The sequence below is a fragment of the Aureimonas sp. SA4125 genome, assembly GCF_019973775.1.
In the GTDB taxonomy this organism is placed as follows: Bacteria; Pseudomonadota; Alphaproteobacteria; order Rhizobiales; family Rhizobiaceae; genus Plantimonas.
Map to the genome: position 1 here is coordinate 793,026 of NZ_AP025032.1, position 113,016 is coordinate 906,041.

The 113,016-nt window shown below is 65.9% G+C and carries 108 protein-coding genes, 1 tRNA gene, 1 other RNA gene and 1 pseudogene (2 of these 111 running past the window's edge); 66 read left to right on the forward strand and 45 right to left on the reverse strand.

The genetic code is table 11. From position 1 onward, the window contains the following. Window positions 1-76 carry the 5' end (the start) of a hypothetical protein gene (locus Sa4125_RS03615; protein WP_224003742.1) on the reverse strand. It extends 110 nt beyond the left edge of the window, so 76 of the gene's 186 nt are visible here — the first part of the coding sequence; it begins with the start codon at window positions 74-76; its stop codon lies beyond the left edge, outside the window. A 186-nt stretch (window positions 77-262) separates the two neighbouring features. Here Sa4125_RS03615 and Sa4125_RS03620 point away from each other — a divergent pair, with 186 nt between their 5' ends. Beyond that, window positions 263-1,336, forward strand: coding sequence for a YihY/virulence factor BrkB family protein (locus tag Sa4125_RS03620; RefSeq protein WP_224003744.1), 1,074 nt, complete (start codon window positions 263-265; stop codon window positions 1,334-1,336). A gap of 36 nt (window positions 1,337-1,372) precedes the next feature. On the opposite strand, the gene Sa4125_RS03625 is transcribed toward Sa4125_RS03620, so the two are convergent. Together Sa4125_RS03625 and Sa4125_RS03630 are read right to left on the reverse strand one after the other, a co-directional pair. Further along, complete coding sequence (locus Sa4125_RS03625) at window positions 1,373-1,867, reverse strand: hypothetical protein (RefSeq protein WP_224003746.1); 495 nt, start codon at window positions 1,865-1,867, stop codon at window positions 1,373-1,375. A 97-nt stretch (window positions 1,868-1,964) separates the two neighbouring features. Beyond that, window positions 1,965-4,169, reverse strand: a complete 2,205-nt coding sequence (locus Sa4125_RS03630) for a 3-hydroxyacyl-CoA dehydrogenase NAD-binding domain-containing protein (protein WP_224003748.1) — start codon at window positions 4,167-4,169, stop codon at window positions 1,965-1,967. A 145-nt stretch (window positions 4,170-4,314) separates the two neighbouring features. Here Sa4125_RS03630 and Sa4125_RS03635 point away from each other — a divergent pair, with 145 nt between their 5' ends. After that, window positions 4,315-5,091, forward strand: a complete 777-nt coding sequence (locus tag Sa4125_RS03635) for an EAL domain-containing protein (RefSeq protein WP_224007503.1) — start codon at window positions 4,315-4,317, stop codon at window positions 5,089-5,091. 135 nt (window positions 5,092-5,226) lie between these two features. Here Sa4125_RS03635 and Sa4125_RS03640 read toward each other — a convergent pair whose 3' ends face one another. The 5 genes from Sa4125_RS03640 to Sa4125_RS03660 form a co-directional block, all read right to left on the reverse strand. Further along, window positions 5,227-5,607, reverse strand: a complete 381-nt coding sequence (locus Sa4125_RS03640) for a cupin domain-containing protein (protein ID WP_224003749.1) — start codon at window positions 5,605-5,607, stop codon at window positions 5,227-5,229. A 5-nt stretch (window positions 5,608-5,612) separates the two neighbouring features. Beyond that, window positions 5,613-6,821: an acetyl-CoA C-acetyltransferase gene (locus tag Sa4125_RS03645; RefSeq protein ID WP_224003751.1), complete on the reverse strand. Its 1,209-nt coding sequence runs from the start codon at window positions 6,819-6,821 to the stop codon at window positions 5,613-5,615. Window positions 6,822-6,979: 158 nt separating this feature from the next. After that, window positions 6,980-7,213: a hypothetical protein gene (locus Sa4125_RS03650; protein ID WP_224003753.1), complete on the reverse strand. Its 234-nt coding sequence runs from the start codon at window positions 7,211-7,213 to the stop codon at window positions 6,980-6,982. Window positions 7,214-7,251: 38 nt separating this feature from the next. Beyond that, window positions 7,252-9,048 carry an acyl-CoA dehydrogenase C-terminal domain-containing protein gene (locus Sa4125_RS03655; protein ID WP_224003756.1) on the reverse strand — a complete coding sequence of 599 codons (1,797 nt, stop codon included), beginning with the start codon at window positions 9,046-9,048 and terminating at the stop codon, window positions 7,252-7,254. Between the two features lie 363 nt (window positions 9,049-9,411). After that, on the reverse strand, window positions 9,412-9,963 hold the full coding sequence (locus Sa4125_RS03660; protein ID WP_224003758.1) for a MerR family DNA-binding transcriptional regulator: 552 nt from the start codon (window positions 9,961-9,963) through the stop codon (window positions 9,412-9,414). Between the two features lie 207 nt (window positions 9,964-10,170). Here Sa4125_RS03660 and Sa4125_RS03665 point away from each other — a divergent pair, with 207 nt between their 5' ends. From Sa4125_RS03665 to Sa4125_RS03680, 4 genes are all read left to right on the forward strand, one after another. Further along, a complete protein-coding gene (locus Sa4125_RS03665) occupies window positions 10,171-13,950 on the forward strand; it encodes an SEL1-like repeat protein (protein WP_224003760.1) in 3,780 nt (1,259 codons plus the stop codon). A 138-nt stretch (window positions 13,951-14,088) separates the two neighbouring features. Further along, window positions 14,089-15,018, forward strand: coding sequence for a sulfite exporter TauE/SafE family protein (locus Sa4125_RS03670; RefSeq protein WP_224003762.1), 930 nt, complete (start codon window positions 14,089-14,091; stop codon window positions 15,016-15,018). Further along, window positions 15,015-15,851 carry a TIGR02186 family protein gene (locus tag Sa4125_RS03675; RefSeq protein WP_224003764.1) on the forward strand — a complete coding sequence of 279 codons (837 nt, stop codon included), beginning with the start codon at window positions 15,015-15,017 and terminating at the stop codon, window positions 15,849-15,851. The genes Sa4125_RS03670 and Sa4125_RS03675 overlap by 4 nt, the downstream gene beginning before the upstream one ends. A 2-nt stretch (window positions 15,852-15,853) precedes the next feature. After that, on the forward strand, window positions 15,854-16,357 hold the full coding sequence (locus Sa4125_RS03680) for a DUF3429 domain-containing protein (RefSeq protein ID WP_224003766.1): 504 nt from the start codon (window positions 15,854-15,856) through the stop codon (window positions 16,355-16,357). A gap of 40 nt (window positions 16,358-16,397) precedes the next feature. Here Sa4125_RS03680 and pdeM read toward each other — a convergent pair whose 3' ends face one another. The 6 genes from pdeM to Sa4125_RS03710 all read right to left on the reverse strand — a co-directional run bounded on the left by pdeM (window position 16,398) and on the right by Sa4125_RS03710 (window position 23,587). Further along, window positions 16,398-17,114: a ligase-associated DNA damage response endonuclease PdeM gene (pdeM, locus tag Sa4125_RS03685; protein WP_224003768.1), complete on the reverse strand. Its 717-nt coding sequence runs from the start codon at window positions 17,112-17,114 to the stop codon at window positions 16,398-16,400. Between the two features lie 194 nt (window positions 17,115-17,308). Next, a complete protein-coding gene (locus Sa4125_RS03690; RefSeq protein ID WP_224003770.1) occupies window positions 17,309-19,798 on the reverse strand; it encodes a ligase-associated DNA damage response DEXH box helicase in 2,490 nt (829 codons plus the stop codon). Between the two features lie 17 nt (window positions 19,799-19,815). Beyond that, entirely contained in the window at window positions 19,816-20,745 is a 930-nt protein-coding gene (locus tag Sa4125_RS03695; RefSeq protein ID WP_224003772.1) for a DMT family transporter, read from the reverse strand. A gap of 89 nt (window positions 20,746-20,834) precedes the next feature. Then, complete coding sequence (locus tag Sa4125_RS03700; RefSeq protein WP_224003774.1) at window positions 20,835-21,488, reverse strand: YitT family protein; 654 nt, start codon at window positions 21,486-21,488, stop codon at window positions 20,835-20,837. A 117-nt stretch (window positions 21,489-21,605) separates the two neighbouring features. Beyond that, a complete protein-coding gene (locus Sa4125_RS03705) occupies window positions 21,606-22,532 on the reverse strand; it encodes a methyltransferase domain-containing protein (protein ID WP_224003776.1) in 927 nt (308 codons plus the stop codon). 224 nt (window positions 22,533-22,756) lie between these two features. Continuing rightward, entirely contained in the window at window positions 22,757-23,587 is an 831-nt protein-coding gene (locus Sa4125_RS03710; RefSeq protein WP_224007506.1) for an SDR family oxidoreductase, read from the reverse strand. A gap of 505 nt (window positions 23,588-24,092) precedes the next feature. Between Sa4125_RS03710 and Sa4125_RS03715 the strand changes: the two genes are divergently transcribed. Further along, on the forward strand, window positions 24,093-25,103 hold the full coding sequence (locus Sa4125_RS03715; RefSeq protein WP_224007509.1) for a ligase-associated DNA damage response exonuclease: 1,011 nt from the start codon (window positions 24,093-24,095) through the stop codon (window positions 25,101-25,103). Here Sa4125_RS03715 and Sa4125_RS03720 read toward each other — a convergent pair. Next, window positions 25,082-27,046: a potassium/proton antiporter gene (locus Sa4125_RS03720; RefSeq protein WP_224003778.1), complete on the reverse strand. Its 1,965-nt coding sequence runs from the start codon at window positions 27,044-27,046 to the stop codon at window positions 25,082-25,084. The genes Sa4125_RS03715 and Sa4125_RS03720 overlap by 22 nt on opposite strands. Before the next feature lie 220 nt (window positions 27,047-27,266). Further along, complete coding sequence (gene gap / locus Sa4125_RS03725) at window positions 27,267-28,283, reverse strand: type I glyceraldehyde-3-phosphate dehydrogenase (RefSeq protein WP_224003780.1); 1,017 nt, start codon at window positions 28,281-28,283, stop codon at window positions 27,267-27,269. A gap of 389 nt (window positions 28,284-28,672) precedes the next feature. On the opposite strand from gap, the gene Sa4125_RS03730 reads away from it, so the two are divergent. Together Sa4125_RS03730 and Sa4125_RS03735 are read left to right on the forward strand one after the other, a co-directional pair. Then, window positions 28,673-28,957 carry a DUF4164 domain-containing protein gene (locus Sa4125_RS03730; RefSeq protein ID WP_224003782.1) on the forward strand — a complete coding sequence of 95 codons (285 nt, stop codon included), beginning with the start codon at window positions 28,673-28,675 and terminating at the stop codon, window positions 28,955-28,957. Between the two features lie 3 nt (window positions 28,958-28,960). Then, entirely contained in the window at window positions 28,961-29,323 is a 363-nt protein-coding gene (locus Sa4125_RS03735) for a cell division protein ZapA (protein ID WP_224003784.1), read from the forward strand. Between the two features lie 21 nt (window positions 29,324-29,344). Here Sa4125_RS03735 and Sa4125_RS03740 read toward each other — a convergent pair whose 3' ends face one another. Further along, window positions 29,345-30,106: an ABC transporter permease gene (locus Sa4125_RS03740; protein WP_224003786.1), complete on the reverse strand. Its 762-nt coding sequence runs from the start codon at window positions 30,104-30,106 to the stop codon at window positions 29,345-29,347. Beyond that, window positions 30,103-31,029: an ABC transporter ATP-binding protein gene (locus Sa4125_RS03745; RefSeq protein ID WP_224003788.1), complete on the reverse strand. Its 927-nt coding sequence runs from the start codon at window positions 31,027-31,029 to the stop codon at window positions 30,103-30,105. Before Sa4125_RS03745 ends, Sa4125_RS03740 begins: the two co-directional genes overlap by 4 nt. 268 nt (window positions 31,030-31,297) lie before the next feature. Between Sa4125_RS03745 and ssrS the strand changes: the two genes are divergently transcribed. Further along, window positions 31,298-31,455: non-coding RNA, 6S RNA (ssrS, locus tag Sa4125_RS03750), on the forward strand. A gap of 63 nt (window positions 31,456-31,518) precedes the next feature. Beyond that, window positions 31,519-32,109, forward strand: coding sequence for a 5-formyltetrahydrofolate cyclo-ligase (locus Sa4125_RS03755; RefSeq protein ID WP_224003790.1), 591 nt, complete (start codon window positions 31,519-31,521; stop codon window positions 32,107-32,109). A gap of 89 nt (window positions 32,110-32,198) precedes the next feature. Here the strand turns inward: Sa4125_RS03755 and Sa4125_RS03760 are convergent, their stop codons facing one another. Continuing rightward, entirely contained in the window at window positions 32,199-32,738 is a 540-nt protein-coding gene (locus Sa4125_RS03760) for a CAP domain-containing protein (protein ID WP_224003792.1), read from the reverse strand. 109 nt (window positions 32,739-32,847) lie between these two features. On the opposite strand from Sa4125_RS03760, the gene Sa4125_RS03765 reads away from it, so the two are divergent. From Sa4125_RS03765 to Sa4125_RS03775, 3 genes are all read left to right on the forward strand, one after another. After that, window positions 32,848-33,468 carry a glutathione S-transferase N-terminal domain-containing protein gene (locus tag Sa4125_RS03765; RefSeq protein ID WP_224003794.1) on the forward strand — a complete coding sequence of 207 codons (621 nt, stop codon included), beginning with the start codon at window positions 32,848-32,850 and terminating at the stop codon, window positions 33,466-33,468. After that, complete coding sequence (locus tag Sa4125_RS03770; RefSeq protein ID WP_224003796.1) at window positions 33,468-34,292, forward strand: YmdB family metallophosphoesterase; 825 nt, start codon at window positions 33,468-33,470, stop codon at window positions 34,290-34,292. Before Sa4125_RS03765 ends, Sa4125_RS03770 begins: the two co-directional genes overlap by 1 nt. 256 nt (window positions 34,293-34,548) lie before the next feature. Continuing rightward, window positions 34,549-35,580, forward strand: coding sequence for a TerC/Alx family metal homeostasis membrane protein (locus Sa4125_RS03775; protein WP_224003804.1), 1,032 nt, complete (start codon window positions 34,549-34,551; stop codon window positions 35,578-35,580). A gap of 70 nt (window positions 35,581-35,650) precedes the next feature. Here the strand turns inward: Sa4125_RS03775 and Sa4125_RS03780 are convergent, their stop codons facing one another. Continuing rightward, a complete protein-coding gene (locus tag Sa4125_RS03780; protein ID WP_224003806.1) occupies window positions 35,651-36,454 on the reverse strand; it encodes an MBL fold metallo-hydrolase in 804 nt (267 codons plus the stop codon). Window positions 36,455-36,641: 187 nt separating this feature from the next. On the opposite strand from Sa4125_RS03780, the gene Sa4125_RS03785 reads away from it, so the two are divergent. After that, the gene (locus tag Sa4125_RS03785) at window positions 36,642-37,391 is read left to right on the forward strand and encodes a YebC/PmpR family DNA-binding transcriptional regulator (protein WP_224003808.1); all 750 of its coding nucleotides are present in this window, start codon (window positions 36,642-36,644) and stop codon (window positions 37,389-37,391) included. A 58-nt stretch (window positions 37,392-37,449) separates the two neighbouring features. Here the strand turns inward: Sa4125_RS03785 and Sa4125_RS03790 are convergent, their stop codons facing one another. After that, on the reverse strand, window positions 37,450-38,034 hold the full coding sequence (locus tag Sa4125_RS03790) for a Uma2 family endonuclease (protein WP_224003810.1): 585 nt from the start codon (window positions 38,032-38,034) through the stop codon (window positions 37,450-37,452). A gap of 217 nt (window positions 38,035-38,251) precedes the next feature. On the opposite strand from Sa4125_RS03790, the gene ruvC reads away from it, so the two are divergent. From ruvC to ruvB, 7 genes are all read left to right on the forward strand, one after another. After that, entirely contained in the window at window positions 38,252-38,770 is a 519-nt protein-coding gene (gene ruvC / locus Sa4125_RS03795; protein WP_224003812.1) for a crossover junction endodeoxyribonuclease RuvC, read from the forward strand. 76 nt (window positions 38,771-38,846) lie between these two features. Beyond that, window positions 38,847-39,086, forward strand: a complete 240-nt coding sequence (locus Sa4125_RS03800) for an AbrB/MazE/SpoVT family DNA-binding domain-containing protein (RefSeq protein WP_224003814.1) — start codon at window positions 38,847-38,849, stop codon at window positions 39,084-39,086. Between the two features lie 4 nt (window positions 39,087-39,090). Next, on the forward strand, window positions 39,091-39,504 hold the full coding sequence (locus Sa4125_RS03805; RefSeq protein ID WP_224003816.1) for a type II toxin-antitoxin system VapC family toxin: 414 nt from the start codon (window positions 39,091-39,093) through the stop codon (window positions 39,502-39,504). Then, window positions 39,501-40,124 carry a Holliday junction branch migration protein RuvA gene (gene ruvA, locus Sa4125_RS03810; RefSeq protein WP_224003819.1) on the forward strand — a complete coding sequence of 208 codons (624 nt, stop codon included), beginning with the start codon at window positions 39,501-39,503 and terminating at the stop codon, window positions 40,122-40,124. The genes Sa4125_RS03805 and ruvA overlap by 4 nt, the downstream gene beginning before the upstream one ends. Window positions 40,125-40,185: 61 nt before the next feature. Next, entirely contained in the window at window positions 40,186-40,455 is a 270-nt protein-coding gene (locus Sa4125_RS03815; RefSeq protein WP_224003821.1) for an AbrB/MazE/SpoVT family DNA-binding domain-containing protein, read from the forward strand. Then, window positions 40,452-40,853, forward strand: a complete 402-nt coding sequence (locus tag Sa4125_RS03820; RefSeq protein ID WP_224003823.1) for a type II toxin-antitoxin system VapC family toxin — start codon at window positions 40,452-40,454, stop codon at window positions 40,851-40,853. The genes Sa4125_RS03815 and Sa4125_RS03820 overlap by 4 nt, the downstream gene beginning before the upstream one ends. A gap of 74 nt (window positions 40,854-40,927) precedes the next feature. Then, window positions 40,928-41,977 (forward strand): Holliday junction branch migration DNA helicase RuvB, encoded by a 1,050-nt coding sequence (ruvB, locus tag Sa4125_RS03825; protein WP_224003825.1) that lies wholly within the window; start codon window positions 40,928-40,930, stop codon window positions 41,975-41,977. 97 nt (window positions 41,978-42,074) lie between these two features. On the opposite strand, the gene Sa4125_RS03830 is transcribed toward ruvB, so the two are convergent. Continuing rightward, the gene (locus tag Sa4125_RS03830; RefSeq protein ID WP_224003827.1) at window positions 42,075-44,246 is read right to left on the reverse strand and encodes an esterase-like activity of phytase family protein; all 2,172 of its coding nucleotides are present in this window, start codon (window positions 44,244-44,246) and stop codon (window positions 42,075-42,077) included. A 129-nt stretch (window positions 44,247-44,375) separates the two neighbouring features. Between Sa4125_RS03830 and ybgC the strand changes: the two genes are divergently transcribed. The 7 genes from ybgC (at window position 44,376) to ybgF (ending at window position 50,951) form a co-directional block, all read left to right on the forward strand. Further along, window positions 44,376-44,825, forward strand: coding sequence for a tol-pal system-associated acyl-CoA thioesterase (gene ybgC, locus Sa4125_RS03835; protein ID WP_224003835.1), 450 nt, complete (start codon window positions 44,376-44,378; stop codon window positions 44,823-44,825). Window positions 44,826-45,114: 289 nt separating this feature from the next. After that, on the forward strand, window positions 45,115-45,822 hold the full coding sequence (gene tolQ / locus Sa4125_RS03840) for a protein TolQ (protein WP_224007512.1): 708 nt from the start codon (window positions 45,115-45,117) through the stop codon (window positions 45,820-45,822). Window positions 45,823-45,907: 85 nt separating this feature from the next. Then, window positions 45,908-46,357, forward strand: a complete 450-nt coding sequence (tolR, locus tag Sa4125_RS03845) for a protein TolR (RefSeq protein WP_224003837.1) — start codon at window positions 45,908-45,910, stop codon at window positions 46,355-46,357. A gap of 9 nt (window positions 46,358-46,366) precedes the next feature. Next, window positions 46,367-47,539 (forward strand): hypothetical protein, encoded by a 1,173-nt coding sequence (locus Sa4125_RS03850; RefSeq protein WP_224003839.1) that lies wholly within the window; start codon window positions 46,367-46,369, stop codon window positions 47,537-47,539. Between the two features lie 159 nt (window positions 47,540-47,698). Continuing rightward, on the forward strand, window positions 47,699-48,943 hold the full coding sequence (gene tolB, locus Sa4125_RS03855; protein ID WP_224007515.1) for a Tol-Pal system beta propeller repeat protein TolB: 1,245 nt from the start codon (window positions 47,699-47,701) through the stop codon (window positions 48,941-48,943). A 245-nt stretch (window positions 48,944-49,188) separates the two neighbouring features. Beyond that, on the forward strand, window positions 49,189-49,734 hold the full coding sequence (gene pal, locus Sa4125_RS03860) for a peptidoglycan-associated lipoprotein Pal (RefSeq protein WP_224003841.1): 546 nt from the start codon (window positions 49,189-49,191) through the stop codon (window positions 49,732-49,734). Window positions 49,735-49,988: 254 nt separating this feature from the next. Further along, the gene (ybgF, locus tag Sa4125_RS03865; protein ID WP_224003843.1) at window positions 49,989-50,951 is read left to right on the forward strand and encodes a tol-pal system protein YbgF; all 963 of its coding nucleotides are present in this window, start codon (window positions 49,989-49,991) and stop codon (window positions 50,949-50,951) included. Here ybgF and Sa4125_RS24130 read toward each other — a convergent pair. Continuing rightward, window positions 50,885-51,856, reverse strand: a complete 972-nt coding sequence (locus Sa4125_RS24130; protein ID WP_228748755.1) for a hypothetical protein — start codon at window positions 51,854-51,856, stop codon at window positions 50,885-50,887. The two genes, ybgF and Sa4125_RS24130, sit on opposite strands and share 67 nt — an antisense overlap. Window positions 51,857-51,916: 60 nt before the next feature. Between Sa4125_RS24130 and Sa4125_RS03875 the strand changes: the two genes are divergently transcribed. The 8 genes from Sa4125_RS03875 (at window position 51,917) to serA (ending at window position 61,550) form a co-directional block, all read left to right on the forward strand. Further along, window positions 51,917-52,288 (forward strand): hypothetical protein, encoded by a 372-nt coding sequence (locus tag Sa4125_RS03875; RefSeq protein ID WP_224008212.1) that lies wholly within the window; start codon window positions 51,917-51,919, stop codon window positions 52,286-52,288. 127 nt (window positions 52,289-52,415) lie between these two features. Beyond that, complete coding sequence (gene ftsH / locus Sa4125_RS03880; protein ID WP_224003845.1) at window positions 52,416-54,347, forward strand: ATP-dependent zinc metalloprotease FtsH; 1,932 nt, start codon at window positions 52,416-52,418, stop codon at window positions 54,345-54,347. Window positions 54,348-54,530: 183 nt separating this feature from the next. Continuing rightward, window positions 54,531-55,880, forward strand: a complete 1,350-nt coding sequence (gene glmM, locus Sa4125_RS03885; protein WP_224003847.1) for a phosphoglucosamine mutase — start codon at window positions 54,531-54,533, stop codon at window positions 55,878-55,880. Window positions 55,881-55,983: 103 nt separating this feature from the next. Then, entirely contained in the window at window positions 55,984-56,874 is an 891-nt protein-coding gene (locus Sa4125_RS03890; protein ID WP_224003850.1) for an outer membrane protein, read from the forward strand. Window positions 56,875-57,123: 249 nt separating this feature from the next. After that, on the forward strand, window positions 57,124-57,990 hold the full coding sequence (locus Sa4125_RS03895) for an outer membrane beta-barrel protein (RefSeq protein ID WP_224003852.1): 867 nt from the start codon (window positions 57,124-57,126) through the stop codon (window positions 57,988-57,990). A gap of 184 nt (window positions 57,991-58,174) precedes the next feature. Continuing rightward, entirely contained in the window at window positions 58,175-59,350 is a 1,176-nt protein-coding gene (locus Sa4125_RS03900; protein WP_224003854.1) for a phosphoserine transaminase, read from the forward strand. A gap of 31 nt (window positions 59,351-59,381) precedes the next feature. Beyond that, entirely contained in the window at window positions 59,382-59,834 is a 453-nt protein-coding gene (gene alaE / locus Sa4125_RS03905; RefSeq protein ID WP_224003856.1) for an L-alanine exporter AlaE, read from the forward strand. A gap of 123 nt (window positions 59,835-59,957) precedes the next feature. Further along, window positions 59,958-61,550, forward strand: coding sequence for a phosphoglycerate dehydrogenase (serA, locus tag Sa4125_RS03910; RefSeq protein ID WP_224003858.1), 1,593 nt, complete (start codon window positions 59,958-59,960; stop codon window positions 61,548-61,550). Between the two features lie 154 nt (window positions 61,551-61,704). Here the strand turns inward: serA and Sa4125_RS03915 are convergent, their stop codons facing one another. Further along, window positions 61,705-62,625: a DMT family transporter gene (locus Sa4125_RS03915; RefSeq protein ID WP_224003860.1), complete on the reverse strand. Its 921-nt coding sequence runs from the start codon at window positions 62,623-62,625 to the stop codon at window positions 61,705-61,707. Window positions 62,626-62,878: 253 nt separating this feature from the next. Here Sa4125_RS03915 and Sa4125_RS03920 point away from each other — a divergent pair, with 253 nt between their 5' ends. Both Sa4125_RS03920 and Sa4125_RS03925 read left to right on the forward strand, forming a co-directional pair. Then, window positions 62,879-64,171: an adenylosuccinate synthase gene (locus Sa4125_RS03920; protein ID WP_224003862.1), complete on the forward strand. Its 1,293-nt coding sequence runs from the start codon at window positions 62,879-62,881 to the stop codon at window positions 64,169-64,171. A 167-nt stretch (window positions 64,172-64,338) separates the two neighbouring features. After that, window positions 64,339-66,375 (forward strand): hypothetical protein, encoded by a 2,037-nt coding sequence (locus tag Sa4125_RS03925; protein ID WP_224003864.1) that lies wholly within the window; start codon window positions 64,339-64,341, stop codon window positions 66,373-66,375. Between the two features lie 227 nt (window positions 66,376-66,602). Here the strand turns inward: Sa4125_RS03925 and Sa4125_RS03930 are convergent, their stop codons facing one another. The 3 genes from Sa4125_RS03930 to Sa4125_RS03940 all read right to left on the reverse strand — a co-directional run bounded on the left by Sa4125_RS03930 (window position 66,603) and on the right by Sa4125_RS03940 (window position 70,213). Beyond that, window positions 66,603-67,442 (reverse strand): universal stress protein, encoded by an 840-nt coding sequence (locus Sa4125_RS03930; protein ID WP_224003866.1) that lies wholly within the window; start codon window positions 67,440-67,442, stop codon window positions 66,603-66,605. Between the two features lie 579 nt (window positions 67,443-68,021). After that, a complete protein-coding gene (gene rpoH, locus Sa4125_RS03935) occupies window positions 68,022-68,927 on the reverse strand; it encodes an RNA polymerase sigma factor RpoH (protein WP_224003868.1) in 906 nt (301 codons plus the stop codon). 260 nt (window positions 68,928-69,187) lie between these two features. After that, entirely contained in the window at window positions 69,188-70,213 is a 1,026-nt protein-coding gene (locus tag Sa4125_RS03940) for an RluA family pseudouridine synthase (protein WP_224007518.1), read from the reverse strand. Window positions 70,214-70,349: 136 nt separating this feature from the next. Here Sa4125_RS03940 and Sa4125_RS03945 point away from each other — a divergent pair. The 4 genes and pseudogenes from Sa4125_RS03945 to Sa4125_RS03960 all read left to right on the forward strand — a co-directional run. Then, window positions 70,350-70,475: pseudogene (locus tag Sa4125_RS03945) on the forward strand (fimbrial protein); the annotation flags it as partial. A gap of 274 nt (window positions 70,476-70,749) precedes the next feature. Further along, a tRNA-Glu gene (locus Sa4125_RS03950) sits at window positions 70,750-70,824 on the forward strand. 411 nt (window positions 70,825-71,235) lie between these two features. Next, a complete protein-coding gene (locus tag Sa4125_RS03955) occupies window positions 71,236-71,895 on the forward strand; it encodes an HAD-IA family hydrolase (protein WP_224003870.1) in 660 nt (219 codons plus the stop codon). A 318-nt stretch (window positions 71,896-72,213) separates the two neighbouring features. After that, entirely contained in the window at window positions 72,214-73,653 is a 1,440-nt protein-coding gene (locus tag Sa4125_RS03960; RefSeq protein WP_224003872.1) for a DEAD/DEAH box helicase family protein, read from the forward strand. Window positions 73,654-73,687: 34 nt separating this feature from the next. Here Sa4125_RS03960 and Sa4125_RS03965 read toward each other — a convergent pair whose 3' ends face one another. The 3 genes from Sa4125_RS03965 to Sa4125_RS03975 form a co-directional block, all read right to left on the reverse strand. Beyond that, complete coding sequence (locus tag Sa4125_RS03965) at window positions 73,688-73,933, reverse strand: hypothetical protein (protein ID WP_224003873.1); 246 nt, start codon at window positions 73,931-73,933, stop codon at window positions 73,688-73,690. A gap of 68 nt (window positions 73,934-74,001) precedes the next feature. Then, a complete protein-coding gene (locus Sa4125_RS03970; protein ID WP_188849829.1) occupies window positions 74,002-74,214 on the reverse strand; it encodes a cold-shock protein in 213 nt (70 codons plus the stop codon). Window positions 74,215-74,388: 174 nt separating this feature from the next. Continuing rightward, on the reverse strand, window positions 74,389-74,847 hold the full coding sequence (locus Sa4125_RS03975) for a hypothetical protein (RefSeq protein WP_224003875.1): 459 nt from the start codon (window positions 74,845-74,847) through the stop codon (window positions 74,389-74,391). Between the two features lie 170 nt (window positions 74,848-75,017). Here Sa4125_RS03975 and Sa4125_RS03980 point away from each other — a divergent pair, with 170 nt between their 5' ends. Further along, the gene (locus tag Sa4125_RS03980) at window positions 75,018-75,836 is read left to right on the forward strand and encodes an RNA methyltransferase (RefSeq protein ID WP_224003877.1); all 819 of its coding nucleotides are present in this window, start codon (window positions 75,018-75,020) and stop codon (window positions 75,834-75,836) included. Here the strand turns inward: Sa4125_RS03980 and Sa4125_RS03985 are convergent. Together Sa4125_RS03985 and Sa4125_RS03990 are read right to left on the reverse strand one after the other, a co-directional pair. Beyond that, on the reverse strand, window positions 75,809-76,975 hold the full coding sequence (locus tag Sa4125_RS03985) for a hypothetical protein (protein WP_224003879.1): 1,167 nt from the start codon (window positions 76,973-76,975) through the stop codon (window positions 75,809-75,811). The two genes, Sa4125_RS03980 and Sa4125_RS03985, sit on opposite strands and share 28 nt — an antisense overlap. Before the next feature lie 154 nt (window positions 76,976-77,129). After that, window positions 77,130-77,711 (reverse strand): DUF1134 domain-containing protein, encoded by a 582-nt coding sequence (locus Sa4125_RS03990; RefSeq protein ID WP_224003889.1) that lies wholly within the window; start codon window positions 77,709-77,711, stop codon window positions 77,130-77,132. A gap of 259 nt (window positions 77,712-77,970) precedes the next feature. On the opposite strand from Sa4125_RS03990, the gene Sa4125_RS03995 reads away from it, so the two are divergent. Then, window positions 77,971-78,648, forward strand: a complete 678-nt coding sequence (locus Sa4125_RS03995; RefSeq protein WP_224003890.1) for a histidine phosphotransferase family protein — start codon at window positions 77,971-77,973, stop codon at window positions 78,646-78,648. A 129-nt stretch (window positions 78,649-78,777) separates the two neighbouring features. Then, entirely contained in the window at window positions 78,778-79,152 is a 375-nt protein-coding gene (locus Sa4125_RS04000) for a response regulator (protein WP_224003891.1), read from the forward strand. Between the two features lie 133 nt (window positions 79,153-79,285). Here the strand turns inward: Sa4125_RS04000 and ctrA are convergent, their stop codons facing one another. After that, window positions 79,286-79,981, reverse strand: coding sequence for a cell cycle two-component system response regulator CtrA (gene ctrA, locus Sa4125_RS04005; protein WP_188849567.1), 696 nt, complete (start codon window positions 79,979-79,981; stop codon window positions 79,286-79,288). 375 nt (window positions 79,982-80,356) lie between these two features. Here ctrA and Sa4125_RS04010 point away from each other — a divergent pair, with 375 nt between their 5' ends. Together Sa4125_RS04010 and Sa4125_RS04015 are read left to right on the forward strand one after the other, a co-directional pair. Beyond that, window positions 80,357-80,713 carry a flagellar export protein FliJ gene (locus tag Sa4125_RS04010; protein WP_224003893.1) on the forward strand — a complete coding sequence of 119 codons (357 nt, stop codon included), beginning with the start codon at window positions 80,357-80,359 and terminating at the stop codon, window positions 80,711-80,713. Window positions 80,714-81,189: 476 nt separating this feature from the next. After that, window positions 81,190-81,402: a DUF4287 domain-containing protein gene (locus tag Sa4125_RS04015; protein WP_224003895.1), complete on the forward strand. Its 213-nt coding sequence runs from the start codon at window positions 81,190-81,192 to the stop codon at window positions 81,400-81,402. 57 nt (window positions 81,403-81,459) lie between these two features. Here Sa4125_RS04015 and Sa4125_RS04020 read toward each other — a convergent pair whose 3' ends face one another. Continuing rightward, window positions 81,460-81,753 carry a DUF1153 domain-containing protein gene (locus Sa4125_RS04020; RefSeq protein ID WP_188849569.1) on the reverse strand — a complete coding sequence of 98 codons (294 nt, stop codon included), beginning with the start codon at window positions 81,751-81,753 and terminating at the stop codon, window positions 81,460-81,462. 298 nt (window positions 81,754-82,051) lie between these two features. Here Sa4125_RS04020 and mnmA point away from each other — a divergent pair, with 298 nt between their 5' ends. Beyond that, a complete protein-coding gene (gene mnmA, locus Sa4125_RS04025; RefSeq protein ID WP_224003897.1) occupies window positions 82,052-83,242 on the forward strand; it encodes a tRNA 2-thiouridine(34) synthase MnmA in 1,191 nt (396 codons plus the stop codon). A 258-nt stretch (window positions 83,243-83,500) separates the two neighbouring features. Further along, entirely contained in the window at window positions 83,501-86,017 is a 2,517-nt protein-coding gene (locus tag Sa4125_RS04030) for a cation:proton antiporter (protein ID WP_224003899.1), read from the forward strand. 42 nt (window positions 86,018-86,059) lie between these two features. Here Sa4125_RS04030 and Sa4125_RS04035 read toward each other — a convergent pair whose 3' ends face one another. From Sa4125_RS04035 to Sa4125_RS04060, 6 genes are all read right to left on the reverse strand, one after another. Beyond that, on the reverse strand, window positions 86,060-86,689 hold the full coding sequence (locus Sa4125_RS04035; protein ID WP_224003907.1) for an NAD-dependent dehydratase: 630 nt from the start codon (window positions 86,687-86,689) through the stop codon (window positions 86,060-86,062). Window positions 86,690-86,965: 276 nt separating this feature from the next. Beyond that, on the reverse strand, window positions 86,966-87,223 hold the full coding sequence (rpsU, locus tag Sa4125_RS04040; RefSeq protein ID WP_224003909.1) for a 30S ribosomal protein S21: 258 nt from the start codon (window positions 87,221-87,223) through the stop codon (window positions 86,966-86,968). Window positions 87,224-87,745: 522 nt separating this feature from the next. Then, the gene (locus Sa4125_RS04045) at window positions 87,746-87,958 is read right to left on the reverse strand and encodes a cold-shock protein (RefSeq protein WP_224003911.1); all 213 of its coding nucleotides are present in this window, start codon (window positions 87,956-87,958) and stop codon (window positions 87,746-87,748) included. A gap of 387 nt (window positions 87,959-88,345) precedes the next feature. Beyond that, a complete protein-coding gene (locus Sa4125_RS04050) occupies window positions 88,346-88,873 on the reverse strand; it encodes a BA14K family protein (protein WP_224003913.1) in 528 nt (175 codons plus the stop codon). Window positions 88,874-89,249: 376 nt separating this feature from the next. Further along, window positions 89,250-89,627 (reverse strand): response regulator, encoded by a 378-nt coding sequence (locus tag Sa4125_RS04055; RefSeq protein ID WP_224003915.1) that lies wholly within the window; start codon window positions 89,625-89,627, stop codon window positions 89,250-89,252. Between the two features lie 44 nt (window positions 89,628-89,671). After that, window positions 89,672-91,606 carry a PAS domain S-box protein gene (locus tag Sa4125_RS04060; RefSeq protein WP_224003917.1) on the reverse strand — a complete coding sequence of 645 codons (1,935 nt, stop codon included), beginning with the start codon at window positions 91,604-91,606 and terminating at the stop codon, window positions 89,672-89,674. Between the two features lie 565 nt (window positions 91,607-92,171). Here Sa4125_RS04060 and Sa4125_RS04065 point away from each other — a divergent pair. From Sa4125_RS04065 to secD, 8 genes are all read left to right on the forward strand, one after another. Beyond that, on the forward strand, window positions 92,172-93,539 hold the full coding sequence (locus Sa4125_RS04065) for a substrate-binding protein (protein ID WP_224003926.1): 1,368 nt from the start codon (window positions 92,172-92,174) through the stop codon (window positions 93,537-93,539). An 86-nt stretch (window positions 93,540-93,625) separates the two neighbouring features. Further along, the gene (locus Sa4125_RS04070) at window positions 93,626-94,639 is read left to right on the forward strand and encodes a branched-chain amino acid ABC transporter permease (protein WP_224003928.1); all 1,014 of its coding nucleotides are present in this window, start codon (window positions 93,626-93,628) and stop codon (window positions 94,637-94,639) included. 4 nt (window positions 94,640-94,643) lie between these two features. Next, the gene (locus Sa4125_RS04075) at window positions 94,644-95,876 is read left to right on the forward strand and encodes a branched-chain amino acid ABC transporter permease (RefSeq protein ID WP_345944312.1); all 1,233 of its coding nucleotides are present in this window, start codon (window positions 94,644-94,646) and stop codon (window positions 95,874-95,876) included. Window positions 95,877-95,886: 10 nt separating this feature from the next. Further along, window positions 95,887-96,642 carry an ABC transporter ATP-binding protein gene (locus Sa4125_RS04080; protein ID WP_224003930.1) on the forward strand — a complete coding sequence of 252 codons (756 nt, stop codon included), beginning with the start codon at window positions 95,887-95,889 and terminating at the stop codon, window positions 96,640-96,642. Continuing rightward, entirely contained in the window at window positions 96,639-97,427 is a 789-nt protein-coding gene (locus Sa4125_RS04085) for an ABC transporter ATP-binding protein (RefSeq protein WP_224003932.1), read from the forward strand. The genes Sa4125_RS04080 and Sa4125_RS04085 overlap by 4 nt, the downstream gene beginning before the upstream one ends. Before the next feature lie 221 nt (window positions 97,428-97,648). After that, window positions 97,649-98,053 carry a hypothetical protein gene (locus Sa4125_RS04090; protein WP_224003934.1) on the forward strand — a complete coding sequence of 135 codons (405 nt, stop codon included), beginning with the start codon at window positions 97,649-97,651 and terminating at the stop codon, window positions 98,051-98,053. 129 nt (window positions 98,054-98,182) lie between these two features. Continuing rightward, window positions 98,183-98,587 (forward strand): hypothetical protein, encoded by a 405-nt coding sequence (locus Sa4125_RS04095; RefSeq protein WP_224003936.1) that lies wholly within the window; start codon window positions 98,183-98,185, stop codon window positions 98,585-98,587. Between the two features lie 82 nt (window positions 98,588-98,669). Beyond that, the gene (gene secD / locus Sa4125_RS04100; RefSeq protein ID WP_224003938.1) at window positions 98,670-101,219 is read left to right on the forward strand and encodes a protein translocase subunit SecD; all 2,550 of its coding nucleotides are present in this window, start codon (window positions 98,670-98,672) and stop codon (window positions 101,217-101,219) included. 159 nt (window positions 101,220-101,378) lie between these two features. On the opposite strand, the gene Sa4125_RS04105 is transcribed toward secD, so the two are convergent. The 4 genes from Sa4125_RS04105 to Sa4125_RS04120 form a co-directional block, all read right to left on the reverse strand. Beyond that, the gene (locus Sa4125_RS04105) at window positions 101,379-102,461 is read right to left on the reverse strand and encodes an NAD(P)-dependent alcohol dehydrogenase (RefSeq protein WP_224003940.1); all 1,083 of its coding nucleotides are present in this window, start codon (window positions 102,459-102,461) and stop codon (window positions 101,379-101,381) included. 381 nt (window positions 102,462-102,842) lie between these two features. Next, the gene (ribB, locus tag Sa4125_RS04110; protein WP_224003942.1) at window positions 102,843-103,970 is read right to left on the reverse strand and encodes a 3,4-dihydroxy-2-butanone-4-phosphate synthase; all 1,128 of its coding nucleotides are present in this window, start codon (window positions 103,968-103,970) and stop codon (window positions 102,843-102,845) included. 89 nt (window positions 103,971-104,059) lie between these two features. Continuing rightward, window positions 104,060-104,518, reverse strand: coding sequence for a preQ(1) synthase (gene queF, locus Sa4125_RS04115; protein WP_224003944.1), 459 nt, complete (start codon window positions 104,516-104,518; stop codon window positions 104,060-104,062). A gap of 23 nt (window positions 104,519-104,541) precedes the next feature. Continuing rightward, a complete protein-coding gene (locus Sa4125_RS04120; protein ID WP_224003946.1) occupies window positions 104,542-105,189 on the reverse strand; it encodes a YjbE family putative metal transport protein in 648 nt (215 codons plus the stop codon). A 149-nt stretch (window positions 105,190-105,338) separates the two neighbouring features. Between Sa4125_RS04120 and Sa4125_RS04125 the strand changes: the two genes are divergently transcribed. The 8 genes from Sa4125_RS04125 (at window position 105,339) to Sa4125_RS04160 (ending at window position 112,902) form a co-directional block, all read left to right on the forward strand. Next, window positions 105,339-106,223, forward strand: a complete 885-nt coding sequence (locus Sa4125_RS04125) for a LysR family transcriptional regulator (protein ID WP_224003948.1) — start codon at window positions 105,339-105,341, stop codon at window positions 106,221-106,223. A 170-nt stretch (window positions 106,224-106,393) separates the two neighbouring features. Next, window positions 106,394-106,792, forward strand: a complete 399-nt coding sequence (locus Sa4125_RS04130) for a formate dehydrogenase subunit gamma (protein ID WP_267461355.1) — start codon at window positions 106,394-106,396, stop codon at window positions 106,790-106,792. After that, a complete protein-coding gene (locus Sa4125_RS04135) occupies window positions 106,789-108,348 on the forward strand; it encodes an NADH-quinone oxidoreductase subunit NuoF (protein ID WP_224003952.1) in 1,560 nt (519 codons plus the stop codon). Before Sa4125_RS04130 ends, Sa4125_RS04135 begins: the two co-directional genes overlap by 4 nt. Window positions 108,349-108,364: 16 nt before the next feature. Beyond that, window positions 108,365-108,658 carry a BrnT family toxin gene (locus Sa4125_RS04140; protein WP_224003954.1) on the forward strand — a complete coding sequence of 98 codons (294 nt, stop codon included), beginning with the start codon at window positions 108,365-108,367 and terminating at the stop codon, window positions 108,656-108,658. Then, the gene (locus tag Sa4125_RS04145) at window positions 108,645-108,899 is read left to right on the forward strand and encodes a CopG family antitoxin (protein ID WP_224003956.1); all 255 of its coding nucleotides are present in this window, start codon (window positions 108,645-108,647) and stop codon (window positions 108,897-108,899) included. Before Sa4125_RS04140 ends, Sa4125_RS04145 begins: the two co-directional genes overlap by 14 nt. Before the next feature lie 73 nt (window positions 108,900-108,972). Continuing rightward, window positions 108,973-111,822, forward strand: coding sequence for a formate dehydrogenase subunit alpha (fdhF, locus tag Sa4125_RS04150; protein WP_224003958.1), 2,850 nt, complete (start codon window positions 108,973-108,975; stop codon window positions 111,820-111,822). Between the two features lie 5 nt (window positions 111,823-111,827). Further along, a complete protein-coding gene (gene fdhD, locus Sa4125_RS04155) occupies window positions 111,828-112,667 on the forward strand; it encodes a formate dehydrogenase accessory sulfurtransferase FdhD (protein ID WP_224003960.1) in 840 nt (279 codons plus the stop codon). Then, on the forward strand, window positions 112,657-112,902 hold the full coding sequence (locus Sa4125_RS04160) for a formate dehydrogenase subunit delta (protein ID WP_224003962.1): 246 nt from the start codon (window positions 112,657-112,659) through the stop codon (window positions 112,900-112,902). The genes fdhD and Sa4125_RS04160 overlap by 11 nt, the downstream gene beginning before the upstream one ends. 45 nt (window positions 112,903-112,947) lie before the next feature. Here the strand turns inward: Sa4125_RS04160 and Sa4125_RS04165 are convergent, their stop codons facing one another. After that, a protein-coding gene (locus Sa4125_RS04165; RefSeq protein ID WP_224003964.1) for an SAM-dependent methyltransferase crosses the window boundary here: on the reverse strand, window positions 112,948-113,016 show its 3' portion. Its footprint extends 522 nt past the window's final position; 69 of the gene's 591 nt are visible here — the last part of the coding sequence; the start codon falls outside the window, past its right edge; its stop codon occupies window positions 112,948-112,950.

Sequence of the window (113,016 nt, forward strand, 5' to 3'; positions counted from 1 at the left end):
CCACCGAGCGGATTTCCTCGTGTCCGAGGTAGACGTAAGGGGACGAGGAGGTGAAATAGTAGTCGATCGTCGCCATGCTGGACTCCTTGCAGCGGGTTCTCCGCCCATATCGGTTCAAAGCATCCGTGGGCAAGCTCTGGCGCGGAACCGGGGGATAAATGTGGCATTGTCGGGGACGGGCCGGCAATTGCCGCCGCGCCTGAACTGCCCTGCAAAAGACTGCCGAAACCGCCTGCGGCCTGGAAGAGAGACGACGAAACCGATGGCTCTCAGATTTGGACAGAGTACCAGCGACGAACTGCGTCGTCGGGCCGGCGAACCCGGCCGGGGCCGCGATGCCGGCCAGCCGTTCGGCATCCCCTGGAAAGGCTGGAAGGACATCCTCTGGCGCATCTATTTCTCGTTCTTCGAGGACCGGGTGATGCTGATCGCCGCGGGCGCGACCTTCTATCTCTTGCTGGCGCTCTTTCCCGCCTTTGCCGTCTTCGTCTCGCTCTACGGTTTCGTCGCCGATCCCACGACGATTTCGGAACATATCGCCTTCATCGGCCGCTTCCTGCCGCAGGCCGGCACCGATCTGCTGCAGATGCAGCTGGAACGCCTGATCGCCCAGGATCCGGCCTCGCTGTCGCGCGGCTTCATCATCGGCCTCGCCATCACGCTGTGGAGCGCCAACAACGGCATCAAGACGCTGTTCGAGGCGATGAACATCGCCTATGGCGAACAGGAGCAAAGGAGCTTCATCAAGCTCAATCTCGTCGCCTTCTGCTTCACCGTCGGCGCCGTGTTCATCGGCATCACGCTGATCGTCGCCGTCGGCGTCGTCCCGGTGATCATGAAGATCTTCGGCCTGTCGAGCTTCTCCGACAGCCTGATCGCCTCGCTGCGCTGGCCGGTGATCTTCTTCCTGATCGTCGGCTCGATCGCGATGATCTACCGCTACGGCCCGAGCCGAAACCGCGCGCGATGGCGCTGGGTGACATTCGGCGCCGTGCTCACCGCCTTCGTCTGGCTCGGGGCATCGATCGGCTTCTCCTGGTACCTCCAGAATTTCGCCAATTACGGCGCGACCTACGGCTCGCTCGGTGCCGTGATCGGCTTCATGATGTGGGTCTGGGTATCTTCGGTGATCTTCATTCTCGGCGCCGAGATCAATGCCGAGATGGAACACCAGACGGCGCTCGACACCACGGACCTGCCGGAAAAGCCGATCGGCGAGCGCGGGGCCCGCGTCGCCGACACGATCGGCAAGAGCTCGTCCAAGGGTCGCCCGCCGACGGCGGAGAAGAAGGGATTCCTGAAGCGGTTTCGGTCGAAGGGGCCGGCCGCGGCCTGAGACGACGACCTCGTCTCCTGGCGCCGTCGCCACGATTCAGGGCTGAAAGCTGCGGGAGAGGGCCACGATGGCAGCCACCATCACGAGCGTCTGAAAGCCGATGGCCGAGACGACCCATTTGATCGTCTCGGCCTTGCCCGCCTCGATCTTCACGTCGAGGCGGAGCTCCAACGCCCGAAACTCGGCCGCGAGAGCTGCCAGATCTTTGGCGGCCGAGAGGGCGGTGCGTTCGTTTGCCGCCGCGAGGGCTGCGAGGTCGTTGGCCGTGGACAGGGTGGTGCGTTCGTTGGCCGCCGCCATGGCTGCCAGATCGTTGGCGACCGAAAGAAAAGTGCGTTCGTTTGCCGCCGCAAGGGCTGCGAGGTCACTTGCCGTGGCGAGAACGGCGAGGTCGGCCTTGGTCGCCAATTGCGAGAGCTCGACTTCCCGCGCGTCGCGCAGGATGAAGGACATGGCCTCGGCCTGGGCCTCGGAAAATCCTGCCGCCTTCAGTTTCCCGGCGATGGCGAGCGTGTCGAGATGGACCGTCATGCCCTGGCTCCGTCCGTCCCGCCGATAGCAGCGCGAAGGGGCCTTGCGGTCAAGGGGAAAGACGGTGGCGCCGCCGGCACCACCGTCCCGTTGGTCCTCAGGCCGCCGCGACATCCACCGGGGCAAACCGCCCATAGAAGCTTTCCCGCTTACCCGCCATCTCCTTCAGGAGCGGCGTCGGGGCGAAATGGTCACCGTATTTCGCCGCAAGACGCTCGCACAGCGCGGTGAAGACCGGCACGCCCATGCCGTCGATGTAGGAGATCATGCCGCCGGTATAGGGCGCAAAGCCAAGGCCGAGGATCGAGCCGATGTCCGCCTCGCGCGGGTCGGTGACGACGCCTTCCTCGATGGTGCGCGCCGCCTCCAGCGCCATGGTGACGAGGAAGCGTTGCTGCAGCTCGGCGAAGTCGATGTCATCGGGCTTCTGCTGCGGATAGAGCGCCTTCAGCCCGGGCCACAGGCTCTTCTTCGCGGGCTTGGCGGGATAGTCGTAGAACCCCTTGCCGTTCTTGCGGCCGAGCCTGTCCTCGTCGTCGACCATGTGATTGATCAGCTTGAAATGCGCGGGGTTGATCGCGGCCTCGCCTTCGTCGCGGATCGTCGCCTTCATGATCTTCTGGGCGAGGTCCACCGCCGTCTCGTCGTTCAGGGCCAGCGGCCCGACCGGCATGCCGGCGAACTTCGCCGCGTTCTCGATCATCGCCGCGGGCACGCCCTCGATGATCATGTCGTAGGCTTCCGAGATGTAGCGCAGGAAGCAGCGGTTGACGAAGAAGCCCCGCGTGTCGTTGACGACGATCGGCGTCTTCTTGATCACCCGGACGAAGTCGAGCGCCACGGCAAGCGCGGTCGGTTCGGTCTTTTCGGCCATGATCACCTCGGTCAGCATCATCTTGTCGACGGGCGAGAAGAAGTGGATGCCGATGAAGCGCGCGGGGTCCGGAAAAGCCTCGGCGAGATGGGTGATCGGGATGGTCGACGTGTTGGAGGCGAAGATCGCGCCCGGCTTCATCACCGCGGCTACCTTGCCGGTCACGTCGGCCTTCACGGCCCGGTCCTCGAACACCGCCTCGACGACAAGGTCGGCTTCGCTCAGCGCGGCGTAGTCGGGCGTCGCGGTGATCCGGGCCAGCACGCCTTCCGCCTCCTCCTTCGTCGCGCGGCCCTGACCGACAAGCTTCTTCATCAACTCCTCGGAATGGGCCTTGCCCTTGTCCGCGGCGGCCTGGTCGCGGTCGACGAGGATGACGTCGAGGCCGGCCTTGGCGCTGACATAGGCGATCCCGGCGCCCATGAAGCCGGCGCCAACCACGCCGACGGTCTTCAGCGCCGTCGGCGCGATGTCGGCCGGACGACGCGCGCCCTTGTTCAGCGCCTGCAGGGAGACGAAGAGCGAGCGCACCATCATGGCCGCCTCGGTCGTCTGCAGAACGTTGGCGAACCAGCGCTGCTCGACCTTCAGCGCCTGGTCGATCGGCAAGAGCAGGCCCTCATAGACGCATTTCACGATGGCGCGGGCGCCCGGATAGTTGTCTGCCGTCTCCTTGCGATAAAGCGAGGACACGGCCGGCCAGAGCTGCGCACCCCCGGCGGAGTACACCGGGCCCGACGGCAGCTTGAAGCCCTTCTGGTCCCAGGGCTTCACCGGCGAGAGGCCGGCCTTCAGCATGTCCTTGGCCTTGGCGACGAGTTCCTCCTGCGGCACGACCTCGTCGATGAGCTTCATCGCCTTCGCCTTCGACGCTGTCAGCGTCTCGCCCTTCAGAAGCATCTGCAGGGCGGCCTGCGTGTCGGCAAGGCGCGGCACGCGCTGGGTGCCGCCGGCGCCGGGGAAAAGACCGACCTTGACCTCGGGCAGCCCCATCTTGGCCGAGGGCGCGGCGATACGGCCATGGCAGGCCAGCGCCAGTTCGAAGCCGCCGCCCATGCAGGTGCCGTTGATGGCGCAGACATAGGGTTTGCCCGAGGTTTCGAGCTTGCGGTAGATCCAGGACATGCGGCCGGCGCGCTCGAAGAGTTCGGCCACGGCGGCGGCCTCGTCGACGGTCTTCTTCGCCTCGAACTGCGCGAACATCGACTGCAGCATGTTGAGGTCGGCGCCGCCGGTGAAGGAACCGTCCTTGCCGGAGGTGATGACGACGCCCTTGACCGCCGCGTCGCCGGCAAAGCGATCGATCATGGCGTCGAGTTCATCCATCACCTCCTCGGTGAAGACGTTCATCGAACGATCCGGCATGTCCCACGTCACCAGGGCGAACCCGTCGGCGTCGACCGCAATGCTGAAGTTCTTCGTGGTCATGAGTGTCTCCTGAAGAGTTATCGATCGGGGTTTATGCGCTGGCTACGCTTGATGCTGCCGGTTTGCCGCACGAGACGCAGGCCTTTAGGAAATCTAAAGAAAAATGTTCTACTCCGAACCGACAACGACGCCTCAAAGGATCGGTCTGGTGAAAAACGCGTGCGAAGGCTGTCGCTCCGGCAAGGAGCTCGATTTCACCTTCTCGATGGCGTTTCAGCCCATCTACGACGTCGGATCGGAGCGGGTCTGGGGTTACGAAGCGCTGATCCGGGGCACGGCGGGCGAGGGCGCCTACCAGGTGCTCTCGAAAGTCCAGCCGGAGCAGAAATATCTGTTCGATCAATCCTGCCGCGTGAAGGCGATCGAACTGGCGGCCGGCTTGTTTCCGCGGGGCAACGACCTGAAACTCTCGATCAACTTCATGCCGAACGCCGTCTACGAACCGGCGGCCTGCCTGCGCGCGACGCTGGCTGCCGCGTGCACCCACGACTTTCCGCGTCGGTCGATGATGTTCGAATTCACGGAGTCCGAAGAGATCGCCGACACCAACCATCTTCTCAGGATCATCGCGGAGTACCGCCGTCAGGGCTTCATCACGGCGATCGACGATTTTGGTGCCGGCTTCGCCGGGCTTGGCCTTCTCGCCGATTTTCAGCCGGACCTTCTGAAGATCGACATGAAGATCATCCGGGACGTCGACACCGATCGTGCGCGCCAGGCGATCGTGCGCGGCATCGTGGGCATGGCGCGCGAACTCGACATCACTGTCCTGGCCGAAGGCATCGAGACCGAGGCGGAATTCGTGATGCTGAAGGCTGCAGGCATCGCCCTCTTCCAGGGCTACTATTTCGCCCGCCCGGCCTTCGAGGCCCTGCCGCCGATCATGCAGGGGATAACGCCCGCTCTGACTGCCGTTGCCTGACGGCATGCGGGCGGCATAAAGAGCCGCCTCGATCTGACGTCGGCCGCACCCGGGACGATCCCCGTCGGCGCGGCCGCCTCGGTACCAAAGGCTTCCCGTTGCGCGCTGGATCGATTGAGCGGCGCGACCCATCGATCAGGCCGACAGATGGGCGCGCTGGTCGGCAAGGCTCCGCGTGCGCTCGCTGATCGCGTCGCCGGTGTGCTTTGTCTCGCTCGGCTCGAACAGCAGGACCCAGCATTCCTCCGCCGCGAGAGGGTTGTGCTCGACACCGCGGGGGACGACGTGGAAGTCGCCTGCCTCCAGCCGCACGTCCGGCCGGTCGCGATAACGGATCGTCACCGCGCCCTTCCAGACAAGAAACAACTCGTCCTCGTCGGCATGGGCGTGCCAGACAAGTTCGCCACAAATCTTGGCGACCTTGACGCTCTGCCCGTTGAGCTCGGCAACGACCCGTGGCGACCATTGCTCGCGGACGGCTTCGAACTCGCGGGCGATGGAGCCGGTGTTGGACATCGGTGTCACACCCTTTCGATGATGGTCGCCGTACCCATGCCGGCGCCGATGCAGAGCGTGACGAGGGCCACCGTCTTGTCGGTGCGCTCCATCTCGTCCAGCACCGTGCCGAGGATCATCGCTCCGGTCGCTCCGAGCGGATGGCCCATGGCGATGGCGCCGCCGTTGACGTTCATTTTCGCGTGGTCGATGTCGAAGGCCTGCATGTAGCGCAGAACCACCGCGGCGAAGGCCTCGTTCAGCTCGAACAGGTCGATGTCGTCGAGCGACATGCCGGCGCGGGCGAGCAGCTTGTGGGTGACGTCGACCGGACCGGTCAGCATCAGCGCGGGATCGGAACCGATATTGGCGAAGGCCCGGATCTTTGCGCGCGGCTTTGCGCCGAGGATGGCGCCGCCTTCCTTCGAGCCGAGCAGCACGGCGGCGGCGCCGTCGACGATGCCCGAGGAATTGCCGGCATGGTGGACATGGTTGACCGTCTCGATCTCGGGATGCGCCTGGATGCCGACGGCGTCATAGCCGCCCATCTCGCCCATCATGCCGAAGGAGGCATTGAGTGCGCCGAGCGACTGCATGTCGGTCGATGGCCGCATGTGCTCGTCGCGGGCAAGGATGGTCAGCCCGTTCTGGTCCTTCACCGGCACGACCGAGCGGTCGAAGCGGCCTTCCTCCCAAGAGCGCGCCGAGCGCTTCTGGCTCTCCACGGCATAGGCGTCGACGTCGTCGCGGGAGAAGCCGTATTTCGTCGCGATCAGGTCGGCCGAAACGCCCTGCGGCATGAAGTAGGAGGGGATGCCGACGGAGGGGTCCATGAACCAGGCGCCGCCCGACATGCCCATGCCGACGCGCGACATCGATTCGACGCCGCCGGCGATGACGAGGTCGTCAGCGCCGAAGGCGATCTTCGCCGCTCCCATGTTGACCGCGTCCAGACCCGAGGCGCAGAAGCGCGAGATCTGGATGCCCGGCGCCTTGAAGTCGTAGCCGGCCTCGAAGGCGGAGGCGCGGGGGATGACGGCGCCGGCTTCGCCGACCGGGTCGACGCAGCCATAGATGATGTCGTCGATTTTGGCGGTGTCGATGCCGTTGCGATCGCGCAGGGCCTCCAGCACCTTGGCGCCGAGCCGCACCGCCGGCACCTCGTGCAGCGCGCCGTCCTTCTTGCCGCGGCCACGCGGGGTGCGGACGTGATCGTAGATATACGCTTCGGCCATGATGGAGCCTCCCATTTTCTGCGCCGTGGCCGCCCGGAGCGGGCGTTCACCGGCAGTCATTGTCCAAGCGCCCTAGATGGAGGGACGCCGCATCGGCGTGTTTGTGCGTTTGACGCGGACTGGCAACCGCCCTCCCGCGGAACATACAGCTTTCGCCATCAGAACCAGGCAATCATGGCGGAGAGAAATCCGACGGCCGCGACCAACATGCTGCCGGTGGAAACCAGAACCCGTCGTTCGAGAGCCGCCAGTTCGAGCCGCAGGGTCTCCCGTGTGACCACCTCCTGCATGACCACGTCCCGCATGACGGAGGCGTGTGCTTCGGCGATTTTGCGATCGACGCCGGCGCGCTCGAGCGTCTGCACAGAGGACAGGCTGTCGAAACTCAGCATCGCGAGATCCTGCTTTCCCAGTTCCACGGGACCCTTGTCTAGAACGCCTCCGCCTCCAGCGCCATCATGGTGTCGGCGCCAGCTGAAATCCGCGCCAGATGCGCCGCGGTTTCCGGCAGCACTCGCTCCATGAAGAAGCGGGCGGTGACCAGCTTGGCCTCGAGGAAGGCTGCATCGCCGTTTGCCCCGGCGGCAAGCTTGTCCTGCGCCACCTTCGCCATCCTGCCCCACATGTAGGAAAGCGCCACGAGGCCGAACAGGTGCATGTAGTCGGTCGAGGCGGCGCCGGCATTGTCCGGCTTCATCATGGCGTTCTGCATCAGCCACATCGTCGCCTGCTGCAGGTCCTTCGAGCCCTTGTGGATCGCCTTGGTGTAGGGCGCCATGGCCTCGTCGGCGCGATGCTCCTCGCAGAAGGCGGCGACCTCGGCGAAGAAGGCCTGCACGGCGCGACCGCCGTTCAGCGCCAGCTTGCGGCCGACGAGGTCGAGCGCCTGGATGCCGTTGGCGCCCTCGTAGATCTGCGCGATGCGGGCGTCGCGGACGAACTGCTCCATGCCCCATTCGCGGATGTAGCCGTGGCCTCCGAAGACCTGCTGCGCCATCACGGCGTTGTCGAAGCCCTTGTCGGTGAGGACGCCCTTGATGACCGGCGTCATCAGGCCCATCCAGTCGTCGGCCGCCTGCCGCTCGGCGGCGTCCTCGGCGAGATGCGACAGGTCACCCTTCAGCGCCGTCCACAGGACCAGGGCGCGACCCGCCTCGTTGATCGAGCGGATCGTCATCAGGATGCGGCGGATGTCGGGGTGGACGATGATCGGGTCGGCGCGCTTGTCGGGGGCCTTCGCGCCGGAAAGGGCGCGGCCCTGGATCCGGTCCTTGGCGTAGGCGGCGGCATTCTGGTAGGCGACCTCGGAAATCGCCAGGCCCTGGATGCCGACGCCGAGCCGTGCCTCGTTCATCATGGTGAACATGGCGCGCAGGCCCTTGTCGGCCTCGCCGATCAGGAAGCCGGTTGCCGCGTCGTAGTTCATGACGCAGGTGGCATTGCCGTGAATGCCCATCTTCTCTTCGATCGAGCCGCAGGAAACGCCATTGCGCTGATCGGGACGGCCGTCCGCGCCAAGAACGAATTTCGGCACGATGAACAGCGAGATGCCCTTCACGCCCTCCGGCGCGCCGTCGATCCGCGCAAGGACGAGGTGGATGATGTTTTCGGACAGATCGTGCTCGCCGGCGGAGATGAAGATCTTCTGCCCGGAAATCCTGTAGGAGCCGTCCTCCTGAGGGGTCGCGCGCGTGCGCAGGAGGCCGAGATCGGTGCCGCAATGCGGCTCCGTCAGGTTCATCGTCCCCGTCCACAGGCCGTCGATCATGTTCGGCAGGTACTGGCGCTTCTGCGCCTCCGTGCCGTGCAGGCTGATGGCCGCGATCGCGCCGGCGGTCAGGCCGGGATACATCGCGAAGGCCATGTTGGCCGACGACATGAACTCGTTGATGGCGGCGGTCAGCGTGTGCGGCAACCCCTGTCCGCCATAGGCGGGATCGGCCGAGATGCCGCCCCAGCCGCCTTCTCGAAATGTCGCGTAGGCATCGCCGAAGCCCGTCGGCGTCGTCACCGAGCCATCGGCGTGGCGCGTGCAGCCCTCGGCGTCGCCAGACTGGTTCAGGGGATGGAAGACCTCGGCGGCCACGCGGCCGGCCTCGCCCAGAACCGCCGACACGATGTCGGGCGTCGCATCGGAAAAGCCCGGCAGGTTGCTGTAGCGCTCGAAGCCGAGGACGTCGTTGAGAATGAAGAGCGTGTCGGCGACGGGCGCCTGATAGGTCGGCATGGATTGTCCTCCCGAGACTTCCAACTTTGACGTTTACGTCAATTGAACCTCGATATATCGCCTCCGGGCGGTCGGCACAAGAGCGTTGCCGATGCGGAGAGCTCACCTTTGGGCGATCGGCATTCCGCCATGACAGTGGAGTGCTCTCATGACGGGAGACATTGTGTCACGGGCAAAGGATTCTGCTGCGACCGGGTCGGAAGCGAGGAGATGACGTCTCGATCCCCTCGGTCGGCTCGCAGTCCTGTCGACGCAGCGATGCCCGCCGAAATGCGATGGCATTCCGACCGATCGTTCCGGGGGTGGTTTCGGCGCGTGTCGGTAGCCGCGACCGGGAAAAGGTCGCTCAGACGCCGGCGTTGTTCATGCGCCCGTGCTGTTCAGACGATCGCGCACGAATTCGATCGACACGCCCATCGCCTCGATCGAAGCGTCCAGCTCGCGCTTCTGATCGAGAAGCACCTGCTGCTGCTCCTCGAAGCGCTTGAGGGCCACTTCGAGCTGGCGGCGCTTGCCGTTCGGCTCGTGATAGATCTCGATCATCTGCTTGGCTTCGGTCAGGGAGAAGCCAAGCGTCTTCGCCAGCAGGATCAGGCGAAGCCTCACCCTGTCACGGCGCGAGTAGAGCCGGGTGGTTCCGCGTCGCTCCGGATTGAGCAGCCCGCGGTCCTCGTAGAAACGCAGGGTGCGCAGCGTCACGGCGAATTCGCGGGCGAGGTCGCCGATACGGAAGACGTGCTTGTCGGTGGAGGCCGACCCGCTCTGCCCAAGAAGAAAGTCGATGTCGAAGGGGATCGCGTCTTCGCCGATCGATTCGGCGTCACTGATTTTATTCATTTGAATTCCATAGGCGATTTCAGCTCCGGCGCCTGGGCGTCGACAAAATTCGCGGGGTCGTCGGGTATGGGCTGACATATCTCGTGGAATGCGGCGCGAACAAGACGCCGTGTCGATTGGCTGGCAAATCCAGCTTCGCTCATGCCCCGCTTTCTATAACGTTAACGAACATTTCGGCCACCAGCCCGGGGCTTATTCTCCACCGGAGAGCCGTCGAACGCAGCAGTGCGTGTCGCAATCTCGCGAAGGCCCCGGTCGCTCTCGCAGAGCAAGAGAAAGCTAACGATGGCAAAGTCGCACCCTGCAACGACGAGTGGCAATGACGACGGTTCCTCGCTGACCGCTCTCCATCGTTCGCTGGAGCTTCTGGAAACGCGGCTCGCAAAGATGACGCCGGCCGCCGGCGCGGCAGTGCCGCATGAGGGCTCGTTCGCGGGCAGGCGTGCCACGGCGGCACCAACCGTTCCAGCGGCAACGCAGCCGAGCGTCGGTACCGCACCCGAGCGCCGGCGCCCCTCTCTGGCCGATGCGGTTTCCGAGATCGTCATGCGTCGGCAGATGCTGGACGAAGCGCCCCAGACGGCCCGGAATGCCGCACCACTTCCGCGCGACAGCGGCATTCATACCCGGGCCGGCGCCGAGACCGAGCAAGGCTTGAGCCGACGCTTCGAGGCTCTGGTCGGCGAGGTCGACACGCTGCGGGCCGAAGGCAGCAGCTATTCCGTCATGGCGGAAGTCGCCACGGAACTGCAGAATCTTCGCCGCGAAATGATCGACGCAAAAGGCCAGAGCACCTCCCGCGTCGAGGCGTTGGTGCGCTCGCTCGATGGTCTGCGCCAGATGATCCTGGCGGGATCGGACGGCTTGGCGGTCGACGCGCGCATCGGCGAAATCTCTTCCGCTCTTGCCCATCTCGGCGACGACGATGCCGACCGGGTGACCCTGAACGTCTTGCGGGCGGAGCTTGAGGAGCTGCGCGGGCAGGCTGGCCTGACAAGGCGCACCGGCATGGATCGCACGCTGCGGTCCGTCGGACGCCGCGATCCGGCCGAGGAAGAGGGCGATCCGGCGTCGCGCCACGAGTTGCGGCACGAGTTGGAGCGGTTGCGCGAGTCGCTCGGATCGTTCGCCAGCGAGGACCAGGTGCGGGCGGTCGAGAAGCGGTGGGAGGAATTCGAGAGCCGCTATCACGGCCCGGCGTCCGGTGCCGACGGGGCAGCGCTGTCGAAGCTGCTGCGCGACGAACTGGAGACGATGCGCGAAAAGCTCGAGACCATGCATGGCTCCACTTCGCCCGCCGAGGCGGAGCGCTGGGGCGCGCTCGAAAAGCGGCTGGATTCCAGCGAGGTCGAATCAAGCGTGCATCGGCTGGCCGAGCGCATCGGCCACATCGAAGCGAGCCTTGCGGGACTTCCGGCAAGCCTTGGCATCGGCCAGTTGGAAGAGCGCATCAAGATTCTTGCCACGAGCGTCGAAAGCTTGGCTCGGCGCGGCGGAGACGCCGATCTCGAGCATTTCCTGTCGCTCGAGGAGCGTCTCGACGAGATCTCGCAGGCGATCATCTCGACCAACCTGAAGGCGCCGGCCCTCGACATGGCGCCGATCGAGCGCATCGAGGCGCGCATCGCCACCTTGACCGCCCGCGTCGATCGCTTCGCCGCCGAGGACAACAAGGAAGCGCTGACGGCCCGCATCGCCGAACTGTCGCAGCGGGTGGAGGATCTCGCCAGCAACGCGCTGACCGACCGCTTGTCCGAGCGCATCGCCGGGCTCGCCGACCGCCTGGAGGCGGTGTCGGCGGAATGGGAACGGCCGCAGGTCGATACCGCGGCGATCGAGGCGCGGCTCGCCGCGCTCGCGGTGCGGCTCGAAGCGGCCGAACAGCCGCGGGTCGACACCGAGATGATGCGCTCGCTGGAGGCCCAGATCGGCCGCCTGTCCGAGCATCTCGCCACCGCCGGCACGCTGTCGGCCGATGATTTCGACAATGACTTCGACCGCCGACTCGCCGCCGTCGAGCAGCGGCTCGACGAAAACCGGGAGGCGCTGATCGCCGCCGCGCGGGAAGCTGCCGACGAGACCGCACGGCGCATGCAGGCCGCGGGCGACCGGCGCCAGAGCGAGCATGTCGCGCAGCTTTCGGACAATCTGCGCTCTCTCGAACAATTGTCGCGGGACACTGGCGACCGCTCGAATCAGGTCTTCGACGCCGTCCATCTGACGCTTCGAAAGATCGTCGACCGGCTCGAAATGATCGAGACCGAACTCACGCGCGATGGCCGCAACGAGGTTCGGACACCTTTGGCCGCCATTGCGACGCCCGTCGGCTCGGCTGTCGAACCGGCTCCCGTGGGTGTCGGCTTCGAGGCCGCCGCGACCCCGCGTGGTCTCAGGGCCGCGATCGCCCGGCATCTTCCCGGACGCGCTGCCCCCGAAGTTGCGGCCGAAGCTGGCGACCAGGCGGTCCTTGAACGGCAGGCCCCGATGGCAGACGCGGGAAAGCGCGAGCGCCTCGAAGCCCCCACACTCGACACGTCGGACATGCTCGATCGCAGCGAGGCCAACCGGCCGCTGGAGCCGGGCTCGGGAGCCCCCGACATTGGTGCCCTGCTCGAACGCGTGCGCCTGCAGCAGCGCAGCAAGATCGAGGGCGGCGGCGAAGCGGTCGGCGAGGCCGAAACGCGCGCCGCGGCACGGCGCGCCGCCAAGGCCGCGGTGGCCGAGGCCGAGACGTTGCGCTCCTTCCCCGGCTCGGCAAAGCCGACCCGCGAAGGACTGACCGCGCTTCTGTCGCGCCGGCGCAAGACCATCCTGATGGCTGTCACCGCGGTGCTGGTCGCCCTGGCGGCGATGCCGATCGGCAAGGCCTTGCTGGCGCCCTCGACGGAGCGTGCCGACGGCCCGCAGATCGAAGCCACCGCCAACGCTGCGGCTCCGTCCGCGACCGTCACGGGATCGGCAGCGCCGTCTCCGCTCGCGCCGACGCCATTGGCCCTGACACCGAAAACCGCGCCGAACTCCGGCGCGACGTCTCCCTCCGCACCCGTGCCGCCCGTCTCGACCGGGAATGCGTCTGCGTCGAACGCGGCCTCGCCGACTGCGGCGCAGGCCGCGATTTCGCAGCCGGGGTCGGCGGAGCGCGACTCGGCCACGATCCTGGCCAGCGCCGTCTCCCGTTTGCCGGCATCCGCATCCGGCGCCATTCCTGCGGTACCGCAGGACATCGGCACGCCGGCGCTCGTCTCCGCCGCCGAGACGGGCGATCCGAAGGCTCTGTTCGAGGTCGGCCTCAGGCTGCTCGAGGGGCGCGGCAAGCAGCCCGATCCGGCCGGTGCGCTGAACTGGTTTGGCCAGGCGGCCAAGCGTGGCTTCGCCCCGGCGCAGTACAGCCTCGGCACGCTGTTCGAAAAGGGCAACGGTGTGGCACGCGACACGGGCGCTGCCCGCGACTGGTACATTCTGGCGTCCGACCAGGGCAATGTCCGGGCGATGCACAATCTCGCCGTGCTCTATGCCACCGGCGTCGACGGCAAGTCCGAGCCGGAAACGGCCGCGACATGGTTCGAGAAGGCCGCCGGTCATGGCATGCGCGACAGCCAGTACAATCTGGGCATCCTCTACGCCCGTGGCTCCGGGGTCGAACAGAACCTGCCCGAATCCTACAAGTGGTTCGGGGTCGTCGCCAATGCCGGCGACAAGGACGCCGCGGCCAAGCAGAAGGAGATCGGCGATCAGCTGACGCCCGCCCAGCGGACGACCGCCGACGCCGTGATCGCCCAATGGGCGCCGCAGGAGACGATCGGGTCGGCGAACACCGTGGAACTTCCGCCGGAGTGGACGAAGCCTGGCGACGACCATACGGCATCCGTCGACATGACGAGGGCGGTGCGCAACATCCAGGCCATTCTCGGCAAGCTCGGCTACGACGCCGGCACGCCGGACGGAGTCGTCGGCGGCAAGACCACGGCCGCGATCCAGGCCTTCCAGAAGGAGGCCGGCCTTACCGCCAACGGCAGGATCGACGAGACGCTGATCCGCGCACTGCTGGCCCGCAAGAACGGCTAAAGTTCTTAGGATATTTCCGCTAGGTTCGGCGCGTACCGAGAGCGCGCGCCGGATTTGGCATGCTGGAGGTCGGTCCCTGACGGATCTGGTCTCCGCCGCCATGTGACAAGGGGCGCCGAACCCAAGAACGATGGCCGCGTGAACCTCTACCTGCCGATCGCCGAAATCTCCGTCAACATGCTGGTGATCATCGGCATGGGCGCGGCTGTCGGCTTTCTCTCCGGAATGTTCGGTGTCGGCGGCGGCTTTCTGATCACGCCCCTGCTGATTTTCTACAACATTCCTCCGGCCGTCGCCGTCGCGACCGGCGGCAATCAGGTCATCGCCGCCTCCTTCTCGGGCGCGCTCGCGCACTACAAGCGCGGCACGATCGACCTGAAGCTCGGTTTCATGCTGCTTGTCGGCGGGGCGGTCGGCTCCGTCCTCGGCGTCATGCTGTTCACGCTGCTGCGACGTCTCGGGCAGCTCGATCTCGTCATCTCCATCCTCTACGTCCTTTTGCTCGGTTCCGTCGGCCTCCTGATGCTCGTCGAGAGCGTCAACGCCATGCGCCGCGTCCATGCGGGCGGTTCGGGCGAGGTGCGCCGCCACGGCCAGCACAACTGGGTCCACCGCCTGCCGCTGAAGATGCGCTTCCAGCGTTCCAAGCTCTACGTTTCGGTGATTCCGGTCCTCGGCCTCGGCTTCATCATCGGCATTCTGGGCGCCGTGCTCGGCATCGGCGGCGGCTTCATCATGGTGCCGGCCATGATCTACCTCCTGCGTGTGCCGACCAGCGTCGTCATCGGCACCTCGCTCTTCCAGATCATCTTCACCGCCGCGATCTCGACCATCATGCAGGCCGCGACGAACACGACGGTCGACGTCGTCCTGGCCTTTCTCCTGATGCTCGGCGGCGTCGTCGGGGCGCAGTTCGGTGCGCAGGCCGGCCGCAAGCTGCGCGGCGAGCAGCTGCGGGCGCTGCTGGCGCTCCTGGTGCTGGCGGTGTGCCTGCGTCTCGGCATCGAGCTGGTGATCTACCCCAGCGACATCTACTCGATCAGTCTGCCGAGTGGAGAGGCCAAGTGAGGGCGCTGGTCTTCTCCATCGCGGCGATCGTGCTGTTCTTGCCAGCGGAGCTTGCGCGGGCGCAGGAGTCGAAGGTGATGGCGCAGGTCATTCCGGCCCAGGCGGAAGAGACGCCTGGACTGAACGAGACCTTCGAGATCGGCCTGTCGACCGAGCAGATCGTCATCGCCTCCAATTTCAGTGGCGCCCGGCTCGTCGTCTTCGGCGCGCTGGACAATGCCGACGGCCGGGTGCTGCGCCAGGGCGGCTACGACATCGTCGTCGTCCTGGAGGGTCCGAAGACGCCGCTGGTGGTGCGCGAGAAGGAGCGCGTGCTGGGCCTTTGGGTCAACAGTGGTTCGGAGACCTTCAACAGCGCGCCGGCCTCCTACACGCTCGCCTCGACGCGGCGACTCACCGACATTGCGCCGCAGAAGCTGCTCGACCAGCTCTCGATCGGCATCGAGAGCCTTCGCACCGATCTCGGTCGCGATGCGGCCTCGGTCGCGCCCAACCGCGACGAATATGCGACCGCCATGCGGCGGATCCGGATCAGCCGCGGGCTGTACCAGCAGTCCTTCGGAACGATCGAGTTCGTCAGCGCGACACTGTTCCGCGCCGACCTCGCACTGCCCGCCGACCTTCCTGTCGGCCTCCACACCGCCCGCGCCTTCCTCTTTCGAAACGGCGTCTTCCTGCGCGAGCGCGACGTACCGCTGCGGGTGGTCAAGTCGGGATTCGAGACGACCGTCTCGAACCTCGCGAAGCGCTACGGCTTTCTGTACGGTGTGTTCGCGGTCCTCCTGGCGATCGTGACGGGCTGGTTCGGCAGGCTGGTCTTCAAGCGGGATTGATCATGACGGACGCCTTGCAGCACCCGCCCAGCACCGACTTTTCCGCCGACGGCGGCCCGGCGGCCGGGGGGCTCGCCCCTGTCAGGACGCTGTGGATCCTCGGCCTCGGCGGCCTCTTGCCCTTTCTCGCCCTGTCGGTGCTGCTGGTCTACGCCGGACGCAGTTTCATCGCCTTCGACACGCTGAAGCTTGGCCTTGCCGGCTACAGCGCGGTGATCCTCTCCTTCCTTGGCGGCATTCGCTGGGGCGCCTCGCTGATGGGCCAAAACCCGCAGCGCACGACGCTGATGCTCTCGGTCGTGCCCTCGATCCTTGCCTGGCTGCTTCTCCTGGCACCGGCGCCCTGGTGTTTCGCCGGCTTTGCCTTGGCCTTCCTCGGACAGGGCGTCTGGGACTTCGCCGCGACGAGGCGGGGCCAGCTGCCGCCGGAATTCGGCCGTCTGCGCCTGGTGCTGACGGCGATCGTCGTCCTCTGTGAGGTCGCGGCCTATTTCTCGACGCTTTGACAGGATGCCGCGCGGGCTTGTGGAGAGCCCGCCATCGGCGTCAGTGGCAGAGCGCGCGGAAGCGGATCGGATAGATGCGCGCGACGCCAATGACATGGGCCATGGCCCGGTCAGTCCGGAACAGGCCGTGAAATGCGCGGTCGAGGACGTTCAACCCGCCCGTCGTGACGCCGAAGGAGGGCATCACCATCCGCTCGCCGTCGGTGGCGAAACAGGCGCCGCACACGCTGCGACCGCCGCCGGCAACGCGCGCCATGGGGTGGAGATGGCCCGCGACCTCTCCCGGTCGCGCCCCGCCGCGCGGCTCGTGCCGGAAGTGCCAGGGGCCGATCGCGATCTCGCCGAGCGTCTCCCCGCCGACAAAGGCCGGCGGCTCGGGATCGTGATTGCCGGAAATCCAGGTCCAGTCGCGCCCGGCCATCAGCCCGACGAGGATCTCGCGATAGGCCGCGGGCATGAAGGCGGCGCCGTGCCGATCGTGAAAGCTGTCGCCGAGGCACACGACGCGGGCCGGATCGTAACGGCCGATGACGGCCCCGAGGAGCGCCAGCGTCGCCGCCGTGTCGTAGGGCGGCATCATCATGCCGCGCCGCGCGAAGGCTGCGCCCTTTTCCAGATGCAGGTCGGAGACGACCAGCAGCCTTTCGTCCGGGCAATAGAGCGCGCCCGACGGATCGCACACGACCGAGCCGCCGTTCAGCGCCGCCGCATGGCCTTCGCACTCCGCCTGCCGCATCCGGCGCACGACTGCATTCATTCGGCCCTGCATTCCCCGTGATTCGTTTCTGCCTCTATCGACTCATGCTTCGCGGCAAAGGCAAGGCGGCAAATCGCGCAATCGGGACGGTGACCGTCGCCGGGTCGCGGGAGGGCCGAGCACCGCTGCCCGGCGGCGCGATATCGGCCACGCGCCGACGGTGTCTTCACCTGGTCGCGCCCGCCTGGTGGGGTTCAGCTCAGCGCCTGCTCGATCAGCTGCGCCTCGGCGGCGATCGACAGGAGCTCGTCGCGCGCCTCGCCGACGACGCTCTCGCGGCCGATCTCCAGCATGATCGGCACGGCGAGCGGCGAGATCTCGGGAAGGTCCCGGTGGACGATGTGGTGCTTGATGCGGGCGAGGAGGTCCGAGACGCGCTGGACGTCGAGAAGGCCGGACGCCGCATCCGCCCAGGTCGCGCGTAGGAGGATGTGGTCGGGTTCGTGGGCGCGCAGCACGTCGTAGACGAGGTCGGCGGAGACCGTGACCTGGCGGCCGGTCTTTTCCTGGCCGGGATGGCGCCGGTCGATCAGGCCGGCGATCACGGCGCACTGCCGGAAGGTGCGCTTGAGGAGGTAGGAGTCCGCCATCCAGGCGTCGAGGTCGTCGCCCAGCATGTCCTCGTCGAACAGGCCGTCGAGCGACAGCGACCCATCCTTAATCATTGCGCCGAGATCGCCGAGGCCCCAGATCGACAGCGCGTAGTCGGTGGCGACGAAGCCGAGGGGTTTTGCCCGCGCCCGCTCCAGCCGCCGGGTGAGCAGCATGCCGAGCGTCTGGTGCGCGGCCCGGCCCTCGAAGCAGTAGGCGACCATAAAGAAGCGCTTTCCCGCCGGAAAGGTCTCGATCAGAAGCTGGTCGGCGCGCGGGATGATCGATTTGCGCTTCTGGATCTTCAGCCAGTCGCGGACCTGTTCCGGCAGCGAGCCCCAGCGCATCGGATCGGCGAGGATGTCGCGCACCTGTGCCGCGAGATAGGTGGTGAGCGGGAATTTCGCGCCGGCATAGGAGGGCACCTTCGGGTCTTCCGATACCGCCTTGGTGACGAGGCAGGTGTTCTCGACGATGCCCTCGAAGCGCAGCACGAGGCCGGCAAAGAGAAACGTGTCGCCGGGCCCGAGCATCTCCAGAAAGCCCTCCTCGATCTTGCCGAGGACCGACCCGCCGCGCGCCATGGCCGCCGGCGTCTTGCGCCGGATCAGCCGGACCGTCAGCGATTCCGCCTCGATGATCGTGCCGGCATTCATCCGGTACTGCTGGGCGATGCGCGGATGGCTGATGCGCCAGGTGCCGTCCTCGGTGAGGACGATCTTGGCGTAGCGCTCGTAGACCCGCAGCGAATAGCCGCCGGTGGCGACGAAATCGATCACCCGATCGAAGGTTTCGCGGTCGAGATCGCGGTAGGGCGCGGCCGAGATCACCTCGGCATAGAGGTCGTCGGCGCGGAACGGCTCGGCGCAGGCCATGCCGAGGACGTGCTGGGCGAGGACGTCGAGCCCGCCGTCGCGCAGGGGCGGCGTGTCCTGATCGCCGAGATAGTTGGCGTCTAGCGCCGCCTGGCACTCCATCACCTCGAAGCGGTTCGCCGGCACCAGGATCGCCTTCGACGGCTCGTCCATGCGGTGGTTCGAGCGGCCGATGCGCTGGGCAAGGCGCGAGGCGCCCTTCGGCGCGCCGATATGGACGACGAGGTCGACATCGCCCCAGTCGATGCCGAGATCGAGCGTCGACGTCGCGACCACCGCGCGCAAGCTTCCCGCCGCCATCGCCGCCTCGACCTTGCGCCGCTGCTGGACGTCGAGCGACCCGTGGTGGAGGGCGATCGGCAGCGTTTCCTCGTTGATCTGCCACAGTTCCTGGAACAGTCTTTCCGCCTGGTTGCGGGTGTTGACGAAGAGCAGCGTCATCTTGTGCGCCTGGATCGCCTCGTAGACCTCGGGCATGGCATAGCGCGCCGTGTGGCCCTGCCAGGGCACGCGCTCCTTCGAGGTAAGGATCGTGATATCGGGCTTGGCGCCGCCGGAGACCGTGATGAGTTCGGCGAGCGGCGCGGTGCCGGGCGCCTGGCCGACCAGCCATTCCCGAAGGTCGTCCGGCTCCGACACCGTCGCCGACAGGCCGATGGTCTGAAGATCCGGCTGCAACTGCCGCAGCCGGGCAAGGCCGAGCGCCAGCAGCTGCCCGCGCTTCGAGGTCACCAGCGAGTGCAGCTCGTCGAAGACGACGTAGCGCAGGTCCGAGAAGAAGGCGCGGGCGTCCTTCGCCGCGATCAACAGCGCCAGCTGCTCCGGCGTCGTCAGGAGAATGTCCGGTGGTTTCAGCTTCTGGCGCTGGCGTTTTCCCTGGCTGGTGTCGCCCGTGCGCGTCTCCAGCGTCACCTTGATGCCGATCTCGGCGACGGGTGCGGAAAGATTGCGCTCGATGTCGGTCGCGAGCGCCTTCAGCGGCGAGATGTAGAGCGTGTGGATGCCACGCGGCCGCGTCCCCGGCTTCGGCCGCCCGCGCCGCGTGAGATCGACCAGCGCCGGCAGGAACCCCGCCAGCGTCTTGCCCGCCCCCGTCGGCGCGATCAACAGCACCGACGCCCCGGCCTCGGCGCGGGCGAGAAGATCCATCTGATGCGGCCGCGGCGCCCAGCCTTTTCGCGCGAACCAGTCGCGGAAAGGCGCGGGGAGGGCGGGCATCCCGGTTGGGTCCGTCCTCATTGCGGTCGAGCCGCCAGAGCCAGCGCGATGCCGCCGAGGATCGCAGCCGCGGCCAGCGCAAAACGCAGCGTCGCCATTTCACCGAGGAAGAGGATGGCGCCGAAGGCAGCGAGGACCGGCACCGAAAGCTGCACGATCGCCGCCTGTGTCGGCGTCAGCCCCGGCAGCGCCTGGTACCAGACGATGTAGCCCAGGCCCGAGGCGAGGATCCCCGAGGCGAGCGCGATCGACACGCCGGACGCCTCGAGCCCTCCGGCAAAGGCCGAGGCGGCGACGAGCGGCAGGCTGACGGGCACGGTGCGGATGAAATTGCCCGCCGTCTCCCGTATCGGATCGCCGCCCATCCGCCGTCCGCGTAGCGAATAGACGCCCCAGGCGACGCCCGAGACGATCATGGCGACGACACCCGTGATCGCCGGGGTTGCCGCCGTCGGCGCGATCCAGACGACAAAGGCGCCGAAGGCCAGCACCAGTCCCGCCACTTCCAGCCCCCGTGGCTTCTCGCCGCGCATCAGCCCGTCGCCGATCATCGTCGCCTGCACCGAGGCGAACAGCACCAGCGCACCCACCGCCGCGCCGATCTCGCGATAGGCAAGGGAGAAGGCGAGCGCGTAGACGAGGAGGGCGAGGGCAGAGATCCAGCTGCCGGCAAGATGATCGGCCCATCGGCCGACCCGTGCTGCCGCGGGCGCAGCAGAAGCCCGTCCCGCATCGCGGTCTGCAAGCAAGCCATCGCCTGAAAGGCCTGCGGTCCGCCGCTGCGCCGCGAACAGGATCGCGGCCAGAACCAGCGCGCCCGATGCCAGCCGCACCCCGGTAAAGCCCGCCGCATCGATCGCCCCGTCCGCCAAGGCCAGCCGCGCCAAAAGGGAGTTGCCGGCAAAGGCCAGCATCGCGAGGGCGGTCATGAGAAGCGTAGACGGCATTCTGGTCTCATTATGGGACGCGTTGGACGCGGCGAATCCACCCATATAGGGCGCCGACCGGCGTCCACCGGACGAATCCCTGCCGACGCTCACATCGCGATATAACGATCCGCCCGGTGGTTGATGGCGAGGAACAGGTTGAGGACGACGACGCCGAGGATCGAGAAGGCGATCGAGACGGGGTCGGCGACGGTGAAGGAGAGCGCCAGGACGGAGAGGTCGATGGCGAGCTGGGTGAGGCCGGCGCGCCAGTGGAAGCGGTCCTGCAGGTAGAGCGCGAGGATGCCGACGCCGCCAAGGCTGGTGCGGTGGCGGAAGAGCGCGAGGAGGCCAAAACCCATCAGGAGGCCGCCGAGAACGGCGCCGGTGGTGCGGTCGACGGTGCCGAAGGCGAGGAGCGCCGGCTGCACGGCGGTGAGGAGGGAGAGAAGGGCGACGGCGACGAACGTCTTCACCGTGAAGGCAAGGCCCATGCGGCGGACGGCGAGGAAATAGAAGGGCAGGTTCACGACGAAGAACAGGAGGCCGAAATTCCAGCCCGTCGCATAGTGCAGGATGAAGGCAAGGCCCGCCGTGCCGCCGGTGAGGAGGCCGAGATGGGCGAGGATCGAAATGCCGAGCGCGGTCAGGACCGTGCCGGTGAAGAGCCCTTGCGCATCCTCCAGCGGCGTATGCCGCGTCGCCGTCGCCTGCCAGTTGCCGAACCCGCGCAGGCGTCTGCGGGCGATCGTCTCGTCGGCCATTGCAGTCTCTTTCCGTCCGTGTGCTGTCATGCTGCAGGTGCGAAGACGATAGGCGAGTCGGGCTGTCTCGGCCAGCGTCCCCAGGGCAACTTGTACCGGCGATCGCCGCGAGGCCCGCTATCCCGACGGAATGGCCACGTCCCGTTCGAAGATCAGAAGGAAACCGTCCAGCGGCACGCCGCGATCACGGCGCAGGAGGACGCGCGACTGGTGGCGAAGCGACAGGCTCGCGGCTTCAGCCAGACGGCATGCGGGCGCAAGCGCATGGGCAAAGCGCAGCGAGGGCAGGAGCAGGTAAGGCTCGTCGCCGTCATGGGCCTCCAGCGACAGCGCGAACAGCCCGCCCGGCACGAGCATCTTTGCGATCGCGGCGACGATGGTGGTGAGGTCGCCGACATAGTTGAGGACGTCCGCCGCCGTCACGAGATCGAAGCCTGTCGCAGCAGGGGGAAGGGCGGTGATGTCGGCCTCGGTCAGACGGTCGTAGACGGCCTTGCGCCGCGCCTTGCCGAGCATGGCCGGAGAGAGGTCGACGCCTTCGAGCCATGCCGTCACGGGCCGCAGTTGCACGCCGACAAGCCCCGTGCCGCAGCCGAGATCCAAAGCGCGGAGATAGCGGTGCTCGGTGCCCGCGACGCCCTGCAGGGCGGAAAACAGCTGCTCCGGCATGCGGTAGCCGAGACGGTCGACGAGCGAGGTCTCGAAGCGCTCGGCATACTGGTCGAACAGGCCGCGAACGAAGGCCGGCGGCATGGTCTGCGGCATCGGTGCCGCGCCGAGCGAAGCGAGCTTCAGCCCGGCGCCCTCGCCGTCGGCCGGGTCGAGCGTCAGGGCCTTCTCATAGGCCGCGATCGCCGCCGTGATGGCTCCGGATTTTTCGCTGTAACCGCCAAGGGCGACCCAGCCGGCGGTCCAGAACGGTGCGAGCTCCAGCGCCTGGCTCATCAAATCCGCCGCCGCGCCGACATCACCCGCCTCCGACAACCGCAGGGCGTAGTCGGCACGGCGATCGGCGAGCGCGTCGCCGGACGAAGAGAGGTGCATGCCGGGGGCTCCGTGGAGCCCGGCATATGCGCCGGAAATGGGCGGCGCTCAAGCGGCAAGTCCGTCCTTCGGATGCCACGATTGCCGGCGGGTCCTGCGGAGCGAACGCGGAAAGCTACGCCGCCATTCTGCGCAGTGGACCGTTCGGACAAAAAAGAGGCCGCCCCGTAGGACGGCCTCTGCCGGTGTCTCAGAACGACGGCCGGGGCCGTCACGATGCCGCATCAGGCAGGCTGACCGTTGCCGCCGGTGGCGCCGAAGATCTGCCCCGTCGAGAAGCTAAGCAGAGGATCTGCCGCCGCGACGTAAAGCCCGGCGATCTCGGCCGGCTGTCCAGCGCGTCCCAGCGGGGCATCGCTGCCGAAGGTGCGCAGCTTCTCCACTGTCGCGCCGCCGCTGACCTGCAACGGCGTCCAGAACGGGCCGGGAGTGATCGCGTTGACGCGGATGCCCTTCGGCGCAAGCTGCTTCGCCATGCCCTTCGTGAAGTTGAGAACGGCCGCACGGGTCATCGCGTAGTCGATGAGGTCCGCGGAGGGGCTGCCGGCCTGCTCCGATGAGGTGTTGATGATCACCGCGCCCGCCTGCATCCGCGCGACGGCAGCCTTGGTCAGCCAGAACGGCGCGTAGATGTTCGTCTTCATCGTGTCGTCGAAATCCTTCGACGAGATCGACGCGATGTCGGGGCGGGTCTGCTGGCGCGCCGCATTGTTGATGAGGATATCCAGCCCGCCGAGCTGGTCCGCGGCCTGCTCGACGAGGCTCTGGCAGAAGGCCTCGTCGCGAAGGTCGCCGGGGATGGCGACCGCCTTGCGGCCTTCCGCCTCGATCAGGGCGATCACCTCGCGGGCATCCGGCTCCTCCTCGGGGAGATAGTTGATCGCGACATCGGCGCCCTCGCGGGCGTAAGCGATTGCCGCGGCACGGCCGATGCCGCTGTCGCCGCCGGTGACGAGGGCCTTCTTGCCGGCGAGCCGGCCCGAGCCCTTGTAGCTCGTCTCGCCATGGTCGGGACGCGGGTTCATCTTGGAGGCGAGGCCCGGCCAAGGCTGCATGTCGGTCGGATAAGGCGGCTTGGGATAGGCACCGGCCGCCGGCGTGGTCGGGGCGGTGACGGGAGGGTTGGACTGTGCGGAGGCGGCGGTGCCGGCGCCGAGGGTCGCGGCCGCTGTCGCGGTCAGTGCCGCTCCGGCCAGGAAGATTCGGCGGTTGGTATCAGTCATGAAGTGTCTCTCCTTGTTGAGGGACAAAGCCGACGTCGATGGGGATCGTTCCTGCCGGGTCGATAATCAGTCGACGATATCGTTCGCTGCCAAAAGATCTTGACGGACGGGCGGCTTCCATCGCCGTGCCGCCGCCGCGACCCGGAGGACGGCCATGCCGTTCTTTTCCTCGGGCGGCGCATCGAAGCCGCAGTCGCCGGCAGCGTTTGTCGATCCGGGCTCTCCGGTCGGCTTTCGTTCCTTGAGGCCCAAAGGCTCAGACGCCCGGACCCAATGACCCGGTGCTGGACGAAGCGGTGTGGTCCTGCGCCGTCCCGCACCTATGTCCCTGCCGATGCTGCGCCCTGAAGATCTCCTCCGCCCGACGCCCGAAGGCCTCTACTGTCCGCCCGGCGATTTCCACATCGATCCCGTGCGCCCGGTGGCGCGGGCGCTGATCACCCACGGCCATGCCGACCATGCCCGCCCCGGCAATACGGCGGTGCTGGCGACGGCCGAGACGCTGGACATCATGGCCATCCGCTACGGCGAGGAGTTTTGCCAGACGCGGCAGGTCGCGGTCATCGGGGAACGTCTCGATATTGCCGGCGTCACCGTCTCCTTCCATCCGGCGGGCCATGTGCTCGGCTCGGCGCAGATCGCGGTGGAGAAGGACGGGCTGAAGATCGTCGCCTCGGGCGACTACAAGCGCAGCTTCGACCCGACCTGCGCCGGCTTCGAGCCCGTGCCCTGCGACGTCTTCATCACCGAGGCGACCTTTGGCCTGCCGGTCTTCCGCCACCCCACGGGACAGGCGGAGATCATCCGGCTGATCCGCTCGACCGAGCAGTTTCCCGAGCGTGCCCATCTTGTCGGCGCCTATGCGCTGGGGAAGGCGCAACGCGTCATCAAGCTTTTGCGCGACGAGGGCTACGACCGGCCGATCTACATCCACGGCGCCCTGAAGAAGCTCTGTGACTACTACCAGACGCAAGGCATCGACCTCGGCGATCTCAGGCCGGCAACGGTCGAGGGCGGCGACAAGGGCGTTTTCGCCGGCGCGGTGATCGTCGGGACGCCCTCGGCCTTCGCCGACAAATGGGCGCGGCGCTTTCCCGACCCCGTCGCCTGCTTCGCCTCCGGCTGGATGCAGGTGCGCCAGCGCGCCCGCCAGCGCGGCGTCGAGCTGCCGCTGATCATCTCCGACCATGGCGACTGGGACGAGCTGACCGACACCATCGCCGAGCTCGGCCCGTCCGAGGTCTGGGTCACGCATGGCCGCGAGGAGGCGCTGGTGCGCTGGTGCGCCCTGCGCGGCCTGCCCGCGCGGCCGCTGCACCTCGTCGGCTACGAGGACGAAGGCGACTGAGGAATCTTGGCATCCGGGACGCTGGCGCCGTCTGAATCGGCCGGGTCCATCAGCGGCGCGGCGAGGTCATCGCTGCCCGACGTTCCAAAAAGTCCGTTGCGCGCCTCGGCCCGGTCCTCGCGCTTTTCCAGTCGGTCCTCGCGTCGCAACCGCCGCCTTGCCATGAAGGCGCGGGACAGCTTGACGATGTCGCGAATGTTGAGAAACAGCGGAATGCCCGCGCGCCCGCCGTCGGGCTCCAGCGACAGGCCGGCGCTCGTGATCGTCCCGTCGTCGTCGGTGTCGCGGACGATCAGTTCGACCGGCCCCATCGCTACCCTGTCGCCATATTCCGCCCGACCGCCGAGGCGCGACGTCATCAGATCGCCGACGGTGGCATCGCCGATCTCCTCGCCGAGGCCGATGCCATAGGCCGCGTCGAGGAATTTGGCCGGCTTCGACGGGTCGATGGTGAATTCGCCGAAGAATTCCGCGTCGTCCGGTGCGAAGGGTACGGTGCTGGCGAAGAGGCGATCGAGCAGCCGGGGATAGCGCGGCGCGATGAAGAGGTAGACGTAGTCGCCGGCCCGCAGGGGACCTGCATACTGGTAGCGCATCGACTTGCCGTCGCGGATCACCAGTGCGGGCCTTGCCCAGCGCGGCACCCGCTCGCCACGCGCCACCGGGCTGTCGGCGACGACGCGGTAGGACAGGAGCTCGTGATGTGCCGTGCCCGGCAGTTCCAGCTCGACCTTCTCCACCGGCCCGATACGCTTCGGCACGATCAGCCCGAGCTTGTTGGCGAGGAAGCCGATGGTCCAGCCCTGCACCATCAGCGATGCGAGCACGATGATGAAGGCGACGTTGAAGAGCATGTGGTTGCCGTCGATGCCGCCGAGCAGCGGCAGGATGGCGAGCAGGATCGACACCGCGCCGCGCAGGCCGACCCAGGAGATGAAGGCGGTTTCGCGGGGATTGAAGTCGAAGGGCAGCATCGACAGCCAGACCGCCGCCGGGCGCGCGATGAAGATCAGGAAGGCCGCAAGCCCGAGCGCCGGCAACGCGATCTCGCCGAACTGCGAGGGCGTCGCCAAGAGGCCGAGCACCAGGAACATGATGATCTGGGCGAGCCAGGTCATTCCGTCCTGGAACTGCTTCAGCGAGGCGTGCGAGCGGATGCGGCTGTTGCCGGCATAGAGGCCGGCGACGTAAACGGCGAGAAAACCCGAGCCGTCGATTGCGCCGGTGACGGAAAAGACCAGCAGCGACAACGCCAGCGTGAAGATCGGCGTCAGCCCGCGCTCGAGCTTCAGCCGGTTGACGAGAAAGCGGATCATCCAGCCGCCGGCAAGGCCGAAGACGAGGCCAAGGCCCATCTGCTTGACGAACAGGCCGAGCACGCCGAAGCCGATGTCGCCGACTTCGCCGCCGGCCGCGATGATCTCGACGAGCGCGATGGTCATGAAGATGGCCATGGGATCGTTCGATCCCGACTCGACCTCCAGCGTCGAGCGCACGCGGTCGCGGATATTGATGCCGCCGATGCGCAGAAGGAAGAACACCGCCGCCGCATCCGTCGAGCCGACGATGGAGCCGAGCAGCACGCCCTGCAGCCAGGTGATGTCGAGGAGATACCAGGCGGCGGTGCCGAACAGCACGGCCGTGATCGGCACGCCGAGGGTCGCCAGCGTCAGCGCGGGAAGGGCCGCCTGCCGGAACGAGGCGAGCGACGTGCCGAAGCCGGAATCGAACAGGATGACCGCCAGGGCGATCGACCCGATGAAATAGGCCAGGGGTGCATTGTCGAAGTCGAGGCCGAGGCCGTCGACGCCGGCAAAGAGGCCGATCGACAGGAAGAGAAGAAGGAGCGGTGCGCCGAACCGCAGGGCCAGAAGGCTCGAAAACGCAGCGACCAGCACCAGCACCGTTCCGATGAGAATGGCGAGATACATGGATTCGTGCATCGGCGAGGCATCCTGCTTCGGCGGGAGGGGAAGGACGAACCTGTCGCGGCAGGCTCCGACACGTCACTGCAGCAATTCGCTGTGCCCTAAGCAAGGCACGAGGCGACGGTTGGGTGGTTGGCGCGGGCAGGCGGGGACGCCACGCCGGCGCCGAATCGAAAACGCCCGGGAAGGGCCCGGGCGCAGTCGGTTTTCCGAAGGGCAGGAGGCCGTGCCCTCGTCAGCCGACCTTGGCCATGGCGACCGCGGTGTCCGACATGCGGTTGGAGAAGCCCCATTCGTTGTCGTACCAGGACAGGATGCGCACGAAGGTGCCGTCCATGACCTTGGTCTGATCCATGTGGAAGATCGAGGAATGCGGGTCGTGGTTGAAGTCGTGGGAGACGTTGGGCGCATCGGTAAAGCCGAGGATGCCCTTCATCGCGCCGTTCGCGGCGCTGCGGATCAGTTCCTGCACTTCCTCGACCGTGGTCGCGCGCTTCGGCACGAACTTGAAGTCGACGACCGAAACATTGGGCGTCGGAACGCGGATCGCCACGCCGTCGAGACGGCCTTTCAGCTCCGGCAGGACGAGCGCGACGGCCTTGGCGGCGCCGGTCGAGGTCGGGATCATCGACAGCGCGGCCGCCCGGCCGCGGTAGAGATCCTTGTGCATGGTGTCGAGCGTCGGCTGGTCGCCGGTGTAGGAATGGATCGTCGTCATGAAGCCCTTGTCGATGCCGATGCCGTCATGCAGCACCTTGGCGACCGGGGCGAGGCAGTTCGTCGTGCAGGAGGCGTTGGAGACGATCTTGTCGTCGGCGGTGAGCGTGTCGTGGTTGACGCCGTAGACGATGGTCTTCTCGGTGCCGGGCGTGCCGCTCAAGGGGCCGGAGATCAGTACCTTTTTGGCGCCGGCCTCGAGATGGGCGGCGGCCTTCGAAGCATCGGTGAAGATGCCGGTGCATTCCATGGCGATGTCGACGCCGAGCTCGGCCCAGGGCAGGTTCTTCGGGTCGCGCTCGGCGGTGACGCGGATCGGCCCGCGGCCGACGTCGATCGTGTTGCCGTCGACGATGACCGTGCCGGGGAAGCGGCCGTGGACGGAATCGAAGCGGATAAGATGGGCGTTGGTCTCGACCGGGCCGAGATCGTTGATGCCGACGACCTCGATGTCGGTGCGCCCCGACTCGATGATCGCACGAAGCACGTTGCGGCCAATGCGGCCAAACCCGTTGATAGCGACGCGAACTGCCATTCCTGGTACCTCCTGAGGGATCCGGCCCACCATGAATCACGGGTCGTCCGGGCCATCCCGGCTCTACAGCGCGGACCGACCGGACCGAGAGCCTGCGGTGCAAGATCTGCGTGACGACGCCCGTGTTCTTACCGGTTTTCCCCCGGAGGTAAAGCCGGCGGAGGGTGTTTAAGAGGGCGAAGCCGTCAATCTCATCACGTCGATGTGATCATTCCTGCCGAGGTCCCCGTGGCGGTTGCTGCGGGCGTGACGGCAGGAATGCCGGTATCCACGGTGCCGTCGGCGCCGTCTCGCTTTGACGGTTGCAACAGGGCGGCGAATGCCGCAGGACTCTCCGGACTTGCGAGCTTTGCTTAGACTGGGCCGCGAACCCAGGAGAATGCCCGATCATGCCTGCAGATCATCCGCTCGATGCGGTGTCCCTTCGCCTTCAGCAGGCGCTCGAACGTCTCGGCAGGGCCATCGACGGCCAGCTGGAGCGCGAGAGCATCGTGCGCTCGGCTGAAGAGGAAGTGCAGCGCATGACCGCCGACCGCGGCAGGCTGGCCGGCGAGCTCGATTCGGCGCTGGCGAGGTCCGAGCGGCTCGAGCACGCCAATCGCGAGGTCTCCCGTCGTCTCGTCGGTGCGATGGAAACGATCCGAACCGTGCTCGAACGCCGGCAGGAAGGCTGAACCATGCCGCAGGTGGTGGTGACGATCGACGGCAAGACCTTTCGCATGGCCTGCGCGGAGGGCGAGGAGGACCACCTCGCCAGCCTCGCCGCCGAGGTCGACGGCCGGGTCAACGAATTGCGCAAGAGTTTTGGCGAGATCGGCGACCAGCGTCTCGTCGTCATGGCCGCCATCATGGCGACGGACGAATTGTCCGAGCAGCGCCGCAAGGTCGCGACCTTGGAGGCCGAGATCGCCGCGGCTCGGAGAGACCGCGACGAGGCATTGCGCCGCGTCGCGGCGGACGAGCGGCGTTTCGTCTCACACATGAACGAGGTCGCCGCGGCGATCGAGACCGTCGCCGGCAAGATCGATGGGCGCGGCTAGCGCCGCCCCCGTCGGCGGCCTTCAGGTCTTCAGCCGGTAGCCGGTGCGGAAGATCCACCAGATCGCTGCCAGGCAGATCGCCATGAAGACCACCGTCATGCCGAGGCTGATGCCGATGGGCACGTCGGACGTGCCGTAGAAGCTCCAGCGGAAGCCGGAGATCAGATAGACCACCGGATTGAACAGCGTCACCTTCTGCCAGAAGGGCGGCAGCATCGCGATCGAGTAGAAGCTGCCGCCCAGGAAGGTCAGCGGCGTGATGATCAGGAGCGGGATGATCTGCAGCTTCTCGAAGCCGTCGGCCCAGATGCCGATGATGAAGCCGAACAGGCTGAAGGTCGTTGCCGTCAGCACCAGGAAGAGCAGCATGAAGAAGGGATGCTCGATCCGCAGCGGCACGAACAGCGTCGCGGTGGCGAGGATGATGAGGCCAAGGATGATCGACTTCGTCGCGGCCGCGCCGACATAGGCGAGCGTGATCTCCATCGCCGAGATCGGCGCCGAGAGGACCTCGTAGATGGTCCCGGAGAAGCGTGGGAAATAGATGCCGAAGGAGGCGTTGGAGACGCTCTGCGTCAGGATCGACAGCATCATCAGCCCGGGTACGATGAAGGCGCCGTAGCTGACGCCGTCGATCTCGGCCATCCGCCCGCCGATCGCCGCGCCGAAGACGACGAAATACAGCGATGTCGAGATGACGGGCGCGACGATGCTCTGGAAGACGGTGCGCCAGGCGCGCGCCATCTCGAAGCGGTAGATCGCCTTGATCGCGTGGAAATTCATGCCTTTTCTCCCACCAGGCTGACGAAGATCTCTTCCAGCGAACTCTGCTTGGTCTGGAGATCCCTGAAGACGATGCCGGCCTCGGCAAGGGCGCGCAGCAGCGCGGTGATGCCGGTGCGCTCGCCGCGCGTGTCGTAGGTGTAGGTCAGTTCCCGGCCGCCGGTCCCGAGCGTCAGCGCGAAGGGCGCCAGCGCCTCGGGAATGATCTCGATCGGCTCGGCGAGAGTGAGCGTCAGCTGCTTGCGGCCGAGCTTGGCCATCAGCTCGGCCTTCTCCTCGACCAGGATGATCTCGCCCTTGGAGATGACGCCGATGCGGTCGGCCATCTCCTCGGCCTCGTCGATGTAGTGGGTGGTGAGGATGATGGTGACGCCGTCGTCGCGCAGCTGCCGCACGACCTCCCACATCTCCTGGCGCAGCTGCACGTCGACACCGGCGGTCGGCTCGTCGAGGAAGAGGATGCGCGGCTCGTGGCTGAGTGCCTTGGCGATGAGGACGCGCCGCTTCATGCCGCCCGACAGCGTCATGATCTTGGAGTCCTTCTTGTCCCAGAGGGACAACTGCTTCAGCACCTTCTCGATATAGGCCGGGTTTGCCGGCTTGCCGAAGAGGCCGCGGCTGAAGGAGACCGTGGCGAACACCGTCTCGAAGGCATCGGTCGTCAGTTCCTGCGGCACGAGACCGATGGTCGCGCGCGCCGCGCGGAAATCGCGGATGATGTCGTGGCCGTCGGCGACGACCGTGCCGGTCGACGGATTGACGATGCCGCAGATGATCGAGATCAGCGTCGTCTTGCCGGCCCCGTTCGGCCCGAGCAGCGCAAAGATCTCGCCACGCCGGATTTCGAGGTCGATGCTCTTCAGGGCCTGGAAGCCCGTGCCGTAGGTCTTGCCGAGTTTCGAGACGGTGATGATCGGCGTCATGGGTCACTCCAGTCGGTCTTGGCGGTCGGGCGTGGCAGTCGGGCGTGCCTGCCTGCCGGGCAACTCAGTCACTCGAAAAGGCGTCGGACGCGCCGTCTAGCATGCCGTCCGACCAAACGCGACCGAGCGGTACAAATATCCCGGGCGCGCCGCTTAGGTCGGGCGCGGCAGTGGTTCTGCAAGGGGTGCGTCGGCTTGAATTCCGCGGAATTCGAAATTGCGGGATGCGCACTAGCGAAGCACCGGCAAGGAGCCTATGTCTGGCCTCGGCGAGCTGCGCGGTCCGACAGGGGTAACATTTCCCCGGGGCCTTACGCATCCCTTAGGGAGCTGTCCCTGTTCCGGCCCGTGGGCTGGAATATATGGCGCCCACCTACATTGTAGGTTCCCGGGATCGATCATCTCATCGGCCGAGGTGGCTCGCCAACTTCCCCTTTTTTCAAGAACGACCTAAGACATCCTCCGGAAACGGCGGGAAGGGCGCGAGATATGGACGATGTTGCGGCGCTGAAGGCAACGCTGCGCGCAAAGGCCCTGGCCCGGCGCGACGCCATGGACGAGGAGGCGCGCATCGAGGCCTCGTTCGCGATCGCCGAGAGCGTCGCCGCGAGGCTGACCTTCGATCCCGGCACCGTCGTCTCGGGCTTCCTCCCCATCCGTTCGGAAGTCGATCCGCGTCCCCTGATGATGGCGCTCGCCGACCGCGGCGCCCGGCTGTGCGTGCCCGCCATCGTCGAGGGCCGGCTGCAGTTCCGCCACCTCGTCCGCGGCGCGCCGCTCGAGCCGCAGGGGTTCGGCACCTATGCGCCGGGTGCGGGCGCCGCGGTGATGGATCCGGCGATCATGCTGGTGCCCTTGGCCGCCTTCGACCGCAAGGGCCACCGCATCGGCTATGGCCGCGGCTATTACGACCGCGCCATCGGCGCCTTGCGGGACAAGGGAATCGATCCGACGCTCTGCGGCATCGCCTTTGCCGTCCAGGAGATCGAGGCGGTTCCGGCCCAGCCCCATGACAGGCGCCTCGACATGGTCGCCACGGAACAGGGGATCTGCGACTTCGGCAAGGCAGCCGCGGCATAGCCTCGGGGCTGCGGCCAAGCCCTTCCAGGCGGTGCGACCGCCGCTTCGGGGCACTCTGCAAACACTCGATGGTGGAAGCCAGTTGGCCCCTATCGAAGGATCACCGTTCGCGTCGCCTGCTTCGGTGCCGCGAAGATCTGCGTCCAGTAGTTCCGGCCGATCTTCCGATGCCGCGCGGCGCCGAAACCGACCTCGGTGACGGCGGGATTGAGGAGATTGGCGCGGTGACCGGGCGAGCGCTCCCAGCCGGCCTCCGCCGCGGCATAGGTCGGATAGCTGTGGCCGATGTTCTCCGCCGTCGTCGACCAGGCATAGCCGGCCCGCTTCATACGCCGGGACAGCGCACCGGCGACGCCGTGATCCATCCTGTCGCGCGCGGCCATGGCCGCCGACTGATCCCCGGCGACTTGCGTCAGCACCGGATCGATCGCCAGCGGCTGCAGCCCGTGCTGACGGCGAAAACTGTTCACGGCGGCAAGGGCGCTCTCCTGATCGAAGGAGACGGCCGTCGTCGCCGTGTTGGGAGCGATGCTGGCGCAGGCGCCGAGCCCGGCGAGACAGACGCCGAAAGCCAACATCCGCCCCGCGATTTTCAGGCATTGCGAGGAAGAAGACTTCTGGAGAGGCATGGGATTTTCCTGTTGCGAGCGATCCTCGCCGCACTGCGGCGGAAATCCTTCGCGATTTTGGCGTCATCCGCGCTATGTCGGGCTCATCCGCCACTTGCGAAAGCCCGACATGATCGACCTCTACACCTGGACGACGCCGAATGGCGAAAAGCCCATCATCATGCTGGAGGAAGTCGGTCTTCCCTACACCCTGCATCTTGTCGACATCGGGGCGGGCGCTCAGAAGCTGCCGGAATTCCTGGCCATCAATCCGAACGGTCGTATTCCCGCCATCACCGATGAGGGTCAACGCGTCTTCGAATCCGGCGCCATCCTCGTCCATCTGGCGGAGAAGACCGGCAAGCTCCTTCCGGCCACCGGCACGGACCGGACCGAAACCTTTGCCTGGATGTTCTTTCAGGCTGGCGGGACGGGGCCGATGATCAGCCAGTGGCATCATTTCAAGAGCGCCGCGCCCGAGGCGCTGCCCTACGCCATCGAGCGCTATCGCAACGAGACGCGCCGCCTGCTCGGCGTTCTCGACGGAAGGCTCGAAGGGCGCGACTTTCTCGCCGGCGACTATTCGATTGCCGACGTCATGAACTTTTCCTGGGCGAAGACGGGTCTGGCCGAGCTCGGCGCCGAGGAAGAGTTCCCGGCACTCGCCGCCTGGATCGGACGGATCGGTGCCCGTCCGCAGGTCATCGCGGCGCTGGAAAAACTGGCCGCCGCCAAAAAGGCGCTCGGCTGATGCGTTTCCTGTTTCTCGGCGACATGGTCGGCCGTTCCGGCCGCACCGCGGTGTTCAAGCAGCTGCCCGGCCTGATTTCGGACCTGAAGCTCGACTTCGTCGTCGTCAACGGCGAGAACGCCGCGGGCGGCTTTGGCGTCACCGAGGAGATTTTCGAGGAGACCCGCCGGGCCGGCGCCGATGTCATGACCACCGGAAACCACGTCTGGGACCAGCGCGAGGCGCTGGAGTTTTCCACCCGCCACGACCGTTTCCTCCGGCCCGCCAATTACCCCAAGGGTGCGCCGGGCAACGGCTCGGGCCTTTTCGAGGCACGCAGCGGCGCGCGCGTGCTCGTGGCCAACGTCATGGGACGGGTGTTCATGAACCCCGACCTCGACGATCCCTTCCGCTGCGCCGGCGACATCGTCGCGGCCTGCCCGCTCGGCGAACAGGCGGACGCGGTCATCTTCGACTTCCACGCCGAGGCGACGAGCGAGAAGCAGTGCTTTGCGCATTTCCTCGACGGTCGCGCGAGCCTTGTCGTCGGCACGCACACGCATGTGCCGACGGCCGACCATCAGATCCTGCCCGGCGGCACCGCCTACCAGTCGGATGCCGGCATGTGCGGCGACTACGACTCGTCGCTCGGCATGGAGAAGGAGGAGCCGCTGAACCGGTTTCTCACCAAGATCGCCTCCGGGCGCTTCGACGCCGCGCAGGGGCCGGCGACCATTGCCGGGCTTGGCGTCGAGATCTCCGACCGCACGGGGCTGGCCGAGAAAGTGGCGCCCTTGCGCATCGGTCCGCGGCTGGAGGAGACGGTTCCCGACTTCTGGCGATAAATTCGCGCTTTCTGGCGGTGACTGCATTGTGTTTCCGCTGTCCGTCGCCATCTGTCGACAGCCGGCTGCCGCGACGGGGTCGGCGTCGAGGCGTCGAAAGAGCGTTATCCACCGGCAGCGCGTACCGCTTCCTGTAGACAACTCCCTTGAGACGGCTTCGCTGTCATCTGCGCTGTGCGCTGTTATTTTAGTGAACGCTCGCATCACATGATCGGGAGCGAAGGAGGAAGTCTTGGAGCAACCGGTATCGAATGCGGTGGCGCAAACCGCACTCACAGGCATAGCGCCGGACACGGTGCCAACCTGGATCTGGCTTGCCACCATCGCCGCCATTGGCGCGTTGTTCGTGTTCGACTTCCTGACCCATGTGCGCAAGCCGCACGAGCCGACGTTCAAGGAAGCGGCACTTTGGTCGACATTCTATGTCACCATCGCCCTGCTTTTCGGCTGGGGCCTCTGGATCTACTGGGATCGCCAGCACGGCATCGAGTACTTCGCGGGGTTCATCACCGAAAAATCGCTATCGGTCGACAATCTCTTCGTCTTCGTCATCATCATGAAGAGCTTTGCCGTGCCCGCTGCCTTCCAGCAGAAGGCGCTTTTGATCGGCATCGTCATCGCTCTTGTCATGCGCGGCATCTTTATCGCGCTTGGCGCGGCAGCGATCGAGCAGTTTTCCTGGGTCTTCTACATCTTCGGCATCTTCCTCATCTGGACCGCCTGGAAGCTGGCATCCGAAAGCCTGAAGCATGGCGCCAAATCGACTGATGAGGCGTATGAGCCGAACGCGATCGTCAAATACGTCCAGCGCCACATCCCGACCGTGCCCGAGTTTCACGGCAATGCACTGACCGTCGTCCTGAACGGAAAGCGCTTCTTCACACCGATGTTCATCGTGATCCTCGCGCTGGGCATGACGGATCTGCTGTTTGCGCTGGACTCCATCCCCGCCATTTATGGCCTCACCGATGCGCCCTACATCGTCTTCACCGCCAACGCCTTCGCCCTGCTCGGCCTGCTGCAGCTATACTTCCTGCTGGGTGGCCTGCTCGACAGGCTTGTCTATCTCGGCATCGGCCTGTCGCTGATCCTGGCCTTCATCGGCATCAAGCTCATCATCCATGCGATGGAAGCCAACACGCTGCCCTTCCTCAACGGGGGGCAGGGCATTGAAGGTCTGCCGCACATCGAGACAAGCTTCTCGTTGTCCGTCATCGTCGGCATCCTGGTCGTGACGACGGTGGCGAGCCTGCTGAAGAGCCGTTCGCAGGCCCGCAAGGGTCTATGACGATCGCCATCGCCGCATGACGCTGAAGAGCCGGCGCAAGCCGGCTCTTTCGCCCACGGGTAGGGCAGTCTCAAACGCCGTCGAGGACGATGATCGTCGGGCGATCGGGAAGGCTGCGCATCGAAACGGTCAGGCTGCGCTCGGTCCTTCGCTCCACCGCGAAGTCCGGCAAGCGCTGAAGAAACCGTTCGATCGGACCGGCGAAGCGGTGCATGGGCAGGACGATGCGCGACTGCAGCCGGGCGACCGTTTCAGCCATGCCTTCCTGGCTGAGCGTCCAGGATCCGTCCACCGGCACCATGACGATGTCGAGACGACCGAGTTCGGCAAAATCCCCATCCGTCAGCAGATGATGCAGATGGCCGAGATGGCCGATGCAGAGCCCGGCGATCTCGAACACGAAGATGGAGTTGCCGTCGGGCACGTCGCCCCCGTAGCCGCGCGTGTCAGTCGGAACGTTGCGGATATAGGCGTCGTCCACCGTGACCTGGTGGCGGGCAGGTCCACCGTCCGGGTTCCAGCCGCGCAGCACCGTCTCGATGCCCGGGTCCGGAAAATTCGTATAATGCGTCGAGTGGGCGTTGTTCATCGTGACCACGCGCGGCACGATCGGTCCGGCATAACCGGAATAGTCGGTGGCAATCGTCACCCCGGCCGGACTCTCGATGACGTAGGTCGAATGGTGGGCATAGGTGATCTTGACCTCGTCGCGGCCGAAAGCGGCAAGGCGGACCGGGCCGGAGAAGGACGCAAACATGGCCTTCGGCAGGGCATCGGCAATGGCGTGGCATGAGCTGGGAACGCTCTGCGCCAGCGCCGCCGGAACCAGGCCGACGGTGAAGGCGAGAATGGCAGCGATGCGATGGGCGATCATGGGCGGCTCCATGGCGGTGAGGGCATCTCAGCCTATGCCCGATCGCCGCGTCGGCAGATCATAATCGCGTCATCCGAAGGTTTGGCTTTTGCGCGGTATTGCGCGGGGCGGGAGAAGCGTTCTGGACCTTTGGTGCGCAATTTTTTATATGTCCGCGACGAAACGACATTCGCAAGACAGGTGCCCCATGGCCGGCCATTCACAGTTCAAGAACATCATGCACCGCAAGGGGCGGCAGGATGGCATCAAGTCCAAGCTGTTCTCCAAGCTGGCGCGTGAGATCGTCGTGGCCGCCAAGGCGGGACTTCCCGATCCCGACATGAACTCCCGGCTTCGCCTGGCGGTGAACAACGCCAAGGCCCAGTCCATGCCCAAGGACAATATCGAGCGGACGATCAAGAAGGGATCGGGCGCCGATGCGGAGAACTATGACGAGGTCCGCTACGAAGGCTTTGGGCCGGGCGGCGTCGCCGTCATCGTCGAGGCGCTGACCGACAACCGCAACCGCACCGCCTCCAACGTCCGCTCCTATTTCACCAAGTCCGGCGGCGCCCTTGGCGCAACCGGCTCGGTCTCGTTCATGTTCGACAAGGTCGGCGAGATCGTCTTTGCGCCGAAGGCTGGCGATGCCGACAGCGTCATGGAAGCGGCCATCGAGGCGGGGGCCGACGACGTCGTCTCCGACGAGGACGGCCACACCATCGTCACGACCTTCGAAAGCCTTGGCGAAGTGTCGAGCGCGCTCGAGACGGCACTGGGACCCAGCGAAAGCGTCAAGATCATCTGGCGTCCGCAGAATGGCGTGCCTGTCGACGAGGAAAAGGCCGAGAGCGTCATGCGCCTCATCGCCAATCTCGAAGACGACGACGACGTGCAGAGCGTCTATGCCAATTTCGAAGTCGACGACGCCGTCATGGCGAAGCTCTCGGCCGCCTGATCGGTCGCCGCCGATTGTCGGCCAGCTTCGTCACGGCTGACCGGCCGGGGCATCCTGTTTACGCCTCGGTCGGCAGTCCGGCATCATCGTAGATGTCGGCCAACGTCAGCGTCGCGCCGATCTCGGGCAGCGAAATGCTCGCTCCCAGCTCTTCCACGACCAGCGACGCCCAAACGTTCCGGACGCCGCGACGCCAGACGATGACGCGGGGCGCCTCGCTGTCGACGAGAAGCACCACGGCGACCGCCGAATGCGCTTTATATTCCTCGACCTTCTGGAATCGGTCGAAGCGCATGGTCGACGGCGACAGCACCTCGACGAGGACCCGCGGTTCACTGACTTCCATCGACCGGTCCGGTTCCGAGCGGCAGTCGACGAGAATATCAGGGCGGCGGACATTGCCGTTCGGATTGCGGATGGCGATGTCGTCGGTGTGCGGCCGACAGGGGCTGCCGCGCAACTGGTTTCGCAGGGAAGTCAGGATGTTCACGGTGATCGTGTCGTGCCGACGCGACGCTCCCGTCATCGCCTTCGGCGTCAGCACGGGCACGCCGTCGACGAGCTCGTAATTGCAGTCCTGATCGAGCTGCCAGACGAGAAACTCGTCGGCGGTCATTCGCTGCACCGTTTTTGCTCGGCTCATTCCGTGCCTCGCGACGAGAATCGCCATATCATAGGAGGAACGCGGGCAAACGCAAAGCAGGATGTTCGTCCCGCCACGGACACGCACACCAGGGCCGCATTCATCGCCGCATCGCCCATTGCAGCCTGCTCGCCTCCCTGTTGGCATTATGTTCCAATTCGTTCACTCTCTGTCTTCATGCTCTCGACTGATTCGAAGAGAAGCGAGGGTTAACAAAGTGTTACAGCGACCGACAATTCGTATTCTGGGCATCGATCCTGGCCTCCGTCGCACCGGCTGGGGTGTCGTCGAAAGCATCGGCAATTCGCTGAGTTTTGTCGCGGCCGGCACCGTGACCTCGGACGCGAAATTCGATCTCGCCACGCGCCTGCGGCAACTCTACGACGGGCTCCAGGCGGTGATGGCCACCTACCGGCCGGACGAGGCCGCCGTCGAACAGACCTTCGTCAACAAGGACGCGGTGGCGACGCTGAAACTCGGCCAGGCCCGCGGCATCGCCATGGTCGTTCCCGCGCTCGCCGGCCTGCCGGTCGCCGAATATGCGCCGAACGCGGTGAAGAAGGCGGTGATCGGCGTCGGCCACGGCGACAAGAAGCAGATCCACATGATGGTGAAGGTCCTGATGCCGCGGGCGACCTTCGACACGGAAGACGCCGCCGATGCGCTCGCCATCGCCATCTGCCACACCCACCATCGCCAGTCCGCGGCCGCCCGGGCGGCCTTCGAAGCGCGCTGATGTTCTTGACTTGTTCTTGACGGCGACGTAAGTAATACCGACAAGGTATTACCTCTCCAGGCAAGGTGCGGCGTCTGTGCGCGTGACGGAAAACGGCCAGGTGACCATCCCCAAACCCATGCGCGACAAGCTCGGGATCGGTCCGGGAAGCGAGGTCGAGTTCGTCCTGCGTAACGGCGAGATCTTGGTTGAGGCCAATACTGACGCTGCTGAAATCCCCGATGCGGTTTTGATGCGCCACATAGACCGGTACACCGGCAGCTTTAGCTTTGACGGTCTGCAGGCCGATGACGTCTTCCATTGGCTGAGAGACTGAGCCGATGGCAACACTGTGTGACACCAATATACTGATCGATCTCTACGGGGAGAGCCAGCATTGGAACGCATGGTCCCGCAAAGCTGTGGCTGCTGCGCGGCGGTCGGGTCCACTGGTGATCAATCCGATTGTCTATGCCGAGTTTTCGATCGGCTACACGTCGGTTGAGGCCGTCGATGCCGTCCTTGATGCGCGCGTCTTTGATCTGGACGCACTGCCGTGGGCTGCGGCTTTTGATGCTGCACGGGCCTTCGTCGCGTATCATCGGCAGGGGGGAGAAAAGCGGTCTTCGCTTCCCGATTTCTGTATCGGTGCTCATGCTATGTATCGGGGGTACCGGATGCTCACACGCAACCCCTCCCGCTACCGCGCCTATTTTCCCGACCTCGAACTTATCTCGCCGGAGACGCAGCCTTGATCGGCAAACTGAAGGGCACGGTCGACGAGATCGGCGAGGATCACGTCGTCATTGACGTGCACGGCGTCGGCTACGTCGCCCATTGCGGCGCGCGCACCCTCGGCAGCCTGCCGGGGCCGGGCGAGGCGGTGACCCTGTTCATCGAGACCTATGTCCGCGAGGACATGCTGCGGCTCTACGGCTTTGCCTCGGAGATCGAACGCGCCTGGTTCCGACTCCTGCAGAACGTCCAAGGCGTCGGCTCCAAGGTGGCGCTGGCGATCCTCGGCACCCTGTCGACCGGCGAACTGGCGAGCGCCATCGCCCTCCAGGACAAGGCCATGGTTTCGCGAGCGCCGGGGGTCGGGCCGAAGGTCGCGGCGCGCATCGTCATCGAACTGAAGGACAAGGCGCCGGCTTTCGCCGGAGCTCTGGACGCGCCGTCGATGGGTCTGAAGCGAAATCTCGGCGACGGCCTTGCTCCGGCGGCGATCACCGACGCCGTCTCTGCCCTCACCAATCTCGGCTATTCCCGCGAACAGGCGGCGACAGCCGTCTCGGCTGCCCTGAAGGGGGCGGGCGAAGAGCCGAGCTCAGCGACGCTGATCCGGCTGGGACTGAGGGAACTGAGCCGAGCATGACGGCAGCTGCGAGTTGTGCTATTCCTTACTTTGGAACAGGTAAGGAATTTGGGGTGTCGCGATGGCAATTCTGGGGACCGTGACTTCCAAAGGTCAGACGACCATTCCAAAGACAGTGCGCGATCAGCTCGGCTTGGCGGAGGGATCTCTGATTGAGTGGAAGGTGGTCGATGGTCGTGCCTCGGTCATCGCTCGCAACGAGCGGATTTCCGACATGGCCGGAACCCTTGGAAGACCTCCGAAAGGCAGAGGTCTAGAGGTCGAGGAGATCGACGATGTCATCGCCGCCGCCACGGCTCGTCACGTTTTGGATGGGGGCGGGGACCCATGACGCCGACGGGCGTCGACACCAATGTTCTTCTGCGCCTGCTCGTCGATGACGACGGTGCCCAGGCGGCGACCGCGCGGGAGTTCTTCCAGTCACGGTCTCCTCAATTTCCGGTCCAAGTGAGTTGGATCGCTCTCGTTGAGCTCGTATGGACGCTTCGTTCACGCTACGGATACGCGGTTTCCGATATTCTGACTGTTGTCGGCGAGCTCTGCCGGCGACCCGACGTCCGGATCGAGAGGGTGGCTCTTGTCCTCGACGCCGTGGAAAAAGCGAAAGCAGGAGCCGGTTTTTCAGACGCCCTGATCGCTTTGGGCAACGAAGCGGCAGGATGCGATCGGACAGTGACATTCGATCGCGAGGTTAGCCGCAGGCTGGCTCAGATGTCGCTCCTGGAGTGAACAATTTCATTGAACAGACGCGGATACCGAATGATCAACGCCCCCACGAGCCCGAACCTCTGCGAGGCATCTTCTTGAACGAGGCAACCCGCCTTCTCGACCCCGATGCCCGCGGCGAGGATCTCGACACGACGCTGCGCCCGCAGCGGCTCGACGATTTCGTCGGGCAGGCGGCGGCGCGCGCCAATCTGAAGGTGTTCATCGAGGCGGCCAAGGGGCGCGGCGAGGCGCTGGACCACGTCCTCTTCGTCGGCCCGCCCGGTCTCGGCAAAACGACGCTGGCGCAGATCATGGCCAAGGAACTCGGCGTCAATTTCCGCTCGACCTCCGGACCGGTCATCGCCAAGGCCGGCGATCTCGCGGCGCTCCTCACCAATCTGGAAGACCGCGACGTCCTCTTCATCGACGAGATCCACCGGCTGAACCCGGCCGTCGAGGAGATCCTCTATCCCGCCATGGAGGATTTCCAGCTCGACCTGATCATCGGCGAGGGGCCGGCGGCGCGCTCGGTGAAGATCGACCTCGCCAAGTTCACGCTCGTCGCCGCCACCACCCGCGTCGGCCTTTTGACGACGCCGCTGCGCGATCGGTTCGGCATTCCGGTCCGGCTGAATTTCTACACCGTCGAGGAACTGGAGCTGATCGTCCGGCGCGGCGCGCGCATCATGGGCCTGCCGCTGTCGGAGGACGGCGGCCGCGAGATCGCCCGCAGATCCCGGGGGACCCCACGCATCGCCGGACGGCTTCTGCGGCGGGTGCGCGACTTTGCCGATGTCGCTTCCGTCACGCTCGTCGACCGTAAAATTGCCGACGAGGCGCTGACGCGGCTCGAGGTCGACAGCCTCGGCCTCGACCAGCTCGACCGGCGCTATCTCGACCTGATCTCCCTGAACTTCGGCGGTGGGCCGGTCGGCATCGAGACCATCGCGGCGGCCCTTTCGGAGCCGCGCGACGCGATCGAGGACATCGTCGAGCCCTATCTCCTGCAGCAGGGTTTTCTGCAGCGCACGCCGCGCGGCCGGGTGCTGACCGCCCGCGCCTTCCGCCATATCGGCCTGGCCGTGCCTCAGGGCTGGCAGGGGGCGCAGGCGACCCTGTTCGAGGATGCGCCGGACGTCGACTGACAGGCGGGGCGAGCGGGACACCGACGCAAGACGCCCGACCTTTCGGCCGGGCGCTGATGATGGTGGCGACGGAGGCTGAGGGGCTTGAGAAATCCGGCTACTCGACCTTGCCGATGGCGAAGAACATGGTCTCGCCCGAGGAGTCGTCGACGCCGTCATTGTCGGTGACGACATAGCCCGTGCCGTCCTTGTCGATGGCAAAGCCCTCGACCTTGTCGACGACGTAGCCGCCGTTCTTCTTGAGGTCCGGCATGAGGTCGCGCACCTCTTCCTTCTTCACGGTCGGCAGGTCGCCGCCGAGCTTGGCCGGCTGCAGCTCGGAAACCGCGACGCGGTAGAGCTTCTTCAGCTTCGCCGCCGCGCCGATGAGGTTGTCGCGCTCGACGAGGATGATGTTGTCACCCTGTACGGTGATCTCGGACAGGCCGACCCAGCCGCTTTCGGTCTGCTCCAGGGGATAGCGAACGGCGCCCCATTCCTTGGCCTTGATGTCGTAGGAGAGGAGCTTGGCCGTCCCCTTCGGGTCGTCCTTCCATTCGCGCTGCATGGCGACCCAGAGCACGTCGCCGATCTTGGCGATGCCTTCCGCGCCGAAACGCGTCTCGCCGGCCAGAAGCTCGGCCGGGAAGGCGATCTCTTCCTTGATCTCGCCCTTGGCGTTCACACGGTAGAGCGCATGCGGCGTCAGCTTGGCGGCGTCGCCCTCCGATGCCAGCCAGAAACCGCCGTCGCCATCGGGCGTGATGCCCTCGATGTCGAGCTTCTGCGCCGCGGTACCGTCGCGGGTGACGGGAAGCGCCTTGGTGATCTCGGCCGGCCGCTTCGTCGCGTCGATGGTGAAGATCGCCGGCTGCGAGCGATAGAAGCTGTCGCTGACGGCGTAGAGCGTGCCGGCCGTCTCGGGGTCGGCGGCAAGGCCGGAAAGGGCGCCCCAGCCGATCGGCTGGCCATCGACTTCGGTCGAGACGATCTGCGGATAGGCCGCCGGCCCTTCCGACCTCTCGTAGATCATGACATGCGAGCGCGCGCCGCCGTCCTCGCCAAGGTCCGCCTCGTTGGCGCTGACGAAGAGGTTGCGCGAGGGGATCGCGATCCCGCCTTCCGGCGAGACGCCCGACGGCAGCAGTTGCAGGAGTTCGGGCTCGGCGCCGGTATCCTTGTAGACGGCGACCAGCGAAGCTCGCTCGGCGAGGACGAAGATCAGCGTATCCTCGCCGAACTTGCCGACTTCCAGGCCCTCCGGCTCGATGCCCTTGGCCCGCGAGCGCTTGTCCGGATAGTGGCCGGCCATGACGGCCGCCTTTTCGAGCGACGCGCCGCTCTCGTAGAGCACGGTGCCATCCTTGTTCCAGATGGTGAAGGAGCGCGAGCCGCCCTCGTAGTCGCCTTCGTTCGCGGCGACGAAGCGGTTGTCGTCGAGCCACTTGGCGGCGTCGGGCTCGCGAAGCCGACCCTTCTGGCTGCCGGTGAAATCGAACTTGCCGTCGGAGACCGTGTCGATCTTGTCGAGGTCGACGGAGCCGGCGGAGAAGTGGCCGGTGACTTTCGCGGTGTTGCCGTCGATCACGACGAAGGCGTTGTTCTCCTGCAGCGACAGAACGATTTCGTTCCGGTCGTTGAAGGCAATGAATTCCGGCTCTGGATCGGTCGGCGCGACGTCGGAAAGTTTGGTGACGTCCACGCGCTTCAGGCTGCCGCAATCGGCGACGCCATCCTTCAGGTCGAAAATAACGACATCGCCGGCGGGCAGCTGCGGGATCGCGCCATCGTTGAGATCCTCGTCACGCTCGTTCTCGATGGCGACGGCGACAAGCGTGCCCTCCTTCGAGGCGGCGACGGAATCGGGCTGGCCGCCGAGATCACAGGTGGCCTCCACGGTCTTCGTCGCGATGTCGACGATGGCGAGCTTCCCGGAAGGCTCCGTCTTGGACTGGGAAGTGTTGACGCCGACGAGCGCCTTTGTCCCGACGACCGTTACCGAGGTCGGCTCGCCGTCGAGCGAGAGGAAGCCACCGGCCTTGGGGGCTTTCGGGTCGGCGATGTCGACGAAACCGATGCCGCCGAGCGGGCTGTCGCTGTAGATGAGCGTCATGCCGTCCGGCGTCGCGGTGATGATCTCAGATGACGACGTCGACTTCTGGTCCTTGTCGGCCGGAATGTTCTCGGCGACCGCAAAGGAGGCCACGCGGTTGAACATCGGCGCGGCGGACGCGGCCAGCGCGGTCGATGCGAGCAGCAGGGCAGCGAGCGAGGCGGTCTTGGCGATCATCGGAGCTCTCGAAAAGGATTGGGGAGCCTTCCTAAACAGCTGACTGTTACACGGGGATGACAGCCCCGATCGCCGCATCCGCGGGCTCCAGACGATGACAACGCCGCTTCGATGCCTTACCGGAACGCCATGAACACCGAACTTTCCGGCTGGCTCACCGATGACGGCCACTGTCTCGACGTGCGGGTCTATTTCGAGGACACGGACTTCTCCGGTGTCGTCTATCACGCCCGCTATCTGCACTTCCTCGAGCGCGGTCGCACCGATTTCCTCCGCCTGAAGGGGATCGGGCATCGCGCCCTGGCGGAGGGTGCCTACGGCGAGCCGATGGCCTTCGCCGTGCGCCAGATGTCGATCGAGTTCCTGCGCCCGGCCCGGATCGACGACGTGCTTCGCGTCGAGACCCGCACCGAGCTTCTCGGCGGCGCCCGGATCATCCTCACCCAGCGCATCCTTCGCGGCGACGACGTCCTGATCGAGGCGAAGGTGAAGGTCGCCGTGATCTCGCCGGATGGTCGCCCGCGCCGGATGCCGGAAGCCGTCTCGGCGATCCTCGCCCGTCCCGCCGCCTCTCCCTGAATCGCCAGGTCCGCCACTCCCGCAACGGCAGTGCAGCATTCACGTCAACGATTGCTTAAGGTTAATGCTGTTTGAATGCAGGGGCCCGGGACTGCCGGTGACGCATGCCATTCTTTCGCTTGATTCAAATTGTGTAGAACGGTCGGGTCATCGGCAGCACAGAGCATTAAGAGCGCGAAGGCGGTTCGATCGCCCCGACGGGGATGATCGAGCATTTCCCTGTTGCGTGTGCGAACAGCCTGCCCGGCAACCGGGCTTTGAGATTTCGAGGGTCTAGCAAATGAACGAGATCGCCCAGAGCGCTCTTGCGGCACCCGAAGCGACGGTCTCGCTCTGGCATCTTTTCTGGCAGGCCGGCTTCATCGTCAAGGCTGTCATGCTGGGCCTGCTTGGCGCGTCCGTCTGGACCTGGGCGATCATCATCGACAAGTCGATGCGCTTTGGAAGTTTCCGCCGGCAGCTGAACACCTTCGAAAACAATTTCTGGTCCGGCCAGTCGCTCGAGGAGCTCTATCACACGCTCTCCGAGAAGAAGACGACGGGCATGGGCGCGCTCTTCGTCGCCGCGATGCGGGAATGGAAAAAATCCTTCGAGAAGGGGGCCCGCTCGCCGATCGGCCTGCACACCCGCATCGAAAAGGCGCTCGATGTGACGCTGGCCCGCGAGATGGACGGGCTGGAATCGCGCCTCGGCTTCCTCGCCACCATCGGCTCGGCCGCGCCCTTCATCGGCTTGTTCGGTACGGTGGTCGGCATCATGACGTCGTTCCAGGCGATCGCCGCCTCCAAGCAGACGAACCTTGCCGTCGTCGCGCCGGGTATCGCCGAGGCGCTGCTCGCCACGGCGATCGGCCTCGTGGCCGCCATCCCCGCGGTCATCGCCTACAACAAGCTGTCTGCCGATGCCGGCAAGCTCGGCATGCGGCTCGAGGCCTTTGCCGACGAGTTCTCCGCCATTCTGTCGCGCCAGATCGACGAGCGCACCACGACCCGCTGAGCCGAACACGCACGACGACGCCGCGTTCCGGCGCCGCAGAAACCGACCGGAGCACTGCCGCTTCGGAACTCAGGAGCCGATCGATATGGGCATGTCCACAGGCGGAGCGGCATCGGGCGGTTCGCGCCGGCGCAGGAGCCGTAAGCGGGCACTGATGAGCGAGATCAACGTGACGCCGATGGTCGACGTCATGCTGGTGCTGCTCATCATCTTCATGGTCGCCGCGCCGCTTCTGACGGTCGGCGTTCCGCTCGAACTTCCGAAGACACAGGCCAAGGCGCTCAACGCCGAGAAGACGCCGATCACCGTCGCGGTGAAGTCGGATGGGCAGATCTACATCCAGGAAGAGACCTATCCGATCGAGGAACTGGTCTCCAAGCTCACCGAAATCGCCAAGGCCGGCTACGAGGAGCGCATCTTCGTGCGCGCCGACCGCGCCGTCGACTACGGCACGGTCATGCAGGTGATGTCGCGCATCTCGCTCGCAGGCTTCACCAATATCGGTCTCGTGACCGATCAAGAGACGACGAGCTGATCGGCTGAGATGAAGTCCGGTGTCGCCACCTCCGCTGTCCTGCACGTCGCAGCCCTTACCCTGGGGCTGTGGTCGTCGTCGTCTCCGCCGTCTCTCGACGCGACCTATGCCGAGGCGCTGCCGGTCGAGATCGTCATGTCGAACGCCTTCGAGGGCGTGAAAGGCGAAAAGACCGCGCCGATTTCCGACGCGCCGGCCCCGACCCCGACGCAGCGGCCCGAGACCTTGCCCATGCCGGCGGAAAACGTCGGCGACAACGAGGCGGATCTGAAGACGCCGCCGACCCCCGACAAGACGAACAACCAGACGCCGCAGACCGGCGCGCCGAAGCCGGCAGCACGGCCCGAGGTCAAGCCGGTCGAGGCGCCGAAGGTCGCCGAGACGCCGCCGCCGCCGGAGCCGACGCCCGAGCCGCCGAAGGTTGCCGAAACGCCGCCACCGGCGCCGACGCCTGAGCCGGTTCCGGTCAAGACCGAGACACCGACGGAAACCACGCCCGAGATCGACCCGCTGGCCGAGATGATCGCCGCCGCCAAGGACGACGAGCCGAAGCCCGATCCGGAGCCGAAGCCAGATCCGGCCCCCGCGCATGTTCCGGTGCCGCAGGCGAAGCCGAAGCCGCCGGCGCCCGTCAAGGTCGCCGAGGCGAAGGCCGCCGACGCCAAGCCGGCCGCGGAGAAACCCGCTCCGGCCAAGCCTTCCAAGGCGCGCGACGCCGACGCGGCGGCCGACAGCGATTCCGACGCGCCGTCCGATTTCGAGGCGATGGCGGCTGCCGCGATCAACAAGCAGAAGGCCGCCGGTGGCGGCGCCAAACGGTCCAACCAGCAGGCTTCGCTCGGCAGCGAGCGGACGACGGGCACGAAACTGTCGCGCAGCCAGCTCGGCGAGATCCAGGGGCTTCTCAACGAGCAGATGCGGCGTTGCTATTCGGTGCCGGGCGGCGGCACCGAAGGCGACGAGATGAAGGTCTCGATCCGCATCCAGTTCGATCCCTCGGGCGCCATCGTCGGCGCGCCGGACATCGTCGCCGGCGGCGGTGGCTCGGGCGCCGCCCGCATCGCGGCGGAGGCTGCGGTGCGCGCCATCAGGCGTTGCGCGCCCTTCAACCTTCCGGCGGAGATGTATGCCGGGGGCTGGGAGGACACGACCCTCAATTTCGACCCCAGCGCCATGTACTGATTTTTCCGATCCATCGCCGCGGCGAGCCACGGACGGCCGGAGCGGCTCGGGCAAGGCCCGCCACGCCGCCAGCGTCCCGAATGCAACGAAGGTCCCGACATGAAATTTGACTTCAAGGCGGCGCTGGCCGCCATCGCACTCCTGATCGGCGGCACGTTGATGCCGGCCCAGGCGGCGATCAACATCGACATCACCAGCGGCAACGTCGATCCCCTGCCGATCGCCATCAACCAGTTCCAGGCCAAGGGTCAGGTCGGCGCGCAGATCATGCAGGTCGTCAATGCCGACCTGAAGCGGTCCGGCCTGTTTGCCCCGATCGACCCCGCCGCCTTCATCCAGAAGGATCTGGGCCCCGACGTCGCGCCGCGCTTTGCCGACTGGACCGTCATCAACGCCCAGGCGATCGTCACCGGCAAGGTCACGCCGGAGGCCGACGGCCGCCTGCGCGTCGAGTTCCGGCTCTGGGACACCTTCGCCGGCACGCAGCTCGACGGCCAGCAGTTCTACACGACGCCCGACAACTGGCGCCGCGTCGCGCACATCATCGCCGACGCGATCTACGAGCGGCTGACGGGCGAGAAGGGCTATTTCGACACGCGCGTCGTCTTCGTCTCGGAAAGCGGACCGAAGACGCAGCGCGTCAAGCGTCTGGCGATCATGGACCAGGACGGCGCCAACGTGAACTACCTCTCCGACGGCAGCGACCTCGTCCTGACCCCGCGCTTTTCGCCGAGCCGCCAGGAAATCACCTACATGTCCTTCGGCAAGTCGGAGCCGCGGGTCTATCTCCTGCAGCTCGAGACCGGCCAGCGCGAGGTCGTCGGCAACTTTCCCGGCATGACGTTCGCGCCGCGCTTCTCGCCGGACGGGCAGAAGGTGGTGATGAGCCTGCAGCAGGACGGCAACGCCAATCTCTACGCCATGGACCTGCGGTCGCGCGCCACGACCCGGCTGACCTCGACCACGGCCATCGATACCTCGCCGTCCTTCTCGCCCGACGGCGCCCGCATCGTGTTCGAAAGCGATCGCGGCGGCCGGCCGCAGCTCTACATCATGGGCGCCGACGGCGGGGGCCAGCAGCGCGTCTCCTTCGGCGACGGCTCCTACTCGACCCCCGTCTGGTCGCCGCGCGGCGACCTCATCGCCTTCACCAAGCAGACCGGCGGCCAGTTCCAGATCGGCGTCATGCGCCCGGATGGCTCGGGCGAGCGCATTCTCACCTCCGGCTTTCACAACGAGGGCCCGACATGGGCGCCGAACGGGCGGGTGCTGATGTTCTTCCGTGATCCACAGGGCGGCACCGGACCGCAGCTCTATTCGATCGACCTCACCGGCCGCAACGAGCAGAAGGTGACGACGCCCGGATACGCGTCCGACCCTGCCTGGTCGCCCTCGCGCGAGTAGCCGCAGGGATCTGGAGATCCCAGGACGGCGTTGCCCCGCTGCAACAACCCGGCAGGGAAAAACGGCATCCCAGACGACGGAGGCGGTCCCCACGAGAACCGCCTTCGTCTCGACTCAAACCCTGTCCAGCCATTGCCCTGGCCTCGTGCTGCATCAGCGATGGTTTCCGAGCGTTTACTTCGCTTTAAGGTCGATTAGGGTAAACGTCTTCCAACACGAATTCATCTGATTTGAAGGAGCTGGCCATGAGCCGGATCGCCGTATTGGCCCATAGCCGCATCGCACTCGCCCTGATGGCGGCCCTCGCCCTGGCCGGTTGCGCCAAGAAGAACGGCGGCCTGCCGGACAACGCGAACGGCCTCGGCCTCAACGGCGCCAACGGTGGCTTGGGTGGCGCCGGCGGCGTCGGTGGTTCTGCCGCACCGGGCACCAGCCAGGACTTCACCGTCAATGTCGGCGACCGCATCTTCTTCGACACCGACTCCTCGGTCGTCCGCGCCGATGCGCAGCAGACCCTGACGGCCCAGGCGCGCTGGCTGAACCAGTATTCGCAGTATTCGATCACCGTCGAGGGCCATGCCGACGAGCGCGGAACCCGCGAGTACAACCTTGCGCTCGGCGCGCGCCGCGCTTCGGCAACCCGCGATTTCCTCACCCGTCAGGGCGTCGCAGCGGCCCGCATGCGCACCATCTCCTACGGCAAGGAACGTCCGGTCGCCGTCTGCGACGACATCTCCTGCTGGTCGCAGAACCGCCGCGCCGTCACCGTCCTCAACGGCGCCGGCAGCTGACCGGCTTAACCACGCTCCTCATCGAATGATGCCGGCGGCCCTTCGGGGCCGCTTTCGTTTGCCGGGGCTCAATATCGCGTGCCGGATCTGCAGCAGGGATCTGCAGCAGGGATCTGCAGCAGGGATCTGCGGCAGGAATGCAACGGGGCACACTTTGGCCGCACTGCATTGCCCATGCTGGCCTGCGAGCGTCCGCCCGCGTAAGGAGAGGGCGCAGAGGCCCTCGGTGGCGGACGAGAGAGGACGAATTGCCCATGACGATGCTGACCCTGACCCGCTTCATGGCGACTGCGGCGGTCCTGATGACGGCCGCCCTTCCGGCCCACGCCCTGAAGCTGCCCCTCGACTTCGGCACGATGTCCGCGCCCCATCGCGCAGCTCCAGCCGCCCCTGCCGCACGCGTCGACGCACCGGTGCTTTACGCCCAGGCGAGCGATCCGGTGCAGCGCATCAACCAGCTGGAAGAGGACAACCGCCGGCTGAACGGCAAGCTCGAGGAACTGTCCTTCCAGGTGCTGCAGCTGCAGGAACAGCTGCGCAAGACGCAGGAGGACAACGAGTTCCGTTTCCAGGATTTGGAAGGAAAAGGCGAAAAGAGGACCGAGGCCGCACCGGCCCCTGCCGCGGCACCCACCGCCACCGCTGGACTGCCCTCCACTGCTCCGGCCGCTTCCGACACGGTGGCCTCGACCTCCGCGCCCACCGCCGGCAGCGGCGACGAGATCGGCGGTCTCCTCAGCGGGGGTCTCGACACCACCGGCCTTGGCACATCGGGGGCAACGCCTCCGGCGGCACCGGCGGCCGGGTCGACCACCGTCGCCTCGATCAAGCCCGGCAGCGAGGGCGAACTCTACGGCCTTGCCTACAATTACATGCTCGCCGGCGACTACAATCTCGCCGAGAACGCCTTCCGCCAGTATGCCGACACCTATCCCGATGCGGCGGATGCCCCGGATGCCCAGTACTGGCTCGGCGAAAGTCTGTTCCAGCAGGCGAAATACACCGATGCCGCCGAGGTCTTCCTGACCGCGCAGAAGACCCACCCGAAGAGCCCGAAGGCGCCGGAGATGATGCTGAAGCTCGGCATGTCGCTCGCCAAGCTCGACAACCGCGACACGGCCTGCGTCACCTTCAAGGAAGTCGCCAAGCGCTATCCGCAGATGAGCGCCAACGTGAAGAAGAAGCTGCAGGCGGAAGCGGCCGCCAGCAACTGCTGACGCTTGGCTCCGCCGCCGCCCGCCTCGACGGCTCTCTGCGGCGAAGTCTGTCGCTTCTGGGCCCGGGACCGCAGGGGGTCGTTCTTGCCGTTTCCGGCGGGCCGGACTCGCTGGCGCTGATGCGGGCAGCCGCGACCCTCGGCGCCCGCCGAGCCGATCTCGCCTTCCACGTCGTCACGATCGATCACGCCCTTCGCCCAGAATCGTCGGCGGAAGCCCTGGCCGTCGGAAAGGCCGCGGCCGACCTCGGTCTCCCCCACCTCGTTCGCCGCTGGACCGGTGCCAATCCTGGGGGAAATCTCCAGGGCAGGGCGCGCGCGGGACGATATGCGCTTCTTGCCGAGGCCGCGCGGGAAGTGGGTGCCGCGGCGGTCATGACCGGCCATCACCAGGACGACCAGATCGAGACGCATTTTCTGGCCGCCGCCAGGCAGGCCGGCAATCGCGGTCTTGCCGGAATGCGGGCTGAGCGCGCCCTGGCGCCGGGGCTCGTCCTGCTGCGCCCCTTTCTCGATATCCCCGGCGCGGCGCTGAAGGCTGCCGTGTGCGGCCTCGACCCCGTCGACGATCCGAGCAATCGCGATCCCCGCTTCGACCGTGCCCGCCTGCGCCATGTCCTTGCCGAGAGGGGTTTCGACCGGGCCGCCGTCCTCCAGGCGATTGCCGGTCATGCCGCGACGCGCGATGCGGCCGACCAACGGCTCGCCGCGGCTTTGGCCCGCCTGCAGGCGAGTGGGCAGTTCTCTCTTTGCCCGCTCGGAACGCTCCGTCTCGATCGCAGCGCACTTGCCGATATCGGCGGCGAGACGGCGATCGACCTCGTCGGTCGCGTCCTGCGCGTCGTCGGCGCCGGCGACTATCCGCCAGCCCATGGCGCGACGGCGCGCCTGCTCGAAAGGCTTCAAGGCGGCATCGGACGCCCTGTCGCGGCGACGCTCGGCGGCGCAAGCGTTGCCGGAACGCAGATGCTGGTCTTTGCGCGCGAATATGGTCGCGCCGGGCCGCCACCCGCCGCGATCGTCCCCGGCGGCCCGACCGTCTTCGACAGCCGGTTCACGGTCTTGAGCGCTGTGGGCAGGGCTGACGAGGCAGCCGTATCGCTGGTGCCGCTGGGCCGTCTCGGTCTCGGCAACGCGACCGAGCGGACGCTGCCCGTCGCGATCGATGTCGCGGGCCGGCCGGTTGCGGCGCCCGCCTGTCTTCACCGCAAACTCGGGCCCGGCCTGCACGATCTGGTGATTCGGGAGCGCCTGTCCTGGCGTCTTTTTGCCGATCTTCCCACGGACATGCCGGGAGCGCAGGGGGGATGCGGCCGCCATGCCGCCACCGGGGGTTAACCGGTGGGTGCGCAAATCGCCGCAAATGCGCCCGATGCAGTTGGCAAGCCGTGAGCATGCACCTATCTTCGCTCTAGCCGTTGCGGCAATATTCCAATTGCCCACGACGCGGATGTCAGGACCTCAAATGAACCAGAATTTTCGCAATATTGCGCTGTGGGCGATTATCGGTCTGCTGATCGTCGCGGTATTCCAGCTGTTTTCCAACGGCGCGCAGACGCAGGGCGCGACCAGCGTTCCCTATTCCAAGTTCCTCAGCGATGTCGACGCCGGCCGTGTTCGCGCCGTGACGATCCAGGGACAGCAGATCAGCGGCTCCTATACGGACGCCTCGACGCCCTTCCAGACCTATGCTCCGCAGGACGCGAACCTGATCGAGCGCCTCGAGGGCAAGAACGTCTCGATCACGGCGAGCCCGCCGAGCGACAACTCCAATCCGCTCTGGTCGATGATCCTGTCCTTCGGTCCGATCCTCCTCATCCTCGGCGTCTGGATCTTCCTGATGCGCCAGATGCAGGGTGGTGCCGGCGGCAAGGCGATGGGTTTTGGCAAGTCCAAGGCCAAGCTCCTGACCGAGGCACATGGTCGCGTGACCTTTGCGGACGTTGCCGGCGTGGACGAGGCCAAGCAGGATCTGGAAGAGATCGTCGAATTCCTGCGCGAGCCGCAGAAGTTCCAGCGCCTCGGCGGCAAGATCCCGCGCGGCGTCCTGCTCGTCGGCCCTCCCGGTACCGGCAAGACGCTGCTCGCTCGCTCGGTCGCGGGTGAGGCGAACGTGCCCTTCTTCACGATCTCCGGTTCCGACTTCGTCGAGATGTTCGTCGGCGTCGGCGCGAGCCGCGTGCGCGACATGTTCGAGCAGGCCAAGAAGAACAGTCCCTGCATCATCTTCATCGACGAAATCGATGCCGTCGGCCGCCATCGCGGCGCCGGTCTCGGCGGCGGCAATGACGAGCGCGAGCAGACGCTGAACCAGCTGCTCGTCGAAATGGACGGCTTCGAGCCGAACGAGGGCATCATCATCATCGCCGCGACCAACCGTCCCGACGTGCTCGACCCTGCGCTGCTGCGTCCGGGCCGGTTCGATCGCCAGGTCATGGTCTCGAACCCGGATGTCGGCGGCCGCGAGAAGATCCTGAAGGTTCATGTCCGCAACGTCCCGCTGGCACCGAACGTCGATCTGCGCACCATCGCGCGCGGCACGCCTGGCTTTTCCGGCGCCGATCTTGCCAACCTCGTCAACGAGGCGGCGCTGATGGCCGCCCGCCGTTCCAAGCGCCTCGTCACCATGCTCGAATTCGAGGATGCCAAGGACAAGGTGATGATGGGCGCCGAGCGCCGCTCGATGGCCATGACCGAGGACGAGAAGGCGCTGACCGCCTATCACGAAGCCGGCCATGCCCTGGTCGGCATCCACGAGCCTTTCAACGACCCGCTGCACAAGGTGACGATCATTCCGCGTGGCCGGGCGCTGGGCGTCACCATGAATCTGCCGGAGCGTGACCGGTACGGCATGCGCAAGAACGAGATGGAGGCGCGCCTCGCCATGATCTTCGGCGGCCGCGCCGCGGAAGAGATCATCTACGGTCTCGACAACGTGACCACCGGCGCCTCCAACGACATTCAGCAGGCGACGAACATGGCCCGCGCCATGGTGATGGAATACGGCATGAGCGAGAAGCTCGGCCGCCTGCGCTATCGGCAGAACCAGGAGGAGGTCTTCCTCGGGCATTCCGTCTCGCAGCAGCAGAACATGTCCGAGGACACCTCGCGGATGATCGACTCCGAGGTTCGCGGCATCATCGAAGCGGCCGAGAACAAGGCGCGCAAGATCCTGAACGATCATCTCGACGAACTGCACATCGTCGCCAAGGGCCTGCTCGAATTCGAGACGCTGTCGGGCGACGAAGTCCGCGACCTCATCGCCGGCAAGACGCTCGCCCGCGACATGGGCGACGACACGCCGCCCTCGCGCGGCTCGGCCGTGCCGAAGACGGGCTCGTCGCCGCGTCCCAAGGGGGCTCCCGACAGCCCGCTCGAGCCGCAGCCGTCGATCTGACAGGATATCCCGCGACGTGACGAAGGCGGCCCGCTCGGGCCGCCTTTTCGTTATGCGGTGGGTTTTGCGTCGTCGCCGGGGACATCTGATGTCTCGCTGACATTCTTTTTTACTTTTTGGGGCATGCTCTGCGCACTATGGGGCCGTTCGGGCCTGGCCAGATGATGTTCTCAAGGGATTGCCATGAGCAGAAAATTCTTCGGCACCGACGGCATCCGGGGCACCGCCAACACCTATCCGATGAATGCCGAGATCGCGATGAAGGTCGGCATGGCGGCCGGTATCGCCTTCAGGCGCGGCGACTACCGCCACCGGGTGGTGATCGGCAAAGACACGCGACTGTCCGGCTACATGATCGAACCGGCCCTCTGCGCCGGCTTCACGTCGGTCGGCATGGACGTTCTGATGCTCGGCCCGATGCCGACGCCCGCCGTCGCCATGCTCACCCGGTCGATGCGAGCCGATCTCGGCGTCATGATTTCCGCCTCGCACAATCCCTTCGAGGACAACGGCATCAAGCTTTTCGGGCCCGACGGCTATAAGCTGTCGGACGAGGTGGAGCTGCAGATCGAGCAGCTGGTCGGCGAAGACATGTCCTCGCGCCTCGTCATGGGTGACCGGCTCGGCCGCGCCAAGCGCTATGACGACGGCGGCCGCGACCGCTACATCGAATTCGCCAAGCGCACCTTGCCGAAGACGCTGACGCTGGATGGCCTGCGCATCGTCATCGATTGCGCGAATGGCGCGGCCTACAAGGTGGCGCCTGAAGTCCTGTGGGAGCTCGGCGCCGAGGTGATCCGTATCGGTGTTGAGCCGAACGGCACGAACATCAACCTGAATTGCGGCTCGACCAGCCCCGCTGCATTGTCGGCGAAGGTCAGGGAAGTGCGCGCCGACATCGGCATCGCTCTCGACGGCGACGCCGACCGCCTCATCATCGTCGACGAGAATGGCGACATCGTCGACGGCGATCAGCTGATGGCCGTCATTGCCGAATCCTGGGCCGAGGACGGACGTCTGGCCGCCGGGGGCATCGTCGCCACGATCATGTCCAATCTCGGCCTCGAACGCTTCCTCGGCGACCGCGGCCTGCAGCTCGCCCGGACCAAGGTCGGCGACCGCCACGTCGTCGAGCACATGCGCGAGCACGGCTACAATGTCGGCGGCGAGCAGTCGGGGCACATCATCCTGTCCGACTACGGCACGACCGGTGATGGGCTGATCTCGGCCCTGCAGATCCTGGCCGTGGTGCGCAAGTCCCGTGGCCTCGTGTCCGAGGTCTGCCGCAAGTTCGAGCCGGTGCCGCAGATTCTGAAGAACGTCCGCTTTTCCGGCGGCGAGCCGCTCGAGAGGACGCAGGTGCAGACGGCCATCAGTTCTGGTCGCGCACGTCTCGGCAATCACGGACGGCTCGTCATTCGCCCGTCCGGCACCGAGCCCCTGATCCGGGTCATGGCCGAAGGCGACGATCCGGTTCTTGTCGGCAGCGTCGTCGACGACATCATTGGTGCATTGAAGCAGGCAGCTGCCTAAACGTAACCGGCCCCTGAACTCAACTGTTTATTAACCAAGTTTTTTTACCGTCTTCGTTGAACGGTTGCTCGTGCGCAGCCGGGCCTCAGCGGGGATCAAGACATTGTCCAGGTATTCAGTATCGGCTGCGATCGTCGCGGCACTTCTGTCGGGGACGGCCAGCGTCCGGGCCGCCGATCTGATCGAGCCGGTCTACGAGGCGCCAGCGCCGCTGCCGGTTTCCACCTCGGGTTGGTATCTGCGCGGCGATGTCGGCTACGTCTTCAAGGGCAAGGCTTCGGGCGAGTGGGATTTCTGGAACCAGTTCCCGGGTGTCGAGGGCATCGACGACACCTATGACTACGACACCTTCAACCTCGACAGCACCGCGAGCTTTGGCGGCGGTATCGGCTACCGCTTCACCGATCAGCTGCGCACGGACGCGACGGTCGATTTCCTCAGGACCAATGTCGAAGGCGAGACGCCTTGCCCCTTCATGGTGCAGACCGATCCGAACGGCCTTGCACTGCCGTTTGACGCGGCGTGCGACCTGAAGGCATCGACCAAGGCCTCGGTCTGGACGGCCATGGCCAATGCCTATGTCGACATCGGCCAGTTCGGCCGGATCAATCCCTATATCGGAGCCGGCATCGGCGCGGCCCACGTGAAATACGAGGACGTCACAGAGGATCAGGTCTGCGGTGCTCCCTACAGCTGCCCGTATACGGGCGTGCACGAGGGACAGTCGAGCTGGCGCTTTGCTTCCTCGCTGATGGCCGGCGCGACCGTGGATATCACCGGACAGCTGAAACTCGATGCCGGGTACCGCTATACCCGCATCGAGGGCGGCGACGCCTACGGATACGACGCCGCCGACACGTCCTTTGGGGCGACCGGCGTGCAGGGCCGCGACGACGGCCTCAATCTCCACTCCGTGCGGGCCGGTCTTCGCTACGAATTCGGCGCGACGTCCTATGGCGATGCGCATTCCGGCGGATTGTCGTCTTACCGGTAAGCCTCGTCCCAGCAAGAGCGAGCATTCTCCACGATGAAATGATCGTCGTGGCAAGCATGGCTGCCGGCGTGCGGCAATGCATTGCCGCGGCCGTGCCTCCCTCGTGCAACACAGAGCGACAGGGCGCGAGAAAATGTTAACGTTAACAGACACAGTTAATCGTTGCTTAACGTTTCTACCACAGAGTGCTTTCGAGATCGCAATTCTCCGCCCATTGACAAAATGTTCATCGAAGGAAGAGCCAAGGCAATGAAGACTGTTGTCAAATCCCTGTTGCTGAGCGTGGCCGCCCTGGTGGCCGTCTCCCATGCCTCCTTGGCGGCTGACATTATCGAGCCGATCTATGAGGAGGTTCCGGAGATTGTCCCGGTCGAGGTCGGATCCGGCTGGTACCTGCGCGGCGACGTCTCCTACGACTTCAAGAGCGATCTCGACGCCGGCTACCGGACCTTCGGCCCGGTCGGTTGTCCCGGCGGATGCGGGATCGACCCGATCTATGACGACCAGGACTATGACGGCTTCGAAATCGAAGCCGGCGCCAATGTCGGGGTCGGTTTCGGCTATCAGTTCACCGACTACTTCCGTGGCGACCTGACCGCGCATTACTGGAAGGCCGACGTCAGCGGCACCGACGAGGGCGGCTTCGGCATCGACTGCTATGGCAATGCCATCACCGACGCGACCTGCCGCTCCAAGGACACCTCGAAGGTCTCGGCCTGGGAGCTGATGGCCAACGCCTATGTCGACCTCGGCACCTTCGCCGGGTTCACACCCTATGTCGGCGCCGGCGTCGGTGCCGTGCACGTCAAGTACGACGATTTCACCAACTCGTCCTACAGCGTCGTCGACGGCGCCGAGGGAGCCCTGGCCTACAGCGCGACCCATGCCGGTGCTTCCGACTGGCGCTTCGCCTACGCCCTGATGGCCGGCGCGTCCTACGACCTGACGCGCAGCCTGAAGGTCGACGTCGGCTATCGCTACGTCAATGTCGACGAGGGCGACATGTTCGCCTTCGACAGCTACACGGCCGGCTTCGGCGCGTCGGGCGCACAGGGCAAGGACGAGGGCTTCGATCGCCACACCATCCAAGCTGGCCTGCGCTACTCGCTGTTCTAGGCGCTGGTGCCACACTGAAACGACGAGGCCGGCGGGAGCGATCCCGCCGGCCTTGTCGTGTGTCGACCTTGCTGCGAAACGACCGATACAAAATTGTCGCTTGACCCGAAGCCGAGGGAAGCCTAGCCCCATGGATGGGACACATCCCCCCAACGGGATGCAATCTATCTGTGAGGATAGCCATATGGCGACTGCCGCAAAGCCGGACCTGCGTCCGCAAAATCCCCGATTCTCCTCCGGCCCCTGCGCCAAGCGACCCGGCTGGTCGCTCGACGCGCTCCAAGATGCCGCGCTCGGGCGTTCGCATCGCGCCAAGATCGGAAAATCCAAGCTTCAACAGGCGATCGACGAGACGCGCGAGATCCTCGGCGTGCCCGCCGACTACCGCATCGCCATCGTCCCGGCGTCGGATACCGGCGCGGTCGAGATGGCCATGTGGTCGCTGCTCGGCGCCCGCGGCGTCGACCTCGTCGCCTGGGAATCGTTTGGCGCCGGCTGGGTCACCGATGCGGTGAAGCAGTTGAAGCTGGCCGATGTCCGCACCCTCGAAGCCGGCTATGGCGACATCGTCGACTTCGCCACCGTGGATTTCGATCGCGACGTCGTCTTCACCTGGAACGGCACCACATCGGGCGTGCGCCTGCCGAACGGCGACGCGATCCCGGCCGACCGTGCCGGCCTGACGATCTGCGACGCGACCTCGGCCGCCTTCGCCCAGGACCTGCCTTACGACAAGCTCGATGTCGTCACCTTCTCCTGGCAGAAGGTGCTCGGCGGCGAGGCGGCGCACGGCATGCTGATCCTGTCCCCGCGCGCCGTCGAGCGGCTGCTCACCTACAAGCCCGCCTGGCCGCTGCCGAAGATCTTTCGCATGACCTCCGGCGGCAAGCTGATCGAGGGCCTGTTCAAGGGCGAGACGATCAACACGCCGTCCATGCTCTGCGTCGAGGACTATCTCGACGCGCTGGCCTGGGCCAAGACCGTCGGCGGCCTCGACGGGCTGAAGGCGCGCGCGGATGCCAATCTCGGCGTGATCGAAAACTTCGTCGCCGAAAATTCCTGGCTCGGCTTCCTCGCGACGTCGAAGGAAATCCGCTCCAACACCTCGGTCTGCCTGCAGTTCGTCGCGCCCGAAATCGTCGCGCTCCCCGCCGACGCGCAGGAGGCCTTCGCCAAGGGCGTCGTTGCGCTCCTGGAGAAGGAGGGCGTCGCTCTCGACATCGGTGCCTACCGCGATGCGCCGCCCGGCCTTCGCATCTGGTGCGGTGCGACCGTCGAGACGTCGGATGTCGAGGCGCTGATGCCCTGGCTCGCCTTTGCCTATGCGACGCAGAAGGCGACGCTGGCACAGGCGGCGTAGGCTGGCGAGCGTCCCGGGGCTCGGCACCATCATGAGGCTCTCGGATGGCGTTCGCGCCTTCATTGCCGACACGCTGGCGCTCGTTCTGTTCTTTACGCTGACCAGCGGACTGAACGAGCGCTTCGTCGCCGGCATGACCTGGGACGAAGTGCTCGTCTCCCGGTCGATCGGTGCTGTGCTGATGGTGCTGACGGCGAGGCCCTATGGCCTGTGGCGGAGCTGGCTAATGGCAAAGATCGATCCTTCCACGCGGTGGGGGAGCATGCTGGCCGATACGGCTGCCCTGCTGATCTTCCAGGTGCCGATCTACGTCGCCATCATCGTCGCGGGCGGCGCCGAGGGACAGGCGATCGTCCTGGGCACGCTCGGCTTCGCCGCCCTCATGCTGGTGCTCGGCCGCCCCTACGGACTCTGGCTCGATTTCGTGCGCCGGCTCTTCGATCTCGAAGGACCCGGACAGAAGCCCATGTCCCTCGGCGGCTGATCCCCACCGATCCCGGCAGGCCGCTCGCGGCCTGCCCCGCATCCCCTCCTGCAGGCCGTTCGCGGCCTGACCCACCTCCGTTTGCAGCTGGCAGCAACGTCCAGCAGATCGATAGGACACATCATGACCCCCCGCGTTCTCGTTTCCGACCAGCTTTCCCCCACTGCCGTCCAGATCTTCAAGGATCGCGGCGTCGAGGTCGACTACCTCCCCGATCTCGGCAAGGACAAGGATGCGCTCCTCGCCGTCATCGACCGGTATGACGGCCTCGCCATCCGCTCCGCCACCAAGGTGACCGAAAAGCTCATCGCCGCCGCGACCAAGCTGAAAGTGATCGGCCGCGCCGGCATCGGCGTCGACAATGTCGACATTCCGGCGGCCTCGCGGAAGGGTATCATCGTGATGAACACGCCCTTCGGCAATTCGATCACCACCGCCGAGCATGCCATCGCGCTGATGTTCGCCGTCGCCCGGCAGCTGCCGGCGGCCGATGTCTCGACGCAGGCCGGCAAGTGGGAGAAGAACCGCTTCATGGGCGTCGAGATCACCGGCAAGGTGCTCGGCATCATCGGCTGCGGCAATATCGGCGCGATCGTCGCGACTCGCGGCGTCGGGTTGAAGATGAAGGTCATCGCCTTCGATCCCTTCCTCTCGGCCGACCGGGCGGCCCATCTCGGCATCGAGAAGGTCGAGCTCGAGACGCTGTTCCAGCGTGCCGATTTCATCACCCTGCACACGCCGATGACCGACAAGACGAAGGGCATCATCGATGCCAGGGCGATCGCCCAGATGAAGGACGGCGTGCGCATCATCAACTGCGCCCGCGGCGGTCTCGTGGTCGAGAAGGATCTCGCCGAGGCGATCAGATCCGGCAAGGTCGCCGGTGCCGGCGTCGACGTGTTCGAGACCGAGCCGGCGAAGGAATCGCCGCTCTTCGGCCTGGAGAACGTCGTCTGCACCCCGCATCTCGGCGCCTCGACCGAGGAGGCGCAGGAAAACGTCGCGCTGCAGGTCGCCGAGCAGATGTCGGACTACCTGATTTCCGGCGCCGTGCAGAACGCGCTGAACATGCCGTCGATCTCGGCCGAGGAGGCGCCGCTTCTGACACCCTTCGTCAAGCTGGCCGAAATCCTCGGCTCCTTCGTCGGCCAGGTCACGGAAGATCCGATCAAGGCGGTCGAGATCGTCTATGACGGTGCGCCGGGCGCGATGAACACGCGGGCCCTGACGAGCGCGGCGCTCGCCGGTCTCCTGAAGCCGCTGATGCAGTCGGTGAACATGGTGTCGGCGCCGCTGATGGCCAAGGAGCGAGGCATCATCGTCTCCGAGGTCCGGCGCGACAAGTCGGGCGTCTTCGACGGCTATATCAAGCTGACCGTGACCACCGAGAAGTTCTCGCGCTCGGTCGCCGGCACGTCCTTCTCGGACGGCAAGCCGCGCTTCATCCAGATCAAGGACATCAACATGGAGGCCGAGATCGGGCGCCACATGCTCTACACCACCAACCACGACGAGCCCGGCGTCATCGGCGAGCTCGGCACCGTGTGCAGCAAGAACAACATCAACATCGCCAATTTCCACCTTGGCCGGAATGCCAAGGGCGGCGATGCGATCGCCATGATCTATCTCGACGAGCCGGTGGACGATGCCGTGATGGCGGAAATCCGCGGCCTGAAGAAGATCGGGCAGGCCAAGCTCCTGTCCTTCGACGTCTGATCTTTTTCAGACCTCCAGGGGTCGCGGCAGGCTCCCTAGCGCTGTCGCGACCGCTGCCCGCCGGAGGCGGGGCGGCGCACGAGATCAGGTCCTTCGGGTCTCACTTTGCCAAGGCGACAGGGGGCGGCGCCCTCGAGCGATGGCCGACGGGCTGTCAGAGTGTGCCTGGTGACGCCTCGACCTCCTCGCGCGCGCTTCGCCGCTCCGCGAGCACGATCCCGCCCAGCACCAGGCCAAGCGCCACCGCATGGTACGGATATGGCTTCTCGCCAACGACGAGAATGGCGAGAATCGCGCCGAAAATCGGCGTCAGATTGGTGAAGAGATTGGCACGGTTCGCCCCGATCAGCTCGATGGCGCGGACGTAGAGCGACTGCGAGACGATCGACGGAAGGAGGGCGGCGAAGACGACGATGGCCCAGCCTCTGCTGTCCGGCAGGATCATTCCGCCATAGGCGGCTTCGACAGCGGCCAGCGGAACAGAACTGACGAGCGCCGACAGCGACAGCACGAAGATGAGGCTGAGCCAGTGGATCGGCGGTTTGGCGCGGATGCCCACCGTAAATCCCGCATAGAGCAGGACGGCCAGCAACATCAGCGCGTCGCCGCGGTTCAGCTGCAGGCTCGCCAGCGCGGAAAGGTCGCCATGCGACGCCGTGACCGCGACGCCGGTGATCGTGACGACGAAGCCGATCATCTGCCATCGCGTCACGGCCGTCCGGAACAGGACGAACGACAGCGCGAAGACGACGAGCGGCATCGACGCCTGCTCGATCACCACGTTCAGCGCGCTCGTATAGGTCAGGGCGAGGTAGAAGAGGGCGTTGAACACGCTGAAGCCGAAGATGCCGAGCGCGATCAGCAAGGGCAGGCGCGGACGGATCATCGGCCAGTCGTGGCGGGCATGGGACCAGGCGAAGGGCGTCAGCACCGCGCAGGCGACGATCCAGCGCAAGAGGGTCAGCATCATCGGCGAGACATGCCCGACGGCGAGCTTTCCGGCCACGGCATTGGCGCCCCAGATCAGGGCGACCAGCGTGAGCATCGCATAGGGATGGGAGATCAGCTTTTTCATGCGCCGGGTTTACGGTGACGCGCGTTTGCCGCAAAGGGTGCGGCGGGCAAATAAGCCGTTTGAAACAGATCGATCGTGGCTAAAAGGCGGGCACGCGTCTCGCTTCACGCGGCGACTGACCTTATAGTCCGATCGTTTGCGAGAGCCCTCGTCGGGCGCCGCCACCGGATACACGGCGACTTCCGGCCGAATCGGCCGAGAGCACAGAGACAATGGGCGGCGCCGCAATGGGCGTCTGCCGCGAGGAGAATGCATGGCCAACGTCGTCGTCGTCGGATCGCAATGGGGAGACGAGGGGAAGGGCAAGATCGTCGACTGGCTGTCGGAACGCGCCGACGTCGTCGTGCGCTTCCAGGGTGGGCACAATGCCGGCCACACCCTCGTCGTCGACGGCGTTTCCTACAAGCTGTCGCTGCTGCCGTCCGGCGTGGTGCGCCAGGGCAAGCTGTCGATCATCGGCAATGGCGTCGTCTTCGATCCGCATGCCTTCGTCGCCGAGAAGAAGCGACTCGGCGACCAGGGCGTGTCGATCACGCCGCAGTCGCTGCGGATCGCCGACAATGCCTCGCTGATCCTGTCGCTGCACCGCGAACTCGACGCCATCCGCGAAAACTCGAACGCCGGCACGAAGATCGGCACGACCCGGCGGGGCATCGGCCCGGCCTATGAGGACAAGGTCGGGCGCCGGGCGATCCGGGTCATGGACCTCGCCGATCCCGATATCCTGCCCGAGCGCGTCGAGCGGCTGCTTGCTCATCACAATCCGCTGCGGCGTGGCCTTGGCGTCGCCGAAGTCGCCGCCGAGACCATCATGGACGAACTGACTTCGGTCGCCGCCGAGATCACGCCCTACATCGATCGTGTCTGGAAGCTGCTCGACGAGCGGCGAAAGGCCGGCGACCGGATCCTGTTCGAGGGCGCGCAGGGAACCATGCTCGACATCGATCACGGCACCTATCCCTTCGTCACCTCGTCCAACACCGTCGCCGGCCAGGCCGCCGCCGGCTCCGGCATGGGGCCGGGCAGCGTCGGCTTCGTGCTCGGCATCACCAAGGCCTACACGACACGGGTGGGCGAGGGGCCGTTTCCGACCGAGCTGACCGACGAGATCGGGCAGTTCCTCGGCGAGAAGGGCCATGAATTCGGCACCGTCACCGGGCGCAAGCGCCGCTGCGGCTGGTTCGACGCCGTGCTGGTGCGTCAGGCCGTCGCCATCAACGGCATGACCGGCATGGCGCTGACCAAGCTCGACGTCCTCGACGGCCTCGACGAGTTGAAGATCTGCGTCGGCTACCGCCTCGACGGCGAGGTGATCGACTATCTTCCGGCGACGCTGGGAGCGACCGAACGGCTGGAGCCGATCTACGAGACGCTGGAGGGGTGGAAGGAAACCACCGCGGGGGCGCGCCGCTGGAGCGACCTGCCGGCCCAGGCGGTAAAATATGTTCGGCACATCGAGGAACTTGTCGGTGCGCCCGTCACTCTTTTGTCTACCTCTCCTGAGAGAGAAGACACGATACTTGTTCGCGATCCGTTTCAAGACTAGAGGTTCGTTTCGCGAAAGCTGCCGGCGATAGTCCTTTGGGGTGGACGACGCCCGTTCCCTCTGGCCGCATTCGTCGGCGGCGACCCTTTCGTCCCGAAGCCAGCAGCGCTGGCTTCGGCCCAATCCGTTGTGCACCGAGCACCATGACGAGTGAGTGACGGCAATCCATGGCCGATTTGAGCGCGGTTCTGCGTAAGACGATCGACGGCCTGCCAAGGGCCACCCCGGACCTCCGGGCGAAGGTCTATGAAAAGGCGCGTTCGGCGATCGAGCGGCAGATCGCCACCGCGAGCCCTCCCTTGTCGGAGTCTGTCATCGAGGCCCGCCGCTCGGCGCTGGCCGACGCCATCGACAGGACCGAAGACCACTATCTCGACCTCGATGCCGCCGGAAGCGGATCCGGCACGGCCCGAGAGGTTCAAGCTGTTGCGGAGCCGCCCAAGGCGTCGCCACCCCGCCCGCAGCCGGAGCGCACGCAGCCTGATCGGCCAGAGCCAGAACGGGGTCGGTCGGACCAGGAACGGTTGGAACAGGCAAAAACGGGCCGTCCGGAAATGCCGCGGGTCGACGCTCCACGCGCCGATCGGGGACCGTCCGAGCCCCTGCGCCCCCCGGTGCCTAGCCCGGCCGGTCCCGCGCTTGCGCGGCCCTCCTTGTCCGCACCGGCCCAGAAGCCGGCCTGGCCGAAGGTTGCCGTCGCCGAGACCGGCGAGCTCCGCCGCACCGAAGCCGGCAACGGCGCGCCCCAGGTTCGTCCCGAGGATGGCGCCCGTCGTCCGATATCGGACTCCCCAGTGCCGGCCCGACCGAAGAAGGAGGCCTCCGCGCCATCGGCCGAGAAGCGCGCGCCTGCTGTCGCTAAGCCCGGCGAGCGCCGCGAGCCCGGTGTCGACGTTCTGAAACTTCAACCGACCTATGACAGGACCGAGCCCGAGTCTGGCCTCGACAGCATTCCTGCTGCCGACATTGCCGCGCCGCGCTACACCAACGGTCGCCGTCCGGGCAAGGCAGAGCGGAGCCGGACGCCGATCCTCGCCGGTCTTGCGATCCTTCTTCTCGGCGGTGGCGCTGCGCTTGCCTATGTCTACCAGAACGAGATCCAGGCGCTTCTGAACGCGCCGGCAAGCGAGACGACCGAGGTCGCCGCCACCACTGCGCCAGCCACGACCGCGGCGGCTCCGGATGCTGGACAAGCGACGCCTGCGACGACGCCCCCGGTTGCCACCTCGCCGCCGGTCGCTGGCGAGACACCGGTGGCTCCGCCGGCAGCGACGCCCGACGACGCGAACGACGAGATCGCCGCTTTGACGCCGGACAACGCCGCCGAGGGCATTGCGCTCCAGTCGCCGAAGCGGCGGTTTACCCAGCGCCTGATGCCCGACGGCACCGAGGTCGACGAGGGACCGGGCACGCCGGACGCCAACGCCTTCGACGAAGGCACCAATATCGCAGCGGCGTCGCCGCCGGAGACGAGCTCGACGCTTGCGCCGGCCATTCCGCCGGCTGCCACGGATGCGGCTGCGATCCCGGGGGAGCCGGGCTCTCCCGTCGTTCCGCCTGCGACGCCGGATACTGCCCCGGTCGAGGCAACGCCTCCGGCTGCCGTGGATACGCAGACGGCCGCCTTGCCGCCCGAGAGCGCCTCCGGTGCGCTGGCCGTCGGCCAGAAGGCTGTCTTCTACGAGGAGCGCACCGAGACCGAGCAGGGCTCGCAGCAGGCCGGCAACGTCGTCTGGAGCGTCGTCAACGAATCGCCTTCCGAGGGACAGCCGCCGGAACCGGCGATCCGCGCCGTGGCCGATATTCCGGATCGGAACCTGAAGCTGACGATGACCATCCGCCGCAACGCCGATGCGACGCTGCCGGCGAGCCACGTCATCGAACTGATGTTCGAGGTTCCGGAGAACTTTGCCGGTGGCCAGATTGCCAACGTCCAGCGGCTGGCGCTGAAGCCGACCGAGGAGGCACGCGGCGAGCCGCTGATCGGCGTCGCCGGTCAGATCTCCGAAGGCTTCTTCATCATTGCCCTCAACAATCTCGAGCAAGCGACGAAGAGCAATCTCGACCTGATGGGCAGGGAAGAGTGGATCGACATTCCGATCGCCTATGCAACCGGGCGGCGGGCGCTGATCTCGATCGACAAGGGCATTCCGGGCGACCGCGCCTTCAAGCAGGCAATGGACGCCTGGGCCGCGAAAACCTGAGTTTCGGCGCCCGTGACTGACACGAACGACAACGGCCCCGCATCGCTGCGGGGCCGTTTGTTGCCGCGGCACGGTGTCGATGGCAAATGCCCGCGCCATCGACGGCGTTTCATTCCGCCTCGGGCCGATCAGTTCCGGCCTCGGCGAAGGGTAAGCCCCGCGCTGCCCGGCACCCGGTCTCACGCGTCGCGTAACGCCTCGATCGATGACGCCGTGCCGGGGGACCGTCAGTGCGACAACAGGACCGGCAGACGCAGGTCGTTGAACACCCCGGTGGTGGCGCTGCCGAGAATGAAGTCGCGGATGCGGGAATGGCCGAAGCCGCCCATCACCAGCATCTGCGCGCCGGCCAGCAAGGCCGTCTCCTGCAAGGCCGTTGCCGCCTTTCTGCCGTTCAGCGTCACGATCTGCGGCTCGGCACGGTAGCCCCGGCGTCGAAGCGAGGCAGCCAGGGCCTCGGCGAGACCCTTTCCCGGGAGCGTCTTGTCGTCCTCGATGGTCATGACCGTGATCTTGCAGTCGTCGGGGAGGAGGGGCATGGCGTCGGCCAGGGACCTTGCCGCGACGCGGCTCGCATCCCAGCCGACGGCCACGTGCGTGATCGGGGCCGACGTTGCGCCGGGGGGAACAAGGATCGACGGGCGACCAGCCTCGAACACGACGGTCTGCGCGAAGTCACGAACGGCGTTGCCATCGCTGGACAATGGCAGCAGCACGACATCGAAGGACCGGGCCTCCAAGGCGGCGCCGAATTCCGCCCGTCCCATGCCGGCGTGCCGTATCGAAAAATCGACATTGATGCCAGGGCCGGCCTTCGCCTTCAGCAACGCTTCGAGGTCGCGGCACCGCGACAGGCTGTGCTTCTCAGCCATCTGCCTCAACTCGGGCATGTTGAGCAGCATGCTGCCTACCGGGAGTGGGACGTGGGGAATGTCGACGGCGAAGGCCGTGGCACTGAGCTCGCACCGGAGAGCTTCCGCCAGGGCCAGTGCCCCTTCGACGGCGGTGTCGGGGGCGGAATCGGGGTAGCTGACCAGGGGCATGTAGGCGAGACGGATGGGCGACATGGGAGGTCCTTTCTTTGCTGCACTGCGGAAGGCAGGGAAATCCCTGGGGATTTCGTAAAGGCCTTCTTGCGGCTTTCACCATGACTAAGCACGCCTGAACGCTGCCCGACTTGACCCAAGTCAAACCAGACGTGCGAGCCGCGACCAAACTGATGGATAGTGCAGAAAAATAGGGCAATCCCGTGCCCCATGATCGCTGTCGATCCGCCCATGAGATGGCCGAGCGTCTAAAGGTGCACGAAGCCATGGTTTGTGCTGGATCAAGGGCGGACAATGGCGTCCGATCAAAATCGGCAAGGGACCGATCGGCATTGGACGGCGGTTGCGGACCGCGACCTGGGACGCGGTCCGCACCATCGCGAGACCGGAGCAGGCGCGGGCAGCGGTCGGGAATTGGCCGGGGACGCTCCACGGGCGCACGCTCCACCGGTGGATCACACATGACATCGCCAAGGCTCAGGGCGCCCGTTGTTCTGACACCCGCCCGTCTGCGGCATGTCGACCGGTCTCTGCCGCGCTGGCCTGCGATAATCGGCGTGGCGGCCCCAATCCGGGGCCGCGCTTATGCTTGCGGCCGTGTCAGGCGCTTTCGAGCACCCGCAGCTGTCGCTGCGCCGCCTCGGCCGTGTCCTTGACCGCTTTCTGCACCTTCTCGAAGGCGCGCACCTCGATCTGGCGCACGCGCTCGCGGCTGATGTCGAACTCGTCCGACAGAGCTTCCAGGGTCAGCGGGTCCTCCGACAGGCGGCGGGCCTCAAAGATCCGCCGCTCGCGGTCGTTGAGGACGTCCATCGCCTGGCGCAGCATGCCACGGCGCTGGTCGAGCTCGTCCTGCTCGACAAGCATGGATTCCTGGCTTTCCGACTGGTCGACCAGCCAATCCTGCCATTCGCCGGATTCGCCTTCGCCGGCCCGGATCGGGGCGTTCAGCGATGCGTCGCCGGAAAGGCGGCGGTTCATCGAAATCACTTCCTCGTTCGATACGCCGAGCTGCGTCGCGATATGATCCACCTGATCGGGCCGGAGATCACCCTCCTCGAGCGCCTGGATCTTGGATTTCATCTTGCGCAGATTGAAGAACAGCCGCTTCTGGTTCGCGGTCGTGCCCATCTTCACCAGGCTCCACGAACGCAGGATGTATTCCTGGATCGAGGCCTTGATCCACCACATCGCGTAGGTCGCCAGCCGGAAGCCGCGATCGGCGTCGAAACGCTTGACCGCCTGCATCAGGCCGACATTGCCTTCGGACACGACCTCGCCGATCGGCAGGCCGTAGCCGCGATAGCCCATGGCGATCTTGGCGACGAGCCGGAGATGGCTGGTGACGAGCCTGTGCGCCGCAACGCGGTCGTCATGCTCGGCGTAGCGCTTGGCGAGCATGAACTCTTCCTGCGGTTCCAGCATGGGGAACTTGCGGATTTCCTCGAGATAGCGGCTGAGGCCGCCTTCGCTGGACGCGATACTGGGCAAACTGGCCTGGGCCATGGAATGCACCCTCCTTCAAAAGTCGGCCGCTTCCCTCGAAGCCGGCCGATGCTCGGACCGCACACGGCCGATCCGGCAATGTGGAATGGGGGTACATCGCAGCTTCCCGCGTCAGAAAAAGGGCACGCGGCGATGCACCACACCGTGAGCAACCGTTTTATACCATTCGGTCTATATTGCAAGGGCTTTCATCCCGGGCCCATCCGCCGTCCGAAAAGTCGGCCACCCATCACGTCGGCGTCGCACGGGGTGCGGCGCTGTCACAGCCGGAGGGCCCTGGCCAGCGCCTGCATGTCCGGGGGCATCGGCGTCTCGAAGGCCAGCGGCTCGCCCGTGATGGGATGCTCGAAGCCGAGGCGGTGGGCATGCAGCGCCTGCCGTCCGAGCGCGGAGACGACCGCCGCCGCTTCGGGCTCGAGCCGCTTCACCTTGGTGGCGAAACCCGCGCCATAGGTGTCGTCGCCGATCAGCGGATGCCCGACATGCGCCATGTGGACGCGGATCTGATGCGTCCGGCCGGTCTCGAGCCGGCACTCGGTCAGCGACGCGAAATCCTCGCCCGCGACGGCGCTGCGGGCGAGAACCTGGAAATGCGTGATCGCCTCGCGCGCATCCGCACGGGTCGCCGGCACCACCGTCCGCTTCGTCCGGTCGCTGCCCGAGCGGCCGAGCGGGGCATCGATGGTGCCGGCGGCCCGCAGCGGCACGCCCCAGACCATGGCGAGATAGGCGCGCTCCAGCCGGCCGTCGCGCCCATGGGCGGCGAACTGCTCGGCGAGGTGCCGGTGGGCGATGTCGGACTTGGCGACGACCATGACGCCGCTCGTGTCCTTGTCGAGCCGGTGGACGATGCCCGGCCGCTTCACCCCGCCGATACCCGACAGGCTGTCGCCGCAACGGTGGAGGAGGGCGTTGACGAGCGTCCCCGTCCAGTTGCCGGGGCCGGGATGGACGACGAGACCGGTCGGCTTGTCGACGACGATCAGACAGGCATCCTCGTAGAGAACGTCGAGCGGGATGTGTTCGGGGAGGGGATCGGCGTCGACCGCCTCCGGCACGACCAGTTCGACCGTCTCTCCGGCAGCGACCTTGCGCTTGGAGATGCGGCTGACGGTCCCCCCGATCGTCACCTCGCCCGCTTCGATCAGCGCCTGGAGGCGGCTGCGCGAGAGGACGCCGGGAAACTGCGCGGCGAGAAACTGGTCGAGCCGCTGCCCCGCTTCTTCCGCGCTGACGACGAAGCTGCTTGCCTCGACGTCGTCGTCGACTGTAGGACCGGTATCGATGGGAGCCTCCGCGACGCTGGATGGTCCGGGCCCCGCAAGACCGACCGGACGATGGTTTGCGCTGGACAAGGCGCCGGGAGCGCGTGCGCTCGGGGAGAAGACGGCGATGGCCGACGTAAACGATGACGACGACGCGCCGCTCGACCCGGCCACCGAGCGCTTGCGCCGGAAGATGGTGCGACTTCTGGCGGTGGCGGTCGCGACGATGCTGATCGGCGTTATGGCGGTGCTCGGCGCCGTTGTCTACAAGATCAACCAGAAAGGCCCCGTCATCGCCGGCGCGGACCTTGCCATCGCGCTGCCCGCCGGCAGCACGGTCGCCGACATCGCGTTCGATGGCGACGAGGCGCTTCTGCGTCTCGAGGGCGCCAGCACCGACCTCCTGCGCGTCGACCTCGGCACCGGCACGATTCTCGCCCGCTATCGCCTGACGACGCCGTGACCGGCTGATCTTCGCCCTACCAACGGATCGACGAAGCTCGGAAAAGGGCTTGCGTTCCGCAAAACCCCCGACTATATCGGGCCGCACTGGTTACGCGCCCATCGTCTAGCGGTTAGGACGACGCCCTCTCACGGCGTAAACAGGGGTTCGATTCCCCTTGGGCGTACCAGTTTCCCAACTGAACCTGAATACAGGCACGGGCGGCCCGAACGCCGTCGCGGCGCGGCCTGCAGTGCGATGGCGCAGTTGGGCCTAGCCTCAACGTGGAAGATCCGAAGGGGATCGTCGTCCACCAGCACACGGGCTGGCATGGAGGACCGTCAGGCCCTTCCTAGCGGCGTCTCCATGTCGGCGAGGGCGTGGCGCCTATCGCAGGCGAAACCTTGTCGCGCATCGCATCGACCATCATCCGCTCCGGTGTTCTCCATCCTCTGCAGCGCGCAGGCGCGGGGTCGAGCCTCGTCAACGCTTCGTGTGCGCGAGGGGTGGACACCACCACCCGCGGCCATCACAAGCTTAAGAGGAGGAGCTGCTCCGCCGTTCGTCGCGGCGCCAGACCCTCTGCGAAAGGACATTGGCCTTGTCATCACCTCCCCGTCGCCCTCTCGCGGCCGATGCCCTGCTGTTCGACATGGACGGCACGCTTTTGATCTCGCATGCCGTCGTCGAGCGGGTCTGGCGTCGCTGGGCCGATTCTCACGGCCTTGACGCCGATGCGATCCTTGCGGTCTCGCACGGGCGCCGGATGATCGACACGATGCGGGAAGTCTGCCCGTCCGGCCTCTCGGCGGAGGCGGAGGCGGCCAGGCTCGATCAGGAGGAGCGCGAGGATACCGAGGGTATCGTCGCCGTTGAGGGGGCCGCCGACTTCCTTCGATCGCTTCCAGGCGACCGCTGGGCCATCGTCACCTCGGCCGATGCCATTCTGGCCGATATCCGACTGCGCGCAGCTGGCCTGACACCGCCACCGGTGCTGGTCACCGCCGAGGATGTGACCGTCGGCAAGCCCGATCCGCAGGGCTACCGCGAGGCGGCGCGCCGGTTGGGGTTCGCGCCAGGGAACTGCGTCGTGTTCGAGGATGCGCCAGCGGGAATCGCCGCGGGCCGAGCGGCGGGCGCGCATGTGATCGCTCTGGCGACGGTCCTGACACCCGCCTTCCTCGAAGGTTCGGACTGGATCGCCGACTATCGCGGGCTGATTGCGACCACCACGGAGGAAGGCCGGCTGGAGTTAATGTGAGCTCTGAAACGACCGGACGGCGTGATCAGGCAAGCTCTGCATAGCCGCTGAGGATCGCATGGCAGCCATGCGGAATTTGCATTGGTTATGTGCGGTGCAGCATGTTTATATCGTGATGCAAATGTTTCCTCCCAGATACTTTGCTAAATTCAGCCCGCCCGGTTCGCCGTGGCGGGCCTTTTTTTGCCTTGAGCCCGGTCTCGCCTTTCAAGAGGCGTGACGATTTTGGGCGTCCGGCTGCACACAGAACGTTGAGGCCCACGGTGTCTATTGACGCAGGCCCGGCAGGAGCGGCGCGACGATGAGGGCTGGCGACTGATGACCCGGAATGACCAGCCTGATTTCGTCTTCGTGCCGCGGGACCACCAGATCTCGGCGCGGGATGCGATTCTGGCAGCCCGAAGGGCGGGCCGGCCAGGCTTTCTGCTCGGCGATCTCACCGGGCTCGGCAAGACGCTGTCCGCCTGGCTGGCAATCAGCGCGATGGCCGAGAGCGAGGTCCTGATCATCTGCCCGAAGGGTGCCATGCCGCAGTGGCATCGAACCATCCAGCGCTCGCCACCGACCGACAAGCGCATCACCATCATGAATTTCGAGCGGACAAAGCAGCTGATGGCGCCGCCGCCCGCGAGCACCCGACGGTCGGCCCGGGCGAAGAACAACGAACTCGCCCGCGCCGGCGCATTGAAGCGCAGTTTTCCGCTGGTGGTGATTGATGAGAGCCATCGCATCCGCAATCCCGCCTCGCAGCAGGGCGTGGTGTGCCGCCGCGTCGCCGCCGCGGCGGATTTTACCCTGTACATGAGCGCCACCGCCGGCCAGTCGCCGCATGAGCTTTCCTATCTCGGCAAGCTTCTGGCCTTCGCCACCGGCGGCACGTCGGGCGACATGGACGAGTTCCGGGCGTTGATGAAGCGCCTGAAGATCGGCCGCGCCCGCGGGCGTTGGCAGAACTGGCACTGGGAACCGAACGAGGACGACCGGGCCGTCATGTCGGACCTGCTCTACAAGGGAGCGAACGCCATCGGCCTGCGCCGTCGTCCCGAGCACATCGCCGGCTGGCCCGAGGTGCAGCGGGAACTGGCGCCGACGGCGCTCGACGCCGAGAGCCAGCGGCTCTACGAGGCGACCTGGCGCGAGTTCCGGCGTGAGCTTGGCCTTGCCGGCGGCAGCATCCGCAAGCCCACTGGCTGGGCCGCGGACCTGCGTTTCCGGCAGAAGGCAAGCCTCGTGCGCACGGCCGGAACCGCGGACTTCGGCTGCGATCTCCTCGACAACGGCCAGCAGATCGCCGTCTCCGTCGCTTTCCTAGAAACCAGCGCCATGCTGGCGGAGAAGTTTCGCGGGCGCGGCTGGACGGTGGGCGAGATCAACGGCACGCAGTCGGGAGACGTCAACGAGGCCGTGCGGACAGAATTTCAGACGGGCCAACTCGACGTCGTCGTCTTCACCGTCACCGAATCGATCTCGCTGCACCGAGGGGAAATGCCCGGCGGCGACCGCGAGCGCTCGCTGCTGGTTCATGACATGCGCCACAGCGCCATCCAGCTGCAGCAGATCGAGGGCCGCTGCCACCGCGACGGTCAGCGGGCGGTGATCTACTACACCTATGCCGAAGGGACGGTGGAGGAGAGGATCGCTGCCATCGTCATCGGCCGCATGGTCGCGATGGACGGGATCGCCGGCGACGACACCAGCCTTCTCGGCGCCATCGCCGATGCGGTCGCGGCAGCCGGAGCGGCGCGGGAGGGGGCCTGAGAGGAGAGGGCGCTTTGCCGGCGCGGCCTCGATTCTATTCCTCGCGAAACTCGGCCGGGAGTTCGCCGTAGCGGGCCAGGATCTCCGGCTCTTCCATGACTTCGTCGGTGTCGAGGTCGATGGTCTGGGCCAGAGCGACGACGCCGGCCATGCGCTTGGCGTCGCGTTCGGCGCGGGCGGCGGCTTCGTCGGCGGTCTTGAATTCCATCGCACGGCCGGCGACGAGCTTGCCGCCCATCCGCTCGAACTGTTGCACGATATAAAGAACCTTCGCCGCCATCGCTCATACCCCCAAACGAAAATGGCCCCGCCGAAGCGGGGCCACATCAGTCAAGGAAACCTGAAGGATCAGGCTTCCTGAATGTTGACGGCCTTCGGGCCCTTGCCGCGCGGGTCGGCTTCGGAATCGAACGACACCTTCTGGTTGTCGGAGAGGCGGGAAAGACCCGAACGCTCGACATCCGAGATGTGGACGAACACGTCCGCGCCGCCATTGTCCGGCGAAATAAAGCCGAAGCCCTTGTCCGCGTTGAAGAACTTTACTGTGCCAGTCTGGGCCATGTTACTTAATCCTATAGAAATTCGGGCACCGCTCCGCGGTGCGAGGACCGCAAGTCATCACGATCCGTGAACACTCGTAACACGTTTTTGCTGCGAGTCTCAACCTCTCGCGAAATTTGTTTGAATCTTCACAATCGTCCCGCCCGTCCGCCGTCTGGCGGGGACGGTGCGAGGCTACAGCGCGCCTGCGTCGCGGCAGTCGCCATAGACGTCGATCTGCTTGGCGTTTCCGCCGGCGAGCCGTTGCGGCGTGAAGGTGAGGGTGCCGTCGAGCGTCTCGAAACTGCCGACCCCATCGAAGAGCGTCATGCCGGACCGGGTGCCGTCGGGTTTCTGGATGCTGACAAGGCCGCAGACGACGAGGTTCCCCGTCGCCCTGCGCCGAGCTGTCACAGGGCCGAACTGGACCGTGCGACCATCCTTGAACGCGGCAGAGAACTCGGACTTGATGATCGCAAGTTCCGTTCGGCTGAGCGGATAGGGCGTCGTCGCCGGGCTGCTCTTGTCGTTCTGGCTGCGGAACATGTCGAAACGCGGCAGCGACGTGCCGGACAGATCGATGGTCGGCATGCGCGGGGTGCAGGCACCGAGGCCCGAAACCAGACCGACGAGGATGAGAAGACGAGAGCGCATGTTCCTTGGTTGTGGTCAAACGACGGAAAAGTAAAGGACAAATGCCTATTGCCCCGGACACGTTGCAATTATGCCGTTATCCCAGCCGTGAAGCCTGTAGCTCGCCCGTCCGGACGTTTCATCCCGGCGCGCGGATGGCGGGACCGCCAGACCCCGGCAACGGAGGGAACATGACGCTCGGCCCCATCCCGATCATCGATCCGCAGGACGCTCGCCTTGCAGCCTATCGCGACGTGCGCGAGCGCGACCTCGTCGGTCGCCAGGGTTTTATCGCGGAAGGGCGGGTGGTGATCGAGCCCTTGCTGGCGTCTCCCCGGTTTCGTCCCCTCAGTCTCCTCGTGCTCGAGAATCGCCTGGCGGGACTGGCCCCGGTCCTCGCGCGCGTTCCAGATAACGTGCCGGTCTATGTCGCCGACCGCCAAACCTTCGACGGCGTTGCCGGCTTTCCCGTGCACCGGGGGTTTCTGGCGCATGGAGAAGTTCTGGCCGACCCGATGGCAGCGACACGGCTGCAGGCGATCGCGTCGGCCGGCGGAACCGTCGTCGTCGCCATCGCCATCGCCAATCACGACAATATCGGCGCGATATTCCGGAACGCCGCCGCCTTCGGCGCGGATGCGATCCTTCTCGACGCGACAAGCTGCGATCCGCTCTATCGCAAGGCGATCCGCGTGTCGGCCGGCAGCGTCTTTGCCATGCCCTATGCACGCCTCGGCGCGGCGGAGGGCATTCTTGGAGAACTGCTCGGCTTGGGTTTCCGCTGCTTCGCCCTGGCGCCGGGGGCGAGCGAGGGTCTTGCTCCGCTCGACCGCCCCGGCCCGTCCGCGCTTTTCCTCGGCGCCGAGGGACCCGGCCTCCCACCGCAGCTGACGGCGCAGATGCGGTCCATCGCAATACCGATGGTGCCGGGCTTCGACAGCATCAATGTCGCGACGGCCGCAGCCATCGCCCTGCAGCGCCTTTATTCGCGGTGCGCGGCTGCGGACTGACTGCGCGTCGATCCGGGGCCGCCATTGGGCTCGGCGGTGGCGAGCCGCCGCACCCGTTCGGCAAGGCTCGGCGCCCGGCCGTCCCCGGCCGGGGTGGAAGCACTTCCGGCGGCGCCAAGACCGAGCGCGGCGTTGGGATCGTCTGCAACCGACGTCATGCGGATCACGCGGGCGGCGATGTCGGAGATGCGGTCGCGGATCTCGGCCTGCGATGTCTCGGGCGAAGCGGAATCGGCGTTCTTCACGAGGGCCGCCCGAAGGCGCTGGCTCGCGGTCTGAACCTCGGCAAGCCTCTCCGGCGACGAGGGCGACGATTGGGGCCCCGAGGGCAGCGCAACGGTGTCAGTGGGGACGGTCTCCGCGGCGCGCGGCGACTTGGAGGGCGCGGCCGCCGGGACGGCCTGGCGATCGGCAAGGCGCGCGATCTCGGTGTCGCGCTCGGCAATACCGGTCAAAAGCGCAGCGATGCGCTCGTTGAGCTGAGCCAGTGTCGCCTTGTCGCGGGCGATGGTGTGTTCGAAGCCGGCAGCCTCCGTCCGCAAGCGCTCGATGGTCGCCTGCTGCTCGCGGGCCAGCCGCTCGCCCACGCGCTGCGCATCGGAGAGCCGATCGACCTTCGCCTCCGCCGCGACGAGCTGGATCTTGCGCTCCTCGGCGATCTCGCCGAGTGCCTCGAACCGCGACGCCAGCGCCGAGAGCTCCTGACCGCTCATTTCCGCTTCGCGCCGCGTGGCCGCCAGCGTCCTGGTCAGCGACTGGTTCTCGTCGTCCCGCGCGGCGAGCGTCGTGGTCAGCCGGGCGATTTCCATCGCGCGGTCCTCGGCAATCTCCAGGAGGCTCCGGTTGCGTTTGAGGATCTCGACATTCTCGACCGTGCTGCGACCGAGCTGGGCCTGGGCCCGCACCGTCTTCTCTCTGGCCTCCGCCAGCCGGATCTCCTGCTGGCGCACGCTGAGTGCCGCCGCCGCCCGCACGCTGTCGAACTCGGCGCGAATCTCGTTCGCCGAGGCCGGAATCGTCGCTTCATAGTCGCGGCGCGCGAGGCTCTGCGCCTTGCGCCATACGATCGGCGCCAAGAGGAGCACGACGAGGGCCGCCACGAGAACGCCGAGTAGAAAGGTGAGGCCGGTCGCGATCATGGAAATCCTGCAACAGGTTGAGCCGAGTCACGCCGGATGGCCCGAAGATCGGTATGCAGCATGGCCGACACTAGCCCAGCTCGCGCAGTGGTGCCATCACGCTGGCGCGGGGCTCATTCCACAGCTTGGAATCGTCCAGCGTGAAGGCGTCAGGTCAGAAGGGGTTCCATGTCGGCATCGGCGTGATCTTGAGATAGCCGATGTTGATCCCGAGGCGGGCGCCGAGACCGGTCTTTACCGGCACGATCTTGATATCGTCGCGGGTGAGCAGCGTCATCCCGAGCCCGCCGACGAGATAGGCCGTGCCGGTGACGCCGCCGAAGCGTCCATAGACGGACTCGACGGAAGGCAGGTCGTAGACGAGCATCATCGTGCGCGCGCCGTCGCCGCCGGCATCGATGCCGAAGGACGGACCCTGCCAGAACAGCCGGTGCTCGCCGGCATTCTTCGTGAAGAGCGTGCCCTCGCCGAAGCGAAGTCCGCCGATGAAGGCGCCCGACGCCTCTTCCCCGAGGATGTAGCCGTTCGGCAGGCCATGCTGCTGGAAGGCTTTTTCGACGAGGGTGGCGAGCCCGCCGGCGGTGGATCCGAAGAAATTGTGGCCCTGCGCCACGATTTCCTCCATCGTGTAGCCGGTCTGCTGCGCCGAGGCGGGGGGCGCGAACGCCATGGCCCATACCAGGGCCGCCGCGGCGGCCAGTGCGATGCGGCGGAGTACGTCGAACAGGCTCTGCATGGCGTTCCCTCTCGGTCGGATGATGCGCTGCGCATGCCGGAGCCCCGCAGGACAAGGCCGGAGCGGTATGCGACGCATTTGAGCAGAATATGCTTTTTAAATGCCTAACGATGGGAAGCTGACCCCCGAATCGATGGTTGCCGCAGCCGCGTGGCGGTTGACTGAAAAGGACGAGGGACTCATTCTTCGGCGACATCGGGCAGCTCGATTCGCCGCTACTCCCGCGCCACGGCACCAGTATTTTTCGAACGGATTCAGGATGACGGACCTCCCACACGTCTCGGCCCCCGATCTCGCGGCACTGCTCGCCAGCAAGCTGTGCCACGACATCATCTCGCCGGTCGGCGCCGTGCAGAGCGGGCTCGAACTCCTCGACGAGATGCCGGGCGACGAAGAGTCGATGGCGCTGGTGCGCAGCTCGACCAAGAGCGCCGTCGTGAAACTCCAGTTCGCCCGGATCGCCTATGGCGCCTCCGGCTCGTCGACGGCCCAGATCGATCTCGGCGACGCGCGCCAGGTGGCAGAGGGGATGATGGGCTTCGAGCGCGCCGCGCTCAGCTGGACCGGCGAGCGCGCTTACGTGGCGAAGAACATCGCCAAGCTGATCCTCAACCTTGTCGTCATCGCCAATGCCTCCGTTCCGCGGGGGCGCGAAGTGCAGGTGGAAGTCGAGCAACTGGAGCCGCAGCTGAAGCTGACGGTGCGGGCGATCGGGACGCCTTTGCGGGTGCCGGCGAAGTTCAGGGCGCTTCTTGCCGGAACGGCGGGAGAGGAAGCCGTCGACGCGCACGGTGTCCAGCCCTACTACACGCTGCTGCTTGCCCGCGAACTCGGCCTCGACGTGCATCTCGAACAGTTGGAAGACCGCGCGATCTTCACCGTTGTGCCCCTGCTCGCCGCGCCCGAGCCGGTGGTGGCGATCGATATCGAAGCGTAAGGGAAGCTTCGATATTCACGCAATCTTACCCGTGAATTTCAACCCTCGAGAAAACTTGTTTTGATAGTCTCCTTGCACAGGGCAGCATTTTCCCGCGGGAATTGACTGCCGCCATGCACGGAGGCACCGATGCAAACCTGCCTGATCGTCGACGAGTCGAACGTCATTCGCAAAGTCGCAAGCCGCATCCTCTTTCAGATGTCGTTCACCGTCGAGAATGCCGCGTCCGGATCAGAGGCCCTGGGTCTCATCGGCGGGGGAGAGGTGCCCGACATCGTGATCGTCGCCGGCATGCTGCCGGATATGCCATCCGAAGAGTTCGTGCGGGCTTTGCGCATGCGGCCGGGTGGCAAGGACGCTGTCATCCTCGCCTCGCTGGTGGAAGCCAATCTCGGCACGATGACGCGGCTGAAGCGAGCCGGCGCGACGGGCTTCGTCTTCAAGCCCTTCGATCGCGAGGCGATGGTCCGGTGGATCAGCCCCTATTCCAGCGTCGCTGCCTGAGGGCGTCCACACCATCCGTCAGAATACGAGAAAGAGACCGATGCCGGTGGCACGGGTCTCTTTTCCTCATTCGCAGTGTTCCCGCCGTCGGACGGCCCTCACTCGAGCCGTCGGCGACCGCTGATGGCGCCGATCAGGCGGCGCGGGTGTCGGCTTCCGGCTCGCGCAGCACGTAGCCGCGGCCCCAGACCGTCTCGATGTAGTTCTTGCCTTCGGTCGCCGTCGACAGCTTCTTGCGCAGCTTGCAGATGAAGACGTCGATGATCTTCAGTTCAGGCTCGTCCATGCCGCCATAGAGGTGGTTGAGGAACATTTCCTTCGTCAGGGTCGTGCCCTTGCGCAGCGAGAGCAGCTCCAGCATGGCGTATTCCTTGCCGGTGAGATGCACGCGCTGGCCGTTGACCTCGACCGTCTTGGCGTCGAGGTTGACCGTCAGGTCGCCCGTGTTGATCACCGACTGGGCATGGCCCTTGGAGCGACGAACGATGGCGTGAATGCGGGCGACGAGCTCGTCCTTGTGGAACGGCTTGGTCATGTAGTCGTCGGCGCCGAAGCCGAGGCCGCGAACCTTGTCCTCGATCCCGGCCATGCCGGAAAGGATCAGGATCGGCGTCTTGACCTTGGACAGTCGCAGGGTCCTGAGGACCTCGTAACCGGACATGTCGGGAAGGTTCAGGTCGAGAAGGATGATATCGTAGTCGTAGAGCTTTCCAAGGTCGACGCCCTCCTCACCGAGATCGGTGGTGTAGACGTTGAAGCTCTCTGATTTCAGCATCAGTTCGATGCTCTGCGCGACCGCACTGTCATCCTCGATCAAAAGCACGCGCATCCAAATATCCTCTCCGCAGAACTCGCCCTTGACCGCTGCCCGGCAAGTTCCTGGTTCGTCGTGTGTCCGTGCCTAAAATCTGCCACGGAATGGTTAACAAAAACTCTTGGCCGACACGTCTGACATTCTGTCTTTTGGGCTCACAGGCTCGTCTCTCGCGACATCCCCGGACGCAAACTCCCCCCGTGCCTTTCGGCTGGAGAAGCTGAGCATCCGCGGTTTCCGATTTACCGTGCCTTAAACCCTCGTCCCTATGATTAACGGTGCGCGTAAACAGATCGTTAATGGCATAGCCGGCAAGGCTTGCCTGAAACATCCCAATCGCGCCTCCGGAAAGGTTGCCACCAAGGCGGCCTGAAGATCAGGGATGACAGAATGAAGCGGGACAATCTCGTGCGCTTGACGCGCTTCAAGGTGAACGAGAAACGCCGCCAGGTCGAGCAGCTCGAACTGATGATGGGAGAATTCTCCCGCATGGCCGGCGATCTCGACGCCCAGATCGGCAACGAAGAGAAAAAAGCGGGGATCACCGACATCAAGCATTTCGCCTATCCGACCTTCGCCAAGGCGGCCCGGGCGCGGCGCGACAATCTGATGAATTCCGTCAAGGATCTGAAGGTGCAGCTGGGCGCCGCCCGGATTGCCCATGAGGAGGCCGAGGCCGAACTGGTGCATGCCGAAAAGCTGGAGCAGCGGGACGAGGCGGAAGAGCGCCGGATCGCCAACGGCTGACGCCTGCGCGGCCGGCAGTAGCGGCCGCCGGCACCGCTCACCGCAGAAACGACCCCTCCCGGCGCCGAGCGCCGACAGGGAACGATCGCGGCACATTCAAGCCGGGCCATGCGGCATCGACATCGGGGGATTTTGCCGCCGATCGCTTGCGGGCGACCCGTCCGTGGCGCGCAGATTACCGGCCGGTGTGTTCCCGGCCGTTCGTCCTTGCGGTCCTTCCCCCGGCCGAGACGCCATCGCCATGAATGGCATCCTCCGAAATGTCAAAGTTTCGCGGCGGCAGGGTGAACTCATCCTCGCGGGCCTTGGCCAGCGCCGCTGTTGCGAGGCGCCGGCGTCTCCACCAAGCCCAACGGAATAATCCGTGCTTGTCCCTGCCGGGCCGCCTTCGGTGCAGCACGCCTGCCGCCGGCCTTGCGGTCCCCCGTCCGGCGAAGGAAGATGAGGCCATCGACCTCGGGGAGAGGAGGGCATCAGTGGCGGACAAACCCATCAAGGGACCGGCTTCGTATTTTCCATCCATCGAAAAGACATACGGGCGGCCCGTCGCCGAATGGCAGGCGCTTGTCAGAAGTCACCTTCCGGCAAGACACATGGAGCTCGTAGCGATCCTCAAGAAGGATCACGGGATGGGCCATGGTCACGCCAACGCTCTCGTGGCGTTTGTTTTGTCGCAAGACCCGGAATAGGCGCGCAAAAAAGCCGGCGTGAGCCGGCTGATTTGTCGCGGAGGCGTGGTTTTGCCCCTAGTGATGCATGTCGATTTTCTTCCGGTATTCCTGCAACTGCGTCGTGCGCAGGCCAGCCAGACCGTGACTGTCGATCGAGACCTGCCAGGAGAGGAATTCCTCCACCGTCAGGGTGTAGCGCGAACATGCCTCGTCGAGGCTCAACAGGCCCCCGCGAACCGCCGCGACGACCTCCGCCTTGCGGCGGATGACCCAGCGACGGGTGTTTGATGGCGGAAGATCGGCAATCGTCAAAGGGCTTCCGTCGGGGCCGATGACGTACTTTACTCGTGGTCTAACCTGATCGGTCATTGTACTCTCTACTAATGCTCAAGACCTAATCGCCCCCAAACTTAGCGCGGCGCTTTTAAAATTCCGCTAAACCCACTGTAATCATTTGATAAGATGTGGAGCGAGTGGAAGCTGACGGCGACCCGGCGCGCTGGCCGCATTGCTGTCGCAATTCCCTCGGGATTCCAGCATATTGACGTAAGGCGCCCTGCCTTTGCAGACGCCGAACGAAGGCCGCGTTGGCATCCGCGCCGTCAGGCGCTAAACCCGGGCCGAAGACTTATTTTGCCTGCCGCTCAGCGGCAGAGGAGTTGCTGCCATGCTGAACAGCCTCGATCTGCCGAAGGCCCCCGCGGACACGCGGGTGGTCGTGGCGATGTCCGGGGGCGTCGATTCGTCCGTCGTCGCGGCGATTTTGAAGGCCGAGGGCTATGATGTCGTCGGCATCACCCTTCAGCTCTACGACAGCGGCACGGGTCCCCGGCGGGCAGGTGCCTGCTGCGCCGGCCAGGATATCCACGATGCCCGCCGCGTCGCCGAGAGCCTCGGCATCCCGCACTATGTGCTGGACTACGAAGAGATCTTCCGCCGCTCGGTGATCGATCCCTTCACCGCCAGCTACATGGCCGGCGAGACGCCCATCCCCTGCGTCGCCTGCAACCAGACGGTGAAGTTCCGCGACCTCCTGGCGACGGCGCAGGATCTCGGCGCCGAGGCCCTGGCGACCGGCCATTACATCGAGAGCCGCGCCGGGATGAACGGCTCGCCGCACCGCGGCCTCCACCGCCCGGCCGATCTCGACCGCGACCAGAGCTATTTTCTCTACGCGACGACACAGGCTCAGATCGATTTCCTGCGCTTTCCCCTCGGCGGGCTGACCAAGGCCGAAACCCGTGAGATCGCCGCCCGCCATGGGCTGGCGGTCGCCGACAAGGCTGACAGCCAGGATATCTGCTTCGTCTCGAAGGGCCGCTATGCCGACGTGATCGAGCGGCTGCATCCCGGCGCCGGCATTCCCGGCGACATCGTCCATATCGACGGCCGCACGCTCGGCCGTCACGAGGGCGTCGTGCACTTCACCATCGGCCAGCGTCGCGGCATCAAGCTCTCCTCGCCCGAGCCGCTGTACGTCGTGGCGCTCGACGCCGCCGGCGGCCGGGTCATCGTCGGCCCGCGCGAGGCGCTGGCGACGCGCCGGCTGGTGCTTCGCAGCGTCAACTGGCTGGGTGACGAACCAATCGCCGCTGCCGCGGACCTCGGCCGCGAACTCCTGGTCAAGGTGCGCTCCGCGCGTCCGCCGGTGCCGGCCCGGCTCGGTCTGGAGGACGGCGACGTCACGATCGAGCTTCTGGATGGCGAGGACGGCATTGCGCCCGGGCAGGCCTGCGTCTTCTACGATGGCGAGGCGGCCGGCGCGCGGGTGCTGGGGGGCGGCGTGATCGCGCGCACGGTCGCCGGGACGGTGCGCGACCCTGCCATCGAAAGCCCGGCCCGGTTGGCTCGCGGCTGACGGCGCACGGTTTCTCCGTCGACGCCTCCAGCGCCCCTGACCGACCATTGATCACGGCAGGGCCCTTCTGAGGCCGAGCAGCGCGATCACGGCGCCGCCCGCATCGACCCGGATCGTGGATCCACGCAAACTGGCTACCTCGGAATAGGAGGGTGCCGTCGGCCGTCCACTCTTGCTTTCCCTAGGGAAACTTTCTTACACCTTGGGCTCGTGCGACTCCCGCCGGGCACGAGGGTGACAGTCTCGGACGCGCATTCCATGAATGTATCGACCGCCGTGGTCCTGATCGCTTCCGTCGTCGCGCTCGGCGCGCTCGCCCGTCCGCTGGCCACGCGGCTGCGGCTGCCGGTGTCGATTCTCCTGGCCCTCGGCGGCGCGACGCTCGGCTTCGCCAGCCTCTATTCCGTCGCCAATCCCGGTACGCTCCTGCCGGTGGAGTTTGCCGAGATGATCTCTCGCCTGCCCATCGGCTCGAGTCTCATCCTCTATGTCTTCGTGCCGACGCTGCTCTTCGAGAGCGCGCTGGTGGTCGATGTCCATCGCGTCCGGGAGGATCTTCTGCCGATCGTTCTCCTGGCGCTCGTCGCGGTCGTGGTGGCGACCGTCGGCGTGGCGCTCGCGCTGTGGCCCATTTCCGGCATGCCGCTGATCGCCTGCCTGCTGCTCGGTTCGCTCGTCGCGACCACCGATCCGGTGGCGGTCATCGCCATCTTTCGCGATGTCGGCGCGCCGGAACGGCTGACCCGTCTGGTCGAGGGCGAGAGCCTGTTCAACGATGCGGCGGCAATCGCGCTGTTCCTGATCTTTTCCGCTGCATTGGCTGCACCCGGCACACTGAGCATCTCCACGGCTGCCGCCCAGTTCCTCGTCCTGCCGATCGGGGGCGCCGTGCTCGGCTTTGCGACGGCATCGGCGTTCCTCGCCTTGCTGCGCCTCATCCGGGACGACCGCGTGACGGCGATCTCCCTCAGCCTCGCCGTGCCCTATCTCGCCTTCTGGACCGCGGAGGCGGTCTTCTACGTCTCGGGCATCATCGCCGTCGTCGTCGCCGGCGTCACGCTCGCCACCCTCGCACCAGGCCGGGTTACACCCGAAGTCTGGCGCCATCTGCGCGAGACCTGGGAGCAACTGGCGTCCTGGTCGGCGATCCTGATCTTCGTCCTCACCTCGCTCCGGGTTCCGCATCTGATGGCGGATGTCGGCCTCTTCGACCTCTTGCTGCTTGCCGTCCTGTTCGTCGCCGCCCTGCTGGCAAGGGCTCTGGTTCTGTTCGGGCTGCTGCCGCTCCTGACCCGCCTCGGCCTTTCCGCCGAAATTTCCCGACCCTACCGGCTGGTCGTCCTGTGGGGCGGACTGCGCGGGTCGATGACGCTGGCGCTGGCGCTGGCGGTGACGGAGAACGCTGCCATCCCGCCCACGGTCGTAGCTTTCGTCGCCACGCTCGCCACGGGCTTCACGCTGATGACCCTGTTCGTCCAGGGGACGACGCTGCGGATGCTGATCCAGCGGCTCGGCCTGAACCGCCTGACCGGCGTCGACCGGGTGTTGCGCGATCTGGCCATCAACGTCACCACGCGCCGCGTCGCGAAACTGTCGAAGGAAATGGCATCGCGCTTCGGCGGGGAGGGGACGGCCGCGCCGGAAGCGGGCGATCTCCTCGAACTGGATGAGCCCCCGGCCACAGCAGCCATTTCGGATGCCGAGCGCAGCGCCATCGCTCTTGCTGCGCTGACGCTGCGAGAGCGGGAGACCGTGCTCGAGCATTTCGCCAATGGCACGGTTGGGCCGCGGATCGCCCAGCGCTTGGCGGCGGATGCGCGGCGGAGGCTCGACATGGCGCGCGTCTCAGGCGTCGAGGGTTATCGCGCGGCCAATCGCGAGGAGACCGAGTTCCTCTGGCTCGACCGCCTCAGTTTTTCGTTGCAACGGCGCTTTGGCTACAGCGGCATGCTGTCGCGACGGATGGCGGCACGCTTCGAGACGCTGATCGAGACGGCTTTGGTGGTCAACGAGCTAAAGCTCTTTGTCGACAGCGATCTGAGGCCTGTGGTGGGTGCCGAGACCGTCGACGTGGCGGTCGGCGCACTGCGCGAGCGCGCGGCCCTCATCGAGCGCGAGATCGATGCGGTGCGGCTGCAATATCCGGCCTATGTCGTCGAACTGGAGCGCGCGGTCGTCGCCCGTTCGGCGCGGGCCCTCGCGGCAAAGGAAATCGGCCATCTCCGCCGTTCCGGACTGATCAACGCCGAGGTCGAGCGCGACGTTCTTCTCAACTTCGGCGACAGGGGGGAGCTGTCCAGCCCGCCGCTCGATCTCGGACTCGACACGCGCGAGATGATCGCCCGCTGCGAGCTCTTCGAGCCGCTGTCGGAGAGCCACCGCGATGATCTCCAGCAGTTTCTGCGGCCGTTCTTCGCCGCGCCCGGCATGTCGATCATCAACCGCGGCGAGATCGGCACGGCGGCCTTCTTCATTCTCTCCGGGGCCGTCGAGATCGACACCGGATCGGCGCAACTTCGGCTCGGTCGCGGCGAAATCTTTGGCGAGATGGCGCTGCTTTTCGATTTGCGGCGCCAGGCCGATGTCCGGGCGATCGCCTATTCGGCGATGCTGCAGCTCTCACTGTCCGATTTCCAGCGTTTCCTGGCGCTGCATCCGAGCCTGCGTCAGCGAATTGAGACGATCGCGCGCCAGCGTCTGGACCAGAATGCCGCGGGGACCCCCGTGGCGGGGATGACGGCCCTGGCGCCAACCGAGTCCTCCCCCGCCCAGTGACGGCACCGGCCCGGGGCGGAGGCGGGAAGGGGGCGCCGCTTCTCAGATGAGCGCTTCCGACGGAACGACCTGGCGGCCTGGAAGCGCCGCGGCGGCGGCATCGAGAAGGGCCGCCGCAATGGTCGGTGCGGGATTGATGCGGTAGCGGGCCGGCAGCAAAGGCGAGAGGACGCCGAGCACGGTCGACGCCAGACTCTCGGCCATCCGTCTCTCCTCCCGGTCCCCGCCGATGAGCCCAGGGCGGACGAGTGTCAGCGAACCGAAGCCGAGGGACGCGAGGTCCCGTTCCAGCTCTCCCTTGGTACGGCTGTAGAGAAGCCGCGATCGCGGATCGGCGCCGAGCGCCGAGTTCAGGACGAATGTCCCCGCGCCATGGCGGCGGGCGAGCCGGGCGACAGCCAGCGGATAATCATGGTCGACCCGGGTGAAGGCGGCATCCGAACCCGCGCGCCGGCGCGTCGTCCCGAGCGTGCAGATGGCGGCATCGACATCCCACCATGGCGCGTCCGCGGGAAGCGCGTCGAAGTCGACGACGGGATTGAGCAATTTTGCGTGCGGCGGAAGCGGCGTTCGCGTCAGGGCCACGACGGAGTTGAAACGGATGTCAGCCAGTGCTTCGGCCAGGACAAATCCGCCGACAAGACCGGTCGATCCGACAAGCAAGAGCTTCATGGTCGCACTCCCTGCCATGACTGTTCTGCCGAGCGTTCAGCCAGGGCAGCCGATGTGCCGTTTGCGTGCTGCTGGCGCGGCATTCCAGCGGATGGTTCGGCACAGCAGGTCGGACGGATGGTGCGGGCACAGCAGGTCGGAGCCGAACCTACAGCCACAAAGGACCAGTGCGACGAGAAAAGCCAAAACCGGGCTCGCGCGCTGCGCGGCCCGGTGCGGATCGTGGGGTCGACACCCCGAGGCGTCAGTCGCGCCCTGACGGGCGCAGCAACAAGCTTACGGGCGCGAGGGCGCGGCGCCGCGCTCCGGCAGCTTCTTCTTCGGGCCGGGGAGAAGGCCTTCGCGCTGCAGCTGCTTGCGGGCAACCTTGCGGGCCCGGCTGATCGCTGCCTGCTTCTCGCGCACGCGCTTCTCCGACGGCTTCTCGAAGAACGAGCGAGCCTTCATTTCGCGAAAGACGCCTTCGCGCTGCATCTTCTTCTTCAGTACCCGAAGGGCCTGGTCGATATTGTTGTCCCGAACTTCAACGCGCAAAAATCTGTCCTAACGTGTGTGACATCGCCATAGAGTTCTCCCTGCACTTTAGGCGCAAGGGACCAGCGACGGTGGTTCAATCGGTCGTGCTTCGCCAGCCGACCGATCATCCGATCCGGCTGAGATGGCCTACGCTTCGCATATTTTTAGCGAGGAGGGTAGCGCCTTGCGATAATTTCTATCGGGATTGCCGGGACAAGCGAACCCCAGGGGTAAAAACGGGGCGTATCCGGCCGATCGGCTCCAAATTACCGGTCGGCGATCTACAGGGCAGGGAGACGGGCAGACCTTTTTCAACGCCGACGCTTCCGGTCGAGAAGCCCATCGTTTTCGAATCGGCAGCGAAAGCGAGCGTAAAACGCAAAAACCCTGCGGCTCGGTCGAGCGCAGGGCCTCAGCGACGACGGGCGCCTTGCGGCGGACCCGTCATGCATCGTTCCGAAATCTGCCGCCAGTACATCCGTGGTCGACGTCTCTCAGAACGAGAACTGTATAGAGCCTCCCTTGCGGGAAGCTGGATTTTTAGGAGACGGTCGCCAGATTGTCGGCGGACATCTTGCCGGTCTTGCGATCGGAAACCAGCTCGAAGCTGATCTTCTGGCCGTCCGTCAGCGTGCTGAGGCCGGCGCGCTCGACGGCGCTGATATGAACGAAGGCGTCCTGGCCGCCATTATCAGGCGAGATGAAGCCGAAGCCCTTGTCGTTGTTAAACCATTTTACGGTTCCCGTGATCATGGGATACCTTTCTACGAAAGAATTGTTCTCGAGACTCAAGAGATGAGGCCCGTTGCAATCGAATAATCTGGAGGAGACTCAATGAGCATGCGTTGAAAACAACGCGGGGCCAAATGGTCAGGCCATCGTCCGACCGTTCTGATATGGGCGAAACACCCGGCCGATGCAAGGCCGCGGCCGGTTCTTTTAGCGCATTTGTTTATTTGTAAGAAGGACGCGGGCCGAACTTCCCGGCTGCCCAGGGGAAACTCTCGAAACTCCGGCCGGACGGAACGGAGCGCGAATGGCGGGAGCGCGCCACCGGCAGACGCTGCGGCAGCCGACACGAAAACGCCGCCGCGATCACAGGGCGATCGCGGCGGCGTTTTCGTTCAGAAGATCAGAGGTTTAGCGGCACTGCTGGCGGGGGCCGTTGTATGGCTGGTAGGTGTTGTCCGAAACGCGGTAAGAGCGGTAGCGGCTCTGGCAGGAACGGATATGGGCATTGCTCACGCCGCGATTGCTCGCCGCGCCGCCGATGATCGCGCCGGCGATGAAGGCCGCGGGCGGAAACCAGTAGCCGTTGTGCCGGCGATAGCCCGGGCGGCTGCTGCGATACCCGCGATGGCCACGATAGTAATCGCGGCGATTGTCGTAGCGCCGTTGATCGCGACGAACCTGCCGATTTTCGCGACGAATCTGACGGGCATTGCTGCGGCGAATGATCTTGCCCCGACGATAGTCCGAGCGGTCGCCCCGACGATACTGAACCGGCACGACGGCAATCCCTGCGGATCCGGGAGAAACTGTGGAGGCCGGCGCGGCGCTGGTGGCGCGAGCGGCTGCGAAGGGGGCGGCCGAGGCCGGGACGGCGCTGCTGAGCGCCATGGACGCCGTCAGTCCGAGCGCGCAAGCGCGCATGAAAAATTTCTTCATCGAAACACTCCGATATGAGGATGTATCTGATCAAGTCACTGGCGGGCCTGCAGGTTCCGAAATCACATCGAAAATCGGCGACGAAGGGGCGAGCTCTCGTCCGCGGCCCGCCGAGAGACCGCCGGAAATCGCGGGTCGAAAGGACGCGCAAGCGTGTCGTCCCGATCGCCTCGAAGTCGCGGTGAAGTCGCAGGACTCGCCCATCACTGCGGCGCCCAGTGTCAGGGACAATCTCCGGATCGGAGCGGTCAGGCGGACCGGCGGCGCGCCGGGAGGCTCTGGCTCCGCGCGGGCGACGGGTTCGAGTTCAGGTGTCACCGTGCCGGAGGCGCCCGTGATCGCCGCGGATGGCACTGGTTCAGTGCCAAGGCCGATGTCAGGATTGGATCTGGCTGGAAATGCGGTTGAGAGCGGCGATGATGTCGGCGGGAGGGTAGGGCTTGGCGAAGAACAGGCCGTTCTCCGGCATGTCGTCCTTCGCCACCTTTACCATCCCGGAAGTCACCATGATGACGACCGGCGGCCAGCGATCGCGGACGGCACGGGCAAGCTTCAGCCCGTCCATCGAGCCCGGCATCTGAACGTCCGTGAATAGGACGCGAATGTTGGGGTGACGCTCAAGCATCAGGATCGCGGCATCGGCATGTCGCGCGCCGTAGGCAAGCAGACCGGCTTCTTCGACGAGATCCATCGCATCTGTCAGCAGCAGAGGATCGTCTTCCACGACGAGGACTGCATAACGGTCTGGTTTCATTGTTCTGCCCCTGCATATCCAACGCAGAATAATAGGATTGGTTGCTACGACCGGAGCCGGGTTTCAAGGTTTTGCCTGGGGTTCTCGATGACGACGGGCACCTTGCCCTGCAGCCGGAATACCACTCCGCTTTCGGGAAAGTCCAACTGCGCGGCGCCATCGAAATAAGTGGCGACAATTCGCTCGACGAGGCGCGATCCAAAGCCCCGACGCTCGGGCGACGCGACGAGGGGACCACCCGTCTCCGTCCATTGAAAGGCGAAGGCGCCGGTCGGCAGCAGCGACCACTCGATCGCAACGGCCCCGTTCTCGGTCGACATCGCCCCGTATTTCGCCGCATTGGTCGCCAGCTCGTGCATGGCGAACGAGAGGCCGAGGCCCTGCTGGGCCGTCAGGGTGAAGGACGGGCCGTCGACCTGGTACCGGCCCTCGCCGATACGGTGCGGCTCGAGGGCGTCCTCGACGATGTCGCGGATATCGGCCGTCGTCCAGCTCTTCTGCGTCAGGATATCCTGCGCGCGCGCCAGCGCTGTCAGCCGACCTGCAAAGGCGGCACGCCCCTCCTCGACGGACGTGACCATCCGAAACGTCTGCGTCGCGATCGCCTGGACCATGGCGAGGATGTTCTTGATCCGGTGCGACATCTCGCGCGTCAGCTCGATGCGCTGCTGCTCGGCGAGTTTGCGGTCGGTAATGTCGATCGAAGCGCCGGGAAAGCGGACGGGCCGGCCGGCCTCGTCGAGAACCACGCGCCCTCGCGCCAGAAGCCAGCGAATGCTGCCGTCCGGTTGGACGATGCGATACTCGCAGGAGAAATCGTCCAAGGCGTCAAGCGTACGATCGAGTTCGGCACGAAACTCGGGCATGTCCTCCGGGTGAAAGTTCTTCACATATTCCGAAAGCGGTGCGCCTTGCGCCGCGAGCACCGGGTCGAGATTGTAGACCCTCGCGAAATTGGCGTCGGCGTAGACGATATCGGTGGCAAGGTCCCAGTCCCAGATGCCGATCAGGCTGCTCGCGCCCAGCGCCAGGTTCAGGCGCTCCTCGCTCTTGGCCAGCTTCTCGGCGGCGAGTTTCGAGGCGGTGCGGTCGCGCAGGATCTTGAGATAGCCGACATGGGCCTTGTCGTCGTCCATCAGCGGCATCATTTCGCCGGACGCCCAGAACATGCTCCCGTCCTTGCGCACGTGCCAGCGCTCGTCGGCGCCACGGCCCAAGGTGCGGGCCGCCGTCATCTCCTTGTGCGGGATTTTGGCGGCCGCATCGTCTGCGGTGAAGAAGATTTCGGCCGGCTCGCCGCGCATTTCCTCTTCCGTCCAGCCGAGGATCTGCTCGGCCCCGATGTTCCAGGAAGTGACGCGTCCTTCCAGATCGATGGTGATGATGGCGAAGTCGGTGGCGCTGTCGACGATCTGCCGATGGCGGGTCTGGTACATCTGCGACTGCCGCAACGCGCCCTCGCGCTCGCGCAGCGACCGCCGCAGTTCCAGCTGGGTCATGACCTGCCGGGCAAGAAGCTGCAGCGTCCGGATCTGGTGCTGATCGAGATCGCGCGGCACGGTGTCGAGAACGCACATGGTCCCGATCGGCAGTCCGGCCGCCGTCTTCAGGACGGCGCCGGCATAGAAGCGGATCCCGCCATCCCCGGTGACGAGCGGATTGCCGGCAAATCGTGGGTCGTCCCGCGCGTCGGTGACGACCATCACGTCCGCGCCGAGAAGGGCGTGAACGCAGAAGGATGACTCCAGAGGCGTCTCGCGAACGCCAAGGCCGACTTCCGCCTTGAAGAACTGCCGCGTCGTGTCGACAAGATTGACCACCGCGATCGGAGTTCCGCAGACTTCGGAAGCGATCCGGGCCAGGTCGTCGAAATCCTGCTCGCGTTCGGTGTCGAGAATGCCGTAGCCGTGAAGCGCCGCCGTCCGATCGGCCTCGGTCCAGGAAACGGGGGTGTGCACGAGGGGGAATTCGGCGGACAAGCGGTCTACTACTCGGCATTGGGTCGGACAGGGGCGCCGGATGGAATCCCATCGATACCGTGTCGAACACGGGCGCGCCCACATTGCCATAGCATCCCTGACGGCTGACGCAACGCTTGCATTGCCGTCGACCATCCGTACCGAGTCGTGACCGATCGGCACCCGGCGTCTTCGGAGGGAGCCGAAAGCTCCGCGGGCGCCCATCCGTCGCCGACGCGGCCCTCGATGATCTTCCCGCTCGCGCGTCTGCTCGCTCGCTCGCGCGTCTGTTCGCCGCACCGAAACATCCCGTCCCGGCATCTTAGAAGAAACAGCCGAAATGCGGTCCGCAGATGTCAGGCGCGTGCTTCTTTATTTGTGCATTGCAGCATATCCGTCGTGACTTCCGGCAGGGGAGCAGTGAAATCCTGCGTCTCCCGGTCTTTCCCCTAAAGTAGCATAGTCAAACCCGCCGCCATCGTGGAACAGATGGCAAGACTTCAAATTGCCGGCCGGCTGAATGCGCAACAAAGACGCATACCGGGATGGTGCGGGTTGTGGGCTTCGACACTCTGGGAGGAAATCGATGACGATTATTAAGACGGGATGGAGCCGTCGTCAGTTGCTGACGACCGGCGCTGCCGCCGGTGCAGGGCTGATGATGCCGCATGTTTTCACACGCGGCGCCTGGGCGCAGGAGGACAAGGCCTTCTGCAACAATCCCACCGGCTCGACCGTGACGCTCGGCTTCAACGTGCCGCAGTCCGGCGCCTATGCCGACGAGGGCGCCGACGAGCTTCGCGCCTATCAGCTGGCCGTCCAGCATCTCAACGGTGAAGGCGACGGCGGCATGATCCCGCTGTTCAAGCCGTCGAGCCTCAAGGGCAACGGCATCCTCGGCAAGAAGGTGGCCTACGTCACCGGCGACACCCAGACCAAGGCGGACATGGCCCGCGCCTCCGCCAAGCGCATGGTCGAGGCTGACCGTGCCGTGATGATCACCGGCGGATCGTCCTCGGCCGAGGCCATCGCCGTGCAGTCACTCTGCCAGGACATGGGCGTTATCTTTATGGCCGGCCTCACCCACTCCAACGACACCACAGGCAAGGATAAGCGGCGCTACGGCTTCCGCCACTTCTTCAACGCCTACATGTCGGGCGTGGCGCTGGGTCCCGTGCTCGGCGAGGAATACGGCAAGGACCGTATCGCCTACCACCTGACCGCCGACTACACCTGGGGCTGGACCCAGGAAGAGTCGATGAAGAACGCCACCGAGGCGCTCGGCTGGAAGACCTCTCAGGCCGTGCGGACCCCGCTCGGCGCCGGCGACTTCTCGCAGTATCTGACGCCTGTCCTGAATTCCGGCGCCGACGTCCTGATCCTGAACCATTACGGCGGCGACATGGTCAACTCGCTGCGCCAGGCCGTCACCCAGTTCGACATGAAGTCGAAGCAGGCCAACGGCAAGCAGTTCGAGATCGTCGTGCCGCTGTTCTCCGAGCTCATGGCGCAGGGCGCGGGCGATGCCGTGAAGGGCATTCTCGGCACCGCGAACTGGGACTGGAAGCTGGAGGACGAGGCGACGAAGGCGTTTTCCAAGTCCTTTGGTGCCGCCTATGGCCGACCGCCATCGCAGGCAGCCCACACCTGCTACGCGCAGACGCTGCTCTATGCCAATGCCGTCGAGACAGCAGGCACCTTCTATCCGCCTGAACTGATCAAGGCGCTCGAGGATTTCGAGTTCGATGGTCTCGGCAACGGTCCGACGATCTACCGCGGCTCCGATCACCAATGCTTCAAGGACGTGCTCGTGGTCCGCGGCAAGCAGGCTCCGACGAACCAGTTCGACCTGATGGAAGTCGTCAAGGTCGTGCCGCGCGACACCGTCACCTACGACCCGTCGATTTTCGGCGGCGAGCTCGGCCCGGCTGACGCTAAGGCGTGCGCCGCCTGATCTCTGACTGAACCGGAAAAGGCTGCCGGCATGCCGGCAGCCTTTTCGCCATCTGCAGGCACGCTTTTGTGCGGCCAGGGGAGCACATGGACGCCATTTTTCTTCAAGTCATGAACGGGCTCGACAAGGGTGGCGCCTATGCGCTCATCGCCCTCGGCCTGACCCTGATCTTCGGCACGCTCGGCGTCGTCAACTTCGCCCACGGAGCGCTTTTCATGCTCGGCGCTTTCTGCGCCGTCACATTTTCGAGGTTCCTCACCCTGTCGGAAAGGGTCCGCGACGAGAGCATCACTTTCTTCGAGGCCTACAAGGAAGTGCCCTATGTCGAGATTTGGTTCGGCCAGACCGGCACGGTCCTTCTGGACTGGGCGGTGCCGCTGTCGATCCTCCTCACCATTCCGGTGATGCTGCTCGTCGGCCTCATAATGGAGCGCGGGCTTATCCGCTTCTTCTACAAGCGCAGCCACGCCGAGCAGATCCTCGTGACCTTCGGCCTCGCCATCGTCCTGCAGGAAATCATCAAGCACTTTTTCGGCGCCAACCCGATCCCGCTGAACGCGCCCAGCGCGTTCTCCGGCTCGACCGATGTCGGCTGGCTGATCGGCGCGGCCAATCTTTCCTACCCGACCTGGCGCATTGTCTATTTCGTCTTCTCGCTGATCGTCATCGCCGCCGTCTTCGCCTTCCTACAGTTCACCACCTTCGGAATGGTGGTGCGGGCCGGCATGGCTGACCGCGAGACGGTCGGTCTCCTCGGCATCAATATCGGCAAGCGCTTCACCATCGTCTTCGCGCTGGCCTCGCTGGTCGCGGGCCTGGCCGGCGCCATGTACACGCCGGTCCTCGCGCCGAACTACCATCTCGGCATGGACTTCCTGGTCCTTTCCTTCGTCGTGGTCGTCGTCGGCGGCATGGGGTCGCTGCCGGGTGCGGTGCTCTCGGGCTTCCTTCTGGGGATACTGCAGTCCTTCGCCTCGATGACTGAGGTCAAGGCGATCATCCCGGGCCTCGACCAGATCATCATCTACCTTGTTGCCGTCGTCGTGCTCCTGGTGCGTCCGCGCGGCCTGATGGGACGCCGCGGCGTCATGGAGACTTGAGCCGATGAGCACCACGATCGGACGGTCCGCCGCCAACGCCTCCACCACGCTTCCCGCCGACCGGCCCGTGGCCGATCCACCAAAGGCCCGGCTTTTCGGCGGCGAGGCTGGCGACTTCCTGCTCCTCGCGCTATTCGCGCTGGCTGTGTTCACCATGCCGATCTGGCTCGCGCCGATCGGTGCCGGCTACCCCGACATCCTGCAGAAGTTCGCGATCTTCGGCATCTTTGCCCTCGGCTTCAACATCCTCTTCGGCTTCTCCGGCTACCTCTCCTTCGGCCATGCCGCCTTCCTGGGCGCCGGTTCCTACGCCGCCGTCTGGATGTTCAAGCTGCTGTCGATGAACGCCATTCCGGCGCTCCTCTTCGCCGTCTTCATCGGCGCTGTATTCTCAGCGGCCATCGGCTTTATCAGCCTCCGGCGCTCGGGCATCTACTTCTCCATCCTGACTCTTGCCTTCGCGCAGATGTCCTACAATCTCGCCTATTCCGTCCTGACGCCGATCACCAACGGCGAGACCGGCCTGCAGATCTCGCGTGCCGATCCGCGCGTCATCGACCGGATGTTCGCCGAGCCCGGGGCGGCGCTGCCGAGGCCCAATCTCTTCGGCATTACGCTGGAGGGCTGGCCCGGCTTCTACTTCTGCGCCGTGCTTCTCGTCGTCGCCTTCTTCATCGCCATGCGCATCAAGCACTCGACCTTCGGCATGATGCTGTTCGCGATCAAGTCGAACCAGAACCGCATGGGCTTCACCGGCTTTGCCACGCGGCCCTATCTTCTGACCGCCTTCGTCATTTCGGGCATGTATGCCGGGCTGGCGGGCGGGCTCCTGGCGGTCACCGACCCGCTGGCCGGCGCCGACCGGATGCAGTGGACGGCCTCGGGCGAGGTGGTGCTGATGACCATTCTCGGCGGCGTCGGCACGCTGCTCGGGCCGGTCCTGGGTGCCGCCGTGATGAAATATCTCGAGCAGATCTTCTCCTCGTTCAACGATGGCGTGCTGAGCCGCTTCTTCGATTTCCTGCCGGATTCCCTGCAGAGCTTCATGGTCGCGATCACCAGCCCCTTCGTCGGCGAAGGCTGGCACCTGACCCTCGGCATTCTCTTCATGGCGCTCGTCATCTTCCTGCCTGGCGGCATGATGGAAGGGTTCAAGCGCATCGGCCGTCTCTGGTCGAAGCGGGGCGAAAGCGCCGCGAACGCCCCGCCATCATCCCCCGTTCCGCCTGCGAAGTGAGGGGCACGCCATGAGCATTCTTTCGATCAGCGGCGTCAACAAGCGCTTCGGCGGCCTGCGCGCCCTCGACAACGTCAACCTCAACGTCAAGGAGGGCAGCGTCCACGCCATCATCGGGCCGAACGGCGCCGGCAAGTCGACGCTCCTCAACTGCCTCGTCGGCCGCATCGTGCCGGACGAGGGCAGGGTGGATTTCGCCGGGCATTCGCTCCTCGGCGTCAAGCCGCACGAGATCAACCAGGCCGGCATCGCCCGGGTCTTCCAGACCCCGGAGACTTTTGGCGAGCTCACCGTCTTCGAGAACGTCATGATCCCGGCCTTCGCCCGCCATGACGGCGCCTTCCGCATCAACCTGTGGAAGCGCGCGCTCGGCCGGGCCGAGATCCGCGAGGAGGCCGAGCATATTCTCGAAGACCTGCAGCTTGCCGACCAGCGCGATCAGCGCGTCGATTCCATGTCGCGCGGTGACAAGCGCCGGCTGGAACTCGCCATGTGCCTCGTGCAGAAGCCGAAACTCCTCCTCCTCGACGAGCCGACCGCCGGCATGTCGCGCGCCGATACCAACAACACCGTCGAGCTCCTGAAAAAGATCGCCGGGCGCGGCATCACCAAGGTGATCATCGAGCACGACATGCATGTCGTCTTCTCGCTGGCCGAGACCGTCAGCGTCATGGCGCAGGGCACGGTGATCGCGGAAGGCACGCCCGCCGAGATCAAGGCGAGCCCGCGTGTCCAGGAAGCCTATCTCGGGGGAGCCCATCTATGACCGACGTCTACGGCAGCGTGCCGCTCCGCACCGTCCCGGCCGTCGGCATCGCACCCGGCTCAGCCCCGGCGGCCGCCGTCAAACCCTTTCTGTCGGTGCGCGACATCCATGCCTATTACGGCGAGAGCTACATCGTGCAGGGCGTCTCCTTCGAGGTGCGCGAGGGCGAAATTCTCGCGCTTCTCGGCCGCAACGGCGCCGGCAAGACCTCGACGCTGCGCACCATCGCCCGCACCACGACGCCGGCGCTGAAGCGCGGCGAGATCTGGCTCGACGGCGCCCCCTTGCATCTGATGAAGAGCCACGAGGCGGCGCAGGCGGGCGTCCAGCTCGTGCCCGAGGACCGGCGCATCATCGCCGGCCTGACGGTCGAGGAAAACCTGAAGCTCGCCCAGATCCAGAAGCCGATCGGCTGGTCGCTGGAGCGCATCTACGACCATTTTCCGCGCCTGGCCGAACGCCGCACGCAGGAGGGCACGACCATGTCCGGCGGCGAGCAGCAGATGCTGGCCGTCGCCCGCGCCCTCGCCCGCGAGGTCAAGCTGCTTCTGCTCGACGAACCCTATGAGGGCCTCGCCCCGGTCATCGTCCAGGAGATCGAGCGCATCGTCGAGGAGATCAAGGGACTCGGGATCACCACCATCCTCGTCGAACAGAACGCCGTCGCGGCGCTTCATCTGGCCGACCGGGCGATCGTGTTGGAGATGGGTGAGGTCGTGTTCGACGGCTCTGCGCAGGAGATGATCGACAACAAGGAATTGAGGCTGCAGTATCTGGCGCTGTAAAGTCGCTTTAACTGTCGGCCGCAGGGACGCGGCACTGCATGATGAGGACGGAGCGCCACGAACCAATCTCGTCATCCCCGGGGCCAAGGCCCCGAGGATGACGAACGGTAGACGCCCGTTCTTCAAGTAAGCCAATTGGATAGGCCCTGCGAAGACGCGCGTACCGCATCTCAGCAAGCGTTCAAGTCTCAAAGGGCCGAGCCCCATTGCAAAGGACGGCCTTGCTGCGTCTCGACGATCAGCCAGCGGAGTTCCCAATGCCGATACCGGGAAACTGCCAACTCATCGGACGCTGGCGCATCACGGGATCGGATCTGTGGGACCGGTCCTACCTCGACACGTCAGTCCCGGCGACGATGACGATCGGCGCAGACAATCACGGCGAGATCGCTTTCGGCGTTCTGCAGGCCCACCTGGATCTGGGCTACAGCCGGTCGCTTGTCTTCTTCACCTGGTACGGCGCTGACGAAATGACCGAGGTCAGCGGCGATGGCCATGCCGAATTGCTGGATGACGGCACGATAGAAATCACCTTTACCTTTGACAGTGGGGACGAGGCGATCATGAGGGCAAGGCGGGAAACGTCCACGGTCGCAGGCTCCTCACCCTCTGCGTCGAGAAACTGAATGAGGGGAAAAGGCATTTCCTTCGGTGGCGATGCCCCAGAGCCCGACATTCACCTTTCCCTTCCGTGACGTGCAAAACCCGCATTGTCCTGCTATGTCAGTCGAAACTCGGCGAACCCGACAGGACCGATGCATCTGAACCGTGCCCCCTTGCGAGACGATCGACGGCTTCGTGCCGTGCCGCTGCTATGGGTGCTGGCGTCGCTCTGCCTCCTGCAATGGGGCCTTTCCGTCGGCCCCATCGGCGGGCTGGAGCGGCAGGCGGCGGTGGCCCGGCAGGCCGCAAACAGTCTCGGCTCCTCGGCACCGCGGCTGCGCGATCTTGCCAAGCTCGGCGGCACGGACCTTCGCGCCAAGGACGGCAAGCAGCAGGCGGCGCCCGCCGGCGGGGATCCGGCTGTTTCGGCCGACGCCGTCGCCTTCGTCTCGCTGCACGCCGGCCGCGAAACTCCGGCGCTGGCCGCCTCTGCCGGGCTGCGTGGCATTGCCGGCCTGAACTTCCGGGCCCGCGCGCCGCCGCGCCTGTCGGCCTGACGCCGCCCGAGGCGGCCCCCTTCTTCCGTCATTTCCGCCATGCCGCCCGCCGGCTGGCGACGTTTTTTCCGGAAATACCACCATGCGCACGTCCCGCTGGGTGCTCGGCCTCTATGCCGTCATCATCTTCTTCGGCCTGCTCGCCGCTCTGCCCAATCTTTTCACCAAGGAACAGCAGGCGAATTTCCCCGCCTTCCTGCCCAAGCACGGCGTCAGCCTCGGCCTCGATCTCTCCGGCGGCTCGCATCTCGTGCTCGAGGTCGATGCCGCCGCGCTGAAGGCCGACCGCCTGCAGGCGCTGCAGGACCAGGTCCGCTCGACGCTGCGCGATGCGCGCGTGCCGATCCGTTCGGTGCGCGGCGACGCCGAGGCCGTGACCGCGACTCTCGCCAACGACGCCGACCGCGACAAGGCCCTGCCGCTCATCCAGGCCCTGGCGACGCCGCTGGCGACGTCCTCCTTCGGCGCGACGACCGCGAGCGACCTCGACATCGCCGCCACCGGCAACCAGATCCGCGTCTCGCTCACCGAGGCGGGGCTTTCCGATCGCACCACGCAGGCGATCCAGCAGAGTCTGGAAATCGTGCGCCAGCGCATCGATCAGGTCGGCGTCTCCGAGCCGACGATCCAGCGCGTCGGCGCCGACCGCATTCTCGTCCAGCTGCCGGGCGTCCAGGATCCGGCGCGCCTGCGCGAACTTCTCGGCTCGACGGCGCAGATGAGCTTCCACATGCTGTCGGAAAACGGCGGCGCCAATACCCCCGGCGTCACCATGCTGCCGGATGCCGACGGCACCCGCACCTATCCGATCGAGGACCGCGTCGCTCTGTCGGGCGAGCGGCTGACCGATGCCCGTCCCGGCTTCAACTCGCAGACCAACGAGCCGATCGTCTCCTTCACCTTCGACTCGACCGGCGCGCGCGAATTTGCCGACATCACCCGTGCCAATGTCGGCCGGCCCTTCGCCATCGTCCTCGACGGCAAGGTGCTGAGCGCGCCCGTCATCCGCGAGCCGATCACCGGCGGCCAGGGCCAGATCAGCGGCAGCTTCTCCGTCGAGGAATCGACCGTTCTGTCGGCGCTCCTGCGCGCCGGCGCGCTGCCGGCCCCCTTGACGGTGATCGAGGAGCGGACGGTCGGCGCCGATCTCGGCGCCGACGCCATCGAGCGCGGCATCGTCTCGGGTCTCGTCGGCTTCGGCTTCGTCTTCCTGTTCATGTTCGTGCTCTACGGCCGCTGGGGGCTCCTGGCGAACTTCGCGCTGGCCCTCAACGTCATCCTGACCTTCGGCGCGCTCAGCATCCTCGGGGCGACGCTGACCCTGCCGGGCATCGCCGGCATCGTTCTGGGAATCGGCCTGGCCGTCGACGCCAACGTCCTCATCAACGAGCGCATCCGCGAGGAGAGCCGCAAGGGCCTCACCGCCTTCCCGGCGCTCGATGCCGGCTTCTCCAAGGCCTACTCGACCATCGTCGATTCCAACGTCACCGCGCTGATCGCGACGGCCATCCTCTTCTACTTCGGCACCGGCCCGGTGCGCGGCTTTGCCATCACCATGTTCCTCGGCATCGCTATCTCGATGTTCACCGCCGTGTCGATCGTGAAGGTGGTGATGACCTTCATCGTCCGGCGCTGGCGCCTGAAGACGATCCGCATCGAGCCGCTGTTCGGCATCAAGCTGATCCCGGACAACACCAAGATCCGCTTCATGAAGGGCCGTTTCTTCGGCATCGGCGTGTCGGCGGTCCTGTCGATCGCCTCGATCATCCTGTTCCTGTCGCCGGGCCTCAACTACGGCGTCGACTTCAAGGGCGGCATCCAGATGGAGGTGCGCACCGAAGGGCCAACCGATCTGGCGGCGATGCGCTCGGGGCTGGAGGCCCTCGGCCTCGGCGGCGTCGGGCTGCAGCAGTTCGGCGAGCCGAACAGCGTGCTCCTGAGGGCCGAGCGCCAGCCGGGCGGAGAGGAGGCGCAGAACGTGGCCGTCGCGCAGATCCGCACGGCGGTCGCCACCATCGATCCGACCGCCACGATCGAGCGCACGGAAGTCGTCGGCCCGAAGGTCAGCGGCGAGCTGGCGCAGGCCGGCTGGATCTCGGTCATTCTCGCCAGTTTCGCGATGATGTTCTACATCTGGTTCCGTTTCGAATGGCCCTTCGCCGTCGGCGCCATCGCCACCCTGATCCTCGATGTCACCAAGACGGTGGGTTTCTTCGCCCTGACCGGCATCGAGTTCAATCTGACGGCGATCGCCGCGCTGCTGACGCTGATCGGCTACTCCGTCAACGACAAGGTCGTCGTCTACGACCGCATGCGCGAGAACATGCGGCTCTACAAGGCGATGCCGATGCGCGACATGATCGACAAGTCGATCAACGAGACGCTCGCGCGCAGCCTCTACACCTCGATCACCGCCTTCCTGGCGATGCTGCCTCTGGCGATCTGGGGCGGCAGCGCGGTCGAGAGTTTTGCCGTGCCGATGGTGTTCGGCATTCTCGTCGCGGCGAGCTCGTCGGTCTTCATCGCCGCGCCGATCCTGCTCTTCCTCGGCGACTGGCGCACGCGCCGCCGCGGCCGCATCGCTGCCGCCGAGGTCGTGACGACGGGAACCGCGGACGCCGGCAAGGCCTGAAGCTCCTCTCCGCGCTGACGTGAAAAGCCCGCCCGGAGCGATCCGGGCGGGCTTTTTCGAGCCGACTGTTTGCTTTGCATCACCAGAGTGAATGCCCCTGCCGGTGGCCATCGCCCCGGGAGGGCGGGGCTCCGGCCGGACCGGCCGGCCGGCGCGCGCTTATTCTCCGCCGAGCCCCATGGTGATCTGCATCTTCACCTCGCCCTTTGGCGCCGATGCCGCGATCTCGAAGGCCTCGACGCTGTCGGCGAAGGCGAAGCTGCGGGTGATCAGCGGCGCGACATCGATCGTGCCGGAGGCCAGCATCGCCACGCAGCGCGGAAACACGTGGGCGTAGCGGAACACGTGCTCGACCCGCGCCTCCTTCAGCATGGCCGCCGCGACGTCGTAGGCGACGGGCTTCAGCGGGATGCCGACGAAGACGAGGACGCCGCCGGGACAGAGCGGCTCGAAGATGCCGGCGACGGCACGCTCGGAGCCGGAACATTCGTAGATCGCGTCGGCGCCCCAGCCATCGGTCGCCGCCTTCACGGCGTCGGCGAGATTTTCCCGCGAGACGTTGACGGTGGTGACGGCGCCGAGGCCGCGGGCGATGTCGAGCTTGGTGTCGTCGACGTCCGAGACGATCACCCGCGCCGCTCCGCCGGCCAGCGCCGCCAGCACAGTGACGAGACCGATCGGCCCGGCACCGATGACGACGGCGATGTGGCCCGGCGCCGCGCGCGCCTTCGTCACCGCGTGGACGCCGACGGCGAGCGGCTCGACCATGGCCGCGGCGGCAAAGGAGACGCTGTCCGGCAGCTTGAAGGTGAAGGCCTCGGGGTGGACGACGCTCGAGCGCAGCACGCCATGGATCGGCGGTGTCGCCCAGAACCGCACCGCAGGGTCCAGATTGTAGAGGCCGAGCCGCGTCGCCCGCGACGTCGGCTCGGGAATGCCGGGTTCCATGCAGACGCGGTCGCCGACTTTGAGGCCCGTCACCTCGGCGCCCGTCTCGGTGACGATTCCGGACGCCTCGTGCCCGAGGATCATCGGCGCCTTGACGACGAAGGGGCCGATGGCGCCATGGGTGTAGTAATGGACATCCGAGCCGCAGATTCCGACGGTGTGGATGGCGATGCGGACGTCGTGGGGTCCGAGTTTCTCGTCGATGGGAAAATCGCGAAGCGACAGCCGATCCTTCGCTTCGAGGACGAGGGCGCGGCTATCGTCGCCGTGCGGGAGTGCGTGAGCCTGTGACATGTCACCGTTCCGGTTGTCGGCCGCCGGCCATGACCGTCGCGGCGGGGGAAGTTCGTCCGCCGTCACCGGCAGACGCTCGCTGGCAACGCGTCGGTGCCGAGGTGCAACATAGAGCGTCGGGCGAAAAAGTGGGAACCGGTTTTCGCAGTATCCGGCGCGGCAACTTGAAAGCCGGCGTTTCGCGCGATCCCGGAAAATCGCCCGAAACGCTGGCCGAGGCGGCCCGGCCGGTCTGCCATCGACCATCCGCTGCGGTCGAAATCGCCCCCTTTGCACGGGAGGCGATGGTCGGCTTTTGTCCCGGCGAACGGACAATTCGGCAGCGCGCCTCGCACACGCGCCTGCTTCGCCGAACCTGGCGCGGCGCAGGGCCGATCCGCCTCAGTCCTCGACGAGGATCGTTCCGGCGACCTCGATGCCGAAGCCGGTGAGGCCGACATAGGATCGCTCCTGGGTGGCGAGAACGGAGATCGAGCGGACGCCGAGATCGCGCAGGATCTGCGCGCCGACGCCGACCTCGCGCCAGCGGCGCATGCGGTTGCGGGCGCTGACATGGCGCTCGCCGTCGCTCGGCGCTTCGACATGGTCGGCAATGCCCACCGGAGTGGCCTCGAAATCGTCGACATGCGGCTGGCGCAGCAGCATCAGCACGCCCTGGCCATGCGTCTTCAGCGTCTCGACGGCGATGTCGACCCAGGTCTTGGAGGCTGTCGTACGGTTGAAGAGGTCGAGCACCGGCTGCTCGCGATGGATGCGGGTCGGCACCCGCTCGCGGCCGCGCACGTCGCCGAAGATGGCGACCACATGCTGCATGGCGTCGAACGGCGTCTCGTAAATGCGGATCGTGCCCTCCATGCCGGCGATCTGCATCGTCTCCTCCTTGACGCAGGTGACGAAGGACTCGCGCCGGATACGGAAGGAGATGAGGTCCTCGATCGAGATGATCTTGAGCCCGTGCTCGCGCGCGAACGGGATGAGCTCGGCGAGGCGCTTCACCGTGCCGTCGTCGTTGACGATCTCGGCGAGGATGCCGACCGGCGGCAGGCCGGCGAGATGGGCGAGGTCGCAGCCGGCCTCGGTATGGCCCGACCGTGTCAGCACGCCGCCGGCCCGGGCGATCAGCGGGAAGATGTGGCCGGGACGCAGAAAATCGCCGCCCGAGCAGTTGTCGTTGGCCAGTGCCCGCACCGTGTTCGTGCGCTCCTCGGCGGAGATGCCGGTGGTCATGCCGACCCTGTAGTCGACCGAGACGGTGAAGGCCGTGCGCATGGGATCGAGATTGTTGGCGACCATCGGCGGCAGGTTCAGGGCCTCGGCCCTTTCGGCCGGCATGGGCGCACAGATGATGCCGCTGGTATGGCGGATCATGAAGGCCATCTTCTCCGGCGTCGTCTTGGCGGCGGCCATGATCAGGTCGCCCTCATTCTCGCGATCGGTATCGTCGACAACCACGACCATCTCGCCGGCGGCGATCGCGGCGATCGCATCTTCGATTGTGTCGAGTTCCATGAGAAGGCTCCTGCCGGCTTGCACCTTTGCGACGCTCGTACGCCGTGGGCGCGTCCGGATCAACGGCCTGGGCGTTGACGCTGCGGATATCAGCCGCGGCCGCGATAGGGCGGAACGCCCTGATCGGGCAGAAAAACGCCTTCGGGCGGTGCGCCGGTCTGCCAGAACACGTCGATCGGGATGCCGCCGCGCGGGTACCAGTAGCCGCCGATCCGCAGCCACAGGGGCTTCGTCGCCTCGACGATCCGGCGGGCGACCTCGACCGTGCAGCTCTCATGGAAGCTGCCATGGTTGCGGAAGCTGGTGAGAAAGAGCTTCAGCGATTTGGACTCCACCAGCTTTTCATCCGGCGCGTAGTCGATGACGAGATGGGCGAAGTCCGGCTGGCCGGTGACCGGGCAGAGCGAGGTGAATTCGGGGCAGGCGAAGCGCACGATGGTCGGCGGCCCCGGAATGCGGGTGTAGGGAACGGTTTCCAGCACCGCCTCGTCTGGCGAGGTGGCGGGACGCGCGTCGGCGCCGAGCTGGGTCAGGTTCATCTCGGTCATGTCAGGCCTTCAAAGAGGACGCTTCAGCGGGCGCCGGGAAGATCGGGCGGCATCGGCAGGCCGGGAAGAATCCCTGCCTGGGCGACTTCCGAGTAGCCCTGCCAGATCATTTCCACGGCGACAAAGAGAATGACCGCAAGGCCGATCCAGGAAATGGAGCGATAACGCTGAAGCAGGCGTGCGATCAAGGTGGCGGCGGCGCCCATCAGGACGACGGAGATCAGAAGGCCCACGACCAGCACCTCGACATGGTCGCGCGCGGCGCCGGCGACGGCAAGGACATTGTCGAGCGACATGGAGACGTCGGCGAGCATGATCTGGAAGATGGCCTGGCCAAAACTCTTTGCCGGCACGCTTTCATCCGCAGCGGTGATGTCGGTCGGGCCCTGCCGCACCTCCCGGAACATGCGGTAGCACACGTAGAGGAGGAGCAATCCGCCGGCGAGGGTCAGCCCGACGATCTCGAGAAGCTGAACCGCGACCACCGCCAGGAGGATGCGCAGAAAGACGGCCGCGACGATGCCCCAGAAGATCACCCGTGCGCGGATCGCGGGCGCCACGCCCGCCGCCACCATGCCGACGACGATGGCGTTGTCGCCGGCCAGCGCCACGTCGATCAGGAGCACCTGAAGGAGGGCGCTGAACTCCGCGGCCCAGAAGATTTCGTTCATTCGCGGGCTCCTGGCCACTGTGGGGGCGAAACACTCTGTGCATGGCGCGGGCCGGCGACAGCACACGGAAGGGACCTTCGATCCCGACTAAATTTCCGGTTTGGCCCGCCGCCTGTCGCGCGCCGCCGCGGCGATGTTATGCTGCAGGGATGATCGACAAGCTGGAATATTTCATCGCACTCGCCGCCGAGCGCCATTTCGGCCGCGCCGCCGAGCGGCTGGGCGTGACCCAGCCGACGCTTTCGGCGGGCATCAGGCAGCTCGAAGAGCGGCTCGGCGTGACGCTCGTCAATCGAGGCTCGCGCTTCCAGGGGATCACCGCGGAAGGCGAGCGGGTGCTCGTCTGGGCGCGCCGGATCGTCGAGGACGTGCGAACCATGCATGACGAGATCCGCTCGGTGCGCCTTGGCATTTCGGGGCACCTGCGCATCGCGGTCATCCCGACGGCGCTCGCCATCGTCTCGCGGCTGACCACGCCGTTCTTCAAGCGCCATCCCGGCGTCACTTTCGACATCGTCTCGCAGACCTCGTCGGAAATCATCAAGCGGATCGAGGATTTCGAGATCGACCTCGGCATCACCTATCTGGACGACGAGAGGCTCGGCCGCATCGACAAGCGGCCCCTCTACGACGAGCGCTATTGCCTGGTGACGACGCGGGGCAACCCCTTTGCCGACAACGAGACCGTGACCTGGGCCGAGGCGGCGTCGATCCCCTTGTGCCTTCTCTCCAATACCATGCAGAACCGCAAGATCCTCAACGGGCTCCTCGGCTCGACCGGGGCGCCCTTCGAGACGGTGCTGGAATCCAACTCCATGATCGCGCTGATCGCACATGTGCGCACCGGTCACTTCGCCACCATCATGCCGTTCCGCTCGGCCGAAATCTTGGGGCTCGGCGATCCCATGTGCACCATTCCGATCGTCGAGCCGGATGCCGCCTACCGTATCGGCCTCGTCGCCGCCAAACGCGATCCCCGGCCGCCGCTGATCGCCGCCTTCTGGTCGGAGTCGGCCGATGCTGGGCTCGAGTGATAGAAATCCTCTATCGTCAGACGGAAGTTGGGCATTGATTTCAGTGTGAAATAAGCGCCATCTCCTTGAAATGGTTCTAAGGGAGGCGGGAGCTCGTGACTTACCAGACGGCGTTTGACGCCGCGGATGCTGCTGATGTCATCAATGAGCACAGGCATCTGGAGGGGCCGTTGCTGCCCATCCTGCATGCCCTTCAGGGGCGTTTTGGGCTGATCGGCGAGGAAGCCGTCCGGCTGATTTCGGCAGAGCTCAACCTGTCGCGTGCCGAGGTCTACGGCGTCGTCTCCTTCTATCACGATTTCCGCAAGGAGCCCCACGGCCGCCACGTCCTGAAGGTCTGCCGGGCGGAGGCCTGCCAGTCGATGGGGAGCGATGCCATCGCCGACTCCCTCGAACGGGCGCTCGGCATCAAGTTCGGCGAGACGTCCGCCGACGGCCAGGTGACGCTGGAAGCCGTTTACTGCCTCGGACTCTGTGCCGTCGCGCCTTCGGCCATGCTGGACGGACGACTGATCGGCCGATTGTCGGAGGCCAAGGTCGCGCTGCTCGCCGAGGAGATCCGCCTGTGATCCGCGTCTTCATTCCGCTCGACTCCTTTGCCGTCGCTCTCGGCGCGGACGAGATCGCCGACGAACTCGCGCTCGCCATCACCAGATCGGATCTCGACGCGACCATCGTGCGCAACGGCTCGCACGGCCTTGCCTGGCTGGAGCCGCTGCTCGAGGTCGAAACGCCGGAAGGGCGCATTGCCTACGGTCCGATCGAGCCGGGCGAGATCGCGGGACTTTTGAAGGCCGGCTTCCTCACGGGCGGCCAGCACCCCAAGCGCATCGGCGACATCCAGAAGCATCCCTATCTCGCCAACCAGACCCGGCTGACCTTCAGACGCTGCGGCATCATCGATCCGCTGTCGCTGGGTGACTACCGTGACCTTGGCGGCTTCGAGGGGCTGAAGCGCGCAATCGCGATGACACCGCACGAGATCGTCCAGGAAGTCACCGACTCCGGCCTGCGCGGCCGTGGTGGCGCGGGTTTCCCGACGGGCGTCAAATGGAAGACGGTGCTCGAGACCGAGGCCGATCGCAAATATATCGTCGTCAACGCCGACGAGGGCGATTCAGGCACCTTCGCCGATCGGATGATCATGGAAGGCGACCCGTTCTGCCTGATCGAGGGCATGGTCATCGCGGGCCTTGCCACCAAGGCGACGAAGGGTTTCATCTATACCCGCTCGGAATATCCGGTCGCCATCCGCATTGTCGAGGAAGCCATCCGCCTCGCCTACGAGGCCGGCATCATCGGCAAGTCGGTCATGGGCACGGGGCCTGCCTTCGACATCGAAATGCGCGTCGGCGCCGGGGCCTATGTCTGCGGCGAGGAAACCGCCCTTCTCGAGAGTCTCGAAGGCAAGCGCGGCCAGGTTCGTGCCAAGCCGCCGCTGCCGGCGCACAAGGGTTTCATGGATCGCCCGACGGTGATCAACAACATCATCTCGATCACCTCCGTGCCGATCATCCTCGCCGAGGGCGCCGAGCAGTACAAGAATTTCGGCACCGGCCGTTCGCGCGGCACGATCCCGATCCAGATCGCCGGCAACGTCAAGTTCGGCGGCCTCTACGAGACCGCCTTCGGCCTGACGCTCGGCGAGATCGTCGACGGCATCGGCGGGGGCACGGCGTCCGGCCGCCCGGTGCGGGCGGTCCAGGTCGGCGGCCCGCTCGGCGCCTATTTCCCGCGCGAGCTTTTCGACACACCCTTCGACTACGAAGCGTTCGCCGCGCGCGACGGCCTCATCGGCCATGCTGGCCTCGTGGTGTTCGACGACAGCGTCGACATGCTGAAGCAGGCCCGCTTCGCCTTCGAGTTCTGCGCCATCGAATCCTGCGGCAAGTGCACCCCCTGCCGCATCGGCGCCGTGCGCGGGCTGGAATCGGTCGAGAAGATCATCGCCGGAGATCGCCCGGCGGAGAACATCGCTTTGGTCGAGGACCTCTGCAACACCATGAAGTTCGGCTCGCTCTGCGCGCTCGGCGGCTTCACGCCCTATCCCGTCATGAGCGCCATCACGCACTTCCCGGAAGACTTCCACGGCCATTCGCAGCCCGTCCGCGAGGCGGCGGAATGACGGGACTTTCACCGCCATGTCTCTCGATTTCGCCGGTTTCGAATGGGACGCTGGAAACATCGAGAAATGCGCCAAGCACGGCGTCTCCCGGGAGGAGATCGAAACGGTGCTTTCCGGCGAGCCGGCGCTTCGCGAAGATCCGTTCGATCGCGCGGTCGAGCGACGTCTGCGGGCCATCGGGCGCACGCCGGCAGGGCGCTATATCTTCGTCGTCTTCACGTTTCGCCAGTCTGTCGGACACTGGCGGATCCGGCCTATCAGCGCGCGCTACATGCATTCCAGGGAGGCAGGGCACTATGAGCAGAGTTGACCTGAAGCCGCTGCCGGAATTTGCCAGCGACGAGGAAGCCGAGCGTTTCGTCGACGAGGCGGATCTCACCGAATACGACCTATCGGGCTTCCATCCTGTTCGTCTGATCGAAACGGCCCCGGTCGATCTTCCGCGCACGCTTGTCGATCGGCTGGGAGAGCGCGCCGCGGTCGCGGGCATCTCGCGGGACCGGTATATCGCCTCTCTGCTCGAAGAACACCTCGCGGCCGCCCCCAAATGACCTCCGGTCGCGCAGCGCCTCGGCAAGACAATGGAGCGCAAGCGCTCCCCAATAATCAAGGGAGGATTGTCCCATGAGTCTCATCCAGGAAATCGATTTCGGCACCCCGAAATCGAAAGCCGAGAAGGAAGTGACGCTCACCATCGACGGGCGTCGCGTCAGCGTGCCGGAGGGGACGTCGATCATGCGTGCGGCGATGGATGCCGGCATCCAGGTGCCGAAGCTCTGCGCCACGGACATGCTGGATTCCTTCGGCTCCTGCCGCATCTGCGTCGTCGAGATCGCCGGTCGCAACGGCACGCCCGCCTCGTGCACGACGCCCGCCATGGAGGGCATGTCGGTCACCACCCAGACCGAGCGGCTGAAGCGCATCCGCAAGGGCGTGATGGAGCTCTACATCTCCGACCATCCGCTCGACTGCCTGACCTGCGCGGCCAACGGTGACTGCGAGCTGCAGGACATGGCGGGCGCGGTCGGCCTGCGCGAAGTTCGCTACGGCTATGAGGGCGAGAACCATCTGAAGAAGCAGAAGGACCAGTCGAACCCCTATTTCCAGTTCGATCCGGCCAAATGCATCGTCTGCTCGCGCTGCGTGCGCGCCTGCGAGGACGTGCAGGGCACCTTTGCGCTGACCATCGAGGGCAGGGGGTTCGACAGCCAGGTCTCCGCCGGGCTGATGTCGGACAACTTTTTCTCGTCGGAATGCGTCTCCTGCGGCGCCTGCGTCCAGGCCTGCCCGACGGCGACGCTCGAGGAGAAGTCGGTCATCCAGATCGGCCTGCCCGAGCATTCGGTCGTCACCACCTGCGCCTATTGCGGCGTCGGCTGCTCGTTCAAGGCCGAGATGCGCGGCGAGGAACTGGTGCGCATGGTGCCGGACAAGGACGGCAAGGCCAATCGCGGCCACTCCTGCGTCAAGGGGCGCTTTGCCCTCGGCTACGCCACGCACAAGGACCGCATCCTGAAGCCGATGATCCGCGCCACCTACAAGGACGAGTGGCGTGAAGTCTCCTGGGACGAGGCGCTGGGCTTTGCCGCCTCGAAGATCAAGGAGATCCAGGCGAAATACGGCCGCGGTTCGGTCGGCGCCATCTCGTCCTCGCGCTGTACCAACGAGGAGGTCTATCTCGTCCAGAAGCTGGTGCGCGCGGGCTTTGGCAACAACAACATCGACACCTGTGCCCGCGTCTGCCACTCGCCGACCGGCTACGGCCTGTCGACCGCCTTCGGTACCTCGGCAGGCACGCAGGACTTCGATTCCGTCGAGGATTCCGACGTCATCCTTGTCATCGGCGCGAATCCGACCGACGGCCATCCGGTCTTCGCCTCGCGCATGAAGAAGCGGATCCGCGAGGGCGCGCGCCTCATCGTCATCGATCCCCGCCGCATCGACCTCGTGCGCACCCCGCATGTCGAGGCCGACTATCACCTTCCGCTGACGCCGGGCACGAACGTCGCGATGATGACGGCACTCGCCCATGTCATCGTCACCGAAGGCCTGATGGCCGAGGAATTCATCCGCGAGCGCTGCGACTGGGACGCGTTCCAGGACTGGGCGACCTTCGTTTCCGACGAGAGCCGCTCGCCGGAGGCCGTCGCCGGAATTACCGGCGTCGATCCCGAACTCGTGCGCAAGGCCGCGCGCCTCTATGCCACCGGCGGCAACGGCGCGATCTACTACGGCCTCGGCGTCACCGAGCACAGCCAGGGCTCGACCACGGTCATGGCGATCGCCAACCTTGCCATGGTCACCGGCAATATCGGCCGGCGCGGCGTCGGCGTGAACCCGTTGCGCGGCCAGAACAACGTCCAGGGCGCCTGCGACATGGGCTCCTTCCCGCACGAGTTCACCGGCTACCGGCACGTTTCGCGCGATGACGTGCGCGAGACCTTCGAGAGCCTGTGGAAGGTGAAGATCGACCACGAGCCGGGCCTGCGTATCCCCAACATGTTCGACGCCGCCGTCGACGGTACCTTCAAGGGGCTCTACGTCCAGGGCGAGGACATCCTGCAGTCCGATCCCGACACCAAGCATGTTTCGGCCGGCCTCGACGCGCTGGAACTTCTGATCGTCCAGGACCTCTTCCTGAACGAGACGGCGAACTACGCCAATGTCTTCCTGCCGGGTTCGTCCTTCCTCGAAAAGGACGGCACCTTCACCAATGCCGAGCGCCGCATCAACCGCGTGCGCCGCGTCATGAGCCCGAAATCCGGCTATGCCGACTGGGAAATCACCCAGCGCCTGGCGCAGGAAATCGGCATGGACATGAACTACACCCACCCCTCGGAGATCATGGACGAGATCTCGAAGGTGACGCCGACCTTCGCCAATGTCAGCTACGCCCTTCTCGAGAAGGAGGGCTCGGTGCAGTGGCCGTGCAACGAGCAGCATCCCGAGGGCACCCCGACGATGCACATCGGCGAGTTCATGCGCGGCAAGGGCAATTTCGTCGTCACCGAATATGTCGCGACCGACGAGCGCACCGGCCCGCGCTTCCCGCTTCTGCTCACCACCGGCCGGATCCTGTCGCAGTACAATGTCGGCGCGCAGACGCGGCGCACCGACAACGTCGTCTGGCATGACCAGGATCTGCTCGAGATCCATCCGCACGACGCCGAGATGCGCGGCGTGCGCGACGGCGACTGGGTGAAGCTCGACAGCCGCGCCGGCTCGACCTCGCTGCGCGCCAAGGTCACCGACCGCGTCGCCGTCGGCGTCGTCTACACGACCTTCCACCACCCGATGACGCAGGTGAACGTCATCACCACCGACTTCTCGGACTGGGCCACCAATTGCCCGGAATACAAGGTGACGGCGGTGCAGATCTCGCCCTCCAACGGCCCGACCGAATGGCAGGAGGAGTACCGCGAACTCACCGAGGACAGCCGCCGCATCGCGCCGATCCTCGACGCGGCGGAATAGGCGTGATGACCGAGGGCGCCACGCGCATCCCGGTGCTCGCCTTCCGAGGCGGACGGTTCGTCGCCATTGAGCGCGCTGTGCCGGCGGAGTGCGCCGTGGCGATCTCCGTCAATGGGTCCACCCACGCCGTGATGATGGCGACCCCAAGGGATGTCGAGGACCTTGGCATCGGCCTCGCCCTCAATGAGGGGATAGTGGCGGGGCTGGACGAGATCGCGCGGCTCGAGGTGGTCGAGACCGAGCTCGGGCTCGACTGCCGAATCTGGCTGTCGGAAGAGCGCAGCCAGACCTACACGGCGCGCCGCCGGCAGATGGCGGGTCCCGTCGGTTGTGGTATCTGCGGCGTCGAATCGCTGGCGCTGGCGGCGCGCGAACTTCCCGTCGTCGCCGACGATCTCACCATCGCGCCGGAGGCGATCGTCGCGGCGGTCGCGGCCATGGCCTGCGAGCAGTCGCTGGGGCGCGCCACGCGCGCCGTCCACGCCGCCGCCTTCCACCGCGAGGGCACGGTCAGGCAGGTTCTGACGCGCGAGGATGTCGGCCGACACAATGCGCTGGACAAGGTTGCGGGCGCGCTGGCGCAGCAGGGCGTCGACCCGGCCAGCGGCTTTCTGACCATAACCAGCCGCCTTTCCGTCGAACTGATCCAGAAGGCGGCGATGATGGGCTGCGGCCTGATCGCGGCGGTCTCCGTGCCGTCGGCACTGGCGGTTGCCGAGGCAGAAGCCGCCGGCATCACCCTCGTGGCGGTCGTGCGCGGCGACGAGTTCGAGATCTTCACCCATCCCGGCCGCGTCGTCGGCGCCTTCTCATCCGTCCACGAAGAGACCAGCCATGCAGCATGACAAACTGATCCACATGGCCAACCAGATCGCGACCTTCTGCGCCTCCAATCCCAAAGGCGCCCGCGCGACGGCGAACGTCGCCGATCACATCAACAGTTTCTGGGAGCCACGCATGCGCGCCAAGCTGTTCGAGCGGATCGAGAGTGGATCGGTCGAGGACGTCCATCCGCTCGTACTGGAAGCGATGGCCGATATCCGTCGTCCCGTCGTGCCAGAGGCTACGTCGCAGGAGTAGGCTGCCTTCGCCGAAAGAGCCTGCCGCCGAGACTCTCCACCCGCTTTAACGCGACGCGCCACGCGAGCGATGCGCGTCGAAGGCCAGGGCCTCGAACCGGCCATGGCGCTCATG

Bases quoted from the DNA above. Each gene is read 5' to 3' on its own strand.
- Sa4125_RS03620 (WP_224003744.1), top strand. From the start codon at position 263: ATGGCTCTCAGATTTGGACAGAGTACCAGCGACGAACTGCGTCGTCGG.
- Sa4125_RS03625 (WP_224003746.1), bottom strand. From the start codon at position 1,867: ATGACGGTCCATCTCGACACGCTCGCCATCGCCGGGAAACTGAAGGCG.
- Sa4125_RS03630 (WP_224003748.1), bottom strand. From the start codon at position 4,169: ATGACCACGAAGAACTTCAGCATTGCGGTCGACGCCGACGGGTTCGCC.
- Sa4125_RS03640 (WP_224003749.1), bottom strand. From the start codon at position 5,607: ATGTCCAACACCGGCTCCATCGCCCGCGAGTTCGAAGCCGTCCGCGAG.
- Sa4125_RS03645 (WP_224003751.1), bottom strand. From the start codon at position 6,821: ATGGCCGAAGCGTATATCTACGATCACGTCCGCACCCCGCGTGGCCGC.
- Sa4125_RS03650 (WP_224003753.1), bottom strand. From the start codon at position 7,213: ATGCTGAGTTTCGACAGCCTGTCCTCTGTGCAGACGCTCGAGCGCGCC.
- Sa4125_RS03655 (WP_224003756.1), bottom strand. From the start codon at position 9,048: ATGCCGACCTATCAGGCGCCCGTCGCCGACACGCTCTTCATTCTCAAC.
- Sa4125_RS03660 (WP_224003758.1), bottom strand. From the start codon at position 9,963: ATGTCAGCCCATACCCGACGACCCCGCGAATTTTGTCGACGCCCAGGC.
- Sa4125_RS03665 (WP_224003760.1), top strand. From the start codon at position 10,171: ATGGCAAAGTCGCACCCTGCAACGACGAGTGGCAATGACGACGGTTCC.
- Sa4125_RS03680 (WP_224003766.1), top strand. From the start codon at position 15,854: ATGACGGACGCCTTGCAGCACCCGCCCAGCACCGACTTTTCCGCCGAC.
- pdeM (WP_224003768.1), bottom strand. From the start codon at position 17,114: ATGAATGCAGTCGTGCGCCGGATGCGGCAGGCGGAGTGCGAAGGCCAT.
- Sa4125_RS03690 (WP_224003770.1), bottom strand. From the start codon at position 19,798: ATGCCCGCCCTCCCCGCGCCTTTCCGCGACTGGTTCGCGCGAAAAGGC.
- Sa4125_RS03695 (WP_224003772.1), bottom strand. From the start codon at position 20,745: ATGCCGTCTACGCTTCTCATGACCGCCCTCGCGATGCTGGCCTTTGCC.
- Sa4125_RS03700 (WP_224003774.1), bottom strand. From the start codon at position 21,488: ATGGCCGACGAGACGATCGCCCGCAGACGCCTGCGCGGGTTCGGCAAC.
- Sa4125_RS03705 (WP_224003776.1), bottom strand. From the start codon at position 22,532: ATGCACCTCTCTTCGTCCGGCGACGCGCTCGCCGATCGCCGTGCCGAC.
- Sa4125_RS03710 (WP_224007506.1), bottom strand. From the start codon at position 23,587: ATGCAGCCTTGGCCGGGCCTCGCCTCCAAGATGAACCCGCGTCCCGAC.
- Sa4125_RS03720 (WP_224003778.1), bottom strand. From the start codon at position 27,046: ATGCACGAATCCATGTATCTCGCCATTCTCATCGGAACGGTGCTGGTG.
- gap (WP_224003780.1), bottom strand. From the start codon at position 28,283: ATGGCAGTTCGCGTCGCTATCAACGGGTTTGGCCGCATTGGCCGCAAC.
- Sa4125_RS03730 (WP_224003782.1), top strand. From the start codon at position 28,673: ATGCCTGCAGATCATCCGCTCGATGCGGTGTCCCTTCGCCTTCAGCAG.
- Sa4125_RS03735 (WP_224003784.1), top strand. From the start codon at position 28,961: ATGCCGCAGGTGGTGGTGACGATCGACGGCAAGACCTTTCGCATGGCC.
- Sa4125_RS03740 (WP_224003786.1), bottom strand. From the start codon at position 30,106: ATGAATTTCCACGCGATCAAGGCGATCTACCGCTTCGAGATGGCGCGC.
- Sa4125_RS03745 (WP_224003788.1), bottom strand. From the start codon at position 31,029: ATGACGCCGATCATCACCGTCTCGAAACTCGGCAAGACCTACGGCACG.
- Sa4125_RS03755 (WP_224003790.1), top strand. From the start codon at position 31,519: ATGGACGATGTTGCGGCGCTGAAGGCAACGCTGCGCGCAAAGGCCCTG.
- Sa4125_RS03760 (WP_224003792.1), bottom strand. From the start codon at position 32,738: ATGCCTCTCCAGAAGTCTTCTTCCTCGCAATGCCTGAAAATCGCGGGG.
- Sa4125_RS03765 (WP_224003794.1), top strand. From the start codon at position 32,848: ATGATCGACCTCTACACCTGGACGACGCCGAATGGCGAAAAGCCCATC.
- Sa4125_RS03770 (WP_224003796.1), top strand. From the start codon at position 33,468: ATGCGTTTCCTGTTTCTCGGCGACATGGTCGGCCGTTCCGGCCGCACC.
- Sa4125_RS03780 (WP_224003806.1), bottom strand. From the start codon at position 36,454: ATGATCGCCCATCGCATCGCTGCCATTCTCGCCTTCACCGTCGGCCTG.
- Sa4125_RS03785 (WP_224003808.1), top strand. From the start codon at position 36,642: ATGGCCGGCCATTCACAGTTCAAGAACATCATGCACCGCAAGGGGCGG.
- Sa4125_RS03790 (WP_224003810.1), bottom strand. From the start codon at position 38,034: ATGAGCCGAGCAAAAACGGTGCAGCGAATGACCGCCGACGAGTTTCTC.
- Sa4125_RS03805 (WP_224003816.1), top strand. From the start codon at position 39,091: ATGGCAACACTGTGTGACACCAATATACTGATCGATCTCTACGGGGAG.
- Sa4125_RS03815 (WP_224003821.1), top strand. From the start codon at position 40,186: ATGGCAATTCTGGGGACCGTGACTTCCAAAGGTCAGACGACCATTCCA.
- Sa4125_RS03820 (WP_224003823.1), top strand. From the start codon at position 40,452: ATGACGCCGACGGGCGTCGACACCAATGTTCTTCTGCGCCTGCTCGTC.
- Sa4125_RS03830 (WP_224003827.1), bottom strand. From the start codon at position 44,246: ATGATCGCCAAGACCGCCTCGCTCGCTGCCCTGCTGCTCGCATCGACC.
- ybgC (WP_224003835.1), top strand. From the start codon at position 44,376: ATGAACACCGAACTTTCCGGCTGGCTCACCGATGACGGCCACTGTCTC.
- tolR (WP_224003837.1), top strand. From the start codon at position 45,908: ATGGGCATGTCCACAGGCGGAGCGGCATCGGGCGGTTCGCGCCGGCGC.
- Sa4125_RS03850 (WP_224003839.1), top strand. From the start codon at position 46,367: ATGAAGTCCGGTGTCGCCACCTCCGCTGTCCTGCACGTCGCAGCCCTT.
- tolB (WP_224007515.1), top strand. From the start codon at position 47,699: ATGCCGGCCCAGGCGGCGATCAACATCGACATCACCAGCGGCAACGTC.
- pal (WP_224003841.1), top strand. From the start codon at position 49,189: ATGAGCCGGATCGCCGTATTGGCCCATAGCCGCATCGCACTCGCCCTG.
- ybgF (WP_224003843.1), top strand. From the start codon at position 49,989: ATGACGATGCTGACCCTGACCCGCTTCATGGCGACTGCGGCGGTCCTG.
- Sa4125_RS03875 (WP_224008212.1), top strand. From the start codon at position 51,917: ATGCTGGTCTTTGCGCGCGAATATGGTCGCGCCGGGCCGCCACCCGCC.
- ftsH (WP_224003845.1), top strand. From the start codon at position 52,416: ATGAACCAGAATTTTCGCAATATTGCGCTGTGGGCGATTATCGGTCTG.
- glmM (WP_224003847.1), top strand. From the start codon at position 54,531: ATGAGCAGAAAATTCTTCGGCACCGACGGCATCCGGGGCACCGCCAAC.
- Sa4125_RS03895 (WP_224003852.1), top strand. From the start codon at position 57,124: ATGAAGACTGTTGTCAAATCCCTGTTGCTGAGCGTGGCCGCCCTGGTG.
- Sa4125_RS03900 (WP_224003854.1), top strand. From the start codon at position 58,175: ATGGCGACTGCCGCAAAGCCGGACCTGCGTCCGCAAAATCCCCGATTC.
- alaE (WP_224003856.1), top strand. From the start codon at position 59,382: ATGAGGCTCTCGGATGGCGTTCGCGCCTTCATTGCCGACACGCTGGCG.
- serA (WP_224003858.1), top strand. From the start codon at position 59,958: ATGACCCCCCGCGTTCTCGTTTCCGACCAGCTTTCCCCCACTGCCGTC.
- Sa4125_RS03915 (WP_224003860.1), bottom strand. From the start codon at position 62,625: ATGAAAAAGCTGATCTCCCATCCCTATGCGATGCTCACGCTGGTCGCC.
- Sa4125_RS03920 (WP_224003862.1), top strand. From the start codon at position 62,879: ATGGCCAACGTCGTCGTCGTCGGATCGCAATGGGGAGACGAGGGGAAG.
- Sa4125_RS03925 (WP_224003864.1), top strand. From the start codon at position 64,339: ATGGCCGATTTGAGCGCGGTTCTGCGTAAGACGATCGACGGCCTGCCA.
- Sa4125_RS03930 (WP_224003866.1), bottom strand. From the start codon at position 67,442: ATGTCGCCCATCCGTCTCGCCTACATGCCCCTGGTCAGCTACCCCGAT.
- rpoH (WP_224003868.1), bottom strand. From the start codon at position 68,927: ATGGCCCAGGCCAGTTTGCCCAGTATCGCGTCCAGCGAAGGCGGCCTC.
- Sa4125_RS03960 (WP_224003872.1), top strand. From the start codon at position 72,214: ATGACCCGGAATGACCAGCCTGATTTCGTCTTCGTGCCGCGGGACCAC.
- Sa4125_RS03965 (WP_224003873.1), bottom strand. From the start codon at position 73,933: ATGGCGGCGAAGGTTCTTTATATCGTGCAACAGTTCGAGCGGATGGGC.
- Sa4125_RS03970 (WP_188849829.1), bottom strand. From the start codon at position 74,214: ATGGCCCAGACTGGCACAGTAAAGTTCTTCAACGCGGACAAGGGCTTC.
- Sa4125_RS03975 (WP_224003875.1), bottom strand. From the start codon at position 74,847: ATGCGCTCTCGTCTTCTCATCCTCGTCGGTCTGGTTTCGGGCCTCGGT.
- Sa4125_RS03980 (WP_224003877.1), top strand. From the start codon at position 75,018: ATGACGCTCGGCCCCATCCCGATCATCGATCCGCAGGACGCTCGCCTT.
- Sa4125_RS03985 (WP_224003879.1), bottom strand. From the start codon at position 76,975: ATGATCGCGACCGGCCTCACCTTTCTACTCGGCGTTCTCGTGGCGGCC.
- Sa4125_RS03990 (WP_224003889.1), bottom strand. From the start codon at position 77,711: ATGCAGAGCCTGTTCGACGTACTCCGCCGCATCGCACTGGCCGCCGCG.
- Sa4125_RS03995 (WP_224003890.1), top strand. From the start codon at position 77,971: ATGACGGACCTCCCACACGTCTCGGCCCCCGATCTCGCGGCACTGCTC.
- Sa4125_RS04000 (WP_224003891.1), top strand. From the start codon at position 78,778: ATGCAAACCTGCCTGATCGTCGACGAGTCGAACGTCATTCGCAAAGTC.
- ctrA (WP_188849567.1), bottom strand. From the start codon at position 79,981: ATGCGCGTGCTTTTGATCGAGGATGACAGTGCGGTCGCGCAGAGCATC.
- Sa4125_RS04010 (WP_224003893.1), top strand. From the start codon at position 80,357: ATGAAGCGGGACAATCTCGTGCGCTTGACGCGCTTCAAGGTGAACGAG.
- Sa4125_RS04020 (WP_188849569.1), bottom strand. From the start codon at position 81,753: ATGACCGATCAGGTTAGACCACGAGTAAAGTACGTCATCGGCCCCGAC.
- mnmA (WP_224003897.1), top strand. From the start codon at position 82,052: ATGCTGAACAGCCTCGATCTGCCGAAGGCCCCCGCGGACACGCGGGTG.
- Sa4125_RS04030 (WP_224003899.1), top strand. From the start codon at position 83,501: ATGAATGTATCGACCGCCGTGGTCCTGATCGCTTCCGTCGTCGCGCTC.
- Sa4125_RS04035 (WP_224003907.1), bottom strand. From the start codon at position 86,689: ATGAAGCTCTTGCTTGTCGGATCGACCGGTCTTGTCGGCGGATTTGTC.
- Sa4125_RS04045 (WP_224003911.1), bottom strand. From the start codon at position 87,958: ATGATCACGGGAACCGTAAAATGGTTTAACAACGACAAGGGCTTCGGC.
- Sa4125_RS04050 (WP_224003913.1), bottom strand. From the start codon at position 88,873: ATGAAGAAATTTTTCATGCGCGCTTGCGCGCTCGGACTGACGGCGTCC.
- Sa4125_RS04055 (WP_224003915.1), bottom strand. From the start codon at position 89,627: ATGAAACCAGACCGTTATGCAGTCCTCGTCGTGGAAGACGATCCTCTG.
- Sa4125_RS04065 (WP_224003926.1), top strand. From the start codon at position 92,172: ATGACGATTATTAAGACGGGATGGAGCCGTCGTCAGTTGCTGACGACC.
- Sa4125_RS04070 (WP_224003928.1), top strand. From the start codon at position 93,626: ATGGACGCCATTTTTCTTCAAGTCATGAACGGGCTCGACAAGGGTGGC.
- Sa4125_RS04075 (WP_345944312.1), top strand. From the start codon at position 94,644: ATGAGCACCACGATCGGACGGTCCGCCGCCAACGCCTCCACCACGCTT.
- Sa4125_RS04080 (WP_224003930.1), top strand. From the start codon at position 95,887: ATGAGCATTCTTTCGATCAGCGGCGTCAACAAGCGCTTCGGCGGCCTG.
- Sa4125_RS04085 (WP_224003932.1), top strand. From the start codon at position 96,639: ATGACCGACGTCTACGGCAGCGTGCCGCTCCGCACCGTCCCGGCCGTC.
- Sa4125_RS04095 (WP_224003936.1), top strand. From the start codon at position 98,183: ATGCATCTGAACCGTGCCCCCTTGCGAGACGATCGACGGCTTCGTGCC.
- secD (WP_224003938.1), top strand. From the start codon at position 98,670: ATGCGCACGTCCCGCTGGGTGCTCGGCCTCTATGCCGTCATCATCTTC.
- Sa4125_RS04105 (WP_224003940.1), bottom strand. From the start codon at position 102,461: ATGTCACAGGCTCACGCACTCCCGCACGGCGACGATAGCCGCGCCCTC.
- ribB (WP_224003942.1), bottom strand. From the start codon at position 103,970: ATGGAACTCGACACAATCGAAGATGCGATCGCCGCGATCGCCGCCGGC.
- queF (WP_224003944.1), bottom strand. From the start codon at position 104,518: ATGACCGAGATGAACCTGACCCAGCTCGGCGCCGACGCGCGTCCCGCC.
- Sa4125_RS04120 (WP_224003946.1), bottom strand. From the start codon at position 105,189: ATGAACGAAATCTTCTGGGCCGCGGAGTTCAGCGCCCTCCTTCAGGTG.
- Sa4125_RS04125 (WP_224003948.1), top strand. From the start codon at position 105,339: ATGATCGACAAGCTGGAATATTTCATCGCACTCGCCGCCGAGCGCCAT.
- Sa4125_RS04140 (WP_224003954.1), top strand. From the start codon at position 108,365: ATGTCTCTCGATTTCGCCGGTTTCGAATGGGACGCTGGAAACATCGAG.
- Sa4125_RS04145 (WP_224003956.1), top strand. From the start codon at position 108,645: ATGAGCAGAGTTGACCTGAAGCCGCTGCCGGAATTTGCCAGCGACGAG.
- fdhF (WP_224003958.1), top strand. From the start codon at position 108,973: ATGAGTCTCATCCAGGAAATCGATTTCGGCACCCCGAAATCGAAAGCC.
- fdhD (WP_224003960.1), top strand. From the start codon at position 111,828: ATGACCGAGGGCGCCACGCGCATCCCGGTGCTCGCCTTCCGAGGCGGA.
- Sa4125_RS04160 (WP_224003962.1), top strand. From the start codon at position 112,657: ATGCAGCATGACAAACTGATCCACATGGCCAACCAGATCGCGACCTTC.